This is a genomic window from Pseudomonas fluorescens (assembly GCF_002837185.1).
Taxonomy (GTDB): Bacteria; Pseudomonadota; Gammaproteobacteria; order Pseudomonadales; family Pseudomonadaceae; genus Aquipseudomonas; species Aquipseudomonas fluorescens_AM.
Window position 1 is genome coordinate 173,300 of record NZ_KZ477988.1, and the last position, 90,424, is coordinate 263,723.

At 62.3% G+C, this 90,424-nt stretch carries 67 protein-coding genes and 2 pseudogenes; 37 read left to right on the plus strand and 32 right to left on the minus strand.

The features are described from left to right. Positions 1–308 precede the first annotated feature (308 nt). From CIB54_RS05655 to glnE, 8 genes are read right to left on the minus strand one after another with little or no spacing between them, the layout of a single operon-like run. Positions 309–1,760, minus strand: a complete 1,452-nt coding sequence (locus CIB54_RS05655; protein ID WP_101218980.1) for a lipopolysaccharide kinase InaA family protein — start codon at positions 1,758–1,760, stop codon at positions 309–311. After that, positions 1,760–2,512: a lipopolysaccharide kinase InaA family protein gene (locus tag CIB54_RS05660; protein ID WP_101218982.1), complete on the minus strand. Its 753-nt coding sequence runs from the start codon at positions 2,510–2,512 to the stop codon at positions 1,760–1,762. Before CIB54_RS05660 ends, CIB54_RS05655 begins: the two co-directional genes overlap by 1 nt. After that, entirely contained in the window at positions 2,509–3,243 is a 735-nt protein-coding gene (locus CIB54_RS05665; protein WP_065951555.1) for a lipopolysaccharide kinase InaA family protein, read from the minus strand. The genes CIB54_RS05660 and CIB54_RS05665 overlap by 4 nt, the downstream gene beginning before the upstream one ends. Beyond that, the gene (rfaP, locus tag CIB54_RS05670) at positions 3,243–4,049 is read right to left on the minus strand and encodes a lipopolysaccharide core heptose(I) kinase RfaP (RefSeq protein WP_101218983.1); all 807 of its coding nucleotides are present in this window, start codon (positions 4,047–4,049) and stop codon (positions 3,243–3,245) included. The genes CIB54_RS05665 and rfaP overlap by 1 nt, the downstream gene beginning before the upstream one ends. Beyond that, the gene (locus CIB54_RS05675) at positions 4,046–5,170 is read right to left on the minus strand and encodes a glycosyltransferase family 4 protein (RefSeq protein WP_101218984.1); all 1,125 of its coding nucleotides are present in this window, start codon (positions 5,168–5,170) and stop codon (positions 4,046–4,048) included. Before CIB54_RS05675 ends, rfaP begins: the two co-directional genes overlap by 4 nt. Further along, positions 5,170–6,231 carry a lipopolysaccharide heptosyltransferase I gene (gene waaC / locus CIB54_RS05680; RefSeq protein WP_101218985.1) on the minus strand — a complete coding sequence of 354 codons (1,062 nt, stop codon included), beginning with the start codon at positions 6,229–6,231 and terminating at the stop codon, positions 5,170–5,172. The genes CIB54_RS05675 and waaC overlap by 1 nt, the downstream gene beginning before the upstream one ends. A 1-nt stretch (position 6,232) precedes the next feature. After that, entirely contained in the window at positions 6,233–7,267 is a 1,035-nt protein-coding gene (gene waaF, locus CIB54_RS05685) for a lipopolysaccharide heptosyltransferase II (RefSeq protein ID WP_065951559.1), read from the minus strand. A gap of 54 nt (positions 7,268–7,321) precedes the next feature. Beyond that, positions 7,322–10,261 (minus strand): bifunctional [glutamate--ammonia ligase]-adenylyl-L-tyrosine phosphorylase/[glutamate--ammonia-ligase] adenylyltransferase, encoded by a 2,940-nt coding sequence (glnE, locus tag CIB54_RS05690; protein ID WP_065951560.1) that lies wholly within the window; start codon positions 10,259–10,261, stop codon positions 7,322–7,324. Between the two features lie 383 nt (positions 10,262–10,644). On the opposite strand from glnE, the gene aceE reads away from it, so the two are divergent. The 4 genes from aceE (at position 10,645) to msrA (ending at position 18,686) form a co-directional block, all read left to right on the plus strand. Continuing rightward, positions 10,645–13,290, plus strand: coding sequence for a pyruvate dehydrogenase (acetyl-transferring), homodimeric type (gene aceE / locus CIB54_RS05695; protein ID WP_065894434.1), 2,646 nt, complete (start codon positions 10,645–10,647; stop codon positions 13,288–13,290). 11 nt (positions 13,291–13,301) lie between these two features. After that, positions 13,302–14,969, plus strand: coding sequence for a dihydrolipoyllysine-residue acetyltransferase (gene aceF, locus CIB54_RS05700; protein ID WP_101218986.1), 1,668 nt, complete (start codon positions 13,302–13,304; stop codon positions 14,967–14,969). Positions 14,970–15,272: 303 nt separating this feature from the next. Then, a complete protein-coding gene (locus tag CIB54_RS05705; RefSeq protein ID WP_065951562.1) occupies positions 15,273–17,966 on the plus strand; it encodes a putative bifunctional diguanylate cyclase/phosphodiesterase in 2,694 nt (897 codons plus the stop codon). 72 nt (positions 17,967–18,038) lie between these two features. Further along, on the plus strand, positions 18,039–18,686 hold the full coding sequence (gene msrA / locus CIB54_RS05710; protein WP_101218987.1) for a peptide-methionine (S)-S-oxide reductase MsrA: 648 nt from the start codon (positions 18,039–18,041) through the stop codon (positions 18,684–18,686). 333 nt (positions 18,687–19,019) lie between these two features. On the opposite strand, the gene CIB54_RS05715 is transcribed toward msrA, so the two are convergent. The 4 genes from CIB54_RS05715 to putP all read right to left on the minus strand — a co-directional run bounded on the left by CIB54_RS05715 (position 19,020) and on the right by putP (position 24,365). Further along, positions 19,020–19,856, minus strand: coding sequence for a 23S rRNA (adenine(2030)-N(6))-methyltransferase RlmJ (locus CIB54_RS05715; RefSeq protein WP_065950177.1), 837 nt, complete (start codon positions 19,854–19,856; stop codon positions 19,020–19,022). Positions 19,857–19,935: 79 nt separating this feature from the next. Then, positions 19,936–20,661: a DUF4123 domain-containing protein gene (locus tag CIB54_RS05720; RefSeq protein ID WP_101218988.1), complete on the minus strand. Its 726-nt coding sequence runs from the start codon at positions 20,659–20,661 to the stop codon at positions 19,936–19,938. After that, complete coding sequence (locus CIB54_RS05725; protein ID WP_101218989.1) at positions 20,661–22,679, minus strand: type VI secretion system Vgr family protein; 2,019 nt, start codon at positions 22,677–22,679, stop codon at positions 20,661–20,663. Before CIB54_RS05725 ends, CIB54_RS05720 begins: the two co-directional genes overlap by 1 nt. A gap of 201 nt (positions 22,680–22,880) precedes the next feature. Further along, entirely contained in the window at positions 22,881–24,365 is a 1,485-nt protein-coding gene (putP, locus tag CIB54_RS05730; RefSeq protein WP_101218991.1) for a sodium/proline symporter PutP, read from the minus strand. 461 nt (positions 24,366–24,826) lie between these two features. Between putP and putA the strand changes: the two genes are divergently transcribed. Further along, positions 24,827–28,780, plus strand: coding sequence for a trifunctional transcriptional regulator/proline dehydrogenase/L-glutamate gamma-semialdehyde dehydrogenase (gene putA, locus CIB54_RS05735; protein WP_065950173.1), 3,954 nt, complete (start codon positions 24,827–24,829; stop codon positions 28,778–28,780). Positions 28,781–28,945: 165 nt separating this feature from the next. Further along, complete coding sequence (locus tag CIB54_RS05740; RefSeq protein WP_065950172.1) at positions 28,946–30,748, plus strand: acyl-CoA dehydrogenase; 1,803 nt, start codon at positions 28,946–28,948, stop codon at positions 30,746–30,748. On the opposite strand, the gene CIB54_RS05745 is transcribed toward CIB54_RS05740, so the two are convergent. Continuing rightward, a complete protein-coding gene (locus tag CIB54_RS05745) occupies positions 30,745–31,035 on the minus strand; it encodes a cell division protein ZapA (RefSeq protein ID WP_057724383.1) in 291 nt (96 codons plus the stop codon). The two genes, CIB54_RS05740 and CIB54_RS05745, sit on opposite strands and share 4 nt — an antisense overlap. Continuing rightward, on the minus strand, positions 31,032–31,262 hold the full coding sequence (locus CIB54_RS05750; RefSeq protein ID WP_057724384.1) for a hypothetical protein: 231 nt from the start codon (positions 31,260–31,262) through the stop codon (positions 31,032–31,034). Before CIB54_RS05750 ends, CIB54_RS05745 begins: the two co-directional genes overlap by 4 nt. A 291-nt stretch (positions 31,263–31,553) precedes the next feature. Between CIB54_RS05750 and CIB54_RS27930 the strand changes: the two are divergent. From CIB54_RS27930 to selO, 5 genes and pseudogenes are all read left to right on the plus strand, one after another. Then, a pseudogene (locus tag CIB54_RS27930) lies at positions 31,554–32,309 on the plus strand (MCP four helix bundle domain-containing protein); the annotation flags it as partial. Beyond that, on the plus strand, positions 32,301–33,164 hold the full coding sequence (locus CIB54_RS27935) for a methyl-accepting chemotaxis protein (protein WP_370671698.1): 864 nt from the start codon (positions 32,301–32,303) through the stop codon (positions 33,162–33,164). The pseudogene CIB54_RS27930 and the gene CIB54_RS27935, both read left to right, overlap by 9 nt. Before the next feature lie 321 nt (positions 33,165–33,485). Beyond that, the gene (locus CIB54_RS05760) at positions 33,486–35,228 is read left to right on the plus strand and encodes a potassium/proton antiporter (RefSeq protein ID WP_065950170.1); all 1,743 of its coding nucleotides are present in this window, start codon (positions 33,486–33,488) and stop codon (positions 35,226–35,228) included. Between the two features lie 49 nt (positions 35,229–35,277). Continuing rightward, a complete protein-coding gene (mscK, locus tag CIB54_RS05765) occupies positions 35,278–38,655 on the plus strand; it encodes a mechanosensitive channel MscK (protein ID WP_101218995.1) in 3,378 nt (1,125 codons plus the stop codon). A gap of 48 nt (positions 38,656–38,703) precedes the next feature. Continuing rightward, complete coding sequence (gene selO / locus CIB54_RS05770; protein ID WP_101218997.1) at positions 38,704–40,167, plus strand: protein adenylyltransferase SelO; 1,464 nt, start codon at positions 38,704–38,706, stop codon at positions 40,165–40,167. Between the two features lie 4 nt (positions 40,168–40,171). Here selO and CIB54_RS05775 read toward each other — a convergent pair whose 3' ends face one another. Both CIB54_RS05775 and CIB54_RS05780 read right to left on the minus strand, forming a co-directional pair. Further along, positions 40,172–40,573, minus strand: coding sequence for a helix-turn-helix domain-containing protein (locus CIB54_RS05775; protein WP_065950167.1), 402 nt, complete (start codon positions 40,571–40,573; stop codon positions 40,172–40,174). After that, positions 40,570–40,866: a type II toxin-antitoxin system HigB family toxin gene (locus CIB54_RS05780; protein ID WP_065934851.1), complete on the minus strand. Its 297-nt coding sequence runs from the start codon at positions 40,864–40,866 to the stop codon at positions 40,570–40,572. The genes CIB54_RS05775 and CIB54_RS05780 overlap by 4 nt, the downstream gene beginning before the upstream one ends. Before the next feature lie 222 nt (positions 40,867–41,088). Here CIB54_RS05780 and trxC point away from each other — a divergent pair, with 222 nt between their 5' ends. Then, positions 41,089–41,523: a thioredoxin TrxC gene (gene trxC, locus CIB54_RS05785; RefSeq protein ID WP_057724391.1), complete on the plus strand. Its 435-nt coding sequence runs from the start codon at positions 41,089–41,091 to the stop codon at positions 41,521–41,523. Between the two features lie 129 nt (positions 41,524–41,652). On the opposite strand, the gene CIB54_RS05790 is transcribed toward trxC, so the two are convergent. Continuing rightward, complete coding sequence (locus CIB54_RS05790; RefSeq protein ID WP_198557185.1) at positions 41,653–41,871, minus strand: DUF6124 family protein; 219 nt, start codon at positions 41,869–41,871, stop codon at positions 41,653–41,655. A 484-nt stretch (positions 41,872–42,355) separates the two neighbouring features. Continuing rightward, complete coding sequence (locus tag CIB54_RS05795; protein ID WP_065950164.1) at positions 42,356–43,126, minus strand: ParA family protein; 771 nt, start codon at positions 43,124–43,126, stop codon at positions 42,356–42,358. 316 nt (positions 43,127–43,442) lie between these two features. Here CIB54_RS05795 and CIB54_RS05800 point away from each other — a divergent pair, with 316 nt between their 5' ends. The 20 genes from CIB54_RS05800 to CIB54_RS05895 are packed head-to-tail and all read left to right on the plus strand — an operon-like array spanning position 43,443 to position 60,754. Next, positions 43,443–44,162: a beta-ketoacyl synthase chain length factor gene (locus CIB54_RS05800; protein ID WP_065950163.1), complete on the plus strand. Its 720-nt coding sequence runs from the start codon at positions 43,443–43,445 to the stop codon at positions 44,160–44,162. Next, positions 44,138–44,950 (plus strand): lysophospholipid acyltransferase family protein, encoded by an 813-nt coding sequence (locus CIB54_RS05805; protein WP_065950162.1) that lies wholly within the window; start codon positions 44,138–44,140, stop codon positions 44,948–44,950. The genes CIB54_RS05800 and CIB54_RS05805 overlap by 25 nt, the downstream gene beginning before the upstream one ends. Continuing rightward, a complete protein-coding gene (locus CIB54_RS05810; RefSeq protein WP_065886594.1) occupies positions 44,928–45,197 on the plus strand; it encodes a phosphopantetheine-binding protein in 270 nt (89 codons plus the stop codon). Before CIB54_RS05805 ends, CIB54_RS05810 begins: the two co-directional genes overlap by 23 nt. Positions 45,198–45,206: 9 nt before the next feature. After that, entirely contained in the window at positions 45,207–45,461 is a 255-nt protein-coding gene (locus CIB54_RS05815) for an acyl carrier protein (protein ID WP_003209389.1), read from the plus strand. Next, positions 45,458–46,003, plus strand: a complete 546-nt coding sequence (locus CIB54_RS05820; protein ID WP_057724397.1) for a COG4648 family protein — start codon at positions 45,458–45,460, stop codon at positions 46,001–46,003. The genes CIB54_RS05815 and CIB54_RS05820 overlap by 4 nt, the downstream gene beginning before the upstream one ends. After that, a complete protein-coding gene (locus CIB54_RS05825; protein ID WP_101219001.1) occupies positions 46,000–47,670 on the plus strand; it encodes an acyl-CoA synthetase family protein in 1,671 nt (556 codons plus the stop codon). Before CIB54_RS05820 ends, CIB54_RS05825 begins: the two co-directional genes overlap by 4 nt. Next, a complete protein-coding gene (locus CIB54_RS05830) occupies positions 47,663–48,397 on the plus strand; it encodes a glycosyltransferase family 2 protein (RefSeq protein ID WP_065950160.1) in 735 nt (244 codons plus the stop codon). The genes CIB54_RS05825 and CIB54_RS05830 overlap by 8 nt, the downstream gene beginning before the upstream one ends. Further along, positions 48,394–49,329 carry an LpxL/LpxP family acyltransferase gene (locus CIB54_RS05835; RefSeq protein WP_101219003.1) on the plus strand — a complete coding sequence of 312 codons (936 nt, stop codon included), beginning with the start codon at positions 48,394–48,396 and terminating at the stop codon, positions 49,327–49,329. Before CIB54_RS05830 ends, CIB54_RS05835 begins: the two co-directional genes overlap by 4 nt. Beyond that, positions 49,313–50,854, plus strand: coding sequence for an HAL/PAL/TAL family ammonia-lyase (locus CIB54_RS05840; protein WP_101219005.1), 1,542 nt, complete (start codon positions 49,313–49,315; stop codon positions 50,852–50,854). The genes CIB54_RS05835 and CIB54_RS05840 overlap by 17 nt, the downstream gene beginning before the upstream one ends. Continuing rightward, positions 50,847–51,272: an acyl-CoA thioesterase gene (locus CIB54_RS05845; protein ID WP_101219007.1), complete on the plus strand. Its 426-nt coding sequence runs from the start codon at positions 50,847–50,849 to the stop codon at positions 51,270–51,272. The genes CIB54_RS05840 and CIB54_RS05845 overlap by 8 nt, the downstream gene beginning before the upstream one ends. A 29-nt stretch (positions 51,273–51,301) precedes the next feature. Beyond that, a complete protein-coding gene (locus CIB54_RS05850; RefSeq protein ID WP_101219009.1) occupies positions 51,302–51,952 on the plus strand; it encodes an outer membrane lipoprotein carrier protein LolA in 651 nt (216 codons plus the stop codon). After that, positions 51,924–54,254, plus strand: coding sequence for an MMPL family transporter (locus CIB54_RS05855; protein WP_101219011.1), 2,331 nt, complete (start codon positions 51,924–51,926; stop codon positions 54,252–54,254). Before CIB54_RS05850 ends, CIB54_RS05855 begins: the two co-directional genes overlap by 29 nt. 33 nt (positions 54,255–54,287) lie before the next feature. Next, entirely contained in the window at positions 54,288–55,535 is a 1,248-nt protein-coding gene (locus CIB54_RS05860) for an NAD(P)/FAD-dependent oxidoreductase (protein WP_101219013.1), read from the plus strand. Beyond that, complete coding sequence (locus CIB54_RS05865; RefSeq protein WP_101219015.1) at positions 55,532–56,281, plus strand: class I SAM-dependent methyltransferase; 750 nt, start codon at positions 55,532–55,534, stop codon at positions 56,279–56,281. Before CIB54_RS05860 ends, CIB54_RS05865 begins: the two co-directional genes overlap by 4 nt. Next, positions 56,278–56,760 (plus strand): hypothetical protein, encoded by a 483-nt coding sequence (locus CIB54_RS05870; protein ID WP_065950152.1) that lies wholly within the window; start codon positions 56,278–56,280, stop codon positions 56,758–56,760. Before CIB54_RS05865 ends, CIB54_RS05870 begins: the two co-directional genes overlap by 4 nt. Next, complete coding sequence (locus tag CIB54_RS05875; protein WP_101219017.1) at positions 56,757–57,923, plus strand: beta-ketoacyl-[acyl-carrier-protein] synthase family protein; 1,167 nt, start codon at positions 56,757–56,759, stop codon at positions 57,921–57,923. The genes CIB54_RS05870 and CIB54_RS05875 overlap by 4 nt, the downstream gene beginning before the upstream one ends. Next, positions 57,920–58,381, plus strand: coding sequence for a hotdog family protein (locus CIB54_RS05880; protein ID WP_065950150.1), 462 nt, complete (start codon positions 57,920–57,922; stop codon positions 58,379–58,381). The genes CIB54_RS05875 and CIB54_RS05880 overlap by 4 nt, the downstream gene beginning before the upstream one ends. Next, complete coding sequence (gene fabG / locus CIB54_RS05885) at positions 58,378–59,106, plus strand: 3-oxoacyl-ACP reductase FabG (RefSeq protein ID WP_065950149.1); 729 nt, start codon at positions 58,378–58,380, stop codon at positions 59,104–59,106. Before CIB54_RS05880 ends, fabG begins: the two co-directional genes overlap by 4 nt. Beyond that, entirely contained in the window at positions 59,106–60,332 is a 1,227-nt protein-coding gene (locus tag CIB54_RS05890; protein WP_101219019.1) for a beta-ketoacyl-ACP synthase, read from the plus strand. Before fabG ends, CIB54_RS05890 begins: the two co-directional genes overlap by 1 nt. 26 nt (positions 60,333–60,358) lie before the next feature. Continuing rightward, a complete protein-coding gene (locus CIB54_RS05895; protein WP_065950147.1) occupies positions 60,359–60,754 on the plus strand; it encodes a hypothetical protein in 396 nt (131 codons plus the stop codon). 123 nt (positions 60,755–60,877) lie between these two features. Here CIB54_RS05895 and CIB54_RS05900 read toward each other — a convergent pair whose 3' ends face one another. Beyond that, the gene (locus CIB54_RS05900) at positions 60,878–61,771 is read right to left on the minus strand and encodes a LysR family transcriptional regulator (RefSeq protein ID WP_101219021.1); all 894 of its coding nucleotides are present in this window, start codon (positions 61,769–61,771) and stop codon (positions 60,878–60,880) included. 181 nt (positions 61,772–61,952) lie between these two features. Between CIB54_RS05900 and CIB54_RS05905 the strand changes: the two genes are divergently transcribed. Beyond that, positions 61,953–63,164 (plus strand): MFS transporter, encoded by a 1,212-nt coding sequence (locus tag CIB54_RS05905; RefSeq protein WP_420094153.1) that lies wholly within the window; start codon positions 61,953–61,955, stop codon positions 63,162–63,164. 59 nt (positions 63,165–63,223) lie between these two features. Here the strand turns inward: CIB54_RS05905 and hemE are convergent, their stop codons facing one another. Beyond that, complete coding sequence (gene hemE / locus CIB54_RS05910; RefSeq protein ID WP_065950144.1) at positions 63,224–64,291, minus strand: uroporphyrinogen decarboxylase; 1,068 nt, start codon at positions 64,289–64,291, stop codon at positions 63,224–63,226. Positions 64,292–64,531: 240 nt separating this feature from the next. On the opposite strand from hemE, the gene CIB54_RS05915 reads away from it, so the two are divergent. Both CIB54_RS05915 and CIB54_RS05920 read left to right on the plus strand, forming a co-directional pair. Beyond that, complete coding sequence (locus tag CIB54_RS05915) at positions 64,532–65,698, plus strand: efflux RND transporter periplasmic adaptor subunit (protein ID WP_065950143.1); 1,167 nt, start codon at positions 64,532–64,534, stop codon at positions 65,696–65,698. Between the two features lie 3 nt (positions 65,699–65,701). Beyond that, the gene (locus CIB54_RS05920) at positions 65,702–68,791 is read left to right on the plus strand and encodes a multidrug efflux RND transporter permease subunit (protein WP_101219025.1); all 3,090 of its coding nucleotides are present in this window, start codon (positions 65,702–65,704) and stop codon (positions 68,789–68,791) included. 62 nt (positions 68,792–68,853) lie between these two features. Here the strand turns inward: CIB54_RS05920 and CIB54_RS05925 are convergent, their stop codons facing one another. The 9 genes and pseudogenes from CIB54_RS05925 to pilM form a co-directional block, all read right to left on the minus strand. Continuing rightward, the gene (locus CIB54_RS05925) at positions 68,854–70,272 is read right to left on the minus strand and encodes an FAD-dependent oxidoreductase (protein WP_065950141.1); all 1,419 of its coding nucleotides are present in this window, start codon (positions 70,270–70,272) and stop codon (positions 68,854–68,856) included. 123 nt (positions 70,273–70,395) lie between these two features. After that, complete coding sequence (gltB, locus tag CIB54_RS05930; protein WP_101219027.1) at positions 70,396–74,841, minus strand: glutamate synthase large subunit; 4,446 nt, start codon at positions 74,839–74,841, stop codon at positions 70,396–70,398. Between the two features lie 351 nt (positions 74,842–75,192). Further along, positions 75,193–76,767, minus strand: a complete 1,575-nt coding sequence (locus tag CIB54_RS05940; RefSeq protein ID WP_101219031.1) for an SPOR domain-containing protein — start codon at positions 76,765–76,767, stop codon at positions 75,193–75,195. A 10-nt stretch (positions 76,768–76,777) separates the two neighbouring features. Further along, complete coding sequence (aroB, locus tag CIB54_RS05945; protein WP_065950138.1) at positions 76,778–77,878, minus strand: 3-dehydroquinate synthase; 1,101 nt, start codon at positions 77,876–77,878, stop codon at positions 76,778–76,780. Positions 77,879–78,002: 124 nt separating this feature from the next. Continuing rightward, complete coding sequence (gene aroK, locus CIB54_RS05950) at positions 78,003–78,521, minus strand: shikimate kinase AroK (RefSeq protein WP_003171222.1); 519 nt, start codon at positions 78,519–78,521, stop codon at positions 78,003–78,005. A gap of 4 nt (positions 78,522–78,525) precedes the next feature. Next, positions 78,526–79,773, minus strand: a pseudogene (locus tag CIB54_RS05955) (type IV pilus secretin PilQ); the annotation flags it as partial. Positions 79,774–79,920: 147 nt separating this feature from the next. Continuing rightward, entirely contained in the window at positions 79,921–80,892 is a 972-nt protein-coding gene (locus tag CIB54_RS05960; RefSeq protein WP_101219033.1) for a pilus assembly protein PilP, read from the minus strand. Next, positions 80,889–81,440 (minus strand): PilN domain-containing protein, encoded by a 552-nt coding sequence (locus tag CIB54_RS05965; RefSeq protein WP_065950136.1) that lies wholly within the window; start codon positions 81,438–81,440, stop codon positions 80,889–80,891. The genes CIB54_RS05960 and CIB54_RS05965 overlap by 4 nt, the downstream gene beginning before the upstream one ends. Then, positions 81,437–82,093 (minus strand): type IV pilus assembly protein PilM, encoded by a 657-nt coding sequence (gene pilM, locus CIB54_RS05970; RefSeq protein WP_101219035.1) that lies wholly within the window; start codon positions 82,091–82,093, stop codon positions 81,437–81,439. Before pilM ends, CIB54_RS05965 begins: the two co-directional genes overlap by 4 nt. Positions 82,094–82,311: 218 nt before the next feature. Between pilM and CIB54_RS05975 the strand changes: the two genes are divergently transcribed. Continuing rightward, the gene (locus CIB54_RS05975; RefSeq protein ID WP_371914489.1) at positions 82,312–84,774 is read left to right on the plus strand and encodes a penicillin-binding protein 1A; all 2,463 of its coding nucleotides are present in this window, start codon (positions 82,312–82,314) and stop codon (positions 84,772–84,774) included. 425 nt (positions 84,775–85,199) lie between these two features. Here the strand turns inward: CIB54_RS05975 and CIB54_RS05980 are convergent, their stop codons facing one another. The 3 genes from CIB54_RS05980 to rpmE form a co-directional block, all read right to left on the minus strand. Next, positions 85,200–86,468: a malic enzyme-like NAD(P)-binding protein gene (locus CIB54_RS05980; protein ID WP_065950133.1), complete on the minus strand. Its 1,269-nt coding sequence runs from the start codon at positions 86,466–86,468 to the stop codon at positions 85,200–85,202. A gap of 181 nt (positions 86,469–86,649) precedes the next feature. Continuing rightward, positions 86,650–87,456: a thermonuclease family protein gene (locus CIB54_RS05985; protein WP_101219037.1), complete on the minus strand. Its 807-nt coding sequence runs from the start codon at positions 87,454–87,456 to the stop codon at positions 86,650–86,652. Positions 87,457–87,470: 14 nt separating this feature from the next. Then, entirely contained in the window at positions 87,471–87,707 is a 237-nt protein-coding gene (gene rpmE / locus CIB54_RS05990; protein ID WP_003237330.1) for a 50S ribosomal protein L31, read from the minus strand. A 213-nt stretch (positions 87,708–87,920) separates the two neighbouring features. Here rpmE and CIB54_RS05995 point away from each other — a divergent pair, with 213 nt between their 5' ends. After that, complete coding sequence (locus CIB54_RS05995; protein WP_065950131.1) at positions 87,921–90,140, plus strand: primosomal protein N'; 2,220 nt, start codon at positions 87,921–87,923, stop codon at positions 90,138–90,140. The last annotated feature ends 284 nt before the right edge of the window (positions 90,141–90,424 follow it).

Below are 90,424 nucleotides of genomic sequence, written 5' to 3' on the forward strand. Positions count from 1 at the left end.
ACACAGCCAGTGTGGGAGGGGGCTTGCTCCCGATAGCAGTGGGTCAGTTACACATGTATTCACTGACACACCGCATTGGGGCAAGCCCCCTTCCAGATTTGACTGTATTTACATATCTGAAGCTGTGAACACAGCCAGTGTGGGAGGGAGCTTGCTCCCGATAGCAGTGGGTCAGTTACACATGCATCCACTGACACACCGCATCGGGGGCAAGCCCCCTCCCACATTTGACGGTATTTACATATCTGAAGCTGTGAACACCGTCAGTGTGGGAGGGGGCTTGCCCCCGATAGGGCCGCAGGCCCGCTTCACCCGGCGACGCTGACCTCGTTGGGCAACCGCTGATCGATCACCTGATACAACGCACTGTCCTGCGGCCAGTTACGCATGAACCGCGCACGATCCTTGGCATACGCCGCAGCGAAGCTGGCGACCGAGGGGTGCTGGCACATGGCATCCAGATCGATCATCGCCCAGCGTCCTTCGCTCCAGAACAGGTTATGCCCCTTGAAATCCCCATGGCTGATGCGCGCTTCGATCAACTCGGCGAACAACTGGTCCAGCGCCAGCAGTTCATCTTCCGGCGCGTCGCCGCGTTCGACATAGGGCGCAAAGCGCTCGATGATGTCCGGCCCCGGCAGGTATTCGGTGACCAGATAGGCACGGCTGCGCAACCAGAAAAAGCGCTTCTCCAGGACCGCCAGCGGCTTGGGCGTAGCAAAGCCGAGGAACGCCAGGCGATTGCCTTCGCGCCAGGAATGCCAGGCACGGCTCGGACGCCAGAAGCGTTTGAGCCAGTGGGTGAAACCCTTGATGTTGTAGCGCTTGATCACCAGAGGTCGGCCGGCCACCTTCACCCTGGCCACGCTCGCGGCGCCGCCGGTCTTGTACAGATGGCCCTGGTCAAGCAGCGCATCGGCCTTTTCAAGCACTGGCAGCATGGCCGCCTCTTCCTCACGGCGAATCGCGCGCAGGCCAAAGGCGCCACGCACCACGCTGAACAGCGTGCACTCGCGGCCGACCTTGTTCAGGTAGTCGCGCAAGCGCCAGGCGCTGACTTTGCGCACCTGCTTTTCGAGAGCCTCCAGCGGCAAGGCATGTTCGCCGTTGGCCAGCAGGTAATACACCAGCAATTCTTCGGTAAAAGGCGCGAGGTTTTTCGGCAACTGGGCAAAGAACACCCCGAGGTTTTCCAGCACGCGATTGCGCGACAGCGGCTTGCCCGCCTCTTCGACACGAATCCCCGCGCCATCGATCAGATACAGCCTGCCGCCCTGGCGCAGCAGGTTGTCCAGGTGCAGGTCTTCCTGCCACAAGCCCTTGGCATGCATTTGCGCAATCGCGCCCAGCGCTTCGGCGAGCACGGCGGTTTGTTCGTCGGCCAATGGCGGCAGGCCTTCGACAGCGTGCCAGGCGTCGGCCAGGCTGTGGGCGCCTTCAAGAAACTCGAACAGCAGCCAGCCACCCTCGCCTTCCTGCAAGCCGTCGGCCAGCAACAGCGGCGTGGTCAGGCCTTGTTCGGCCAGCACACGCACCCCGCTGCGCTCACGCTGGAAATGCCGCGCCGCCGAGCTGCCAACCAGCAGCTTGGCCAACACCGGGCGACCGCGCCACACCGCGGCGCCGACGTAGCGCTGCCCCGGCAATACCCGCAGCAGGCTGAGCAGTTGCAATTGCCCAGGGCCTGCCGCATCGACCAGGTCGAGGGTCAGCGGCAGGCTGGGAGTACGGCCGGCGTTTTTCAGCTCGGATAAACGCATCAGCGGTTCTCCTTGTGGCTGCGGCGCGCGGTAAGACGCTGATACCAGGTGGCGACCAGTGCACTGTCTTCAGGTTGCTCAAGATACGCCGCCAGGAGTTGTCGCACCTGCGCATCCGACCACTGCGGCGCGCGCCGCAGCAGCGGCTCCAGGTCCTTGACCCGGTCACGCCAGCCGAACAACAGCGGGCGGGTTTTCTCGAGGTCGATCAACTGCGCGGCGTAACCGTCAGCGGTGGCCTGCAGGAAAATATGCTTGGGATAAAAACAGCCGTGCACCTGCCCTACGCTGTGCAAATGACGCGCAAGCCTGCCGCACGCCAGCAGGATGGCGCGTTGCTGGACGTCGCTCGACTGCGACCAGTGCTCCAGCAACGAGTCCAGGTCATTCCAACCGTCCAGGGCGCGGGTAAGCAACATCGCGCGGCGCTCGCCCTTGACCCTGCGCTCGCCGAAGAACGCCGCCTGCAAGGCAGGAATGCCCAGCTTGCGGTACAGGCTGATATTGCGAAACTCACGGGCAAAACTTGGCTCGCCGAACGGCCGGTGCAAGGTACGCGTCAGGTAGTTGCTCTGGCGCTTGAGGTAGTAACCCTGACCTTCAAGTTCCAGGCGATACACGCTGCTCCATCCGTCGCCGCTGGTGTTGGGCTCATCCACCGCATCCAGTTGCTTGGCCCACAACGTGTCGAAGGTAGCCAGGCCGTTGCGCTCAAGCAACGCGCGGTCTTCGGCCGCCAGGAAATCACTCATTCACGCCCCTCGAAAAACTTCACCACATGGCGAATCCGTTGTTTGTCTGACGTCGTCAGGTGCGTGCGTTGGCGGTATTGCATGTAGAAACGCAGGCGCTGGGTGGCCGACAGGTGATACTTGGCGACCTTGTCCAGGCAGGCCAGGTCCTTGGTAATGCGGTATTTGAGCCAGAAGCCGCGCCAGAAATCGCCGTTGGGACAGTCGATCATGTACAGGGTGCGCTGATCGTCCACCAGCAGGTTGCGCCACTTCAAGTCGTTATGGGTGAAGCGATGATCGTGCATGGTCCGCGTGTACTCGGCGAGCTGACGGCTGATACCGTCAACCCAGCGAGGGTCTTTCAGGCGCGGGTCATTACGCTCGGCCAACAGCGACATATCCTCGGTCCTGGGCAATTCCCGGGTGATCATTGCACCGCGGTCATAGGCCAGGCCCTTGCGATCCAGGCCCCAGGCCACCACATCGGCGGTGGGAATGCCCCATTTGGCGAAGCGCTTGAGGTTCTGCCATTCGGACTTCACCCGCGGCTTGCCCAGGTAGCGGCGCAGGCCTTTGCCGGCACCGACATAGCGCTTGACGTAATAATTGATCCCGCCCCGCTCCACCCGGATCACTTCCGACAGCGGATCGCGGGTCAGGCGCTCACCCTGCAGGGCGAACACCGCTTCCAGGCTGCCAAAGTCGTCCGAGAGCGCAGCGTAGGCCGGTTCCAGCGTCCAACCCGCCATCAGAGCGCATCCCCGTAACGCTGCTTGCGCGCGTAGAGCTTGTCGGCCTTGCCTTGCAGCCACAGCAACAGGGCGCTTTCCTCGGCGATGATCTGGCGCAGCGGCTGCTGGAAATAGCCCTTGAGAAAGCGCAGTTTGTCGCGGCGGGTCAGACCGATATCCAGCGCCGAGAAGTACAGCGCCGCCAGGTCCTTGTCGCGCCAGCGCCGGCTGATCCGGTCGCGGGTCTGGGCGCGGTGCAGGTCGATGATCGAGAGTTTGAAATTGTCGGCCGTCACCGCTGTATCGGTGTGCAGCAGGAAGTGGCAGATGTAACAGTCACGGTGGTTGACGCCGCCGCGATGCATCATGCCGGTCATGCGCGCCACTTCGGCGATCAGCGCGCGCTTGAGACGCGGCTGCGGCGGCTGCTTGAGCCAGTCGATACTGAAATCTTCCAGGCTGACAGTCGGCGCCAATTCTTCAGTAATGATGAACGAGTGCTGATCGGCCGGGTTACTGCCGCGCTCGCCATAGGCCACGGCGGTCATGGTCGGCACGCCCAGTGCCTGCAAGCGCTGGATCGCCAGCCATTCCTGACCGGCGCCCAGCACTGGCAGCTTGACGGTGACCAGGTTCTTGACGATCTCTCCCCAGCCGATCCCACGGTGGATCTTCACAAAATAGCCGCGGCCATCCACCTCGGTACGCAGTGTGCGACGCGCCTCCAGTTCACGGTACACCTCGCCTTCCAGGCGCTCGACAGCGACGAACGCATCGTCCCCGGCCCAGAGGGTTTTGAACGGTTCGGCAAGCATCAATTTCATGGTTTTGGCTCCGCCAGAATCACATCCGCAGCGTGCTGCGGCATGCTGTAGAGGTCGGCCGTCTCGGCGAAGGCCAACCCATTGCGGCCCCAGGCCGCGCGCTGTGCAGAATCAGACAACATCCGCGCCAGGTACCCGTTGAGCTGCGTCTGGTCGAACGGCTCATCCAGCACCAGGCCACTGTCGGCTTCGCCGATGTAATGGGCATAACCACAGACCGCCGAGACCAGCACCGGCAACCCGGCCACCAGGGCTTCGAGCAGAACAGTGCCGGTGTTTTCGTTATACGCCGGGTGGATCAACAGGTCGGCGCCCAGCAGGAAACGCGGGATGTCGCTGCGCCCCTTGAGGAACTGCACGTTATCGCCCAAACCCAATGTGGCGCTCTGCAATTGGAATACTTTGGGGTCGTCCTGGCCGATTACAAACAGACGGGTGCGTTTCTTCAATTCGGACGGTAACGCCGCCAGCGCCTTGAGGCTGCGGTCGACGCCCTTGGTCTTGAAGCCGGAACCGATCTGCACCAGCAGCAAGTCATCCTCGCCCAGGCCGAATTCCTTGCGAAACCCTTCGCGAATCCGGGCCGCATCCGGCGGCGCACGGCGATCCTGGGCAATGCCCGGCGGCAGCAGATGGAAGCGTTCCAGCGGTGTGGCGTAATGCTTGATGAACAGCGGTTGCTGCACCTCGGAAATCATCAGGATTTCGGTCTTGGCGTCCTTGGCAAACACCGCGCGCTCGTAGTCGGCAAAGTGCTTGTAACGAGCAAAATAGCGGTACAGCGAATGACGCAGGTTTTGCGCCTTGTCTTCAAAGCAGCCATCAGCGGCGTAGTACACGTCCAGGTCGGGCATCTTGTTGAAGCCGATCAGGCGATCCACCGGGCGCCTGGCAAGGTCGGCTTTCATCCAGGCGCTGAGCTTTTCGTTGCGCCGATGGTTGAAGAAGGCCTTGACCGGTGCCACCAGCACTTCGAAGCCCGGCGGGATATCACCCTCCCAGATCAAGGTGTACACGCGGATTTTATGTCCGCGTTCCTGGCACTCCAGGGCGATGCGCATGAAGTCGCGCTGCAGACCACCGAAGGGAAAGTATTTGTACAGTACGAAAGCCAGTTGCATCAGTGCAGCTCCTCAGCCAGTAACAACGTGCTCAGCCGGCTCGCTACACGCTCAGGATTCAGGCGCGTGAAGCACAGCGGCGACTCGCGCTTGATGTCGAACCGCCGCAGGTCATCGGCGGTGGGTTGATAAGTGCATTGCTTTTGCAGGCACGGCGCACACGGCCAGTCGCTGGCCAGGTGGATCTGGGCTTTGCCGTAGGCGCCGGTGAGCCCAGGATTGGTCGGCCCGAACAGCGAAATGGTCGGCACATCCAGCGCAGCCGCCAGATGGCCGAGGCCGGTATCCACCGCCACACAGGCACGGGCACCGGCCAACACACGGGCCACGCCCGCCAGGTTCAGTTTTGGCAGCACTTCGGCATTGGCCAGGCCTTGAGCCAGGCGCTCGGCGCGGGCTTTTTCGACGGCGTTGCCCCACGGCAATTTCACGTCCACGCCCAGGCGGCCCATGCGTTCGGCCAGTTCGCGCCAGTAGGCCTCGGGCCAGTGCTTGGTGTCCCAGGTCGTGCCGTGCAGCAGCAGCACGAAGGGTTTCTTCGGCGGCAGGCCCAGCAGTTTCTCGCCGCTCAGGCCATAGTCGCCCAGGCCCTTGGGCAGGTCGTAACCCAACGCCACGGCAAACAGTTGGCGCAAACGCTCCACCGCATGTTGCCCACGGGCCACGGCCAGGCGGCGGGAATAAAAGTGCGCCGCCAGGGGTTCGCGTGCCGAGCTTTTATCGAACCCGGCTACCGGCGCCCGCACGTAGCGCGTCAGCCAGGCACTTTTCAACAGGCCCTGGGCGTCGATCACCAGGTCATATCGGGTCGACTGCACTGCCTGTTTGAACCGCCGCCATTCGCCGCTCTTGAGGGTTTGCCAGAGGTTCTTGCGCCAGCGACGAATCGCCACCGGGATCACCTTGTCCACCGCCGGGTGCCAGGTCGGGATTTCGGCGAAGCCTTCTTCCACCACCCAATCGAAACGGATGCCGGGGATCGCCCGCGCCGCGTCGGTCAGTGCCGGCAAGGCGTGGATCACGTCGCCCAGGGATGAGGTCTTGATTACCAGTACCCGCAACTCAATGAACCTCGACCACGTCGCCCTGCAATCGCTGCAAGGCATCGTTCACCGGCTGCGGCAGCAATTGGCGCAGGCAATTGTAGTGGCCGAAACGGCAGGTGCGCTCAAAACAGGGGCTGCAATCCAGGCCCAGGCGCACCACTTCGACCTTGTCCGCCAGGGGCGGGGTGAAGCCGGGTGACGTCGAGCCGTACACCGCCACCAAGGGACGATTCAGCGCGGCGGCGACGTGCATCAGGCCCGAATCATTGGACACCACCGCGTCGGCGCAGGACAGCAAGTCGATGGCCTCGGCCAGGGACGTTTCGCCACTGAGGTTGACCGCCTCTTCGCGCAGGCCCGGAATCAGGCGCTGGCGAATATCCTCACCCACCGAATGATCGTTTTTGGAGCCAAACAGCCACACCTGCCAGCCTTCGCGAATCCTGGTCTCGGCAACGTTGGCGTAGTGCTCCGACGGCCAGCGCTTGGACTCGCCGAACTCGGCGCCCGGGCACAGCGCCAATACCGGGCGATCCAGCGTCAGGCCGAACTTGGCCAGCGCCGCAGCGCGGGTCACCGGGTCAATCTGCAAGCTGGGGCGCGGGTACGGCTCGGGCAATTGCGCGCCCGGCTCGTAGGCCAGGGCCATGAAACGTTCGATCATCAGCGGGTAGCGGGCTTTATCCAGGGTGCGTACGTCATTGAGCAGCACGTAGCGAAACTCGCCGCGCCAGCCGGTACGCTTGGGGATGCCGGCAAAAAACGGCACCAGCGCCGACTTCAGCGAGTTGGGCAACAAGATGGCCTGGTCGTACTGGCCGGCCATGGCTTTGCCGATGCGACGGCGGGTCGCCAATTCCAGCGCGCCATGGCCGAGCGGAAAGCTCAAGGCCTTGCGCACTTGCGGCATGCGCTCAAGGATCGGCCGGCTCCACTCAGGGGCGAGCACGTCGATCTGGCAGTCCGGATAGCGCAGCCGCAGGCACTGGAACAGTGTCTGCGCCATCACCATGTCTCCGACCCAGCTGGGCCCAACGATCAGAATATTCATGTCATTTCCACAAACGATGCGGGGAGGCTTATGCCTCCCCGCCCTAATAGTGTTTCAGCTCAAGCCCAGCGTTTGCCAGATTCGCATCACCTGTCGCCGTTCGTCGGCGAACTGGTCACCGGGCACCGTACCGGCCTCGTTCTGCAAGGCTTGGCGGTGCGCGGCTGAGCGGTAGGCCTTATACACTTCACGCAACAAGTGAGCATCGGCGGCGGGCATCAGCCCGACCTGCTCCAGGCCCTCGAGGATGCGGATATTGTCGGTGTAGCGCAGCAACGATGGATGTTGCGCAGACCACGCCAAAGCCGCGTATTGCACCATAAATTCAATATCGACGATACCTCCGGCGTCCTGCTTGAGGTCGAACAGCGCCGTGGCTTCAAAGGCATTGGCGCCCCTGCCGGCCGCTGTGGCCCTGGTACCCAGGTTATCGCGCATCTTGGCGCGCATCTCACTGACCTCCAGGCGCAGCTTGGCCAGGTCCCGCTCACGCCCCAACACGTTAGCGCGTACCTGCTCGAATGCATGGCCCACATCCTGGCTGCCGACCAGGACACGTGCGCGAATCAGCGCCTGATGCTCCCAGGTCCAGGCTTCATTTTGTTGATAGCGGTCGAACGCGCCCAGCGAACTGACCAACAAGCCGGACGCCCCTGAAGGTCGCAGACGCATATCCACTTCGTACAACTGGCCGGAGTTGGTCTGGGTGGTCAGCAGGTGAATGATGCGCTGGCCCAGGCGCGTGAAGAACTGCGCGCCGTCGATCGGCTTGGCGCCGTCGGTCTCGGCCTGCGGGTCGCCGTCATGGATAAACACCAGGTCCAGGTCCGAACCATGCCCCAGTTCGATACCGCCGACCTTTCCGTAACCGACAATGATGAACCCGGGATCGCACAGGCTGCCGTCCAGCCGTTGCGGCGAGCCGTGGCGGGCCACAGTCTGGCGCCAGGCCAGGGCCAGCACTTGCTCGAGAATGGCTTCGGCGAGCCAGGTGAGGTAGTCGCTGACTTTCATCAACGGCAGGCTACCGGCGATTTCCGACGCGGCCACGCGCAGACGGTGCGCCAGTTTGAAATGGCGCAGCGCTTCCATCTGCTGCTCGAGGTCGTCTTCGGGGATACGCGTGAGGCGCTCGCGCAACTCGGCGGCCAGTTCCGGCGCCAGCGGTGGCTTGAACAGGCGCCCTTCGTTGAGCAATTCATCCAGCAACAGCGGAAAGCGCGTGATCTGCTCGGCGATCCACGGGCTCGCGGCGCACAGGGTCAGCAGACGGCGCAGGGCGTCGGGGTTTTCGGTGAGCAGCACCAGGTACGCGGAACGCCGGGCGACGGCTTCCACCAGCGGCAATACGCGCTCCAGTACCAGGTCCGGATTGGCGTGCTCGACCGCCTGCGCCAGCAAGCGCGGGATAAACGCATCCAGCCGCTCGCGACCGAGGCGCTGCATGGCGCGCAGTTGCGGGCTACCGCGCAGGCCGGCCAGGGCTTTGAGCGCCTTGGGCGCGTCAGTAAAGCCGCCTTCGCCCAATTGGCGGCAGGCCGCGTCGTCGTCCTGGGACTCTTCCCACAGCGGCAGCCATTCTCCGCCGACGACCAACTCGCTTTCTTCACCCTCTTCTTCATCAGGGTCGGCAATCACTTGGCGGAAATGCCAATCCACCCGCCCACGCCAATACATCAGGCGCTCGTGGAACGCGGCCCAATCGGCAAAGCCCAGCATGAAGGCAATGCGCGCCTGGTCTTCGGGGCTGTCCGGGAGCATTTGGGTCTGGCGGTCGGCAATCGCCTGGATCGCGTGTTCGGTGTAACGCAGGAATTCGTAGCCATTGCGCAGCTCGGCGATCACCGCCGGCGGCAGGTAGCCCTGGCCTTCCAGGGTGCCGAGCACGTTCAACAGCGGGCGTTGCTGCAGGCTGAGGTCGCGACCACCGTGGATCAGTTGAAACGCCTGGGCGATAAATTCCACCTCGCGAATACCGCCCGAACCCAGCTTGATATTGTCGGCCATGCCTTTGCGCCGAACTTCCTGCTGGATCAACTGCTTCATGGTGCGCAGCGCTTCGATGGCCGAGAAGTCCAGGTAACGGCGATAGACGAACGGGCGCAGCATGTCGAGCAGTTGCGCGCCGGCCACCTGGTCCCCGGCGACGACGCGGGCCTTGATCATGGCGTAGCGTTCCCAGTCGCGGCCCTGGTCCTGGTAGTACTGCTCCAGCGCATTGAAGCTGAGCACCAGCGCGCCCGCCGAACCGTAGGGGCGCAGGCGCATGTCGACGCGGAACACGAAACCGTCGACCGTCATTGGGTCGAGCGCCTTGATCAATTTTTGACCAAGACGGATGAAAAACTCCTGGTTATCCAGGGAGCGCTTGACCCCCACAGTCTCGCCGCCTTCGGGGTAAGCGAAGATCAGGTCGATATCCGACGACAGGTTCAGCTCCACCGCCCCAAGCTTGCCCATGCCGAGGATGACCATGTGCTGCGCCTCACCGCTGCGCCGCCCGGTGGGCGTGCCGAACTGCACGCAATGGCGCTGGTACAGCCACTGATAGGCCTGGTCGATACAGGCGTCGGCCATGTCGGAGAGATCGCGACAGGTTTGCACCAGGTCAGCCTGGCGGGTCAGGTCGCGCCAGATGATGCGCACCTGCTGGCGCGTGCGCTGGCGACGCAGTACACGGCCCATCTGGTCTTCTGTTTCAGCCTGTTGCACGGCACCGGCAATCTGCCCGCACAGTTCACCCGGCGCAAAACTGCGGTCCAGCTCGCCCCAGGCCACCAGTTCGAGCAACATCAAAGGGTCACGAACACTCTGTTCAATCACAAAATCACTGGCGGCGCACACCCGCGCGAAGTCGGCCCAGCGTTGCGGCGTCCAGCCAGAAAGGCCATGATCGTCGTCCAGCGCGGCCACGGCGTCACGAAATGACTGCTCGGCCCGGCTGGCATAAGGCAACAGAATGGCCGGCAGTTCGGCCAGCGTTGGAAGGCTCATGGTCTATCCTTGATCGGCGGGTAAATGGCGGGTAGTTGTGAACGCAGGAGCCCTGCTCGATGAAGGACTGTCGAACAAAAGTTAGAAATAGCTGAAATTAAATTAATCTTGGCAGGCAACATCAAACTTTCACCTTTTCTTGTTCGCAATAGACCAACAATAACGATTATGCTCACCAGCCAGACCGAGCCATACGCTCAGTCTTGTGTAGTTTTACTACTCGTATATACATTCGAAAGGCTGAAATGGCCGACGATTTGTAGTAAAACTACAGGACGCCGAAGCAACCTTCGGCCATCCAAGAATTTATGTCGTCTGCCCACAAGGCCAGTCGCAAACTTCAGGCAACCGATTCTGGTAGCCTTTCCGCCCTGGAGCAAGCCATGCAAGACCTCGATCCCGTCGAAACCCAGGAATGGCTGGACGCCCTGGAATCGGTTCTCGACAAAGAAGGCGAAGACCGTGCTCATTACCTGATGACCCGTATGGGCGAACTCGCGACCCGCAGCGGCTCGCAGTTGCCTTACGCCATCACTACGCCATACCGCAACACCATCCCCGTTACCCACGAAGCACGCATGCCTGGCGACCTGTTCATGGAACGCCGCATTCGCTCGCTGGTACGCTGGAACGCCATGGCGATGGTAATGCGCACGAACTTGAAAGATTCGGACCTGGGCGGTCACATCTCCAGCTTCGCTTCCAGCGCAACCCTGTATGACATCGGCTTCAACTACTTCTTCCAGGCCCCGACCGACGAACACGGCGGCGACCTGATCTACTTCCAGGGTCACACCTCGCCCGGCGTCTACGCCCGTGCGTTCATGGAAGGCCGCATCAGCGAAGAACAAATGAACAACTTCCGCCAGGAAGTCGACGGTCAGGGCCTGTCGTCCTACCCACACCCTTGGCTGATGCCTGATTTCTGGCAGTTCCCGACGGTATCCATGGGCCTGGGCCCGATCCAGGCGATCTACCAGGCACGCTTCATGAAGTACCTGGAAGCCCGTGGCTTCATCCCCGAAGGCAAGCAGAAAGTCTGGTGCTTCCTGGGCGACGGCGAGTGCGACGAGCCGGAATCCCTGGGCGCCATCTCCCTGGCCGGCCGCGAGAAGCTGGACAACCTGATCTTCGTCATCAACTGCAACCTGCAGCGCCTCGACGGCCCGGTTCGCGGCAACGGCAAGATCATCCAGGAACTCGAAGGCGTATTCCGCGGCGCTCACTGGAACGTGACCAAAGTCATCTGGGGCCGCTTCTGGGACCCACTGCTGGCCAAGGACGTCGACGGTATCCTGCAGCGTCGCATGGACGAAGTCATCGACGGCGAGTACCAGAACTACAAAGCCAAAGACGGCGCGTTCGTTCGCGAGCACTTCTTCAACACGCCTGAACTCAAGGCGATGGTTGCCGATCTGTCCGACGACGAGATCTGGAAACTCAACCGTGGCGGCCACGACCCGTACAAGGTCTACGCGGCGTACCACGAAGCGGTCAACCACAAGGAACAACCGACCGTCATCCTGGCCAAGACCATCAAGGGTTATGGCACCGGTGCCGGCGAAGCGAAGAACACCGCGCACAACACCAAGAAAGTCGACGTCGACAGCCTGAAGCTGTTCCGCGACCGCTTCGATATCCCGGTCAAGGACGAAGAGCTGGAGAACCTGCCGTTCTTCAAGCCCGAGCCGAACAGCGCCGAAGCCCGCTACCTCAGCGAGCGTCGTAGCGCACTGGGCGGTTTCGTGCCGCAACGCCGCGCCAAGAGCATGAGCATCCCGACGCCGCCACTCGATACCCTCAAGGCGATCCTGGACGGCTCGGGCGACCGTGAAATCTCCACCACCATGGCCTTCGTGCGCATCCTCGCGCAACTGGTCAAGGACAAGGAAATCGGTTCGCGCATCGTCCCGATCATCCCGGACGAAGCCCGTACCTTCGGTATGGAAGGCATGTTCCGTCAGTTGGGCATCTACTCCTCCGTCGGCCAGCTCTACGAGCCAGTCGATAAAGACCAGGTGATGTTCTACAAGGAAGACAAGAAAGGCCAGATCCTCGAAGAAGGCATCAACGAAGCGGGCGCCATGAGCTCCTTCATCGCTGCCGGTACGTCGTACTCCAGCCACAACCAGCCGATGCTGCCGTTCTACATCTTCTACTCGATGTTCGGCTTCCAGCGCATTGGCGACCTGGCCTGGGCAGCCGGCGACAGCCGTACCCGTGGCTTCCTGATCGGCGGCACCGCCGGCCGCACCACGCTGAACGGCGAAGGCCTGCAACACGAAGACGGTCACAGCCACATCCTGGCTGCCACCATCCCGAACTGCCGCACCTTTGATCCAACCTACGGCTACGAGCTGGCGGTGATCATCCAGGACGGCATGAAGAAGATGACCGAAGAGCAGCAGGATGTTTTCTACTACATCACCGTGATGAACGAGTCCTACCAGCAGCCAGCCATGCCGGCCGGCGTGGAAGAAGGCATCATCAAGGGCATGTACCTGCTCGAAGAAGACACCAAGGAAGCGGCGCACCACGTGCAGCTGATGGGCTCCGGCACCATCCTGCGCGAAGTGCGTGAAGCGGCGAAGATCCTGCGTGACGAATTCAACGTCGGCGCCGACGTGTGGAGCGTGACCAGCTTCAACGAACTGCGTCGCGACGGCCTGGCCGTGGAGCGCAGCAACCGCCTGCACCCTGGCCAGAAGCCAGCCAAGAGCTATGTCGAAGAATGCCTGGCCGGCCGTAAAGGTCCAGTCATCGCCTCTACCGACTACATGAAACTGTTTGCTGAACAAATTCGCCAGTGGGTCCCGTCCAAGGAATTCAAAGTCCTGGGCACCGACGGTTTCGGCCGCAGTGACAGCCGCAAGAAGCTGCGTCACTTCTTCGAAGTCGACCGTCACTTCGTGGTGTTGGCAGCCCTGGAAGCCTTGGCTGACCGCGGTGAGATCGAACCCAAGGTGGTGGCTGACGCCATCGTCAAGTTCGGGATCAACCCGGAAAAACGCAACCCACTGGACTGCTGAGGAGATTTTTTGTGAGCGAACTCATTCGCGTACCTGACATCGGCAGCGGTGAAGGTGAAGTAATCGAGCTGTTTGTGAAGGTTGGCGACACCGTCGAAGCTGACCAGAGCATCCTGACCCTGGAGTCGGACAAGGCGAGCATGGAAATCCCTGCTCCCAAGGCCGGTGTGGTCAAGAGCCTGAAAGTGAAGCTGGGCGACCGCCTGAAAGAAGGCGACGAACTGCTGGAGCTGGAAATCGAAGGTGCTGCCGATGCAGCGCCTGCGGCTGCCGCTCCGGCCGCCGCTGCACCTGTACCTGTACCTGCTGCTGAACAGCCTGCCGCTGCCGCCGAGGCCCCAGCGGCCCCGGCTGCTGCACCGGCCGCCGCCACCGTCCAGGACATTCACGTCCCGGACATCGGCTCGTCGGGCAAGGCCAAGATCATCGAGCTGCTGGTCAAGGTCGGCGACACCGTCGAAGCCGACCAGTCGCTGATCACCCTGGAGTCCGACAAGGCCTCCATGGAAATCCCATCGCCGGCTGCCGGCGTGGTGGAAAGCATTGCGGTCAAGCTGGAAGACGAAGTCGGCACCGGTGACTTCATCCTCAAGCTCAAGGTACAAGGCGCCGCGCCTGCCGCCGCGCCAGCGCCGGCCGCCGCTCCGGCTGCCAAGGCTGAAGCGGCTCCGGCTGCTGCCGCTGCAACACCTGCTGCGGCACCTGCTGCAAAAGCCGAGGCCGCTCCGGCCCCTGCTGCTGCCGCACCCGCACCAAGCGGTGCCAAGGTTCACGCCGGCCCGGCTGTACGCCAACTGGCCCGTGAATTCGGCGTCGAGCTGAGCGCCGTCTCGGCCAGCGGTCCTCACGGTCGCGTGCTGAAGGAAGACGTGCAGGCTTACGTCAAGACCATGATGCAGAAGGCCAAGGAAGCGCCAGCTGCCGGCGGCGCTACCGGCGGCTCGGGCATTCCGCCGATCCGTACCGTCGATTTCAGCCGTTTCGGCGAAATCGAAGAAGTGCCGATGACCCGCCTGATGCAAATCGGCGCGGCCGGTCTGCACGCGAGCTGGCTGAACATCCCGCACGTGACTCAGTTCGACCAGGCCGATATCACCGACCTGGAAGCCTTCCGCGTTGCGCAGAAAGCCGTGGCCGAGAAGGCCGGTGTGAAACTGACCGTGCTGCCCCTGCTGCTCAAGGCCTGTGCGCACCTGCTCAAGGAACTGCCGGACTTCAACAGCTCGCTGGCGCCAAGCGGTAAAGCGATCATCCGCAAGAAGTACGTGCACATCGGCTTTGCGGTCGACACGCCTGACGGCCTGCTGGTACCGGTCATCAAGAACGTCGACCAGAAGAGCCTGCTGCAGCTGGCTGGCGAAGCTGCTGCGCTGGCCGCCAAGGCCCGCGACAAGAAGCTCACCCCGGACGACATGCAGGGCGCATGCTTTACCATCTCCAGCCTCGGGCACATTGGCGGTACGGGCTTCACGCCAATCGTCAATGCGCCGGAAGTGGCGATCCTGGGTGTGTCCAAGGCAACCATCCAGCCTGTCTGGGACGGTAAAGCGTTCCAGCCCAAGCTGATGCTGCCACTGTCGTTGTCCTACGATCACCGCGTGATCAACGGCGCCGCGGCGGCACGCTTCACCCAGCGCCTGAGCCAGTTGCTGAACGACATCCGCACCATCCTGCTGTAAGCCGCAGCGGCCTCCCCCTGATGGGAGGCCATTGCCGCCTCGATTTCCGAGCGCCACGCTCGTACCTCAACCCCGCCACTTGGCGGGGCTTTTTTTTGGGCTTTTTGTACACACAGGACAGGCTTGTACACCTTCCGTCACTTTGATTGCAGAAATCCCCCGCGTGGCCGATAACAGCCTTATAGCACTTAGCCTTCATCCTCTCTTGTCAGTGCGTGCCGCATGATGCAACCTTGCCGCAAGCAACAGTAAAGAGGGGCGTGAGCCCGGCGTCGTGCGCATTTTCCCAAGCGAGTTTCCCCCATGAAAAGCCAACCCGATGTTGCCCGAATGGCGACCGAGGTAGTGACGCAATTACCGGTGCCTTCGCGCCTCGGTATGCTGCGTTTCGAGCGGCTGAATGAGGCAAGCTGGGCGCTGCTCTACCTCGACCCCAATTGCGAGCGCCAATTCGGCTTGTCGGCGGTCGAACTGTGCGCCCTGCTGGGCACGCCGTACGCCAGCCTGATGGAACCCCAGGCGCGCTATCAACTGCACGACGCGATCCAGCAGCAACTGACCCACAGCGCCCACTACCTGGTGCGCTACACCCTGCACACCAACGATGGCCCGCTGAGCCTGCTCGAAATGGGCGAGGCCTATAAACAACACAACCGTCACCTGCTGCGCGGCTACCTGATGGTGGTGGATGGCCTGTTCAGCGAACTTCCCGTCACGGTGCCGACCGCCGACCTGGAAAACCAGAACAGCCGCCTGCAAATCGCCCTGGAACTCAACCAGCGCGCGCAGCAGGAGCAACTGCAGCACCTGGAGCGGGTGCGCGCCCAGCAGGAGTTGATCCTGCTGCTGGCGCGCCAGCGCTACACCACACCCAATTCGCTGCAAGAAGCCGCCGAATTGATCACCCGCAGCGCCTGCGACATCTATCAGATCGATTGCGCCAGCATCTGGAATCTGGAAGGCCAGCGCCTGGTGCCGATTTCGGCCTATCACCGCGCCGATCAACGCCACCATTTGCCCGAAGCGATCGACGCCAGTTGCTTCCCCGATTACCTCGAAGCCCTGCACAGCAGTCGCGCCATTGATGCCACCAATGCCATGCGCGACCCACGCACCCGGGAAATGGCCGAAAGCCTGATCGCCAAGGATGTCCACGCCATGCTCGACGCGAGCATCCGGGTGGATGGCCAGGTCGTCGGCGTACTGTGCCTGGAGCAAAGCGGCAGTTCGCGGGCATGGCAGTCCGATGAGATCGCCTTTGCCGGCGAGCTGGCGGACCAGTTCGCCCAAGTCATCAACAACCACAACCGGCGCACCGCCACCAGCGCCCTGCACCTGTTCCAGCGCGCGGTGGAACAGAGCGCCAACGCTTTTCTGCTGGTCAATTGCGATGGCGTGGTGGAGTACGTCAACCCAAGCTTTACCGCCATTACCCAATACAGCGCCGAAGAAGTGCACGGCCACCGCCTGGCGCAGTTGCCGGCCCTGGAGAACCTCAGCGAATTGCTGTTCGACGCGCCGTCGGTCCTGGCCAAAAGCAACAGCTGGCAAGGCGAATTCAAAAGCCGGCGCAAAAACCTGGAACCCTACTGGGGCCAGTTGTCGATTTCCAAGGTGTATGGCGACAACCGTGAGTTGACCCATTACATCGGCATCTACGAAGACATTACCCAGACCAAGCTGGCGCAACAGCGCATCGAACGCCTGGCCTACACCGACAACCTGACCAACCTGGGCAACCGCCCGGCGTTCATCCGCAACCTCGACGAGCGCTTTACCCGCGACAGCGACAGCCCGATCAGCCTGCTGCTGGTGGACATCGACAACTTCAAGCGGATCAACGACAGTCTCGGCCACCAGACCGGTGACAAGTTGCTGATCAGCCTGGCCCGCCGTCTGCGCAACAGTTTGAGCAGCGGCGGCAGCCTGGCGCGCTTTGCCAGTAACGAGTTTGCGGTGCTGCTCGACGACGCCGACATGGAGACCGGCCAGCAGGTCGCCAGCCAGTTGCTGGCCACCCTCGACAAGCCGATGTTTGTCGACAACCAGTTGATCAGCGTGACCGGCTCCGTGGGCCTGGCCTGCGCGCCGCTGCACGGGCGCGACCCGCAAACCCTGATGCGCAACGCCGGCCTGGCCCTGCACAAGGCCAAGGCCAACGGCAAACACCAGGTGCAGGTGTTTACCGAAGCGCTGAATGCCGAGGCGAGCTACAAGCTGTTTGTGGAAAACAACCTGCGCCGCGCCCTGACCCAGAATGAGCTGGACGTGTTCTACCAGCCCAAGCTGTGCCTGCGCAGTGGTCGCCTGCTGGGCATGGAAGCGCTGTTGCGCTGGAACCACCCGGACAAGGGCATGATCCGCCCCGACCAGTTCATCAGCGTGGCCGAAGAGACCGGCTTGATCATCCCCATCGGCAAATGGGTCGCCCGTCAGGCGTGCCGCATGAGCCGTCAATTGACGGCGGCGGGCCTGGGTAATTTGCAGGTGGCAATCAACCTGTCGCCCAAGCAGTTTTCCGACCCGGACCTGGTGGCCTCGATTGCCACGATCCTCAAGGAAGAACAGTTGCCGGCCAATCTGCTGGAGCTGGAGCTGACCGAAGGCCTGCTGCTGGAAGCCACCGAAGACACGCGCCTGCAACTGGACCAGTTGAAAAGCTTTGGCCTGACCCTGGCCATGGACGACTTCGGCACCGGTTACTCGTCGCTGAGCTACTTGAAAAAATTCCCCATCGACATCATTAAGATCGACCGGAGCTTTATCCACGAAATCCCGGATAACCAGGACGACATGGAGATCACCTCGGCGGTTATCGCCATGGCCCACAACCTCAAGCTCAAGGTGGTAGCCGAAGGCATCGAGACCGCCGAGCAACTGGCGTTCCTGCGCCGGCACCGTTGCGACGTGGGCCAGGGCTATCTGTTCGATCGGCCAATCCCCGGTGCAGAGCTGCTGGAAAAGCTTAAACGCTATCCACGCGGGCCAATTGCCTGACAGCGCGGTAACACTCGGGCACACTGGCTGTCTGAAAATTTACTGTAACTCAACCTGACGAGAGGACTGATCATGGTCTTGCGCTCGGAAATTCTGGTGAACAAAAACGTGCTGCCTACTCAAGAACAAGCGTTGCCTGGCCGCGAAACCCCGATGGCATTGCCGGAAACTCACTTCGTCAACGGCAACCCGTTGCTGGGCCCCTTTACCGACGACGTGGGTTTCGCGATCTTCGGCCTCGGTTGTTTCTGGGGCGCTGAGCGTAAATTCTGGGAGCGCGATGGGGTGGTCAGCACCGTGGTCGGCTACGCCGGCGGCTTCACGCCGAACCCGACCTACGAAGAAGTCTGCTCAGGCCTGACCGGCCACAGCGAAGTGGTGCTGGTGGTGTACGACCAGGCCAAAGTGAAATACGAAGACCTGCTGAAGATGTTCTGGGAACTGCACAACCCGACCCAGGGCATGCGCCAGGGCAACGACATCGGCAGCCAGTACCGTTCGGTGATTTATGCCACCACGCCGGAGCAACTGGCGGCCGCCAAGGCCAGTGCCCAGGCGTATCAGCAAGAGCTGACCAATGCCGGCCTGGGTGAGATCACCACCGAAATCGACGAAGCGCCGACGGTGTACTTCGCCGAGGCGTATCACCAGCAGTACCTGGCGAAGAATCCTCAAGGCTATTGCGGCATCGGCGGCACAGGCGTGACCTGCCCGATCTAAAAAACAACGCCGATCAAAATGTGGGAGGGGGCTTGCCCCCCGATAGCGGAGTGTCAGTTACAGATGTAATGACTGACACCCAGCAATCGGGGGCAAGCCCCCTCCCACATTGGGTCCGTGCTTGGCTTCAGAGCCGGTTACTCCGCGATAAGCCAATCCATGGATCGGTCGCACTGGCCTGACCTCGCCGATCTAAAGCACAACACAGATCAAAAATGTGGGAGGGGGCTTGCCCCCGATAGCGGAGTGTCAGTTACAGATGTAATGACTGACACCCAGCCATCGGGGGCAAGCCCCCTCCCACACTTGGTTTTGTGTTTGCTTGAAAGCCGGTTACTCCGCGATAAGCCAATCCATCTGCCACCCACCCTGGGTCTGGCCAAGCTGTCTGGACAGCCACGGCAGCAGCTCACGCAATTCCTCTTCCAGGCCCCACGGCGGGTTGGCAATCGCCAGGCCCGAGCCGGTCAGGGTGTTGGGGGTGTCCAGCGGGTGCACCAGCAATTCCACGCGCAACAGTTTCGGCGCGCCGGTGCCGGCCAGGTCCTGGTAAAAGCGGCGCAGCATGCGCTGGTCCTTCACCGGGTACCAGATCGCCGCGACGGTCTGGCGCATGCGGCTGACGGCTTCCTTGAGGGACGCCGCGCAGCGCTGCATTTCATCGAGCTTTTCGAACGGTGGATCGATCAGCATCAGCGCGCGTTTTTCCGGCACTGGCAACAGGGCACGCGGTACATGCCAGCCTTCGCCCAGGTGCACCTTGACCCGGCGATCGCCCTTCATGTTGTCCTTGAGCAGCACGCCATCTTCCGGGTGTTTTTCGTTGAGCAGCACACGGTCCTGGGGACGCGTCAGGCGCCGTGCCAGCTCCGGCGAGCCCGGGTAGTAGCGCAACTGGCCATCCGGGTTCATTTCGTGCAGCACGCGCATGTAATCGGCGGTGAGCGGCGGCAGGTCGTTTGCGCCCCACAGGCGGGCGATGCCTTCCAGGTATTCACCGGTGCGGTTGGCCTGGTCACCCTGCAGGTCATACAGACCAATGCCGGCATGGGTATCGAGGTAGGCGAACGGCTGCTCCTTGCGCGACATCAGGGCGATGAGGCGGGTCAAGGTCAGGTGTTTGAAGACATCGGCGTGGTTGCCGGCGTGAAAGGCGTGACGATAATTCATGGTTGCTCCTGCGCAGGGGGCGAAGTTTACCTTCTACCGGCACAAAGGTGCAGGGCCGCATGGCGGGTGGCGTCTTTGTCTAACTCAGCTGCGAAGCGAGGTAATCAACCAGCGCAGTATGGCTGGCCCCCGGCCTGCGCACGAACCAGCCGAGTTTGTGCTGCAAGGTGGCCGGCGTGAAGGCCGCATACAGATCAGGACGCTGCTCTTGCAGCCATTGCAGCAGGTTGTCGATCAGCACGCCCGGCGCCTGTTCCTCCAGGTGCCTGAGCAACGACGCAGGCACTCGCCACCACGGGCACGCTTGAGCTGGCGTGACCGGGCCGGTTGCCACCGTCAGCGGCTGGCCATTGATCAGGTAACGCCCAAACACCGGCATGATCTCCCCTGCCTGGTCACCCAAGTGCTGCCACATCGGCTGAAACCGGGCGCCGTCCCAGAAGCGGAAAAACACCGCCTGGTCATTGGGCATGACTACCTTGCTCAAGCCTTGCAGGTGGGCGACCACGCTTTCCAATGGACTGGAGGATACCGCCAGCCACCCCCAATCCGTGGCTTTTGCGGCGGCTACCCACTCGAGAAACGCGCTGCCCGGCTCGACGATGCCCACATAAGGCATCACCTCCTCCCAGTGCGCGTAGGCCGTGCCTGCCCAGATCGCTTGGGGCAGCGGCGCCGCCGCCGTGGCTTGCCAGGCGGCGAGCGGCTTGGCGTCGCTGGCATTGCCGAGTACGGCATAGATTCGCTCATCGGCAAGCAGGGGACGCTGTGCCAGCCAACTGCGGGGGTCCATGGGTGTGCGCATCAGGAAACACTCCGTGCATGCCCGGTGATATCGCACTGCCCGGCCCGGCAACGCTCGCATTCTTCGCAAAACGGCGCGCTGCGCTTCAGGTTGGCCACTTGTACAGGGCTCAGAGGGAGCGGGGAAACAGCCTGCACCGCCTCCTTCAAGCCAGGCGTCAACGGCGCCGTCGTAGCTGCCGGCGCCCCGCCCGGCTGGATCGGCACACTGCTGAAAATGCCGCCCGCCGACAGCGTGATCGACTGCCCTCCCGCCTGAATCGTAACGCTGGCCCCTGCATCGATGACAATGCTCTGCCCTGCCCCCAGTTCAAGCGTGCGAGCGGCGCGCATGTGCTGCGAACCGCCGACCATCAGGTGGTCATCCTGCTTGAGTTCAGTCAGGCGATTGCCGTGGGTGATGCGTTGCTCTTCGCCCTGCAATTCATGGTGCGACTCGCCGCCCACCGTGACCCGGCGCTGGTTATCGACTTGCACCTGCTGGTCATGCAACACGTGCTGTGTCCAGTCGCGCTGGGCGCGCAGGTAGATCTCCTCGGCGCCCTGGCGGTCCTCGATGCGCAGTTCGTTGTAGCCACCGCCACCGGGGCTGCTCTGGCTGCGAAAGAGACTGCGGGTCTTTTCCGCCGGCAGGTCGAGGGGCAAACGATTCGCCGCGTTGGGCAGGCAGCCCATCACCAGCGGCATGTCCACGTCGCCATCGACGAAGCCCACCAGCACTTCCATGCCGACTCGCGGGGTCAGCACCGCCCCATAACCGTCATGGGCCCAGCCGCTCGCCACGCGCAGCCAACAACTGGAATGTTCGTTGTGTTCCCCGTCGCGGTCCCAGGCCATCTGCACTTTGACCCGACCGTATTCGTCGCAATGCACCTCACTGCCGGCCGGCCCGGTGACCACCGCATTCTGGTAGCCCGACAGGTGGGGCCGGGGCATGATCAAAGGTGTTCGGAACGGCACATCCCAAGGCGTGACTACAAATTCGTTGCTGTAGCCTGCGCGCACGTCATCCCCATAAGTCTCAGGCGCAGACTCCTCCAATACTTGCGGCTGCTGCCCGGTATGGTGCAACTGGGTAACCAGCCACAAATCATTCCATTCCTGACGCGGGTGGTCGGCCATCTTCAGAAACTGCCCGGTGACCAGCGCCGGCTGGTCGCTGATACCGCTGGCCTGGCGAAAGTCGCTGCGGTGACGCTCCAACACACGTTGCGCCAGGTACTTGCCGCGCGCTCGGTCCGTAAAGTCACCCGGGTAGCGCTGTTCGTCGAGGGTCGGGCGTTGCCCGCTGGATGCCGTGCTTTCCAATACCAGGCTGGGCTTTTTGAAGTCGTAGGCCCGCAGGTTCACTCCGGCGGAGCGGGTTTCGAGCCGCAGGGTGAAGCGCTTGATCGCCGGGGCCCCGGCCACCATCCCGGAACCCGCCAGGTAGGACGTGTCCTGGTCCGGCTGGCTGAACACACTCTGGTCATCGCCAAACACCAGCACGTGACGCTCGGGACTGTGCTGAAAGTGATAGTGAATGCCCGACTCAACGCACAAGCGCTGGATGAACTGCAAATCGGTTTCGTCGAACTGAACACAGTACTCGCGCTCGGGGTATTGACCGCTCAGGCGAAACACGAAGGTATCCGCCTGAATATCCTGAGCCTCCAGCACCCGCGCAATGATCTGCGGGATGGTTTTTTGCTGAAATATCCGCTGGTGAGTGCTGTGTTCCAGATACGCCAACTGCGGTACCAGGGTGATCTGGTAACGGGTCAGGCGCTTGCCCGAATCGCCTTGTGCGACGCGGTAAACCTGGCCATGAATACCGTGCCCCTGAGCGTCGAATCCCAGGAATGCCTGACGGTGCAGAAGGCTGTCGAGGTCAAGGTCGGGTTGTTCGCTGACCAACTCAAGGTCAAAGCGAAAGGGCAGGCTGATAAATTCATCGCCCATGAATCCATGAACCTTGAGATCACAAGGCTCCCCATCCAGGGTCAGATTAAAGGCACTTTGATTGGCAGGAGCGAACATCCGGTGTTTCTCTGCGAAGGGTGAGTGAGCGATTCTGCAACAGCCGTTTACCGAGTCGGGCACTGCTCAGGAAAATAAGTAAGGTCCTACATCGGCGATGCCGGAATCCTCAAGGCCTGATCGTTCAGGCATAAAAAAAGGCCCGCATCCATCGGACGCAGGCCTTCTTTTCCATGACCGGGCGCTCAACGCCCAGCGTTGTTACTTGTTGAGGTTGTAATCGTTTTCCGCCGCATCAAAGCGCTCGACCATACCGGCCGTCGGTGCACCCATCTTGCTCACGAAGTAGATCGCCAGGCTGGCGAAGATGAAGCCTGGGATGATTTCGTACAGGCCCAGCAACTCGAAGTGTTTCCACACAATCACGGTGATCGCGCCCACCAGGATGCCGGCCAATGCGCCGTTGCGGGTCATGTTTTTCCAGATGACCGAGATCAGCACCACAGGACCGAAGGCGGCGCCGAAACCGGCCCAGGCGTAGCTGACCAGGCCCAGTACGCGGTTTTCCGGGTTGGCGGCCATGGCGATGGCGATCAAGGCCACCACCAGCACCATGATCCGACCGACCCATACCAGCTCAAGCTGGGAAGCGCCCTTGCGCAGGAATGCCTTGTAGAAATCTTCGGTCAGGGCGCTGGAGCACACCAGTAACTGACAGCTCAGGGTGCTCATCACGGCCGCAAGGATGGCCGACAGCAAGACACCGGCAACCCATGGATTGAACAGGATCTTGGCCAGTTCGATAAACACGCGCTCGGGGTTTTCGGTCACGGGACCGGCCACCTCAGGATGCGCCGAGAAGTAAGCGATGCCGAAGAAGCCCACCGCCACGGTGCCACCCAGGCACAGGATCATCCAGGTCATGGAGATGCGTCGCGCGTTGGCAATCGACTTCACCGAATCCGCCGCCATGAACCGCGCAAGGATGTGCGGCTGGCCGAAGTAACCCAGGCCCCAGCCCATCAGCGAGATGATGCCGATGAAGGTGGTGTTTTTCAGCATATCGAAGTTGGTCGGGTCCTTGGCTTCGATGGCCAGGAAGGTGGTGTCCACGCCGCCGGTGGCCAGCAGCACAATGATCGGCGTCAGGATCAACGCGAAGATCATCAGCGTGGCTTGTACGGTATCGGTCCAGCTGACCGCCAGGAAACCGCCGATAAAGGTGTAGGCGATGGTCGCCGCGGCACCGGCCCACAGCGCTGTTTCGTAGGACATGCCGAAGGTGCTTTCGAACAGGCGCGCACCGGCCACGATGCCGGAGGCGCAGTAAATGGTGAAGAACACCAGGATCACCACGGCGGAAATGATCCGCAGCAGGCCGCTTTTATCTTCGAAGCGGCTGGAGAAGTAATCCGGCAGGGTCAGGGCGTCGCCGTTGTGTTCGGTCTGCACCCGCAGGCGACCGGCCACGAACAGCCAGTTGAGGTAGGCACCGACGATCAGGCCGATGGCGATCCAGCTTTCCGACAAGCCCGACATATAGATCGCGCCCGGCAGGCCCATCAACAACCAGCCGCTCATATCGGAAGCACCGGCGGACAAGGCTGTCACCACGCTACCGAGGCTGCGACCGCCAAGGATGTAATCGGAAAGGTTGTTGGTGGAGCGATAGGCCATCAAGCCGATCAGCACCATTGCTGCGATATAGATCACGAACGTGATCAGGGTTGGATTGCTAACGCTCATAGAAGTGACGCCCTGGCTTTGTTTTTATGTAGCGACGGTCTGTCAGACCGCTACCGGTAGTAACCCAATAAACGATGCTGAATGCCGCGCATTTATGACTGGCGTTTCCCCAGGAAAGCCGCCAGCCGATGAACCAAACCGTAGAGGTGGTTGCACCTTGGTGCGCGAATGCTATTCAACAATGTAAATAAGGTGCAACCAGTTTCTTGCGAATAAGTTGCACCTGGGCGCATTTCAGGACAAACACCGCGTTTTTGCTCCTTTTCGGAGCAAGAACACTCAATCTCAGAAGCAAATGCACCGACAAGCAGCCGATTCGGTTGAAGGCCGGTTTTTTTCCGATCAAGCGTCGTAAATTTCATGAACAAAAAGGGTTGCACCCGGTTGCACCTCGCCATGGGCAAAGCTAATCTTGCCGCCAGCAGATGCCACTCGGTAGTGGCACCCATGAGGATAAGAATATGGCTACGACCACCCTTGGGGTCAAACTCGACGACCCGACCCGCGAACGCCTCAAGGCCGCCGCGTCCTCCATTGATCGCACGCCGCACTGGCTGATCAAACAGGCAATTTTCAATTACCTGGAGAAACTCGAGGGTGGTGCAACCCTGAACGAGCTCAATGGCTTGAGCAGCAAGGACGCCGACGATGCGGGCGAGGTTCAGGCCGACCACGCGCACCAGTGCTTCCTCGAGTTCGCCGAGAGCATCCTGCCGCAGTCGGTATTGCGTGCCTCGATCACCGCCGCTTACCGTCGCCCCGAGCCGGAGGTGGTGCCGATGCTGATCGAGCAGGCTCGCCTGCCGGCCGACATGGCCGAAGCCACCAACAAGCTGGCCGCCACGATTGCCGAGAAGCTGCGCAACCAGAAGAGCGCTGGCGGCCGTGCCGGTATCGTTCAGGGTCTGCTGCAGGAGTTTTCCCTGTCGTCCCAGGAAGGCGTGGCGCTGATGTGCCTGGCCGAAGCGCTGCTGCGCATCCCGGACAAAGGCACCCGCGATGCGCTGATCCGCGACAAGATCAGCACCGGCAACTGGCACCCGCACCTGGGTAACAGCCCGTCGCTGTTCGTCAATGCCGCCACCTGGGGCCTGCTGTTGACCGGCAAACTGGTCGCCACCCATAACGAAGCCGGTTTGACCTCGTCCCTGAGCCGCATCATCGGCAAAAGCGGCGAACCGATGATCCGCAAGGGCGTCGACATGGCCATGCGCCTGATGGGCGAGCAGTTCGTCACCGGCGAAACCATCGCCGAAGCCCTGGCCAACGCGAGCAAGTTCGAAGCCAAGGGCTTTCGCTATTCCTACGACATGCTCGGTGAAGCCGCGCTCACCGAGCACGATGCGCAGAAGTACCTGGCCTCGTACGAACAAGCCATTCATTCCATCGGCAAAGCCTCCCACGGCCGTGGGATTTATGAAGGCCCGGGCATCTCCATCAAGCTGTCGGCACTGCACCCGCGTTACAGCCGCGCGCAGTACGAGCGCGTGATGGACGAGTTGTACCCGCGCCTGCTGTCGCTGACCTTGCTGGCCAAGCAGTACGACATCGGCCTGAACATCGACGCCGAAGAGGCCGACCGCCTCGAGTTGTCCCTGGACCTGCTCGAGCGCCTGTGCTTCGAGCCGCAACTGACCGGCTGGAACGGTATCGGGTTCGTGATCCAGGCCTACCAGAAGCGTTGCCCGTACGTGATCGACTATGTGATCGACCTGGCCCGCCGCAGCCGCCACCGCCTGATGATCCGCCTGGTAAAAGGCGCGTACTGGGACAGCGAAATCAAGCGCGCCCAGGTCGAAGGCCTTGAAGGCTACCCGGTGTACACCCGCAAGGTGTACACCGACGTTTCCTACATTGCCTGCGCACGCAAACTGCTGTCGGTGCCGGAAGTCATCTATCCGCAGTTCGCCACGCACAACGCCCACACCCTGGCGGCCATCTATCATATTGCCGGTCAGAACTACTACCCCGGCCAATACGAGTTCCAATGCCTGCACGGCATGGGTGAACCGCTGTACGAACAGGTTGTAGGCAAGGTTTCCGAAGGCAAGCTGAACCGTCCGTGCCGCGTGTACGCTCCGGTCGGCACTCACGAAACACTGCTGGCGTACCTGGTGCGTCGCCTGCTGGAAAACGGCGCGAACACCTCGTTCGTCAACCGCATCGCCGACCAATCCATCTCGATCCAGGAGCTGGTGGCCGATCCAGTGGCGAGCATCGAGCAGATGGCGACCGTGGAAGGCGGCTTCGGCCTGCCGCACCCGCGCATCCCGCTGCCGCGTGACCTGTATGGCCGCGACCGCGCCAACTCGGCCGGTATCGACCTGGCCAACGAGCATCGCCTGGCATCGCTGTCCTGTGCCCTGCTGGCCACCGCCCATAACAACTGGAAAGCCGCGCCGATGCTCGGTTGCACTTCCAGCGAACAACCGGCTGCGGCGGTGCTGAACCCGTCCGACCTGCGCGATGTGGTCGGTCATGTTCAGGAAGCCACTGTCGAAGACGTCGACAATGCCATCCAGTGCGCTATCAGCGCCGCGCCCATCTGGCAGGCCACCCCGCCCGCCGAGCGCGCCGCGATTCTGGAACGCGCCGCCGACCTGATGGAAGGCGAGATCCAGCCACTGATGGGCCTGCTGGCCCGTGAAGCCGGCAAGACCTTCGCCAACGCCATCGCTGAAGTGCGCGAAGCCGTGGACTTCCTGCGCTACTACGCGGTGCAGGCACGCAACGATTTCACCAACGACGCCCACCGCCCATTGGGCCCGGTGGTGTGTATCAGCCCGTGGAACTTCCCGCTGGCAATCTTCAGCGGCCAGGTCGCTGCTGCCTTGGCCGCCGGCAACCCGGTACTGGCCAAGCCTGCCGAACAAACCCCGCTGGTCGCCGCCCAGGCTGTACGCATCCTGCTCGAAGCCGGCATTCCGCAAGGCGTGCTGCAATTGCTGCCGGGCCAGGGCGAAAGCGTCGGTGCGCGCCTGGTCGGTGATGAGCGCGTCAAAGGCGTAATGTTCACCGGTTCCACCGAGGTTGCACGCTTGCTGCAACGCAGTGTCGCCGGGCGCCTGGATGCCCAGGGGCGTCCGATTCCGCTGATCGCCGAAACCGGTGGCCAGAACGCGATGATCGTCGACTCGTCGGCGCTCACCGAACAAGTGGTCATCGACGTGGTGTCGTCGGCCTTCGACAGCGCCGGCCAACGTTGCTCGGCCCTGCGCGTCTTGTGCCTGCAGGAAGATTCGTCAGAGCGTGTCATCGAAATGCTCAAGGGTGCCATGGCCGAATGCCGCCTGGGCAACCCGGAGCGCCTGTCGGTGGATATCGGCCCGGTGATCGACGCCGAAGCCAAGGCCGGCATCGAGAAACACATCCAGGCCATGCGCGACAAAGGCCGCAACGTTTACCAGGTGGCGATTGCCGATGGCGACGAGATCAAGCGTGGCACCTTCGTGATGCCCACCCTGATCGAGCTGGAAAGCTTCGACGAGCTGCAACGCGAGATCTTCGGTCCGGTGCTGCACGTGGTGCGCTACAAGCGTAAAGAGATCGACCAGCTCATCGGCCAGATCAATGCATCCGGCTATGGCCTGACCCTGGGCGTGCACACCCGCATCGACGAGACCATCGCCAAGGTGATCGACAACGTCAACGCCGGCAACGTCTACGTCAACCGCAACATCGTCGGCGCCGTGGTCGGCGTGCAACCGTTCGGCGGCGAAGGCCTGTCGGGTACCGGCCCGAAAGCCGGTGGCCCGCTGTACCTGTACCGCCTGCTGTCGACCCGTCCTACCGATGCGATCGAGCAATCCTTCGTACGTGGCGACGCCTTGACCGCACCCGACCTGCGCCTGCGCGACGCCATGAGCCAACCGCTGACCGCCCTGAAAACCTGGGCCGACAGTCACACGTTCAGCGAACTGAGCAGCCTGTGCACACAATTTGCCGCACAGTCGCAAAGCGGTATCACCCGCCAACTGGCCGGCCCGACCGGCGAGCGCAACAGTTATGCGATCCTGCCGCGCGAACACGTGCTGTGCCTGGCTGACGTGGAAGGCGACCTGCTGACCCAACTGGCCGCGGTATTGGCGGTAGGCGGTTCGGCGGTATGGCCGGAAACCGAGCTGACCAAGGCCTTGTTCCCACGCCTGCCGAAAGACATTCAGGCGAAGATCAAGCGCGTGGCCGACTGGACCAAGGACGACGTGGTGTTCGACGCGGTCCTGCATCACGGTGACTCCGACCAACTGCGCGCGGTGTGCCAGCAAGTGGCGCAGCGTGGCGGTGCGATTGTTGGCGTGCAGGGTCTGTCGCAGGGCGAAACGGCGATTGCGCTGGAGCGCCTGGTGATCGAGCGGGCGTTGAGCGTCAACACCGCTGCGGCAGGCGGTAATGCCAGCCTGATGACTATCGGTTAAACAACAGCTTCAAGTTGTAAGCTACAAGCTGCAAGTGAAAGCGTCCTGCTCTTACTTGCAGCTTGAGGCTCGCAACTTGTGCCGCCCCATCACCCCCATCTATCTTCCTTCCCCATTTTTATTAGCACTCCTAGACTGCGGCATACTTTTAAAAGGTAATCCGCCATGTCCGAGACGCTGCTCAGTTCCCGCAATCTGGCTTTCGAGCTGTACGAAGTCCTCGATGCCGAGGGCCTGACCCAGCGCGAGCGGTTTGCCGAGCACAATCGTGAAACCTTCGATGCCGCCATCAGCACGGCGCGCAACATCGCCGAAAAGTACTTCGCGCCCCACAACCGCAAGAACGACGAAAACGAACCGCGTTACGAAGACGGCAAGGCGATCCTGATTCCGGAAGTAAAGCCGGCCGTGGACGCGTTTCTCGAGGCGGGCTTCCTCAACGCCGCGCGCAGTTTCGACGCCGGTGGCATGCAGCTGCCTACGTTGCTGTCCCAGGCCTGCTTTGCGCACTTCCAGTCGGCCAACGCCGCGTCCACGTCCTACCCGTTCCTGACCATGGGCGCTGCCAACCTGATCGAAAGCTTCGGTACCGAGGAGCAGAAACAACGCTTCCTGCAACCAATGATCGACGGACGTTTCTTCGGCACCATGGCCCTCACCGAACCGCATGCCGGGTCGTCTTTGTCGGATATTCGTACACGCGCAGAGCCTGCGGCCGACGGTAGCTATCGACTCAAGGGCAATAAAATCTTTATCTCCGGCGGCGACCACCCGCTGTCGGAAAATATCGTACACATGGTGCTGGCCAAGCTGCCTGACGCACCGGCCGGGGTGAAGGGCATTTCGCTGTTTATCGTGCCCAAATTCCTGGTCAACGATGACGGCAGCCTGGGCGAGCGCAACGACGTGCTGCTGGCCGGGCTGTTTCACAAGATGGGCTGGCGCGGCACTACGTCCACAGCGCTTAACTTCGGCGATAACGGCAACTGTGTCGGCTACCTGGTGGGCAAACCGCACCAGGGCCTGAGCTGCATGTTCCAGATGATGAACGAAGCCCGCATCGGTGTGGGCATGGGTGCGGTGATGCTCGGTTACGCGGGCTACCTTTACTCGCTGGAGTACGCCCGCGAACGTCCGCAAGGCCGCCTGCCGGACAGCAAAGACCCAGGCACCGCGCCGGTGTCGATCATCCAGCACGCCGATATCAAGCGCATGCTGCTGACACAAAAAGCCTATGTCGAAGGCGCCTTCGACCTGGGCCTGTACGCCGCACGGCTGTTCGACGACACCACCACGCTGCCGACCGACGCCGAGCGCAAACAGGCCCACGAACTGCTGGACCTGCTCACCCCCATCGTCAAATCCTGGCCGTCGGAGTTCTGCCTCAAGGCCAACGAACTGGCGATCCAGATCCTTGGCGGTCATGGCTATACCCGTGAATACCCGGTGGAGCAGTACTACCGCGATAACCGCCTGAACCCGATACACGAAGGCACCCATGGCATCCAGTCCCTGGATTTGCTCGGGCGCAAACTGGCGCAGAACGGTGGCGCCGGGCTCAAGCAATTGATTCGGCTGATCGCCGAGACAGGCGCACGGGCACAGCAATACCCATCGCTGACCGTGCTAAGGGAGCCGCTGGAGCAACTGGTCAATGGCCTGCAACGCGTCACCCTCGGCCTGCTGGGCGATCTCGCCCAGGGCAAGGTCAACAGCAGCCTGGCGAACTCGGCGCTGTACCTGAAGGTGTTCGGGCACACGGTGATTGGCTGGCGCTGGCTGGAACAGGCGATTCGCGCCGAAGCAGGGCTGGCCAGGGGCGACGCGGCCGATGTGGCCTTCTATAAAGGCAAGCTCCAGGCCGCCCGGTACTTCCTGACCTGGGAAGTACCAGGCTGCCATCATGAACTGGCGATTCTGGAGGCACGCGACGATACGTGCCTGGGCATGCAGGATGCGTGGTTCTAGGGCTGGATCGCCTTGGAAATCACCTCGACCGTGGCGCTGACTTGCTCTTGGTAACGGTCGAGTTCCTGTTGATGAGCCTGCTGCATTTCGATCTGCTCGGCGCACAGGTTCAGCGCGGCCAGTACCAATAATTTGTCGCCGATCAGGGTCGGGTACTTTTTCTTGGTGGTGGCCAGGGAGGCCTTGAGCATGGTCACGGCGTGCATCAGGGTCTGGTCTTCCCCGGCCGGCGCCTTGATCGAGTAATCCTCTCCGAGAATCGAAACGACCTTTATCCCTTCGTTCATGCGCTGACAGGCCCTGCGCTTACACGCTCAACCAGTGCCTGGATACGGGCGGCGGTGGCGCCGTGTTTTTCTTCCTGTTCCATCAGGTTCAGTTGCAGGCTGTCGTTTTCGTCCCTGGCACGGGCAAGCTCCGCCTTGAGGGATTCGTTGCTGCCCAGCAGGTCTTGATTCTGCTGTACGAGGTCGCTGACCAGTTGTTCCAGTTGGCTGAGGGATGCTTCTAACATTTTGATTTCTCGGGCTTTTAAAAGGGCGGTGACGATAAAGAAAAATCACCTCGGATGCCAGGGTTATCCCTGGCGCGCAGCCCGATTCCAAAGGCCCGGGCCGCACTTTCGAGCCTTAGTGACTGCAATTACCCGATCTGGTTCCTGAATCGCTCAAACCCCCTGGTCAGATGCGACAAAAACGCACAGCCCCTTAAGACTTTAGTCGTAGGGCCGATACACGATGCACACCCCGTCTCATGGCCGCACGGATCGCGCTCCCCCCAGGATTCCAGCATGTCTCTTCGTAATATGAATATCGCGCCGAGGGCCTTCCTCGGCTTCGCGTTTATTGGCGCCTTGATGTTGTTTCTCGGCGTGTTCGCGCTGAACCAGATGAGCAAGATCCGAGCGGCCACCGAAGACATCACCCTGGCCAGCGTACCCAGCATCCGCGCCCTCGACGAGTTCACCCAACTGACATTGCGCCTGCGTGTGTTGTCGTACCGCTTGCTCACCAACCGCGAGCCGGACGTGCAGCAAAAGACCCTGGAAGCCTTCGACCTGCGCAACCAGCAGATCCGCACCGCCCAAGGCGTGTATGAAAAGCTGATCGAAAGCGGCGAAGAGCGTTCGACCTACAATGAATACGTGCGGTTGCTGGCTCAGTACCATCAGATCGAAGAGCGCATGAAGAGCCTGTCACGGGCCAATCAGGTCGACGAATTGCGCAGCCTGCTCAATACCGAACTGCTGACCAACTCCGAGCAGGTCAACGGGGTACTCAACCGCCTGCTGGAAATCAATAACGCCATGGCCCTGGACACCAACCAGCAGGCCGAAGACCAGTACAACCTGGCCTTCAACATGGTTGTGGGCCTGCTGGTGATCGCCACCGCGCTGACCCTGTTGTTCGCCTGGCTGCTGACCCGCAGCATCACCGTGCCGATCTCCCAGGCCCTGGAAGCGGCGGAAGAAGTGGCCGAAGGCAACCTCACACGCCCGATCAAGGTCGATGGCAACGACGAAGCCGGCCGCCTGCTCGCCGCCATGGCCAAGATGCAGGACAAACTGCGCGACACCCTGCAACGCATCGCCGGCTCGGCCACGCAACTGGCGTCGGCCGCCGAAGAACTCAACGCCGTCACCGACGAAAGCGCGCGCGGCCTGACCCAGCAGAACAACGAAATCGAACAAGCCGCCACCGCCGTCAACGAAATGACCAGCGCGGTCGAGGAAGTCGCACGCAATGCCGTGAGCACCTCTGAAGCCTCGCGCAACGCCACCACCTCCGCCGGCGACGGGCGTGACCTGGTGCAGGAAACCGTCAGCGCCATCGAACGCATGAGCGGCGACGTACAAGCCACCGCGACCTTGATTGGTGAGTTGGCCAATGAATCGCGCGATATCGGCAAGGTACTGGACGTGATCCGTGGCCTGGCCGACCAGACCAACCTGCTGGCCCTCAACGCGGCCATCGAAGCGGCGCGGGCCGGTGAGGCCGGGCGAGGTTTTGCCGTGGTGGCGGATGAGGTGCGCGCATTGGCCCATCGTACCCAGCAGTCCACCAGCGAGATCGAGCGCATGATCGGCAGCATCCAGGCCGGCACCGAGCATGCGGTGGATTCGATGCGCAACAGCACCGAGCGCGCCGAATCGACACTGAACATCGCCAAGGGCGCGGGGCTGTCGCTGGACACCATCAACACCGCAATTGTCGAGATCAACGAGCGCAACCTGGTGATCGCCAGCGCGGCGGAAGAACAGGCGCAGGTCGCACGGGAAGTCGACCGCAACCTGGTCAATATCCGTGACCTGTCGGTGCAATCGGCCACAGGCGCCAGCCAGACCAGCGCGGCGAGCAACGAGCTGTCGCGCCTGGCCGTGGATTTGAACGGGATGGTCGGCCGCTTCCGCCTCTGACTGACGGCACGGGATTAAAATGTGGGAGGGGCTTGCCCTAATGCCAGTCTGTAGGAGCGAGCTTGCTCGCGAAAAACGTCAACGAAAACGCGTGCTTCCTGAATGAACGCGGTGCCTGTGAGTTGTTCGCGAGCAAGCTCGCTCCTACACTGGCATCAGGGCCTGCCCCCTCCCACATTTGGAATGGGGTCGGAACCTTCATTATGGGATTCCCCCCACAAAAGCTTTTTGACAGCGCAGCAATTCAACAGGTTAGAATCCCTGGCACGCAGGCTGCATGGTCAGTTTGCGCCCTGTCTTCCCTGCTCTGGAGTACTGCCTTTGAATGCGACGACCATCAACAGCCTGTTCTTGATCGGCGCGTTGCTGGTGAGTGCGAGCATTCTGGTGAGTTCTCTGTCGTCGCGCCTGGGCATCCCGATCCTGGTGATCATCCTGGCCGTGGGCATGATCGCCGGCGTCGATGGCGGCGGCATCATCTTCGATAATTACCCGACCGCCTACCTGGTGGGCAACCTCGCCCTGGCCGTGATCCTGCTCGACGGCGGTTTACGCACGCGGGTGGCGAGTTTCCGTGTGGCGCTCTGGCCAGCATTGTCCCTGGCCACTGTGGGGGTGCTGATCACCACCGGACTCACCGGCATGGCAGCGGCCTGGCTGTTCGACCTCAATATCATCCAGGGCTTGCTGATCGGCGCCATCGTCGGCTCCACGGACGCTGCGGCAGTGTTCTCGCTGCTGGGCGGCAAGGGCCTGAACGAACGGGTCAGCGCCAGCCTGGAAATCGAATCGGGCAGCAACGACCCCATGGCGGTGTTCCTCACCGTGACCCTGATCGACATGCTCGCCAGCGGCCAGACCGGCCTGCATTGGAGCCTGCTGACCCACCTGATCCGCGAATTCGGCATCGGCGGCCTGGTTGGCCTGGGCGGCGGCTGGCTGATGCTGCAAATGGTCAACCGCATCAACCTGGCCAACGGCCTGTACCCGATCCTGGTGATCGCCGGCGGCCTGTTTGTCTTCGCCCTGACCAACGCCTTGCACGGCAGCGGTTTTCTCGCCGTGTACCTGTGCGGCCTGGTGATCGGCAACCGTCCGGTGCGCAGCCGCCACGGCATCCTGCATATGCTCGACGGCATGGCCTGGCTGGCGCAGATCGGCATGTTCCTGGTACTGGGCCTGCTGGTCACGCCCCATGACTTGCTGCCCATCGCCCTGCCCGCCCTGGGCCTGGCACTGTGGATGATCCTGTTTGCGCGGCCGCTGTCGGTGATGGTCGGCCTGCTGCCGTTCAAGGCATTCCACGGTCGCGAAAAGGCCTTTATCGCCTGGGTCGGCCTGCGCGGCGCGGTGCCGATCATCCTCGCGGTGTTCCCGCTGATGGCCGGCCTGCCCCACGCGCAGCTGTACTTCAACCTGGCGTTCTTTATCGTGCTGGTGTCGCTGCTGGTGCAGGGCACCAGCCTGCCGTGGGTGGCCAAGTTGCTCAAAGTCACCGTACCGCCGGACCCGGCGCCGATTTCCCGCGCCGCCCTGGAAGTGCACGTCACCAGTGAGTGGGAGCTGTTCGTCTACCGCCTGGGTGCGGAAAAATGGTGCATCGGTGCTGCCCTGCGTGAGCTGAAAATGCCTGAGGGCACGCGGATTGCCGCGCTGTTCCGTGGCCAGCAACTGCTCCATCCGTCGGGTAGTACGGTATTGGAAGTCGATGATTTGCTCTGCGTCATCGGCCATGAACACAACCTGCCGGCCCTGGGCAAACTGTTCAGCCAGGCACCGCAACGGGGTCTCGATCTGCGCTTCTTCGGCGACTTCGTCCTTGAAGGCGACGCCCAGCTGGGCGCGGTGTCGGCGTTGTACGGGCTCAAGCTCGAGGGTATCGACCCGGACATGCCGTTGAGCCGCTTCATCACCCAGAAAGTCGGCGGCGCGCCAGTGGTGGGCGACCAGGTGGAGTGGAACAACACCATCTGGACCGTCGCGGTCATGGACGGGAACAAGATTGGCAAAGTCGGCGTCAGATTCCCCGAAGGAAGTCGCCCGGGCCCCGGGCTCTTCCTCTAAACTGCGGGGCGACAACGCCCCGATTCTTCACCTTGCTCGACCGGTCTCTATGCCAACCCTGCGCACTTTTCTCGCTACTGCCCTGCTGGGCCTGACCCTTTGTGTCGGCACCGTCCACGCCGCCGACCCGCCCAGCGCCGACGCTATCCAGCAAACCCTGGACAAGCTGCCCGACCGCAAGCTGCCCGACGCCGACATGAAGGCATTGCAGGGCATCCTGCAACAAACCCTGACGTACCTGGCCAACAAGCAGGATTACGAGCAGCGCCTGGCCGATCTCAAACGCCAGCTTGAGGACGCGCCGCGCCAGACCGTCGAAAACCAGCGCGAGCTGACGCGGCTCAAGGCCACCAAAATCGTCCCGGTGGCCCAACGCTACGCCAGCCTGCCCGTGCCGCAGCTTGAGCAATTGCTGGTGCAGCGCAGCACCCAGCAAGGCGACCTGCAAAAAGAGCTGGCCGACGCCAACAGCCTGACCATCGCCGCCCAGACCCGGCCCGAGCGCGCCCAGACCGAGATCAGCAGCAGCCAGACGCGCATCCAGCAAATCAATGCGATCCTCAAGACCGGCAAAGACAACGGCAAAGCCCTCAACGCCGACCAGCGCAACCAGCTCAACGCCGAACTCGCCGCCCTGAATGCGCTGATCCCCCTGCGCCGCCAGGAACTGGCCGGCAACAGCCAGCTGCAAGACCTGGGCAACAGCCAGCACGACCTGATCCAGGAAAAAACCGCGCGCCTGGAGCAGGAAATCCAGGACCTGCAAACCCTGATCAACCAGAAACGCCTGGCCCAGTCCCAGCAGACGGTGACCCAACAGTCCATCGAAGCGCAGAAAGCCGGCGGCAGCAGCCTGCTGGCCACGGAAAGCGCGGCCAACCTGAAGCTCTCCGACTACCTGCTCAAAAGCACCGACCGCCTCAACGACCTGACCCAGAAAAACCTGCAGACCAAGCAGCAACTGGACACCGTGACCCAAAGCGATTCGGCGCTGGACGAACAGATCAACGTACTCAAGGGCAGCCTGCTGCTGTCCAAGATCCTCTACAAACAGAAACAGGCGCTGCCGCGCTTGACCGTCGACCGCGACCTGGCCGACGACATCGCCAACATTCGCCTGTACCAGTTCGAGGTCAACCAACAGCGTGAGCTGATCAGCTCTCCCAGCGCCTATGTGGATAACCTGCTGGCCAACCAGCCGCCGGACGACGTCACCCCGCAATTGCGCCGCACCCTGCTGGAACTGGCGATCACCCGCAGCGACCTGCTGGAGCGCCTGAGCCGTGAATTGAGCGCGCTGCTCAACGAATCCATCACCCTGCAACTGAACCAGAAACAACTGCTCAGCACCGCGACCACCCTGCGCGCCACGCTCGATGAGCAGATGTTCTGGATTCCGAGCAACAAACCGCTGGACACCGAGTGGCTGGAAACCGTACCGGCGCACCTGAGCAAGCAAGTCACCACCCTGCCCTGGGCCTCCAGCGTCAGCGAGCTGTATGACGGCCTGACCCAGCGCCCGTTGCTGTTCCTGCCGCTGCTGCTGTTGATCGGCGCGCTGCTGTGGCGGCGCAAGGCGTTGTATCAGCGCCTGAACAAGGTTCACCTGGACATCGGTCACTTCAAGCGCGACAGCCAGTGGCACACGCCGCAGGCGATCCTGATCAATATCCTGCTGGCAATGCCAGTATCCCTGGGCCTGGCGCTGTGCGGCTATGCCTTGCAGATCGACGCCCGTGGGCAAAACGCCAACCTGGGCTCGGCCCTGCTGCAGATCGCCCAGGCGTGGCTGGTGTTCTACACCGCTTACCGCATCCTCGCGCCCGGCGGTGTGGCCGAGCTGCACTTTCGCTGGGAAAAGCCCCAGGTCGAATTCCTCCAGGGCTGGGTGCGCAAGCTCGGGCTGGTGGTACTGGCCCTGGTGGCCGTGGTGGCCATCGCCGAGCACCAACCGGCGGCACTCGCCGAAGACGTGCTGGGCATCGCCGTGGTCCTTACGTGCTACGGCCTGATGGCGTGGCTGCTCAGTCGCCTGCTGCTCAATAGCCCAACCCACGAAAAGGCCTCGCTGTTTCGCAAGACCATCGGGCTGGTGTTCACCGCCCTGCCGATCGCGTTATTCATTGCCGTGTGCTTTGGCTACTACTACACCGCGCTGAAACTCAGCGACCGGCTGATCAACACCCTGTACCTGCTGATGTTCTGGCTGGTGATCGAGGCCACCTTTGTACGCTGGCTGAGCGTCGCCGCCCGGCGCCTGGCCTACGCACGAGCGCTGGCCAAACGCCAAGCCGCCAAGGATGCCGGTGAAGGCGAGGCCGTGGTGGAAGAGCCGACACTGGACATCGAAAAGGTCAACGAACAATCCTTGCGCCTGATCCGCCTGGCCCTGCTCGGCGGTTTTATTGCGGCCTTGTACTGGGTATGGTCGGACCTGATCTCGGTATTTTCCTACCTGGATAACGTCACGCTGTACGAATACACCAGCGGCACGGGTGCGAATATCAGCATGGTGCCCATCAGCATCGGCGACCTGCTCGGTGCATCGATCATCATCGGCATCACCTTCGCCCTGGCGCGGAACCTGCCCGGCCTGCTGGAAGTGCTGGTGCTCTCCAAGCTGGACCTGGCCCAAGGCAGTGCCTACGCTACCACCACCTTGCTGTCCTATATCATTGCCGGCGTCGGGTTTGTCACCACGCTGTCCACACTTGGTGTGAGCTGGGACAAGCTGCAATGGCTGGTCGCAGCGCTGTCGGTGGGCCTGGGCTTCGGCATGCAGGAGATCTTTGCCAACTTCATCTCCGGCATCATGATCCTGTTCGAGCGCCCGGTGCGCATCGGCGACACCATTACTATCGGCAATCTGTCAGGCACGGTGAGCAAGATCCGCATCCGCGCCACCACCATCACCGACTTTGACAACAAAGACATCATCGTCCCGAACAAGACCTTCATTACCGGCCAACTGATCAACTGGTCACTGACCGACACCATCACTCGTGTCACCCTGAAGCTGGGCGTGGACTACGGCTCCGACCTGGACCTGGTGAAGGAATTGTTACTGAAGGCCGCACGGGAAAACCCGCGGGTACTGAAAGAACCTGAACCCCATGTGTACTTCCTCAACTTTGGCGAAAGCACGCTGGACCATGAGCTGCGCATGCATGTGCGCGACCTGGGCGACCGCAACCCGGTGCTGGACGAGGTCAACCGCTTTATCAACCGTGAGTTCAAGAAGCAGCACATCAACATCTCGTTCCGGCAGATGGAGATCTACCTGAAAAACCTCCACGGCCAGGAATACAAACTGGTGCCGGCCGAGGATGAGCGCAAGACCATCACCCCGCCCGAGCAGGATGCCCCCGAGCCGCCCGCCGCAAAGGTCGAAGATGCGCCTGAACCCCCGCCGAGCAAACTCGACTAACGAACTGAGCCCCAGCGAAATGCTGGGGCATCCTGCTGGAGATGCCCGGTGAAAGCCCTCGACGAACTGACCTTCGACAACCGCTTCGCACGCCTGGGCGATGCGTTCTCAACCCACGTGCTGCCCGAGCCCCTCGACGAGCCGCGCCTGGTGGTGGCGAGCGACGCCGCCATGGCCCTGCTCGACCTCGACCCGGCCGTGGCCGAAACGCCCGTGTTTGCCGAACTGTTCGGCGGCCATAAACTGTGGGCCGAAGCGCAGCCGCGGGCGATGGTCTATTCCGGGCACCAGTTCGGCGGCTACACCCCGCAACTGGGCGATGGCCGAGGGTTGCTGCTGGGCGAGGTGTATAACCAGGCCGGCGAGCATTGGGACCTGCACCTCAAGGGCGCCGGCATGACGCCTTATTCACGCATGGGCGACGGGCGCGCGGTGTTGCGCTCCTCGATCCGCGAATTCCTCGCCTCCGAAGCCCTCCATGCATTGGGCATCCCCACCAGCCGCGCCTTGTGCGTGATCGGCTCCAGCACGCCGGTGTGGCGTGAAAAGCAGGAACGCGGGGCCATGGTGTTGCGCCTGGCACCCAGCCATATCCGCTTCGGGCACTTCGAATACTTCTACTACACCCAGAAGCCCGAGCAGTTGGCCGAGCTGGCCGAACACGTACTGAACCTGCATTACCCCGAGTGCCGCGAACAGCCTGAGCCGTATCTCGCGATGTTCCGCGAAATCGTCGAGCGCAACGCCGAGATGATCGCCAAATGGCAGGCGTATGGTTTCTGCCACGGCGTCATGAACACCGACAACATGTCGATCCTGGGCATCACTTTCGACTTCGGGCCGTTTGCGTTTCTGGATGATTTCGACGCGCACTTCATCTGCAACCATTCCGATCATGAAGGGCGTTACTCCTTCAGTAATCAGGTGCCGATCGGGCAGTGGAACCTCAGCGCACTGGCCCAGGCGCTCACGCCGTTTATCAGCGTCGACGCACTCAAAGAAGCCCTGGGCCTGTACCTGCCGCTGTACCAGGCGCACTACCTGGACCTGATGCGCCGCCGGTTGGGGCTGACGACCGCCGAAGAAGATGATCAGAAGCTGGTGGAGCACTTACTCAAACTGATGCAGAACAGCGGTGTGGATTACGCCCTGTTCTTCCGGCGTTTGGGCGATGAATCAGCGGCGTTGGCCGTGGCGCGCTTGCGTGACGACTTTGTCGACCTGGCCGGTTTCGATGCCTGGGCCGAGCGATACAAGGCCCGTGTTGCAAGGGACGGGGACGACAGCGAGGCACAGCGCCGCGAACGCATGCATGCCGTGAACCCGCTGTACATCCTGCGCAACTACCTCGCCCAGAACGCTATCGCCGCCGCCGAGTCCGGGGACTACAGCGAAGTGCGGCGCCTGCATGAAGTGCTGACCAAGCCGTTCGAGGAACAAGCGGGTATGGAGCAGTACGCGCAGCGGCCGCCGGATTGGGGCAAGCATCTGGAGATCAGTTGTTCGTCTTGACCGCTTAGATAAAGGTCTCCACGGACACCCCGAAACGCTCGGCCAGCCAACGAATCTGACGCACGTTGAGCTGGCGCTTTCCGCTCAATATCTCCGAGACGACTGACTGTGCCCCAATCCCCGGAAGGTCGCTCTGGGTGAGATTGTGCTCGCGCATCATGTAGCGCAGCACATCGACCCCGCTGGCGACGGGCATTGGGCGGTGTTCACGGTCATAAGCTTCGATCCAGTCACTGAGAATGTCGACCAGGCTCATCAGCGGGCTGTCCTCGTCTTCACCCACGAGGCTCAACAACTCATCCAGACCGCATACCAGTGCGTCGTAGTCCGCCTCGTTTTCCGGCTTGCGCAGCACCGGCGAAACGAACTGCCAGTGTTCTGCCGCTACTTGCATAAGCGCGCTCATCTGTTTTTTTCCTTCCATTTGTCCTTCTCATAGTCGCGGTGGTCCAGCAGGTGCTTGATGTAAACGCGCTGCATTCGATACTGCACCGACGCGATCAACCTCAGCTTGTTACCGCCAATATCAAACACATGAAATTCACCTACCTTGTCCGTGGCGGGAAACATGGCTTTCATTGCAGCGAAGTCCTTGGGGGCGTTGCGCTTGATCACGCGATACCACTGGTCCAAAGCCGTTGCCGAGCGCGGCCATGTTTCCTTTGCTTCCCAGATCCTCTTTTCACTGATGACTCGCATGCAACGTCCCTATCGCATCTTGCTATGGAGGTTAAACCTGATTTCCGACTATCGCAATTTGCTATAGCCGTAAACAGACCAATGGCGCACAACAGCAAGCCTAGACAGACGACTCATTCGGCGCGGAAGAAACTGTGAGCGAATGAGTCTCTGCATCCAGCCTTGATAAATCTCAGCCCCGGCACCAGATACAACCTATTGGCCAGCCCCCAGGAGCCTCCGATGTCTGAACCTCTCGTAATCCCCTGCCCTCATTGCAACGGTCTCAACCGCATCCCCGGCGCACGCCTGGGTGATGCGCCCAAATGCGGCCGTTGCAAGCAGCCAGTGCTGTTGAACAAGCCGTTTGAATTGAAACAGGGCGACTACGCCAGCCAGATCAAGGGCGACCTGCCGTTGCTGGTGGACGTGTGGGCTGACTGGTGCGGGCCGTGCAAGTCGTTTGCGCCGGTATTCGAGCAGGCCGCCGGGCAGCTTGAAGGCAAATGCCGGTTGGCCAAGCTGGACAGCGAGGCCAACCAGCAGTTGTCGGCTCAGCTGGGGATTCGCTCGATTCCAAGTTTGATTCTGTTCAAGAATGGCCGGGAAGTGGCGCGCCAGAGTGGGGCATTCCCATTGCCACAGTTGATGAGTTGGTTGCGTAGTCAGGGCGTGTAAGCCGAACCTTCAGAACAAGGCGGGACAGTGTGGGAGGGGGCTTGCCCCCGATAGCGGTGTAGCAGTGACACATAAGTGCCTGACACTCTGCCATCGGGGGCAAGCCCCCTCCCACATTTTGTCCGTGTTTCAGCCTTGGGACAGTGGGGCTTGGCGGTCCATCATCTGGCTGATCAGCATGACGCCCAGCTCGCTCAGTTGATGGATAGCCAAAGCCACATCGCGGTATTCACCGGTGAGGTCGTTGGATAAATTGAGCAATAAGGTGCGGACCGAGGAGAAGGTTTCGTAACTGTTGATGACCAGCGCTTCGGTGGGGAGGTTGGGTGTAACGGTGAATAAATTCATATTTTCGTTCTCTGCCAGGGCCATCGCCTGCTTGCTACTAAACAAGGGGCGGCAGCTGTACGCAGGTTAGTAGACCGGTAGAACGAAAGCAAAACCCGGCGCACCCGAAGGTGCCCTGCGCACAGCTACCATCGACAGGCAAGAAACGCCATGGTTTGGAGCGGTGCACATGCTTTCGTCTGAGCGGGCTACTAAACCCGATCACTGAACATTCAGCGACCGGCAAACCTTAGAGACGCCCATCCAGACGCACAAGCCGGCGGATTCTGGCGTAGCTGTAGGCAAGGTTACAAGGCCAATCCCCTGCTGCCAGACCGCTCCTACAGCCTTCGTAGGATAAGTCCCAGAAACCCAACTGAAATGCAATCCAAATGTGGGAGGGGGCTTGCCCCCGATTGCGGTATGTCAGCCAGCTTATCTGTAGCTGACACACTGCTATCGGGGGCAAGCCCCCTCCCACATTGGGTCTGTGTAGCCCTTAGGATCAGGCGTTTTCCAGCAGGTTATGCAATTCAACAAACTGCTGCGTCAGCTTGTGCCGTGGGTCCAGGTGAATCAGCGGCTTGCTCTCCTGGTGCGACTCACGCATGCGCACCGAACTGGCCAGGTACACCGGCAGCACCGGCAGCCCTTCGGCAATCATTTCATCGAGTATCTGCTGCGGCAGGCTTGCCCGGGCCTGGAACTGGTTGACCACGATACCTTCCACTTCCAGGCCTTCGTTATGGTCCTCCTTCAATTCTTCGATTTCAGCCAACAGCCCATACAGGGCCTGGCGCGAAAAGCTGTCGCAATCAAAGGGAATCAGCACACGATCAGCGGCGATCAGCGCCGAAACCGCATAAAAATTCAAGGCCGGTGGCGTGTCCAGGTAGATACGGTCGTAGTCCTCGCTCAGCTCATCCAGCAGCTTTCGCAGCTTGTTGATCTTGTGCTTGGCCTCAAGCTTGGGCTGCAGGTCCGCCAGTTCCGGGGTGGCGGTGATGACATGCAGGTTGTCGAAGGGCGTCTCGTAGATATCCACCTTGTTCTTCTTGGAAAACGGCCCGGAAGACAGGGTTTGCTTGAAAAAGTCGGCGATCCCCATGGGAATATCGTCACCGGTCAGCCCGGTGAGGTACTGGGTGGAGTTGCCCTGTGCATCGAGGTCCACCAACAGGGTTCGATAACCTTCGCTGGCGCTGACGGCCGCCAGGTTGCAAGCGATGCTGGACTTGCCCACGCCGCCTTTCTGATTGAACACCACGCGCCGCATGGAAAAACCTCCGCGTATCAATGAATAACCCGAGTGTAGAGCGCAAAAGCGCCGGTTAGCTACCTCGTTCATCCATCCGCTGTGTCTGGCTCACAAATGAATGGGAACGCTGCCACAATCCGGTTCGCCCCTCGGTCGCCGACGATCTGTAAATTCCTCCCACTTATTTGTGAACAATCGTGAACAAATTTTAACCAATATTTGCTAGAACCCCGCAGCACCGGGATAATGCGCGCCATTCGGCCATTGTCCTCTGTCCCGGAATCCGGGGCCATTGGCCGCACATGGAAGCCCGCAGGGGCGGGATAACTTCTCAGTGATCAACTTCAACATCGCCCAATGGCGCGCCTGGGCTCCTGGCCTTGAGAGTGCGGACGACTGGCACGCCTGGTGCCGGGACCCGGTGTTGCTGCCTGTCAGCGACGCGTCTCCCGATGTGTCATTTTTGCCAGCTATGCAGCGCCGCCGCCTGAGCCGACTGGCGCGCATGGCGTTCAGCGTCGGCTGGCCGCTGGCCGAAGGCCTTGACGACCTGCCGCTGGTGTTCATTTCCCGCCACGGCGAAACCCCGCGCACCCTCGACATCCTCAGCGACCTGGCCAACGAGCAGCCACTGTCGCCGACCCAGTTCAGCCTGTCGGTGCATAACGCGGTGATTGGCCTGTGGTCGATCCTGCGCAATGAAACCAGCGAGATGACTGCCCTCGCCGCCGCCGGTGATGGCCTCGAACACGGCGTGCTCGAAGCCGCCGCATTGCTCAACGAAGGCGCCCCGGCCGTGTTGCTGGTGCTGACCGAAGAACAACCGCCCCAGGCGTACGCCAGCTGGATCGCTGACGTGCCCTTCCCCTATGCCCTGGGCCTTTTGCTGACGCCGGGCGACGAGTGGCAACTGGAACTAAACAGCAGCGCTGTCCAACTCACTCAAACCCAGTGGCCTCACGCCCTGAACCTGCTGCGCACTCTGTTGACCGAACAGGGCGCCTGCCAACATGCCTGGAAGAACCGAGTATGGAACTGGCGACGCAAGTCCTGAACGACAAACCACGGCAGGCCTATTACTGGCGCCTGTTCGCCACGGCCGCCAGCTTCTTTGTGTTCGGCGTCGGCGGGCTGTGCCTGCGCTTGCTGGTGTTCCCGCTGCTCAGTTGCCTGCCGGGCGACGCCAGGCAGCATCAACGACGCGCGCGCCACACCATCAGTTGCCTGTTCTGGTTTTTCATTCGCCTGATGAAAGGGCTGGGCATCCTCACGTACAGCGTCGAGGGCGCGGAAAAGCTCGGCCGCCCTGGCCAGATGATCGTCGCCAACCATCCGTCGCTGATCGATGTCGTGTTCCTGATCGGCCTGATGCGCCAGACCAATTGCGTGGTCAAGCAGAGCCTGTTCCAGAACCCGTTCACCCGCGGCCCGGTGCGCGACGCCGGCTACATCAGCAACGATGGCAGCGCCGACATGCTCGATGCCGCCGCCGATGCCCTGCGCGCGGGGCAAACCCTGATCATCTTTCCCGAAGGCACCCGCACCACGCCAGGCAGCGCGCCGGCCTTTCATCGCGGCGGCGCGGCCATTGCACTGCGCGGTGCGACGATCATCACCCCGGTGGTGATCAAGGTCAGCCCGACCACCCTGACCAAGGCCGAGCCCTGGTATCGCATTCCCAAATGCCGATTTCACTTCAGTTTGCGCGTGGGGGCCGATATAGAACCACACGCGTTTGCCGCACTGGGCCCCGCGCCCCAGGCGTCACGCAAGCTCAACGATTACCTGCATCACTATTTCATTAAGGAGCTCGCCGAAGATGAGCGACCAACACCGCCTTGAGCACGACATAAAGACGCTGATCATCGAGGCCCTGGGCCTGGAAGACATCAGCGCCGACGACATCGGCAGCGACCAGACCCTGTTTGGCGAGGGCCTGGGCCTGGATTCGGTCGACGCCCTGGAACTGGGTCTGGCGATTCAGAAAACGTACGGCATCAAGATCGACGCCGACGCCAAGGACACGCGCAATCACTTCACCAACGTGGCCAGCCTTGCGGCATTCGTCACGGCCAGACAGGCAGCTTGAGACCGGACCATGCAAACTCGTGACGATATTTTCAACACCCTGCGCGACGCCTTGGTGGAACTGTTTGAACTGGAGCCCGAGCGCGTCACACTGGACGCCAACCTGTACCAGGACCTGGAAATCGACAGCATCGATGCCGTGGACCTGATCGACCATATCAAGCGCCAGACCGGCAAGAAGATCGCCGCCGAGGAGTTCAAGGCGGTGCGTACCGTCAATGACGTGGTTGAGGCGGTGTACCGTCTGGTCCAACCCGCCGCATGAGCCGGCTGATCGGCCTTGGCCTGTTGCTGGCGGGGCTGCTGTACCCCTTTGCGGTGTATTACGGCACCGAGCATTTTGCGCCATGGCAATTCGGCCTGCTGTTGGGCAGCCTGTGGTTGCTGCGCGCGTTCACTGCTGCACGACGCCCCGGCAGTCGCTGGATGGCGCTGGTGGTGATCGTGTTTTGCCTGGCGCTGGCCTGGTTCGATAACCCGCAATGGCTGCGCTGGTACCCCAGCCTGGTCAGTGGGTTCATGCTGGCACTGTTCGGCCTGAGCCTGAAATACGGGCCGCCTATGGTCGAGCGCCTGGCGCGCATGACTGAGCCGGACCTGCCGTCGAACGCGGTGCTGTATACGCGCCAGGTCACCGTGGTGTGGAGCGTGTTTTTTCTGTGTAATGGCCTGCTCGCTGCCGCCCTCACCTTGTGGGCGCCGCTGAGCTGGTGGACGTTGTACAACGGCTTGATCGCCTACGGGCTGATGGGGCTGTTGTTTGCCGTGGAATGGCTGGTACGACAAAGGGTTCGAGGCCGCGTATGAAAGGTTTGAAACTTGAGCACCTGCTGCTCGAGCCGCAGGAACAACGCCGGGTCACCACTGAGCCGGCGCTCAATCATGCTCAACTGATGGAGCAGTCCCTGCGCCTGGCGGCAGGCTTGCAGGCGCGCGGCATCCAGCGCCTGGCGGTGCACCTGGAAGACGCCGGCGTGCTGGCGATTGCGTTGCTCGGCGCCTGGCGTGCCGGGGTCAGCGTACTGCTCCCCGCCGACCTGCAGCCGCAAACCCGTCAGCGCTGGGATGCCGTCGTCGATGCCTGGCTGACGCAGGCTGCGGACCTTGAGGCGTTGTACCAGACGCCACTGAGCCCTGCCGCCCTTGACCTCGATCGCTGCCAACTGAGCCTGTGCACCTCCGGCTCCAGCGGTGAACCCAAGCGTATCGACAAGTCCCTGCGCCAGCTGGCCAATGAGGTGCAGGCGCTGGAGGCACTGTGGGGCGCCGACCTGAAGGACGCCTGCATCATCGGCAGCGTCGCCACCCAACATATCTACGGGTTGCTGTTCCGCGTGCTGTGGCCACTGTGCGCCGGTCGCACGTTTTTGCGCAGGCAACTGGCATTCCCCGAGGACATGCAGCGCGCCAGTCGCGAACATTCGCAATTCGCCTGGGTGGCCAGCCCGGCGCTGCTCAAGCGCATGGGCGATAACCTCGACTGGCCGGCGCTGAGCCAGGTCTCACGGGTGTTTTCCTCGGGCGGGGCCTTGCCTGTCGAAGCCGCCGGCAGCCTCTATGACCGCTTGCAGCAGTGGCCGACGGAAATCCTCGGCAGCTCGGAAACCGGTGGCATCGCCTGGCGCCAGGGCGCACAACCCTGGCAGCCGTTTGCCGACGTGCACCTGAGCCAGGATGCCGACGGTGCCCTGCGCATTGCTTCGCCCTACCTGCCCGCCGGGCATATCGAACAGACTGCCGACGCCGCGCGCATCCATGCCGATGGCCGCTTCGAACTGCTCGGCCGCCTGGACCGCATCGTCAAGCTGGAAGAAAAACGCATCGCCCTGCCGATGCTCGAACAGGCATTGATCACCCATCCGTGGGTCGCTGAAACCCGCCTGGGCGTGGTGCAGGAAAACCGCGCTTCACTCGGTGCCCTGGTGGTACTGAGCGCAGAGGGCCTGCATGCTCTGCGCAACCAGGGCCGGCGCACGGTGACCCAAACCCTGCGCCAGCACCTGAGCCAGCATTGCGAAACCCTGGCCTTGCCCCGCCGCTGGCGTTTGCTGCGCCAACTGCCGCTCAACAGCCAGGGCAAGCTGCCCCAGGCCGATATCGAGGCGCTGTTGCTGGCCCCCCGCCCCAAGGCGCCGGACGTGCTGGCGCAGGTCGAGACCGACGGCGAATGGACATTGCAACTGGGCGTGCCGCCCGACCTGGCCTATTTCAGCGGGCATTTTCCAGTCACGCCTGTGCTGCCGGGCGTGGTGCAAGTGGAATGGGCGTTCAACCTGGGCCAGCAACTGCTCGACTTGCCGAGTACGTTTGCCGGCATGGAAGTGCTCAAGTTCCAGCAACTGGTGCGTCCCGGTGATCGCATTCAATTACACCTGCGCTTTGACCAAGAGCGCGGCAAGCTGTACTTCGCCTATCGCCACGGGGATGCTGCCTGCTCAAGTGGCCGCATAGTGCTGGAGGCCACGCATGCATAACCCCTGCGCCCTGATCCCGGTGTACAACCACGAAGCCGCCGTGCCCGCCGTGGTCCGCAGCCTGCTGGGCAGCGGCTTGCCTTGCCTGCTGGTGGACGACGGCAGCAGCCCGGCCTGCGCGGCGATACTGGCGCAACTGGCTACCCTCGATAACGTCACCCTGCTGACGCTGCCCCACAACCAGGGCAAGGGCGCCGCCGTCATGGCGGGCTTTCGCGAAGCCGCGCGCCTGGGCTACAGCCACGCCCTGCAAGTGGACGCCGACGGCCAGCATGACCTGCGCGAAGTCGAGACCTTTATCGACACCTCCCGCAGGCACCCCGACGCGATCATCTGCGGCTATCCCGAATACGACGAAAGCGTGCCCAAGGGCCGTCTCTACGCACGCTACCTGACCCACGTGTGGGTATGGATCAACACCTTGTCGTTGCAGATTCGCGACTCGATGTGCGGCTTTCGCGTGTACCCGCTGGCGCCCACGCTGGCGCTGATGGACTCGGCCTACATCGGCACGCGCATGGATTTCGACTCGGACATCCTCGTGCGCCTGGCCTGGCGCAACCAGCCAATGCGCTGGCTGCCGACCCAGGTGCATTACCCCGCCGACGGCCTGTCGCATTTTCGCCTGTTGCACGACAACGTGCGTATCAGCGCCATGCATACGCGACTGTTCTTCGGCATGCTGGTGCGCGCGCCCGCCATCCTGTGGCGTCGGTGGCAGGCATGAGCGGCGGCAGCAAACACTGGGCCGACCGCGAAGAGCGCGGCAGCTTCTGGCTGATGAAACTCACGGCGTTCGCGGCAAAGGTCCTAGGCCGGCGCCTGTTGAGCCCGTTGCTCTACAGCATCGTATTCTACTTCTTCCTGTTCGGCCGCACCGCGCGCCAGAGCGCCTGGCAATACCAGCAACGCCTGGGGCAGTGGAGCGGGCGTGACGAGCTGCTGCCGACCCACGCCAAGGTGTTCGGCCAGTTCATGGCCTTCGCCGACTCCCTGCTCGACAAGCTGGACGTGTGGAACGGCAAGCTGCGCCTGGAGCAGATCGACATCAACGACCCCGCGCAATTGCGCGGCCAGTTGCGGGGAGCGCGCGGGCAGATGCTGGTGGGCGCGCACCTGGGCAACCTGGAAGTGTGCCGCGCGCTGGCGGAGATCGGCGAACAGGTCACCATGAACGTGCTGGTGCACACCAAGCACGCCGAGCGTTTCAATCGCCTGCTGGGTGAAGCCGGTGCGACGCATTTGCGCCTGATCCAGGTCAGCGAGCTGGACCCGGCCACCATGCTGCTGCTCAGCCAGCGCCTGGACGACGGCGAATGGCTGGCCATTGCCGGCGACCGCATCCCGCTGCACGGCGGGCGCACGGTGCGCGTGGACTTCCTCGGGCAGCAGGCCGCATTCCCCCAGGGCCCGTGGCTGCTGGCCGGCCTGCTCAAATGCCCGGTCAACCTGCTGATGTGCCTCAAGCACCAGGGCCGCTATCGCCTGACCATCGAGCCCTTCGCGCCGTTGGTCGAATGGAAGCGCAGCACCCGTGAGCAGGTCATCGCCCAGTGGGCCGCCCGCTACGCCGCACGCCTGGGCCAGTTCTGCCTGCAAGCGCCGCAACAATGGTTCAACTTTTACCCTTTCTGGAAGACCGATGACCACGCCTCTTGAGCCGATAACCTTTGGCGAACGCCCCCTGCGCATCGAAGACGTCCTGGCCCTGGCCAACCGTCAGGTGCCCACTCGATTGCAGGACGATGCCGCGTATCGCCAGCGCATCGCCAAAGGCGCGCAGTTTCTTGATTCGCTGCTGGACAAGGAAGGCGTGATCTACGGCGTGACCACCGGCTACGGCGACTCCTGCGTGGTGGCGGTGCCGCTCGAACACGTCGAGGCGCTGCCGCGTCATCTGTACACCTTCCACGGTTGCGGGCTGGGCAAGTTACTCGACGCCCAAGCCACTCGCGCCGTGCTGGCGGCGCGTTTGCAGTCGCTGTGCCATGGCGTGTCCGGGGTGCGCGTGGAGCTGCTGGAGCGCCTGCATGGATTCCTCGAACACGACGTGCTGCCGCTGATCCCTGAAGAAGGCTCGGTGGGCGCCAGCGGCGATCTGACGCCGCTGTCCTACGTAGCTGCGACGCTCTCCGGCGAGCGAGAAGTGCTGTTTCGTGGCGAGCGCCGCCAAGCCGCCGACGTGCACCGCGAACTGGGCTGGGAACCACTGGTGCTGCGCCCCAAGGAAGCCCTGGCGTTGATGAACGGCACAGCGGTAATGACCGGCATTGCCTGCCTGGCCTTCGCCCGCGCCGACTACCTGCTGCAACTGGCCACGCGCATCACCGCGCTGAATGTGGTGGCGCTGCAAGGCAACCCGGAACACTTCGACGAGCGCCTGTTCGCTGCCAAGCCCCACCCCGGGCAGATGCAGGTCGCCGCCTGGCTGCGCCAGGACCTGGCCATCGATGCACCGACCGCCCCGCTGCACCGCCTGCAGGATCGCTACTCCCTACGCTGCGCGCCCCACGTGCTCGGCGTACTGGCCGACAGCCTGAACTGGCTGCGCGCGTTTATCGAAATCGAACTGAACAGCGCCAACGACAACCCGATCATCGACGCCGAGGAGGAGCGCGTGCTGCACGGCGGGCACTTCTACGGCGGGCACATTGCCTTTGCCATGGACAGCCTCAAGACCCTGGTGGCCAATGTCGCCGACCTGCTCGACCGCCAACTGGCGCTGCTGGTGGACGTGCGTTACAACCACGGCCTGCCGAGCAACCTGTCGGGCGCGCCGGCCGACCGCGCAATGATCAACCATGGCTTCAAGGCCGTGCAGATCGGCACCAGCGCCTGGACCGCCGAAGCGCTGAAGAACACCATGCCGGCCAGCGTGTTCTCGCGCTCGACCGAGTGCCATAACCAGGACAAGGTCAGCATGGGCACCATCGCCGCCCGCGATGCGATCCGCGTGCTCGAGCTGACCGAACAGGTCGCCGCCGCCACCTTGCTCGCCGCCAACCAGGGCGTGTGGCTGCGTGCCCAGGCTGAAGAGGCACGAGCGCTGCCGCCGGCACTGGCTGCGATGCACGAAGAACTGGCCAGGGACTTCCCGCCGGTCATCGAAGACCGCGCCCTGGAAGGCGAACTGCGCCTGTGCCTGCAACGCATCGCCGAGCAACACTGGAGGCTGCATGCGTAGCCCCGGCGTGTTGCACTGCGACACTCAGATCCTCGTGCCGTTTTTCGATATCGACACCATGCATGTGGTGTGGCACGGGCATTACGTGAAGTACCTGGAAGTGGCGCGCTGCGCGTTGCTGGACAAGATCGGCCATAACTACGCCGCGATGCTCGACGCCGGCTATGCCTGGCCGGTGATCGATATGCAGCTGCGCTACGTGCGCGGCGCCACCTTCGGCCAGACCCTCAACGTGCGCGCCAGCCTGGTGGAGTGGGAGAACCGCTTGAAGATCAATTACCTGATTACCGACCTGGCCAGCGGCGAACGCCTGACCCGCGCCAGCACCGTGCAGGTCGCGGTAGAAATCGCCAGCCGCGAAATGCAGCTTGCCTCCCCGACAATATTCACCAACGCCGTCGAAAGGGCCTTGAAATGAGATCCCATGTGGGAGGGGGCTTGCCCCCGATGGACGTCAACGATAACGCAGGTCGCCTGTCACTGCGCAGTGCTCTCAGGTCCTTCGCGAGCAAGCTCGCTCCTACAGTGGCCGCCGCATTGCTGAGCTTCAACGCCCACGCCTTCGACCTGCAGCAACTCAGCGCTCAACTGGCCAAACCCAGCGTGATCCACGGCAACTTCACCCAGGAAAAACACCTGCGCGCCCTGCCCCAGCCGCTGGTCAGCCAAGGCACCTTCGTGCTCGCCAAGGACCACGGCCTGTTGTGGTTGCTGAAAACTCCGCTGCAGCAGGACTACCGCATCAGCGCCCAGGGCATCGCCCGGCGCGACGCCAACGGCTGGCAACTGCTGCCGAACAAGAGTGCCGGCGCCGAGCAGAATCGCCTGTTCCTCGCCGTGCTCCAGGGCGACAGCAGCGGCTTGCAGCGTGACTTCGACCTGCAACTGCAAGGCCAGGCCCAGCAGTGGAAGCTCACGCTGATCCCACGCTCACTGCTGCTCAAGCAGGTATTCACCCAAATCAATATCGACGGCGGCGCGCTGGTGAAGACCATCGAGCTGCTGGAAACCCAGGGCGACAGCACCGTACTGCGCATGCAGGACAGCACCGCCGACCAGCCATTGAGCGATGCGGAGCAGCACGACTTTGCCCAGTGAGCGCCTGCTGCCACGCCTGTTCCTGATCCTGCTGGTGGCGGTATTGGCCCTGGCCGGCTGGCAGTGGCGCCAGGGTGCGCCGCTGTCGGCCAACCTGATGGAACTGGTGCCCGGCAGTACGCCGGACGCTCTGGAGCTGCAAGCCGAGCAGCGCATGCAGGAACCACTGAACCGCGAGATGCTGGTGCTGGTGGGGCATGCCGACCGCCAGCAAGCGCTGGCCATGGCGCAGCAACTGGCCGAGCGCTGGCAGGCCAGCGGTCTGTTCGAAAAGGTGCAGTGGAACCTGCAGGCCGACTTGCCGGCGCTGCGCGAGCAACTGCTGCGCGGCCGACTGGCGATGCTGTCGGCCAGGGACCGCGAGCAACTGATCGAACAGCCTGACGCGTTCATCCAGCAGCGCGTGCAGTCGTTGTTCGACCCCTTTACCGGCTTCAGCCTGGTGCCGAGCCAGGACGACTGGCTGGGCCTGACCGGGCGCATCCAGAACAGCCAGCCGCAACACGGCGCGGTCCAGCTGGATATCGGCAGCGGCGCGTTGATTGCCGACGCCGACGGCAAAAGCTGGGTGCTCCTGCGGGCGCGCACCACCGGCAATGCATTCGACATGAAACTGCCGCTGCAAGTGGCGGATCTGCTCCAGGCCAGCCGCGCCCAGGCCGGCGCGCAAGGCGTGCAGCTGCTCGCCGCCAGCGGCTTGCTCTATGCGGCCAACGGGCAGCAGCAAGCCACGCGGGAGATCACCTGGGTCGGCGGCGGCGCAACCCTGGGCATCCTGATATTGCTGCTGCTGGCGTTCCGGCGCTGGCGGGTGCTGCTGGCGTTCGTGCCGGTGGTGGTCGGCATGCTGTTTGGCGCAGTCGCCTGTGTGGCGCTGTTCGGCCATATGCATGTGATGACCCTGGTGCTGGGCTCAAGCCTGATCGGCGTGGCGGTGGATTACCCGCTGCACTACCTGTCCAAAAGCTGGAGCCTGCAGCCATGGCGCAGTTGGCCGGCATTGCGCCTGACCCTGCCGGGGCTGAGCCTGAGCCTGGCCACCAGCTGCATCGGCTACCTGGCGCTGGCCTGGACGCCGTTCCCGGCGCTGACGCAAATCGCGGTGTTCTCGGCAGCCGGTCTGGTCGGCGCTTATCTGTGCGCCGTGTGCCTGCTGCCCGCGCTGCTCAGCGGTGTCGACCTGCGCCCGGCGCAATGGCCGCTGCGCATCGCCGAACGCTTGTGGCAGTGGCGGGCGGCATTGATCAAACGCGTGCCCGGCGCGGTGTTGCTGGTGTGGGTGCTGTTGTTCTGCGCCGGTGGCCTGTGGCACTTGAACAGTAAAAACGATATCCGCCAGTGGATCGGCGCGCCGCCGCAATTGCTCGAGCAAGCCCAGGCCGTGGCGCGCATTACCGGGTTCCAGCCCACCAGTCAGTTCTTCCTGGTGCGGGCCGACAATCAGCAGCAGTTACTGGAACGCCAGGCCGCCCTGGGCCAGCGCCTGGATCAACTGGTGAATATGGACAAGCTCCAGGGTTACCTGGCGTTGAATCAACTGGTCAACCTGCCCGCCGAGCAGCAGCAACTGCGCGACGCGCTCAATACCCTCGCGCAGCATTGGCAACCGTTGCTGGACCTTGGCGTCCCCGCCGCCGCGTTGCAAGCTGAAGTCGCGCAACTGCAGGCGCTGCCCAGCGAAGACATCGACGCCGCGCTCAAAGGCCCCCTGGCCGAGCCATGGCGCATGCTGTGGCTGGGCCCGGTAGACGGCGGCGTGGCGGCGATGGTCAGCCTGCAGGGCCTGAACAACCCAGCGTTGCTGCGGGTGCAGGCGGTGGATTTGCCCGGCGTACAACTGGTGGATCGCCTGGGTGATTTGAACCGCGTGTTTGCCGACACTCAAATCAGCGCGGCCGAATTGAAATTGCTGTCCTGTGGGCTGATCGTGCTGCTGTTGATGCTGCCCTTCGGCTTCACCGGCGCCGTGCGCATCGTCGCGCTGCCGTTGCTGGCGGCGCTGTGCAGCCTGGCCAGCCTCGGTTGGCTGGGCCAGCCGCTGACCCTGTTCAGTCTGTTCGGCCTGCTGCTGGTCACGGCCATCAGCGTCGACTACGCGATCCTGATGCGCGAGCAGATCGGCGGGGCCGCCGTCAGCCTGCTGGGAACCTTGCTGGCCGCGCTGACCACTTGGTTATCGTTCGGCCTGCTGGCCGTCTCCAGTACCCCGGCGGTGAGCAATTTCGGCCTGTCGGTCAGCCTCGGCCTGGCCTTCAGCTTTATGCTGGCGCCCTGGGCCGGGCAACAAAAACACGCCTTATGAATGTGAATATCGCCAAAGCGGCAAGGAGCCTTCGTGCCCACAGTTGAAATGGAACGTCGCCAGGTAGTGGTGATCGGTGCCGGGCCATCCGGGGCCATCGCGGCCGCGCTGCTCAAGCGTAAAGGGCATGATGTATTGATTATCGAGCGCCAGTATTTTCCGCGTTTCTCGATTGGCGAAAGCCTGCTGTCGCACTGCATCGACTTTATCGAAGAAGCCGGCATGCTCGAGGCCGTGCAGGCTGCCGGCTTTCAACTGAAAACCGGTGCCGCGTTCGCCTGGGGCGAGCGCTACAGTGCGTTCGATTTCGGTGACACCTTCAGCCACGGCAAACCGACCACCTTCCAGGTGCAGCGTGCCGAGTTCGACAAGCTGCTGGCCGATCAGGCGGCGTTGCAGGGTGTGGAAATCCGCTACGGCGAAAGCATCGTCGGCGTGGATTTTTCCGGCGAGAATCGCTACCTGCACGTACGCCGCGAAAATGGCAGCGAGTACCACCTCAAGACCACCTTCGTGCTGGATGCCAGTGGCTATGGCCGCGTGCTGCCGCGCCTGCTGGACCTTGAAGCGCCGTCCGGTTTCCCGATGCGCCAGGCCGTGTTCACCCACATCGAAGACCACATCGAACACCCAGGCTTCGACCGTACCAAGATTCTGATAACCACCCATCCCGAGCAGCGCGATATCTGGTTCTGGACCATCCCGTTCAGCAACGGCCGATGCTCGGTGGGCGTGGTCGCGGCCAAGGAGCATTTCGACGGCCGCGATCACGATCTCGACGCCTGCCTGCGCAGCTTTATCGAGCAAACCCCAAGCCTGTCCGGCGTATTGCAGAACGCCGTGTGGGACACCCCGGCGCGCAGCATCGGCGGTTATTCGGCCAACGTCAAAACCCTGCACGGCCCGGGCTTTGCGCTGCTGGGCAACGCGGCGGAATTTCTCGACCCGGTGTTCTCCTCCGGCGTGACCATCGCCATGCGTTCGGCGAGCATGGCCGCCGGCGTGCTGCATCGCCAACTGCAAGGCGAAGCGGTGGACTGGCAAACCGAGTTTGCCGAACCGCTCAAGCGCGGCGTCGACACCTTCCGCTGCTACGTCGAGGGCTGGTACGCCGGGACGTTCCAGGACGTTATTTTCCACGCCGACAGTTCACCGCAGATTCGCCGCATGATCAGTTCGATCCTCGCCGGCTACGCCTGGGATGAACGCAACCCGTTTGTCAGCGAGCCCAAGCGGCGCCTGCGGATGTTGTCGCAAATCTGTGCGAGTGAGCCGGTATGAGCAGCCCTGTCGTTGAAAAAAACTACCTGAGTAAAAACTACGTCGAAGAAACCCGCTTCGGCTTCTGGTTCCTGCGCAGCCACACCTGGCAGCATCATGTGTTGCGCGTGGCGATCAATGACCTGCGCAGCCTGTTCAGCGACCCACTGCCGGTGGCGCCGGTATTGCTCGACGCCGGCTGCGGCCAGGGTAAATCGTTCAAGTTGCTGCAGCAGGTATTTGCGCCCGCGCGCCTGATCGGTCTGGATGCGGACCCTCACAGCCTGGCACTGAGCCGCGAGGAAGCCGCGCGACAGGGCCTGGCCGTGGAGTTGATCGGCAGCGACTGCGCCACCCTCGAGGTACCCGACGCCAGCGTCGATATTGTGTTTTGCCACCAGACCTTTCACCACCTGGTCGAGCAGCATCGCGCCCTCAAGGAGTTCTATCGGGTCCTCAAGCCGGGCGGTTATTTGCTGTTTGCCGAGTCCACCGAAGCCTATATCGACACCTGGGTGATTCGCTGGCTGTTCCGTCACCCGATGCATGTGCAGAAAAGCGCCGAGCAATACCTGGACATGCTGCGCGAGCAGGGCTTTGAATTCGGCGCGCAGAACGTCTCGTACCCCTATCTGTGGTGGAGCCGCTCCAGCGATTTCGGCCTGCTGGAACGTTGGGGCCTGCGCAAGGCGCCGCCGGTGGGCCAGCGCGAGGAAACCCTGGTCAACTGCGTGGCGCGCAAGCCGTCAGAGGCCGCGCGTTCATGATCCGCGGGTTGCTGATGAGTTGCCTGTTGCTGCTCGGCGCGTGCGCCAGCCAGGCGCCCTTGCCGCACACCCTCCCGGCCCTGAACTTGCCGATGCAGCTGCATGTGCAACGCCTGGAGGGCGACCGCAGCCAGGATTGGCTGCTGGTGATCCAGCGTGAAGGCGCGGCGATTCGCTGGTCGATGATGGACCCGTTGGGCATTCCCCAGGCCCGGCAGAAGTTGATCGACGGCAAGTGGCAGGCCGATGGCTTGCTGCCGCCCAATCCCCAGGCCCGAACGCTGTTCGCCGCGCTGTTGTTTGCCCTGGCCTCGGCGGATGACCTGCGTGCGCTGTATCCTGCGGCCCAGGCCATGGACCTTACGCGAACGCTGCCGGGCCATTGGCAAATCGTCTATCAGTCTTCAGAGGTGTTCAGCGTGAACATGGCGGGCCAACCGTTGAGCTATCGCATTACCCCGCTGGGCGTGGGCAAATGAGCGCCTACCTCAACGCCCTCGGCGTGATCTGTGCCCTTGGTCGCGGCCAGGCCGAGGTCAGCCGCCGCCTGTTTGCCGGCGACTGTGGCGGCATGCGCGCCGAGAGCGGCTGGGTGCCCGAGCGCGTGGTGCCGGTCGCGGCCGTGCGCGGCGAGCTGGCGCCCCTTCCGGCACAGTTGGGCCAGCAGAGCAGCCGCAATAATCAGTTGCTGCTGGAAGCGGCGTTGCAGATCGAAGGCTCGATCCGCCAGGCGATCCACACCTACGGCCCCTCACGGGTTGGCGTTGTGCTGGGCACCAGCACGTCGGGCATCGACGAGGCCAGTCGCGGCATTGCCCACTACCTGCGCGATAACGCCTTTCCTGGCGACTACGACTACCAGCAGCAGGAACTCAGCGCCCCGGCGAATTTCCTCGCCGACTGGCTGCAATTGAGCGGCCCGGCCTATGTGATTTCCACCGCCTGCACCTCCAGCGCCCGCGCGTTGATGAGCGCCCGGCGCCTGCTCGACCTGGGCCTGTGCGATGCGGTGATCTGCGGGGGCGTCGACAGCTTGTGCAGGCTGACGCTGAACGGCTTTACCGCACTGGAAGCGGTGTCTGCCGAGCGCTGCAATCCGTTCTCGGTGAACCGCAACGGCATCAATATCGGCGAAGCGGCGGTGGTGTTCGTGATGAGCCGCGAGGCGGCACCGGTCGCCCTGCTGGGCTGCGGCGCCAGCAGCGACGCGCACCATATCTCCGCACCCGAGCCCACCGGCAAAGGGGCGTTGCAGGCGATGCGCAAGGCCCTGGCCAACGCCGAACTCGCGCCCGAGCAGATCGGCTACCTGAACCTGCACGGCACCGCCACCCAGCACAACGACGCCATGGAAAGCCTCGCGGTCGCTTGCCTGTTTCCGGGCGGGGTGGCCTGTTCGTCGACCAAACCCATGAGCGGCCACACCCTCGGCGCGGCGGGCGCACTGGAAGCGGCGTTCTGCTGGTTGAGCCTGACGCACGGCCGCGTCCCTCCCCATGTGTGGGACGGTCACGTCGACCCGGCGCTGCCCGCCTTGCAGTGGGCACACAAGGGCGACACCTTGAAAAAACCTTATTTGATGAGCAACTCGTTTGCCTTTGGCGGCAACAACGTCAGCCTGATTATTGGAGAGGCCCCATGATCGCTTGGCCACTCGCCGAACTGCTGCCCCATGCGGGCGACATGATCCTGATCGACCAGGTGCTGTCGTTCGATGAAGAGCAGGTGCACACCCGTCTCACCGTCAAGCCCGGCGGCCTGTTCAGCCAGGCTGACGGCAGCCTGCCGGCCTGGGTCGGTATCGAGCTGATGGCGCAAAGCGTCGCCGCCTATGCCGGATGCCGCGCGCGCCAGCAAGGCCTGGCGGTGGAGCTGGGTTTCCTGTTGGGCACGCGTAAATTCGAATGCAACGTGGCGCACTTTCCCGCTGGCGCCGAGCTGAATATCCACGGCCTGCGCTCGCTGGAGGACGACAATGGCATGGGGGTGTTCGAATGCCACCTCACCGGCGACGGCATCCAGGCCAGCGCACGCTTGAACGTATTTCGACCGCCCCAGGCGGCCAATTATTTAGATGAATCGAAGGACGAAACGCCATGACTGAATCCGTACTGGTCACCGGCTCCAGCCGTGGCATCGGCCGCGCCATTGCCCTGCGCCTGGCCCAGGCCGGGCATGACATCGTGCTGCATTGCCGCAACGGCCGTGCCGAAGCCGACGCGGTACAGCTCGAGATCGAGGCCCTGGGCCGCCAGGCGCGGGTGCTGCAATTCGATGTCGCCGATCGCGCGGCGTGCAAGCAGATCCTGGAGGCCGACGTTGAGCAACATGGCGCCTATTACGGCGTGGTGCTCAATGCCGGCCTGACCCGCGACGGCGCGTTCCCGGCGCTCTCGGAGGACGACTGGGACGTCGTGATGCGCACCAACCTCGACGGGTTCTACAACGTGCTGCACCCGGTGATGATGCCGATGATCCGTCGTCGCGCGGCCGGGCGCATCGTGTGCATCACCTCGGTGTCCGGGCTGATCGGCAACCGTGGGCAGGTCAACTACAGCGCCTCCAAGGCCGGGTTGATCGGCGCGGCCAAGGCGCTGGCCATCGAGCTGGGCAAGCGCAAGATCACCGTCAACTGTGTGGCACCGGGTTTGATCGACACCGCCATGCTGGACGAAAACGTGCCGGTGGAAGAACTGATGAAAATGATCCCGGCACAGCGCATGGGCACTCCGGAAGAAGTGGCCGGCGCGGTGAACTTCCTGATGTCGGCCGAGGCGGGCTATATCACGCGCCAGGTGTTGGCCGTGAATGGGGGCCTGTGCTGATGAAACGCGTTGTCGTCACCGGCATGGCCGGCATGACCTCCCTGGGCAGCGACTGGGACACCATCGCGGCCAACTTTCGCGCCAACCGCAGTGGCATCCGGCGCATGGATGAATGGGACCGTTTCACCGAATTGAATACGCGCCTGGCCGGGCCGATTGACGATTTCGTGGTGCCCGCGCACTGGACCCGCAAGCAGCTGCGCAGCATGGGCCGCGTCTCGCGCCTGGCGGTGTGGGCGGCGGAGCAGGCGTTGCAGGACGCCGGCTTGCTTGGCGATGCGTCGATCAAGGACGGGCGCATGGGCGTGGCGTGTGGCTCGTCCACCGGCAGCACCGATGAGATCAAGGCGTTCGGCAATATGCTGCTGAACTCGGTGGCCGAGGGGCTGAATGCCAACTCTTACGTGCGCATGATGCCGCACACCACGGCGGCAAATATCAGCATCTTCTTTGGCCTGACCGGGCGCTTGATCCCCACCTCCAGCGCTTGCACCAGCGGCAGCCAGGGCATCGGTTATGCCTATGAGGCCATCAAGTTCGGCCGCCTGCCGTTGATGCTTGCCGGCGGCGCTGAAGAGCTGTGCCCCACCGAGGCCATGGTGTTCGACGCGCTCTACGCCACCAGCCTGAAAAACGACGCGCCGCAAACCAGCCCGCGCCCCTACGACAGCGGCCGCGATGGCCTGGTGATCGGCGAAGGCGGCGGCATGCTGGTGCTGGAAGCGTTGGAACACGCGCTGGCACGGGGTGCGCATATCCATGCCGAGATCGTCGGTTTCGGCAGCAATGCCGACGGCCAGCACACCACCCGCCCGGAACAGAAAACCATGCGCCGCGCCATGGAGCTGGCGCTGGAAGACGCCGGGCTTGAACCGGCCGCCATCGGCTATGTAAATGGTCACGGCACCGCCACCGACCAGGGCGACATCGCCGAGACCCTGGCCACCAGCAGCCTGTTCGGCAGCCGCATGCCCATCAGTTCGCAGAAGAGTTTCCTGGGCCACACCCTGGGCGCGTGCGGGGCGCTGGAGTCGTGGTTCAGCATCGAGATGATGAACCGCGACCAGTACGTGCACACCTTCAACCTGGACTCGGTCGACCCGCAATGCGGTGAGCTGGACTACCTGCAAGGTGGCTTTCGCCAGATGCACAACGACTACGTGATGAACAACAACTTTGCCTTTGGCGGCGTCAACACTTCGCTGATCTTTCGCCGCTGGTCCTGACTTTTTAATCGATTGGAGAAAACGGAATGTCTTCCCTGCTACGCGCCACCCTGATCGCCCTGGCCCTGTTGACCACTGCCGGGTGCACCAGTAAACCGGTGCTCAACACCCAGCACGAGCTGCCGGCCACGACCCAGCTCAGCGAAGAAAAAATGAAACAGGTGATCGTCGCCGCCCTGCAAAAACGCGAGTGGACGGTACAACGCCTGAGCCCGCAGCTGGTGCAGGCCGACATCACCGTACGCGGCCAGTTCTATGCGGCCATCGACATCCGCTACACCCGCAACAGCTACGCCATCAGCTATCGCGACAGCCGCGAACTGGGCTACAAGGACGGCAAGATCCATCGCAACTACAACCGTTGGGTGAGCATGCTGGATCGGGATATCTTGGCGGGGTTGCGCTCGGCGGGAATGCAATAAAGCCAAATGTGGTAGGGGGCTTGCTCCCGATAGCAGTTTTTCAGTCTCAGCACCTCTAACTGAACCACCGCTATCGGGAGCAAGCCCCCCCCCCACATGAAATATGCCTTGTTCTGAAGGGCGTTATTCCAACCCCCTACGCGTCAACAACGCCACAAACCCCTTCGCCATCGGCGTTTGCACGCCTTTGCGCTGCACCAGCCATACCGCGGTCACCGCTTCCGGGTCCAGCAACGTGCGATACACCACGCCATCGATCCGTATCCGTTGATACGACGCAGGCAATACCGATACGCCCAATCCCGCCGCCACCAGACCGATGATGGTCATCGCCTCCCCCGCCTCCTGGGCGACATGCGGGCTGAAGCCGGCGTCACGGCACAGGCTGAGCAGCTGCGCATAGAGACCGCTGCCGTAGGTACGCGGGAAAAACACGAAGGGTTCTTCTGCCAATTGCGCCAGGTGCAAGCCGCGCTCGCTGCCCTGCGCCAAGGGGTGTCCGGCGCTCAATACGGCCACCAATGGCTCGCGCATCAATTCGATCACGCTCAGTGAGTCCGGCAACGGCAGAGGCCGCATCAGCCCCACCTGAATCGACTCATCCAGCAGCGACTCGGCCACCTGGGTGCTGCTCATCTCTTGCAGGTTGAGGTGCACGGCCGGGAAAGCCTGGCGAAACGCAAAGATCGCCTGGGGAATGCTGGAATTGAACGGCGCGGAAGACGTGAAGCCGATCTTCAGTTCGCCGAGTTCGCCCAACTGTGCCCTGCGCGCCACATCCGCCGCCTTGTCGACCTGGGCCAGCACCAGCCGTGCCTCTTGCAGGAACAGGCGCCCGGCCTCGCTCAGCTCGACCCGACGATTGGTACGCTCAAATAACCGCGCCCCCACCTCTTGCTCCAATGCCTGGATCTGCTGGCTCAACGGCGGTTGCGAAATGCCCAGCACTTGCGCGGCGCGGCCAAAATGCAGTTCTTCGGCGACGGCAATGAAGTACCGCAGGTGACGTAATTCCATGCACACCTCATTAGGTCGTAAAACCTATTAAACAGGTCGAACAATATATTGGAAAGAATCATTAGCCAGCTATATTCTTTTTCGCATTGTCAGTCCTGGCAGACTTTCCTCCCCGAGGTCCCCCGTGAATCCTGCTGTTGCTCCACTTGCCCAACGCACCCCGCCCTCAGCCCTCGATGATGTGGTTGCGCAGCTTAATGACGAGTACATCGAAAAAGGCACGCCGATGTTCATGCGCACGGTGCTGGCGCTGTTCTCCGGCGGGTTCGCCACCTTTGCCCTGTTGTATTGCGTGCAGCCGATGATGCCGGCGCTGTCCCACGAATTTGCCATCAATGCCGCGCAAAGCAGTCTGATCCTGTCGGTCGCCACGGCGATGCTTGCCTGCGGCCTGCTGATCACCGGGCCGATTTCCGACCGGCTGGGACGCAAACCGGTGATGGTCGCTGCGCTGTTCTGTGCAGCGCTGGCCACCATCGCCAGCGGCTTGATGCCGAGCTGGGAAGGCATCCTGCTCATGCGTGCGCTGGTGGGCTTGTCCTTGAGCGGCCTGGCCGCCGTGGCGATGACCTACCTGAGCGAAGAGATCCATCCGCAGCACATCGGCCTGGCCATGGGCCTGTACATCGGCGGCAATGCGATTGGTGGTATGAGCGGTCGGTTGATCATCGGGGTATTGATCGACTTCGTCAGTTGGCACACCGCCATGCTGATCATCGGCGGCCTCGCGCTGATCGCCGCGACGGTGTTCTGGAAAATCCTTCCCGAATCGCGCAACTTCCGCGCCAGCAGCCTCAAGCCGCGCAACCTGCTGGATGGCTTCGTAATGCACTTCAAGGACGCGGGCCTGCCGTGGTTGTTCCTTGAAGCATTCCTGTTGATGGGTGCGTTTGTAACGATGTTCAACTACATCGGCTATCGCCTGCTGGCCGATCCGTATGACCTCAGCCAGGCCGTGGTCGGCCTGCTGTCGCTGGTGTATCTGTCAGGCATCTACAGCTCGGCGAAAATTGGCTCTCTGGCCGACCGCCTGGGCCGCCGTCGCGTGCTGTGGGGCACCATTGTGCTGATGCTCGCCGGCATCACCCTGACGCTGTTCACCCCACTATGGCTGGTGGTGCCGGGCATGCTGATCTTTACCTTCGGCTTCTTCGGCGCGCATTCGGTAGCCAGCAGTTGGATCGGCCGGCGTGCGGTGAGGGCCAAGGGACAGGCGTCGTCGCTGTATCTGTTTTGCTATTACGCAGGGTCGAGCATTGCCGGGACGGCGGGCGGGTTCTTCTGGCACTTGGGCGGATGGAACGGGATTGGCGGGTTTATCGTCGCGCTGCTGATTGGCGCGTTGCTGGTGGCCCTGAAGCTGGCGAAGTTGCCGCCGTTGGGGCAGGTCTGAAGGTTTCTGGCTTTTAATGTGGGAGGGGGCTTGCCCCCTCCCACATTTTGCACTGTGTTTTATTCGTGGTATTGCGCCGACAGTTCATGCACCGCGCGCAGGAACGCACCCGCATGCTCCGGGTTCACTTCCGGCGTAATGCCATGGCCGAGGTTGAACACGTGGCCGGTGCCCTTGCCGTAGCTGGCGAGGATGCGGCCGACTTCGGTGCGGATCGCTTCCGGCTTGGCGTACAGCACGGTGGGGTCCATGTTGCCTTGCAGTGCAACTTGACCGCCAACGCGACGGCGGGCTTCGCCGATATCGCAGGTCCAGTCCAGGCCCAATGCATCGGCGCCCGCGTCGGCGATGCTTTCCAGCCACAGGCCGCCGCCCTTGGTGAACAGGATGACCGGCACTTTGCGGCCTTCGTGTTCGCGGATCAGGCCGCTGACGATCTTGCGCATGTAGGCCAGGGAGAATTCCTGGTAGGCCGCCGCCGACAGGTTGCCGCCCCAGGTGTCGAAAATCTGCACGGCTTGGGCGCCGGCCATGATCTGGCCGTTGAGGTAGGCGGTGACCGACTGCGCCAGCTTGTCCAGCAACAGGTGCATGGCTTGCGGGTTGTCGTAGAGCATGGCCTTGGTCTTGCGGAAGTCTTTCGACGAGCCGCCTTCGACCATGTAGGTCGCCAGGGTCCACGGGCTGCCGGAGAAGCCGATCAGCGGTACGCGGCCATTAAGCTCGCGGCGAATGGTGCTGACGGCATCCATCACATAGCCAAGGTCTTTGTGCGGATCAGGAATCGGCAGGGCTTCGATGTCGGCCAGGGTACTGACGACTTTCTTGAAACGCGGGCCTTCGCCGGTTTCAAAGTACAGGCCTTGGCCCATGGCATCGGGGATGGTGAGGATGTCGGAGAAGAGAATGGCCGCGTCCAGCTGTGGGTAGCGGTCCAGCGGCTGCATCGTGACTTCGCAGGCGAACGCAGGATTCATGCACAGGCTCATGAAGTCGCCGGCCTTGGCGCGACTGGCGCGGTATTCCGGCAGGTAGCGACCGGCCTGACGCATCATCCACACGGGCGTGACGTCTACGGGTTGCTTGAGCAGGGCACGAAGGAAACGGTCGTTCTTGAGGGCAGTCATGTCGGCATCCGCAAAAAAAGTGCGGGCATTTTCTCAGAGCCAGACGCAAAAGGCACGGAATGCGCCGTGCCTTTTGTCTATCGGGTCAATTTGTCGCGGTGATTGGACGTCGCACCTGAGCCTCTTCGCTGCAATGAGTTGAAACTAAGCGTCACATTTGCTCGCACTCTTGCAACGTCGACTTAACAGCAAATTAACCGCCCATTCCTAGCATCCATGCCTCTTCATGGAGGCGTGTCGATGAATAGAAAACTGCGTTTCGCATCAGGTTCACTGGTGTTGGCGATTGCTGTGAGCGGCTGCACTCCGGCATCCGAGCCGCAGGCATCCGCCCCCGTAAAGGTGAGCACCGAAACCCTGGAAGCCAAACCCCTGCCTATCAGCAGCGAGCTCAGTGGGCGCATTGCGGCACCCCGAACCGCTCAGGTAAACGCACGGGTGGCTGGGGTGGTGCTCAACAGTGTGTTCGAGCAAGGTAGTGACGTGAAACAGGGCGACGTCCTGTTCTACATCGACCCGGCGCCGCTCCAGGCTGACCTGGACAGCGCGCTGGCAGGGCTGAAAAGGTCCCAAGCCGATGCTCTACGGGCGCGTCAGCAGGAACAGCGTTACCGCCAGTTGATTGCGGGCAATGCGATCAGTGCCCAGGAATATGACAACGCGCGCGCGGCTGCCCGGCAGGCTGAGGCTGACGTCGCGGCCAATGAGGCCATGGTGCAACGCGCTCGTCTTAACTTGGGTTACGCCACCGTTACCGCGCCTATTTCCGGCCGCATCGGGCGTGCACTGGTGACCGAAGGCGCCTTGGTCGGACAGAACGAGTCGACCCCGCTGGCGCTGATCCAGCAACTGGACCCGGTCCATGTCGACCTCACGCAATCGACCCGTGAACACAACGAGCTGCGCCGCGCATTGCGCTCCGGCCAGTTGCAGCAACTGAGCCAGGGCCAGGCCAAAGCCACCTTGCTCCAGGACGACGGCAGCGCGTACCCGTTGCCCGGCAAGCTGCTGTTCAGCGACATCGCCGTAGACCCCGGCACCGGCCAGATCATCCTGCGCAGCGAATTTCCCAACCCCGACCTCGACTTGCTGCCCGGCAGCTTTGTGCGTGTGCGGCTGGAGCACGCCATCGATCAACGAGGGATCAGCGTGCCGCAGCGCGCCATCCTGCGCAACAGCGCAGGGTTGGCCCAGGTGCTGCTGGTGGATGACGAGCTGCGCGTGAGCCTGAAAACCGTGCAACTGGGCGCGGCGTACCAGAACCGCTGGGTCGTCACCGACGGCCTCACCGCTGGCGACCGCATCATCATCGAAGGCCTGCAGCATGCCCGCCCAGGCGAACACGTGGTGCTCGACAACGCCGCTCTTCCACTCGACCAGGCCATTGGTCAGTCAGCAGGACGCTAGCTTATGCCGCAGTTCTTTATCGACCGCCCAGTGTTCGCTTGGGTGATTGCCCTGTTTATCGTGCTGGCCGGTGTGTTGGCGATTTCGCAGTTGCCCGTGGCGCAATACCCCAACATCGCGCCGCCTAAAATCGAAGTCGTCGCCAACTACCCCGGCGCTTCGGCGCAGGCCATGGACCAAAGTGTCGTCAGCCTGATCGAAGAAGAGCTCAGCGGGGCTGATCACCTGCTGTACTTCGAATCGCGCAGCAGCCAAGGTTCGGCCACGATCACCGCGACCTTCAAACCCGGCACTAACCCTGAGCTGGCACAAGTCGACGTGCTCAATCGCTTGAAGGTCATCGAGTCACGCCTGCCGCAAGCGGTGATAGAACAGGGCTTGCGCGTGGAGAAAGTTTCCACGGGGTTCCTGCTGTTTATCTCGCTGATTGGCACCAGCGATGACGTCGACAACGTTTCCCTCAGCGATTACCTGGCGCGTAACGTGGTCAATGAGATCAAACGTTTGGACGGCGTCGGCAAGGTGCAGATGTTCGGCTCCGAGCGGGCCATGCGTATTTGGGTCGACCCGCAAAAACTGATCGCCTTCAACCTGACAGTGGCTGACGTAAATGCCGCGATCGTCGCGCAGAACGCCCTGATAGCAGCCGGCAGCCTCGGCGAATTGCCGGTTGCCGGCAGCCAGGAAATCACCGCGAGCATTCTGGTAGAAGGCCAACTATCGAGCCCTGAAGCATTCGCCGATATTGTGCTGCGTGCCGAGCCCAATGGGGCCAGCGTACGCATAGGCGATGTCGCCAGGGTCGAGATCGGCAGCCAGGAATACCAGTTCGGCACCCGGCTCAACGGCCAGTCCTCCAGTGAATTGGGCGTGCAACTGACACCCGGCGGCAACGCATTGAGCACTGCGACGCTGGTGCGCGCGAAAATGGATGAGTTGACGCGCTACTTTCCGGCAAACATGAAATACCAGATCGCCTACGACACCTCGCCCTTCGTCAAAGTCTCGATCACCAAAGTGATTTACACCTTGCTCGAAGCGATGGTACTGGTGTTTGCCGTGATGTACCTGTTCTTGCAGAACATCCGCTATACATTGATTCCGACATTGGTTGTACCAGTGGCCCTGATGGGCACGTTTGCACTCATGCAGGTGCTGGGGTTCTCCATCAATGTGCTGACCATGTTCGGCATGGTGCTCTCCATCGGCATCCTGGTGGACGACGCCATCGTGGTGGTGGAGAACGTCGAGCGCATCATGCTCCAGGAGCGCCTCTCGCCCAAGGACGCGACGCGCAAGGCGATGACACAAATTGGCGGCGCCATTGTTGGCATCACCCTGGTACTGGTGGCCGTGTTTATTCCGATGGCGTTCATGCAAGGTTCCGTCGGGATCATTTACCAGCAGTTTTCCCTGACTATGGCCGCATCCATTCTGTTCTCGGCGTTCCTGGCCCTGACCCTCACACCGGCGCTGTGCGCCACGCTACTGAAACCCGTTGCGCCGGGTGATCACACGGCCCGCGGATTCTTCGCCGGGTTCAACCGCCGATTCGAACAGCTGACCGAGCGCTATCAGGGCTGGGTCGCACATGCGTTGAAACGCAGTGGCCGCTATTTGTTCATCTATGCCGCGCTGCTGATCATGCTGGTGGTGAGCTTCAATCGTCTGCCCTCCTCGTTTCTTCCGGTCGAAGACATGGGCTATACGATCACCGATATTCAACTACCTCCCGGGGCGAGCCAAAGCCGCACGATCGAGGTCATCAAGCAGATCGAAGCGCATAACGCCACCGAGCCAGGCGTGGACAACAGCACGTTTGTGCTCGGTTTCAGCTTTTCCGGCAGCGGGCAGAATGCCGGGCTGGGTTACACGGTGCTCAAGGATTGGTCGCAGCGGGGCAGTCATGACACAGCGGCCGCCATCGCCGAACGGGCGAACGCGGTGGCGAGCCAGATCAAGGGCGCCGAAGTGTTCGTCGTACTGCCTGCGCCGATTGACGGTCTTGGCACTTCCAGCGGGTTTGAGTTCCGCCTGCAAGACCGTGGCGGTCTTGGCTACGCGACATTGATGCAGGCGCGCAGCGATTTGCTGGAAGCCGCTCAAGCCAGCCCGATCCTGATCAATGTGCGCGAAAGCGCGCTGGCCGAAGCGCCCCAGGTAAAACTGGAAGTCGATCGCCGACATGCCAATGCCCTCGGTGTCGCCTTTGCCGATATCGGCAACGTCGTGTCCACCAGCATCGGTTCGGCCTATGTCAATGACTTCCCCAATCAGGGACGTATGCAACGGGTGGTGGTCCAGGCTGAAGGCGAGCAACGCAGGCAGGTGGAGGACTTGCTGAAGATGCACGTACGCAACAACGAGGGACGAATGGTACCGCTGTCGGCTTTTGTACAGGCCAATTGGATTAAAGGGCCGGCGCAACTGAACCGCTACAACGGCTACCCGTCGATCAGCATTTCCGGCGAACCAGCGCCCGGCTACAGCACCGGCGCAGCCATGGCGGAAATCGAACGCCTGGTGGCGCAAGGGCCTGCCGGGCTGGGCCATGAATGGACGGGGCTGTCATTGCAGGAACGTTTGTCGGGCAACCAGGCGCCGATCCTGTTCGGCTTGTCGCTGCTGGTGGTGTTTCTGTGTCTGGCGGCCCTGTACGAGAGTTGGTCGATCCCGACATCCGTCTTGCTGGTGGTGCCTTTGGGCGTGCTCGGCGCCGTGCTGGCGGTGACCTTGCGCGAGATGCCCAACGACGTATTTTTCAAAGTCGGATTGATCACCATTATTGGCCTGTCAGCGAAAAACGCGATCTTGATCATCGAGTTTGCCAAGAGCCTCCACGACGAAGGCCACGACCTGGTCGACGCCACCCTGCAAGCCGCGCGGCAGCGGTTACGGCCGATTGTGATGACCTCCATGGCATTCATCCTTGGCGTGGTGCCGCTGGCCATTGCCACCGGTGCCAGCTCGGAAAGCCAACAGGCCATCGGTACGGGCGTGATCGGCGGGATGATCACCGCGACGTTGGCAGTGGTGTTTGTACCGGTGTTTTTTGTGGAAGTGATGAAGCGAGTGAGAACCCGCCGTCGCTGAAACGTAAAAAGCGGGCTTGTCCGTCAAGAGCAAGCCCGCTTTTGTGTGTTGCTCAGCCGTGCTTAGACGCCCAGGTAATCCAGGATCCCTTCAGCGGCATTGCGCCCTTCGAAGATCGCGGTGACCACCAGGTCAGAGCCACGAACCATATCGCCACCGGCGAAGATTTTCGGGTTGCTGGTCTGGTGCTTGTACTGGCCTTGTTCCGGGGCGACGACACGGCCCTGGCTGTCGGTCTGGATTTCGAACTGCTCGAACCACGGCGCCGGGCTTGGGCGGAAACCGAAAGCGATCACCACGGCGTCGGCCGCAATGATCTCTTCGGAACCCGGGATCGGCTCGGGGCTGCGACGGCCACGGGCATCCGGTTCGCCGAGACGGGTCTCGACCACCTTCACGCCTTCGACGCGGTCTTCACCGACGATCGCGATCGGCTGGCGGTTGTAGAGGAATTTCACGCCTTCTTCCTTGGCGTTCTTCACCTCTTTGCGCGAACCGGGCATGTTGGCTTCGTCACGACGGTACGCACAGGTCACCGACTTGGCGCCCTGGCGGATCGAGGTGCGGTTGCAGTCCATCGCGGTGTCGCCACCGCCGAGCACCACGACCTTCTTGCCTTTCATGTCGACGAAGTCTTCCGGCGACTTTTCAAAGCCCAGGTTGCGGTTGACGTTGGCGATCAGGAAATCCAGCGCGTCGTACACACCCGGCAGATCCTCACCGGCAAAGCCGCCCTTCATGTAGGTGTAGGTGCCCATGCCCATGAACACGGCATCGTATTCGGCGAGCAGCTGTTCCATGGTGATGTCTTTGCCGATTTCGGTATTGAGGCGAAACTCGATACCCATGCCGGTGAACACTTCACGACGGTGACTCAGCACGGTTTTTTCCAGCTTGAACTCGGGGATACCGAAGGTCAGCAGGCCGCCGATTTCCGGGTTCTTGTCGAACACCACCGGCGTCACGCCGCCACGTACCAGCACGTCGGCGCAACCCAGGCCCGCCGGGCCTGCGCCGATAATGGCAACACGCTTGCCGGTCGGCTTGACCTTGGACATGTCCGGGCGCCAGCCCATGGCGAACGCGGTGTCGGTGATGTACTTCTCCACCGAACCGATGGTCACCGCGCCGAAGCCGTCGTTGAGGGTGCACGCACCCTCGCACAGACGGTCCTGCGGGCACACCCTGCCGCAGACTTCCGGCAGGGTGTTGGTCTGGTGCGACAGCTCGGCGGCGGCGAGGATGTTGCCCTCGGCCACCAACTTGAGCCAGTTGGGAATGAAGTTGTGCACCGGGCACTTCCATTCGCAATACGGGTTACCGCAACCCAGGCAGCGGTGGGCCTGCTCGGCCGAGTGCTGGGGTTTGAACGGTTCGTAGATCTCCACGAACTCTTTCTTGCGTTGACGCAACAGTTTCTTCTTCGGATCTTTGCGCCCGACATCGATGAACTGGAAGTCGTTATTCAGACGTTCAGCCATGTTAAAACCTCGTACACGACAGCTGTGAGCTACAAGCTTCAAGCTGCAAGAAATCGATTGAACCGGCACACCGCGCACTGCTCCTGGCTTGCGGCTTGAAGCTTGCTACTTGCAGCAGCGTCATCATTGCGGACTCGCAAGCGTGCTGGATAGCAGGGACTTCAAACTCGCCGCCTTGGGCTTGACCAGCCAGAAACGACGCAGGTAATCATCGAGGTTTTCGGCGAGGTTGCGACCCCATTCGCTGCCGGTCTCCTCGACGTACTCGTCCAGCACGTGCTGCAAGTGGTTCCGGTAGGATTCCATGGCTTCGCCGCTGATCCGCTGGATCTCGACCAACTCGTGGTTGACCTTGTCGACGAAGGTGTTGTCCTGGTCGAGCACGTAGGCGAAACCGCCGGTCATCCCCGAACCGAAGTTGTAACCGGTCTTGCCCAGTACCGCGACAAAGCCCCCGGTCATGTACTCGCAGCAGTGATCGCCGGTGCCTTCCACCACCGTGTGGGCCCCGGAGTTACGCACGGCGAAACGCTCACCGGCGGTGCCGGCGGCGAACAGCTTGCCACCGGTGGCGCCGTACAGGCAGGTGTTGCCGATGATGGCACTGTCCTGGGTCTTGTAGACGCTGCCTTCAGGCGGAACGATCACCAGCTTGCCGCCGGTCATGCCCTTGCCCACGTAGTCGTTGGCGTCGCCATCGAGATACATGTGCAGGCCGCCAGCGTTCCACACACCAAAACTCTGGCCAGCGGTGCCCTTGAAGCGGAAGGTGATCGGCGCTTTCGCCATGCCCTGGTTGCCGTGCTTGCGCGCGATTTCACCGGAGATGCGCGCGCCGATGGAACGGTCGCAATTGCAGATGTCCAGGGCGAACTCGCCACCGCTGGCATCATTGATCGAGGAACCGGCCATCTCGACCATCTTCTCGGCCAATAGGCCTTTGTCGAACGGTGGGTTGCGGTCCACTTGGCAGAATTGTGGCTTGTCTGCCGGGATGTGATCGCTGCCCAACAGCGGCGTCAGGTCCAAATGTTGTTGCTTGGCGGTCTGGCCTTCGAGCACTTCGAGCAGGTCGGTGCGACCGATCAGCTCTTGCAGCGAACGCACGCCCAGCCTGGCCAGCCACTCACGGGTTTCTTCGGCGACGTAGGTGAAGAAATTCACCACCATGTCGACGGTGCCGATGTAGTGATCCTTGCGCAGCTTTTCGTTCTGAGTGGCCACGCCGGTCGCGCAGTTGTTCAGGTGGCAGATGCGCAGGTATTTGCAGCCCAGGGCAATCATCGGCGCAGTACCGAAGCCGAAGCTTTCGGCGCCGAGGATCGCGGCCTTGATCACGTCGAGGCCGGTTTTCAGGCCGCCGTCGGTCTGTACCCGCACTTTGCCGCGCAGGTCGTTGCCGCGCAGGGTCTGGTGGGTTTCGGCCAGGCCCAGCTCCCACGGCGCACCGGCGTACTTGATCGAGGTCAACGGCGAAGCACCGGTGCCGCCGTCGTAGCCGGAGATGGTGATCAGGTCGGCATAGGCCTTGGCCACACCGGCCGCGATGGTGCCGACGCCGGCTTCCGCCACCAGTTTCACCGAGACCAGCGCCTGCGGGTTGACTTGCTTGAGGTCGAAAATCAGCTGCGACAGGTCTTCAATCGAGTAGATGTCGTGGTGCGGCGGTGGCGAGATCAACGTCACGCCCGGCACGGCATAACGCAGCTTGGCGATCAGACCGTTGACCTTGCCGCCTGGCAGCTGGCCGCCTTCACCGGGCTTGGCGCCCTGGGCCACCTTGATCTGCAGCACTTCGGCGTTGACCAGGTATTCCGGGGTCACACCGAACCGGCCGGTTGCCACCTGCTTGATTTTCGAGCTCTTGAGCGTGCCGTAGCGCGCCGGGTCTTCGCCGCCTTCGCCGGAGTTGGAACGCGCGCCCAGGCGGTTCATGGCTTCGGCCAGGGCTTCGTGAGCCTCAGGCGACAAGGCGCCCAGGGAAATACCAGCGGAGTCGAAGCGTTTGAGGATCGACTCCAGCGGCTCGATTTCACTGATGGCCAGCGGTGTGTCCAGGGTTTTCACCTTGAACAGGTCGCGGATCATCGACACCGGGCGGTTATCCACCAACGCGGTGTATTCCTTGAACTTGGCGTAGTCGCCCTGCTGCACGGCGGCTTGCAGGGTGCTGACCACGTCCGGGTTGTAGGCGTGGTATTCGCCACCGTGTACGAATTTGAGCAGGCCGCCTTGCTGGATCGGCTTGCGCGCGCTCCAGGCTTCAGCCGCGAGCGCTTTCTGTTCGGCTTCGATATCGACGAAACGCGCGCCCTTGATGCGGCTCGGCACGCCACGGAAGCTCAACTCACAGACTTCTTCGGACAGGCCGATGGCTTCGAACAACTGAGCGCCGCGATACGAGGTCACTGTGGAAATGCCCATCTTCGACAGGATCTTCAGCAGGCCTTTGGTGATGCCCTTGCGATAGTTCTTGAACACCTCGTAGAGGTCGCCCAGCACTTCACCGGTACGGATCAGGTCGCCCAGCACTTCGTACGCGAGGAACGGATAAACCGCCGACGCGCCGAAACCGATCAACACCGCGAAATGGTGCGGGTCGCGCGCAGTGGCGGTCTCGACGAGGATGTTGGAGTCGCAGCGCAGGCCTTTTTCGGTCAGGCGGTGATGCACAGCACCGGTGGCCAGCGAAGCGTGGATCGGCAGCTTGCCTGGCGCAATATGACGGTCGGTCAGCACGATCTGGGTACGACCGGCGCGCACGGCTTCTTCGGCCTGGTCGGCGACGTTGCGCACAGCGGCTTCAAGGCCGAGGCTCTCGTCGTAGTTCAGGTCGATGATCTGGCGGTCGAAACCTGGACGTTCCAGGGTCATCAGCGAGCGCCACTTGGCCGGGGAAACCACCGGCGAGCTGAGGATCACACGGGACGCATGCTCCGGCGACTCCTGGAAGATGTTGCGCTCGGCACCGAGGCACACTTCCAGCGACATCACGATGGCTTCGCGCAGCGGGTCGATCGGTGGGTTGGTCACCTGGGCGAACTGCTGGCGGAAGTAGTCGTATGGCGTGCGCACGCGCTGGGACAGCACGGCCATCGGCGTGTCGTCGCCCATGGAGCCGACGGCCTCATAGCCTTGCTCACCGAGCGGGCGCAGGACCTGGTCGCGCTCTTCGAACGTGACCTGGTACATCTTCATGTATTGCTTGAGCTGATCGACGTCGTAGAAAGCCGAACCGTGGTCGTTGTCTTCCATGGTCGCCTGGATGCGCAGGGCGTTCTTGCGCAGCCATTGCTTGTACGGGTGACGCGACTTCAGGCGGTTGTCGATGGCGTCGGTGTCGAGGATCTGCCCGGTTTCGGTGTCCACGGCGAGGATCTGGCCAGGGCCGACACGGCCTTTGGCGATGACGTCTTCAGGCTTGTAGTCCCACACGCCGATTTCCGAGGCCAGGGTGATAAAGCCGTTGGTCGTGGTGACCCAACGTGCCGGGCGCAGACCGTTACGGTCGAGCAGGCACACCGCGTAGCGGCCGTCGGTCATGACCACGCCGGCCGGGCCGTCCCACGGCTCCATGTGCATCGAGTTGTATTCGTAGAACGCCCGCAAGTCCGGGTCCATGGTCTCGACGTTCTGCCACGCAGGCGGAATGATCATGCGCACGCCACGGAACAGGTCGATGCCGCCGGTGACCATCAGTTCGAGCATGTTGTCCATGCTGGAGGAGTCCGAACCCACGCGGTTGACCAGCGGGCCGAGCTCTTCGAGGTCCATCAGATCGTTGGCGAACTTGGTGCGACGGGCCACGGCCCAGTTGCGGTTGCCGGTGATGGTGTTGATCTCGCCGTTGTGGGCAAGGAAGCGGAACGGCTGGGCCAGCGGCCATTTCGGCAGGGTGTTGGTGGAGAAGCGCTGGTGGAACACGCAGATTGCGGTCTGCAGGCGCTCATCGCTCAGGTCCGGATAGAAGGCGGTGAGGTCCGCCGGCATCATCAGGCCTTTGTAAATGATGGTCTTGTGGGAAAAGCTGCAGATGTAATGGTCGGTGTCGGCGGCGTTGAGCACCGACGAACGACGACGCGAGGTGAACAGCTTGATCGCCATGTCCTGGTCGCTCAGGCCGTCGCCTGCGATGAACACCTGTTCGATCTGCGGCAGGCGCTCGTTTGCCAGGCGGCCGAGCACGCTGGTGTCGATCGGCACTTTGCGCCAGCCGATCAGCTGCAGGCCGGCGGCGACGATCTCGCGGTTCATGTTCTCGCGAGCCGCTTGGGCTTTGACCGGGTCCTGGTTGAAGAACACCATGCCCACGGCGTATTGCTTGGGCAGGTCGACGGCAAAATGCTCTTTGGCGACAGCGCGCAGGAACTGGTCGGGCTTTTGAATCAGCAAGCCGCAACCGTCACCGGTCTTGCCGTCGGCGTTGATCCCACCGCGGTGGGTCATGCAGGTCAGGGCCTCGATGGCCGTTTGCAAGAGGGTATGACTGGGCTCGCCCTGCATGTGGGCTATCAGGCCGAAACCGCAGTTATCCTTGAATTCATCGGGTTGGTACAGACCTGCTTTCATAGACACTTTCTCACCAGGCTGCCTCTTTTATCGAGGCAAATTTCTTTTCAATTCAACCGGTTACCTTCCACGCCGAACGTACGCCGGCTTAGCGGGGGCAAAAGGGAGGTCATTGTACACACCGACACAGACGCTCACAAATTTAGCGACGAAATGTCGCAAATCTATGTCGCATTTATGAAAGGTTTAAAGCGATATGCTGTGCTAGTCAAAACTTTTTTAATTCTGACCGCTACGACTCAAAAGCTACCGTGACGCAGACACCACAAAGCGCGCGGCCTGTAAGGGCAGCACGCACTTGCGGATTTTTTGAGGTGCCGGGAGGGCGGCCTGGGTAAGGCCGCCGGATCTTCAGCGAGTTGTCGCGAGTTCTTGTTGAACGCTGGCGACAGTGCGAGGCCAAGGTTTACCAGCCTGAACCTTCGCTGGCAAGGCTTTGATGGCAGAATCGGCTGCGGCGCGGCTTGGGAAGCTGCCGTAGGTGATCACGTAGAGAGGCTTGCCGTTGAGCACTTTCTTGAAATAACGATACTGGCCGCCCTGCTCCTTGACGAACGCCTGGGCGTTGGCCTCGGAGCTGGTGCCAAGGATCTGCACCACGAAGTTGCCGGTGGGCTGGCTGCTGTACCAGCTGCTGCCGGCGGCGCCGGCCTTGGCGACGGTGGCGGCAGGTTTTTCAGCAGGCTTGGCCGCTGGCGCTGGGGCAGGAGCAGGTTTGGCGACCGGCGCAGGCTTGGCCGTGGCAACCGTCGGCGCAGGCGTCGGCTTGGCAACTGGAGCGGCTGGAGCAACCGGTGCAACCGGCGCCGCTGGCGTGCCGGCAGGGACGCCCGCAGGTGGCGCGGTGGTGGTAACGGTCGGCGGCGTGGCGCTGGAGCCTTCCACCGGCACGCCATCGTCGCCTTCGGAGATGCCACCGGCTTCCTCGGCCAACGGGCCGCGCATGACAGGTTGGCCGACCATCGGCAGGTTGGTCGGTTGGCCGGAATTGGCGAACTCGACATTTGGCGTGGGCTTGCCCAGTGGCAACTGCGCCTGTTCGGTTGGCGCGCCGGCGGTGGCCGGGGCCTTGCTGCGGCCTGGAATCAACCAGGCGGCGGCAACGGCGACCACGACAACGGCGGAAATAGCCAATACGTGCTTCTTAGGCATAGTGAACCCCATCTTTGGACGCTTGACCGCAGAGCGGCTGGCAATCATGGCTTCGATCATTGCATCGCGGGCAACCTGATTGATATTGCCAGGCCAGCCATCGGAGCTTTCGTGAATATCAGAGATCTGCGCAGCGGAGAAAAGTTCGATACCGGCCCCTGCACCTTCGAGGCGCTGAGCCAGGTATTCGCGGGTCTCTTCTTCTTCGTACGGCTGCAATTCGATGACGTGAAACAGCTCCTGATCACCGCTGATCTGTTCCAGATCGGCGATCAGCGACGACTCACCGAACAGGAACACATGGGGACGACCTTCCGGCGTACCCGCCGCCAGCGCCAGCAACGCTTCCAGGGCGGACTCGTCGAGTTGCTCGGCGTCATCCACCAGCAGATAGACTTCCTGGCCGGTCAGGCCCAGTTGCACCACCTGCTTGAGGATCGCGTTCGGCTCAGCGTTGGCTACGTCCAACGCCTGCGCCACCTGGCGCAACACGCCGGCCGCATCACCGGCGCCACGGGCCGAGACGACGACGCTCTGCACCGATTGCTTGTTGGTGCTGGCGACCAGCGCCTGGCGCAGCAACGTCTTGCCGCTGCCCAACGGCCCCGTGACCACCAGCAGCAACTGGCTGTAGCGCGCGAGGTGGTGCAATTGCCCCAGTACCGGCTTGCGCTGGGCGGGGAAGAATTTGAAACCAGGCACCCGTGGAGCGAAAGGGTCGTGGCTCAAGTGATAATGGCCGAGGAACGCCTCGTCGGCATGCAAACTAGTCATCGGGATCTTATTAACCTTTAAGCTGGGCCAGGGCGCGGTAATCCGCTCCCAGCGTGGCCTGTAAAATCTCTTTCGGATAATCGTCGGTCACCACCGCTTCGCCCATGTGGCGCAACAGCACCAGCCGCAGCCGACCGTCGATCACTTTCTTGTCTATTGCCATGTGCTCCAGGAAATCCGCCTCGGTCATTTCAGGCGGCGGAATCACCGGCAAACCGGCGCGCTGGAACAGACGGATCCCGCGATCACGCTCTTGGGCGCTGATCCAGCCCAGGCGCTGCGACATCTCCAATGCCATCACGGTGCCAGCCGCCACGGCTTCCCCATGCAGCCACACACCATAGCCCATGTGGGTTTCGATCGCATGGCCGAAGGTATGGCCCAGGTTCAGGGTAGCCCGTACCCCGGATTCCCGTTCGTCGGCATTCACCACCAGCGCCTTGGCCGCGCAGGAGCGGGAAATTGCCTCGGTGAGTGCCACCTGGTCGAGGGCGCGCAGGGCGTCCATGTGTGCTTCCAGCCAGGTCAGGAAGGGCTCGTCGCAGATCAGCCCGTACTTGATGACTTCCGCCAGCCCCGCCGACAGCTCGCGCGGTGGCAGGGTGTTGAGGGTCGCAGTGTCGATCAGCACGGCCTGCGGCTGATAGAACGCGCCGACCATGTTCTTGCCCAGCGGATGGTTGATGCCGGTCTTGCCGCCCACCGACGAATCAACCTGGGACAGCAGCGTGGTCGGCACCTGGATAAAGTCCACGCCACGCTGGTAGCAGGCGGCCGCGAAGCCAGCCATGTCGCCGATCACACCGCCGCCCAGGGCGACCACGGTGGTGCGGCGGTCATGCCGTGCGCTCAGCAGGCCATCGAAGATCAGCTGCAGGGTTTCCCAGTTCTTGTGGGCTTCACCGTCGGGCAGGATCACGGAGATCACCGAGTACGCCGCCAGGCTGCGGCTCAGACGCTCCAGATACAGCGGCGCCACCGTTTCGTTGGAGATGATCGCCACTTGCCGACCGGCAATATGCGGTGCGAGCAGCTCGGGCAGGTCCAACAGACCTTCGCCAATATGGATCGGGTAGCTGCGCTCGCCTAGATCGACCTTAAGTGTCTGCATGTGTCCCCGCGTTGAAGATATTTTGACAACCGGTAACGCCTGGATAGGCGTTGCCTGATGGCTCTGCGCCATACCCCGCGAGGTCATGGCGCGCCGCCGAGAATAGCGCATTTGCGGCCAGGCTTTAACGGGGTGGTAGCCGTTGCAGGCGCTCAAGAATGTCGAGCACCACCATTCGGGGCGGCCGTTCATCGGTTTCCACCACCAGGTCGGCGATTTCCCGATACAGCGGATCGCGCAGCGCAAGCAGGTCCCGCAGGGTCTTTTCCGGGTTGGCCGTGCGCAATAATGGGCGATTGCGATCACGGGCGGTGCGGCCCACCTGCTGCTCGACCGAGGCATGCAGGTACACCACCCGGCCACCGGCATGCAGGGCGCGGCGATTCTCATCACGCATCACTGCGCCTCCGCCGGTGGCCAATACCACGCCATCGCAGCCGCACAGCTCGGCAATCATTGCCTGCTCGCGGTCGCGAAAGCCCAGTTCGCCTTCCTTATCGAAGATCCATGGGATATTGGCACCCGTGCGCAATTCAATCTCCTTATCGGAATCTTTGAACGGCAGGCGCAGCTCTTTGGCCAGCAAACGGCCGATGGTGCTTTTTCCAGCCCCCATCGGCCCTACAAGAATCAAATTTCGCACAGAATCAACGACTCACAGCAATCGCCTGGTTATTCATGATACGCGGAGTCAGGAATACCAGCAGCTCGGATTTTTTCTCCGCCCGCACATCGCGCCGGAAAAGGCGGCCAAGATACGGCACATCGCCCAAAAATGGCACTTTATCTAGCACTTTGCTCTGGGTATTGGAGAAAACCCCGCCGATGACAATGGTCTCGCCATCCTTGACCAGGACCTTGGCATTGACCTCGTTTTTCTTGATCGGCGGCACGTCGTTGAGTTTGTTCAAATAGTCGGGTTCGTCCTTGGTGACTTTGACCTCCATGATCACATAATCGTCGGGGGTGATCTGCGGCGTGACCTCCAACGACAGCGAAGCCTCCTTGAACGACACCGAGGTGGCGCCCCGGGACGTGGATTCCTGATAGGGAATCTCGGTGCCCTTGAGGATGCGCGCGGTTTCCTTGTCCGAGGTGACCACCTTGGGCTGTGAGACGATTTCGCCGTTGCCGGACTTTTCCATGGCGGTCAGCTCAAGGTCCAGCAGCAGGTTGTCGGTGATAAAGGCCAGCCCCAGGCCCGAGGTGCCGGTCAGCGAACCCAGGTCCACAAAGGGTGAACTGGGTGGATCCTGCGGTGGCTGCGCGTCATCCGCCACAGGCCTGGCAATACCGCCGGCGCCCCAATTGCCGCGATTGAGCCGCCCGCCCCAGCGCACCCCCAGGCTTTTGTCGTAATCGACATTGGCCTCGACAATGCGCGCCTCGATCATCACCTGGCGCACCGGGACGTCCAACTGCGCCACGATCCGCCGCAGCTCTTCCAGCCGCTCTGCGGTCTGGTAGACGATGATGTTGTTGGTGCGGTCGTCCACCGCCACCGAGCCGCGCTCGTCGGTCGTGCCCTCAAAGCCGCTCACGGACTGGAACAGCTTGGCCAGGTCTGCCGCCTTGGCATAATTGACCTGCAGCAATTCCCGGCGCAACGGCGCCAGCTCGGCCATCTGCTTGCGCGCCTCCAGCGTCAGCAGTTCGCGTGCGGCCAATTCGTCGGCGGGGGCCACCAGCAAGACCCCGGCCTTCACCCGCTTGTCCAACCCCTTGGCTTGCAACACCAGGTCCAGCGCCTGGTCCCAGGGCACGTCCTTGAGCCGCAGGGTGATCGAACCCTGCACCTCGTCACTGGCCACCAGGTTGAGGCCGGCGACATCGGCAATTTGCTGCAATGCCGCGCGCAAATCGATGTTCTGGAAATTAAGGTTCAGTGTGTCGCCCGTATAGCCGGCCGATGACGCGCTTTCGGGCGCAGGCAGGTGGATAAGGTCGACGCGATTGGGTACAGCAGCAGCCAGCGGCACCGTGAACGCTATCCATAGCGCCACGCCGAAGGGCGAGAAAATCCTTTTCATTGGTTGATTCCGTTATGAGTTGACGTCCAGCACCAGCGTTCGCAAGCGTTCCAGCCAAAGGCCCCGTTCATCGGGAAAGCGCTCGACCAGTTCCACATGGCCGTCCTGGATGGACGTGACCTGACCATGATCCGGCCCGAGGTAGTCGCCGACCGCCAGCCGATGCACCGTTGATCCGGCACGCAGCAATGCGAAGGCTTGCCCGCCGCCCGACAGCGTACCGACCATGGCGAACTGGTCGATTGCGATGCCCTCCAGCAGCCCGCGGGGCCGCGTGAGATCCGGAGCAGGGGCGGGCCGCCCAGGCGGGTGATGCGGTTGCAGGGCCGTGAGTTGAAACGGGTCGCGCAGGGATGCCGAGTCATAAACAAAGCGCGGGGCCGGGACGACCGCCCGTAATGCGTTGCCCCCTTGAACGGCACCTCGATAGGCCTTGATCAGCAGTTCCAGACGCAACGAAGCCCCTTGCGACCGCAACGCCAGGTCATGCACCGTGACAACGCGCTGCAAACCACCCAGGGCGCTGACGAACGCCGCCAGGTCGTGATAAGCCCCTGTAAGGCCAACCTTCAAGGGCTGTTCGACATGGAACGGCTGCGACGCCTCATCCAACACCGCAACGCTTTCGACCCACACGCCGTTGGCAATCGCCAGCCGAGCGATGTCTTCAAGCAAGGCCGGCACTGCGGCATCACCGGACAGTTGCCGTTGAAGGTCCGCGACGGTGTCTTCCATCGTCCTGACGTGCTCGGTGGACGCCTCAAGGTCTGCGGCCACACCGGCTTGCTCTTCAAGCTGCTCGCGCAGCACCTGTTCCCGCGCCTCTAACCCGTGCAATCGCTCTCGCGAAGCGCCCAGGTATGACACCTCGGCTATCACCAGCACCAGGCCACCCAGCGTGCAGCCAAGCAGGACCTTTCCAGGCCAGGGCCATTTTGCAGCGTTGTAGGTGAGTGCGGAAAAGTCGAGCCCGGGCAGGCTCATGGTTGCGCCTCGATGGTTTCCCCCTGGCGCACCATCAACTGAAACTGATGAGCGCCGCGCTCACCTTCTGCCTGAACACGCTCGAGCCGCGCGGAATGGCCGCCTTGCGACGCCTCCAACCGACGCATCAACTGGGCGATGTCCTGGTTGCTGTCTGCACTGCCGCGGATGCTGACGGTATCGCCATTGGCTACCACCTCATGCAGGTGAACGCCATCGGGCATCGTGCGCGCCAACTGATCGAACAGCCGAGCGCCGGAAGAGCGAGCGTCGTGCAGGTCCTGCATCACCTTCATGCGCTGCGCCAATTGCTGGCTTCGTTCCTGCAGGTCGTCGATGGTCTTGATCCGCGAGTCATGCACGGCGACATTGCCGTCCAGGCGGACGTTGCGGGTTACCTGCCGGTCTATCGCCTGGTCGATCACTTGGTCGGCCAGCCACACCGCCGCGAGCGCCAGGCAGGCAAACGCCAGTAGAAGTACCAGCAAATACTTGCGGCGCCGTTCTGCCAGCAGCTGGCGCCAAGGCAAAAGATTGATTCGTGTCATCCAGCGAAACTCCTCAGGGCCAACCCGCAAGCCACTCCCATCCCTTGGGCATCGGCGGCCCATTGTGCGCCATCGACTCGATGACCCGGCGTGAAGCTGGCAAAATCCTGACGGCAAGCGCGCTCCAATGCAAATGCTTCGACATCCACCACCCGCGTCACCAGCCCGGCCAGGCCCAGGACCGCCTCGCGCGCCTCGACCTGTTCGCGCAGACATGCGGCCAACAATACCTCGACCCGCCCCGCTCCCTGGGACGACGGGCCGCGTACCTGAAAATCGATGGCGACTTCATCCAGAGGATAAGGAATGTACTGGTCGGCCTCCATGTGTATCTGCCAGGCCCTTTGTTCATCGTTGAGGCCTGCGTCCATTTCGATCACCCGCGTAATCACCGACGAGCCCGACACAGCCACGGCTGCGTGCCTGGCGCGGCTGTGCAGCCGCGATAATGCCTGATGCAGCGCCCGCCCTGCGCCTTCGAGGTCGAGCACGGTGCCATCGACCACCGCATGCGCCGGCAATCCCTGTGTCACATAGCCTTGAATGCTGAAACCCTGCGCCGAACGGCCCAGCTCGATCAGCTTGATACCTCGGTCATTGATGTCAACGCCGAGAACGCTGTGGTGTTTTCGCCTGAAAAATCCCTTTCCCATAAAACTCCCTAAAGCTTTGCCTGTCTTACCGCCTGATTGCCTCCGGGCAGTGCATTCGGTCGACTTGTTTGAGCCGTACGAATGACGCCCGGAGGCGAAAATGCTTTAATGCCCAGCGTTTTTTCCCGCTTTTTATCTGCTGCCCGGGTCGATCCATCGTTCGCCATGCATGCCCCGACGCGTAACTCTTTCTTTTCTCTGGAAATCCAAAAGCCTTGATTCGTCTGCTGAAGTTTTTCGGGTACTCCATTGTCGCGATCGTCTGCGGGCTGCTGCTCGTACTCAGCGGGGCCTACCTCTACCTTAGTCCGGGTTTGCCGTCGGTAGAGGCCCTCAGAAGTATCCAGTTGCAGATTCCTTTGCGGGTTTACAGCAGCGATGAAAAACTGATCGCGGAGTTCGGCGAAATGCGCCGTACACCGATCCGTTTCGCCGACATTCCGCCCAATTTCATCAACGCGTTACTTTCGGCTGAAGACGATAATTTCGCCAATCACTACGGCGTCGACCCCAGCAGCCTGGTACGTGCAGCCACGCAACTGGTAAAAAGCGGACACATTCAATCCGGCGGCAGCACCATCACCATGCAGGTGGCGAAGAACTTCTTCCTCACCAGCGAGCGCAGTTTTTCGCGCAAAGCCACCGAGATCCTGCTGGCGCTGCAGATCGAGCGCCAGTTGACCAAGGACGAAATCCTCGAGCTGTACGTCAACAAGATTTACCTGGGCAACCGTGCCTACGGCATCGAAGCGGCATCCCAGGTGTACTACGGCAAGTCGATTCGTGATGCCAGCCTTGCGCAAATGGCGATGATTGCCGGCCTGCCCAAGGCGCCGTCGCGCTTCAACCCGTTGGCCAACCCGGCGCGCAGCAAGGAGCGTCGCGACTGGATCCTGGGGCGCATGTACAAGCTCGGAAAGATCGACCAGACGGCGTACGAAAGTGCCGTGGCCGAACCGTTGAACGCCAGCTATCACGTGCCGACGCCGGAAGTGAATGCGCCCTATATCGCCGAAATGGCCCGTGCGGAAATGGTTGGCCGGTATGGCAGCGAGGCCTACACCGAAGGTTTCCGCGTGACCACCACCGTTCCAAGCAACTTGCAGGAAATTGCCAATCATTCGCTGCACGATGGCCTGATCACCTATGACCAGCGCCACGGTTATCGCGGCCCTGAATCGCGCCTGCCGGGCAAGACCCTGAGCGCCTGGACCACCGAGCTGGGCAAACAACGCTCGATCAGCGGCCTGGAGCCGGCCATCGTCACCCAGGTCAAGAAAGATGGCGTGCAAGTACTGACCCGCACCGGCGAAGCGCATGTGGCGTGGGACAGCATGAAATGGGCCCGTCCATTCCTCAATACCAACAGCATGGGCCCGATGCCCAAGCAGCCGTCCGATGTGGCACAAGTGGGTGATTTGATCCGCGTGCAACGCCAGGCGGATGACAGCCTGAAATTCAGCCAGGTACCGGTCGCCCAGGGCGCCCTGGTGTCCCTCGACCCGCAAAATGGTGCGATCCGCGCCCTGGTTGGCGGCTTCGCCTTCGAGCAGAGCAACTACAACCGCGCCACCCAGGCCAAGCGCCAGCCGGGCTCGAGCTTCAAGCCGTTCGTCTACAGCGCTGCACTGGATAACGGCTATACCGCGGCCAGCCTGGTCAACGATGCACCGATCGTGTTCGTCGATGAGTACCTGGACAAGGTCTGGCGTCCGAAGAACGACACCAACACCTTCCTCGGCCCGATCCGCATTCGCGAGGCGCTGTACAAGTCGCGCAACCTGGTGTCGATCCGCCTGCTGCAGGCGATGGGCGTGGGCAAGACCATCGACTACATGACCCGGTTTGGCTTCGCCAAGTCTGACCTGCCGCCGAACCTGTCCCTGGCCCTGGGCACCGCAACCCTCACGCCGATGGAAATTGCCACCGGCTGGAGCACCTTTGCCAACGGCGGCTACAAGATCTCGCCGTACCTGATCGACAAGATCGAAAGCCGCAATGGCGACACACTGTTCACCGCCAACCCGCCACGGGTACCCGGCGATGTGGTCAATGGCGTGGCGGCAACCGATGGTCTCGCCGCGCCGAGCAACGGCGGCATCACCATTGAGCCGACGCCCGGTACGACGCCTGCCGCAAACGCTCAAGCTCCGGGCGAGCCACAGGCACCGGCGGTGGCTGAACGCATCGTGGATGGCCGCACCACCTATATCCTCAACAGCATCCTGCAAGACGTGATCAAGAAGGGTACCGGTCGGCGTGCATTGGCCCTGGGCCGTGCGGACATCGCGGGCAAGACCGGTACCACCAACGAATCCAAGGATGCCTGGTTCTCCGGCTACAACGGTGACTACGTGACCACGGTATGGACTGGTTACGACCAGCCGGAAAGCCTGGGTCGTCGCGAATTCGGCGGGACCGTGGCGCTGCCGATCTGGATGAGTTACATGGGCGCGGCATTGAAGGACAAGCCGCTGCACACCCAGCCGGAACCGGAAGGCATCCTCAGCCTGCGCATCGACCCGGTCAGTGGCCGCGCGGCCTCGCCAAGCACGCCGAACGCCTACTTCGAACTGTTCAAGAGCGAAGACACCCCGCCGTCGGTCAACGAGCTGGGCAACGGAGCTGTACCGGGCAGCCCGCTGCCGGCGGACGAAGGCGCGCCGATCGATTTGTTCTGACCCGTTCTTGGGCACAACACAGTTCCAATGTGGGAGGGGGCTTGCCCCCGATTGTGGACTTTCAGCCAATGAATCTGGTGGCTGATACACCGCCATCGGGGGCAAGCCCACTCCCACATTCAGATGTCCACAAGGCTCAACTAAAACGCCAGGCACAACGCTTTTGAGCGGATAGTTCTTCGGATGATGAAGACGTGCCGATCCATCTCTTCTAACCCAATCCTGGCCGCAACACCGCTTCAATGTGGGAGGGGGCTTGCCCCCGATTACTGGCTGACAGCCAATGCATGTGTTGACTGGTACACCGCCATCGGGGGCAAGCCCCCTTCCACATTTGGGCCTTCGCCAACCTCGAGATTATTGCCACCCAACAAAAAGCCCCGACTCGCGAGAGCCGGGGCTTTTTGTGGGTGCGCTACAACAGCTTAGCCGTTGAACACATCATCCACGCTTTGCAGCGGGTAGTTCTTCGGATACGGCAGGGTTGCCACGCCGGTCTCGATTGCAGCCTTGGCCACGGCATCGGAGATCAGGGTGATCAGGCGCTTGTCCATAGGTTTCGGGATGATGTACTCACGACCGAATTCCAGCTTGGCGCCACCGTAGGCGTCGCAGACATCCTGCGGCACCGGCAGCTTGGCCAGTTCACGCAGGGCGTTGGCGGCCGCTACTTTCATTTCTTCGTTGATGCGCTTGGCGCGAACGTCCAGGGCACCGCGGAAGATGAAGGGGAAACCCAGCACGTTGTTGACCTGGTTCGGGTAGTCCGAACGGCCGGTGGCCATGATCACGTCGCTGCGGGTGGCGTGCGCCAGCTCAGGCGAGATTTCCGGGTCCGGGTTGGAGCAGGCGAACACGATAGGGTTCGGCGCCATCGACTTCAGGCCTTCGGCGCTCAGCAGGTTCGGGCCGGACAGGCCGACGAACACGTCAGCACCGTCGAGGGCGTCAGCCAGGGTGCGCTTGGAGGACGGGTGGGCGAACATCGCCTTGTACTGGTTCAGGTCGGTACGCTCGGACTGGATCACGCCCTTGCTGTCGACCATGTAGATGTTTTCCAGCCTGGCGCCCATGCTGATGATCAGCTTCATGCAGGAAATGGCCGCAGCGCCGGCGCCCAGGCAGACGATCTTCGCCTCGCCCAGGGTTTTGCCGGCGATTTCCAGGGCGTTGATCATGCCGGCCGCGGTAACAATCGCGGTGCCGTGCTGGTCATCGTGGAATACCGGGATGTCACACTGTTCGATCAGGGCCTTTTCGATCTCGAAGCACTCGGGTGCCTTGATGTCTTCCAGGTTGATGCCACCGAAGGTGATGGAAATGCGTTTGACGGTGTCGATGAAAGCCTGCGGGCTTTCGGAGTCGACTTCTATGTCGAAAACGTCGATTCCAGCAAAGCGCTTGAACAGCACGCCCTTGCCTTCCATGACCGGCTTGGACGCCAATGGGCCGAGGTTACCCAGGCCCAGGATCGCGGTGCCATCAGAAATCACTGCAACCAGGTTGCCCTTGCCGGTGTACTTGTACGCCAGCTCGGGGTCGCGGGCGATTTCACGTACGGGCTCGGCAACGCCAGGGCTGTAGGCCAGCGACAGGTCACGGGCGGTGGCAGTGGCTTTGGTGAGCTCTACACTCAGCTTTCCTGGACGAGGATTGGCATGATATTCGAGAGCGGCAGTTTTCAAATCAGACATATCGGCATTCCGCTTTTACTGTTGGTCGACGGACCGCCGAGGATACGCGTGTCGCAAAGCCCCTACAAGACTGGTCAGTCACAGGTGTCAAGGCCCTGCAGCGGCGTACTTTAGTCTAAAGCCACGGGATACAAGGGCTTGACTGTTCACAATCGCATTAAAAAATGTCTACAATTTTTTATTATGGCGTCGATCCGAGCATGCTCGGATCGGTGAGCGGCAACAGCCAACGTGCCTGAGGTTTTTTCAACCCGCCGCGCCTGGAGCGGTCCTGCACCCAGCCACGCGCCTCGATTGTCTTGCCTTGCAGACCATTGAGCATGGCAGCATCGAATAGACGGACCCGGTCGGGTGCAATGCGTAATACCAGTGAGCCCGGCAACTCAATCCAGACTCCACCGCGATTGCGTTCGACCTTGCTGACCCGTCCGCTGACCAGGGCGAAACCGGACCGCTTGAGTTGCGTCACGCTTTGTACCGGCGATTGCCGCCAGAGCCCCAACCGCGCGTTACGCGCACTGTTTTCAGCAGCCTGCTGACAGGCGACCAGCGCGACATTGGGCGCGACGCCCACCTGAAACCCCAGGCCCTCAGCCAGCAACTGTGCCTCAAGGTTGTTGCCGTCAGCGCCATACAGGTGGGCAAGAGTTCGCCCGTAGCGATCTTTACCCTCGCGCCCCGGCACCAGCCCGAGATGCCCGTCACTGGCATTGACCAAAGCCTGCAAACGCTGGTGGGCGGCAACCGCAAACGGCTCGCCGGAGCGACCCTTCTTACCGGTCTCCGGCGCGTTGATACCGATCATCCGAACGCTGCGGCCATCCTTGAGGCGCACAGTGTCGCCATCCACTACGCGCTGCACGTGCACAGGGGCCACCGAAGCTGGCGCGGGGCAGAACACCTGGGCCTGGGCGGCAGAAAGCCAAATCCCAGGCACAAAAAAGGCGCCCGCAAGGGACGCCTTTTTCAACAGCTGGCAAAAGCCCATAAGGCTTTTGAGCCTTACTCTGCCGGAGTAGCAGCAGCAGGCTTCTTGCCGAAAGCACCAAAGCGATCTGCGAAGCGCTGTACACGGCCGCCGGTGTCCAGAGTCTTCTGCTTACCGGTGTAGAACGGGTGGCACTCGTTGCATACGTCAGTACCCAGTGGCTTGCACAGGTTCGAACGGGTTTCGAACTTGTTGCCGCAGCTGCAGGTGACTTCGATGGTTTCGTACGCTGGATGGATATCGGCTTTCATGGCACTTCCTCGGGCTAGCGTGCCGCCACTCGACACTATTGTCGAATACCGCACGTAATTAGGCCGCGAATTCTAACAGACCTTTTCAATCACGCAAGCCGCACATCCGCCTGAAAACCGCCTTTCATCAGAAAACCACGGCATACCCAAGCCCTCCCCTGTCTGCTAGGCTCCCGCCCCTGCGCCACCACCTGCCTAGATGAGACCCTCCGCGTGCCCGACGCCATTTTGCGCCTCGCCCTGCCCTCGCCCCTGCGCCGCCTGTTCGATTACCGGGCGCCGGCGGGTGTGCCGCGTGCGCAGTTGGAGCCCGGCATGCGCGTGCGCGTGCCGTTCGGGCGCAGGGAGATGATCGGCATCCTGGTGGAAGTCACCGACCACAGCGAAGTGCCCGCCGAAAAGCTCAAGCCGGCCATCGCCCTCCTCGACGCCACCGCACCGCTGCCGCCCGCGCTGTTCAAGCTGTGCCTGTGGACCGCGCAGTATTACCAGCACAGCCTGGGCGATACCTTGAGCTGGGCGCTGCCGGTGCTGCTGCGCCAGGGCGAACTGGCCGAAGCGCGCCAGGAACGTTTCTGGTCAATGGTGCCCGGCGCGCGCCTGGACGACCCGCGCATCGCCCGCGCGCCGCGCCAGCGTGAAGCCCTGGCCACCCTGGCGCAGCACCCCCATGGCGTCGCCCATCAGCTGTTGAGCAAGCTGATGCTGAGCAAGGACAGCCTCGACCTGTTGCTCGCCAAAGGCCTGGTGCAGGTGGAAATCCGCAAGCACGCCCCCGACCCGCGCCATGAACACTGGCTGGCCCAGCCGGAGCTGCCGCTGAACCCCGAACAACGCGCCGCCTATGAAGCGATCCGCGCCGGGTTCGACAGTTTCCACGCGTTCCTGCTGGCCGGCGTCACCGGCAGCGGCAAGACCGAAGTGTATTTGCAGTTGATCCGCGAAACCTTGCAAGCCGGCAAACAGGCGCTGGTGCTGATCCCCGAGATCAACCTCGGCCCGCAAACCCTGGCGCGTTTCGAACAGCGTTTCAACGCCCGCATCGCCCTGGTGCACTCGGCGGTCAACGACCGTGAGCGCCTGGAGTCATGGCTGGCGGCGCGGGACGGCGAAGCCGACATTATTATCGGCACGCGCTCGGCGCTGTTCACCCCAATGAAAAATCCGGGCCTGATCATCGTCGACGAAGAGCACGACGGCTCGTATAAACAACAGGAAGGCCTGCGCTACCACGCCCGCGACCTGGCCCTGGTGCGCGCGCGCCAGGAAGACATCCCGATTGTGCTCGGTTCGGCCACGCCATCGCTGGAAAGCCTGCATAACGCCTACACCGGTCGTTATGGCCTGCTACGCCTGAATGAGCGTGCAGGTGGCGCCAAGCAACCGCGTTTCCTGCGCCTGGATGTAAAAAGCCGACCGCTGGACAGCGGTATTTCCGGCCCGATGCAGCAAGCCATCGGTCAGACCCTCGCCGCCGGCCAGCAAGTCCTGGTATTCCTCAACCGCCGCGGTTTTGCGCCGACGCTGCTGTGCCACGACTGTGGCTGGATGTCCGAATGCGAGCGCTGCGATGCGCGCATGACCGTGCATCAGCGCTACGGCGAACTGCGCTGCCACCACTGCGGCCATGTGGAGCCCGTGCCCCGCCACTGCCCACAATGCGGCAAGGTCGACCTGCGCCCGGTCGGTGCGGGCACCGAGCGCGCCGAAGAGCGCCTGGGCATTCTGTTCCCGGATTACCCGGTGCTGCGGGTGGACCGCGACAGTACGTCGCGCAAAGACGCGATGAACCAATTGTTCGCCACCATCCAGAAAGGCCAGCCGTGCATCCTGGTCGGCACGCAGATGCTTGCCAAAGGGCATCACTTTCCACGGGTGACCCTGGTGTCGATCCTGGATGCCGACGGTGGTTTATTCTCCGGCGACTTTCGCGCCAGCGAGCGCATGGCGCAGCTGATCGTGCAGGTCGCCGGCCGCGCAGGGCGTGCCGAAGAGCCGGGCCGAGTGATTATCCAGACGCACCTGGCCGACCACCCGCTGCTGATTCAACTGACCGAGCAAGGTTACTTTGCCTTTGCCGAACAGGCGTTGAGCGAGCGCCGCGCCGCCGGGCTGCCGCCGTTTGCGCACCTGGCGCTGCTGCGCGCCGAGGCACATAAACCGGGCCAGGCCGAGAGCTTTCTGGACGAAGCCTGCAGCGCCGCTGAACGTTTACGGGTAGAGCTGGGTCTGAGCGGCATCGAATTGCTCGGCCCGGTGCCCGCGCCCATGGAACGCCGCGCCGGACGGTATCGCGCTCAGCTACTCTTGCAGGCAACGTCCCGCGCGCCGCTGCATCGGCTATTGAGCAGCTGGTTGCTGGCCCTGGAGCAAATGCCCAGCGGCCGGCAGGTGCGATGGTCACTGGATGTAGACCCGGTCGATTTGTATTGATAGCCAGCCAGCTCACACATTTTGAAATATAAACACCGTAAATGTGGGAGTGGGCGAGCCCGCGATGAGCATAGGTATCTACAAAACGCTGCAGCGCTCAACCGTAACCACGATGCAACGCGAGTCGGTAACCACGATGCGAAGCGAGTCGCCCTTGATCTTGATCTGCTTTTGATCTCAGGCGCCCCGTTAAACCACGCTGGCCGAACGCAGGCTTGAATCCGTGGGTAACCCGGCAGGACGCCGGGTTAGCCGCACTGGGCCATGGATGGCCCATTGCGGCG

What these genes read in the sequence shown, in the direction of transcription:
- CIB54_RS05855 (WP_101219011.1), top strand. Translation starts at nt 51,924, where the DNA reads ATGCGGAGCAGCACGACTTTGCCCAGTGAGCGCCTGCTGCCACGCCTG.
- CIB54_RS05980 (WP_065950133.1), bottom strand. Translation starts at nt 86,468, where the DNA reads ATGTCTGATTTGAAAACTGCCGCTCTCGAATATCATGCCAATCCTCGT.
- CIB54_RS05745 (WP_057724383.1), bottom strand. Translation starts at nt 31,035, where the DNA reads ATGAACGAAGGGATAAAGGTCGTTTCGATTCTCGGAGAGGATTACTCG.
- CIB54_RS05965 (WP_065950136.1), bottom strand. Translation starts at nt 81,440, where the DNA reads ATGACACGAATCAATCTTTTGCCTTGGCGCCAGCTGCTGGCAGAACGG.
- fabG (WP_065950149.1), top strand. Translation starts at nt 58,378, where the DNA reads ATGACTGAATCCGTACTGGTCACCGGCTCCAGCCGTGGCATCGGCCGC.
- CIB54_RS05985 (WP_101219037.1), bottom strand. Translation starts at nt 87,456, where the DNA reads ATGGGCTTTTGCCAGCTGTTGAAAAAGGCGTCCCTTGCGGGCGCCTTT.
- CIB54_RS05870 (WP_065950152.1), top strand. Translation starts at nt 56,278, where the DNA reads ATGATCCGCGGGTTGCTGATGAGTTGCCTGTTGCTGCTCGGCGCGTGC.
- CIB54_RS05790 (WP_198557185.1), bottom strand. Translation starts at nt 41,871, where the DNA reads ATGAATTTATTCACCGTTACACCCAACCTCCCCACCGAAGCGCTGGTC.
- CIB54_RS05780 (WP_065934851.1), bottom strand. Translation starts at nt 40,866, where the DNA reads ATGCGAGTCATCAGTGAAAAGAGGATCTGGGAAGCAAAGGAAACATGG.
- CIB54_RS05960 (WP_101219033.1), bottom strand. Translation starts at nt 80,892, where the DNA reads ATGAGCCTGCCCGGGCTCGACTTTTCCGCACTCACCTACAACGCTGCA.
- CIB54_RS05675 (WP_101218984.1), bottom strand. Translation starts at nt 5,170, where the DNA reads ATGCAACTGGCTTTCGTACTGTACAAATACTTTCCCTTCGGTGGTCTG.
- CIB54_RS05705 (WP_065951562.1), top strand. Translation starts at nt 15,273, where the DNA reads ATGAAAAGCCAACCCGATGTTGCCCGAATGGCGACCGAGGTAGTGACG.
- CIB54_RS05845 (WP_101219007.1), top strand. Translation starts at nt 50,847, where the DNA reads ATGCGTAGCCCCGGCGTGTTGCACTGCGACACTCAGATCCTCGTGCCG.
- CIB54_RS05915 (WP_065950143.1), top strand. Translation starts at nt 64,532, where the DNA reads ATGAATAGAAAACTGCGTTTCGCATCAGGTTCACTGGTGTTGGCGATT.
- aroB (WP_065950138.1), bottom strand. Translation starts at nt 77,878, where the DNA reads ATGCAGACACTTAAGGTCGATCTAGGCGAGCGCAGCTACCCGATCCAT.
- CIB54_RS05815 (WP_003209389.1), top strand. Translation starts at nt 45,207, where the DNA reads ATGCAAACTCGTGACGATATTTTCAACACCCTGCGCGACGCCTTGGTG.
- CIB54_RS05850 (WP_101219009.1), top strand. Translation starts at nt 51,302, where the DNA reads ATGGACGTCAACGATAACGCAGGTCGCCTGTCACTGCGCAGTGCTCTC.
- CIB54_RS05805 (WP_065950162.1), top strand. Translation starts at nt 44,138, where the DNA reads ATGGAACTGGCGACGCAAGTCCTGAACGACAAACCACGGCAGGCCTAT.
- CIB54_RS05810 (WP_065886594.1), top strand. Translation starts at nt 44,928, where the DNA reads ATGAGCGACCAACACCGCCTTGAGCACGACATAAAGACGCTGATCATC.
- putP (WP_101218991.1), bottom strand. Translation starts at nt 24,365, where the DNA reads ATGAGCGTTAGCAATCCAACCCTGATCACGTTCGTGATCTATATCGCA.
- gltB (WP_101219027.1), bottom strand. Translation starts at nt 74,841, where the DNA reads ATGAAAGCAGGTCTGTACCAACCCGATGAATTCAAGGATAACTGCGGT.
- CIB54_RS27935 (WP_370671698.1), top strand. Translation starts at nt 32,301, where the DNA reads ATGCAGGACAAACTGCGCGACACCCTGCAACGCATCGCCGGCTCGGCC.
- CIB54_RS05920 (WP_101219025.1), top strand. Translation starts at nt 65,702, where the DNA reads ATGCCGCAGTTCTTTATCGACCGCCCAGTGTTCGCTTGGGTGATTGCC.
- CIB54_RS05900 (WP_101219021.1), bottom strand. Translation starts at nt 61,771, where the DNA reads ATGGAATTACGTCACCTGCGGTACTTCATTGCCGTCGCCGAAGAACTG.
- CIB54_RS05715 (WP_065950177.1), bottom strand. Translation starts at nt 19,856, where the DNA reads ATGAATTATCGTCACGCCTTTCACGCCGGCAACCACGCCGATGTCTTC.
- waaF (WP_065951559.1), bottom strand. Translation starts at nt 7,267, where the DNA reads ATGAATATTCTGATCGTTGGGCCCAGCTGGGTCGGAGACATGGTGATG.
- CIB54_RS05825 (WP_101219001.1), top strand. Translation starts at nt 46,000, where the DNA reads ATGAAAGGTTTGAAACTTGAGCACCTGCTGCTCGAGCCGCAGGAACAA.
- CIB54_RS05660 (WP_101218982.1), bottom strand. Translation starts at nt 2,512, where the DNA reads ATGAGTGATTTCCTGGCGGCCGAAGACCGCGCGTTGCTTGAGCGCAAC.
- rpmE (WP_003237330.1), bottom strand. Translation starts at nt 87,707, where the DNA reads ATGAAAGCCGATATCCATCCAGCGTACGAAACCATCGAAGTCACCTGC.
- CIB54_RS05830 (WP_065950160.1), top strand. Translation starts at nt 47,663, where the DNA reads ATGCATAACCCCTGCGCCCTGATCCCGGTGTACAACCACGAAGCCGCC.
- CIB54_RS05795 (WP_065950164.1), bottom strand. Translation starts at nt 43,126, where the DNA reads ATGCGGCGCGTGGTGTTCAATCAGAAAGGCGGCGTGGGCAAGTCCAGC.
- CIB54_RS05925 (WP_065950141.1), bottom strand. Translation starts at nt 70,272, where the DNA reads ATGGCTGAACGTCTGAATAACGACTTCCAGTTCATCGATGTCGGGCGC.
- CIB54_RS05875 (WP_101219017.1), top strand. Translation starts at nt 56,757, where the DNA reads ATGAGCGCCTACCTCAACGCCCTCGGCGTGATCTGTGCCCTTGGTCGC.
- CIB54_RS05655 (WP_101218980.1), bottom strand. Translation starts at nt 1,760, where the DNA reads ATGCGTTTATCCGAGCTGAAAAACGCCGGCCGTACTCCCAGCCTGCCG.
- CIB54_RS05775 (WP_065950167.1), bottom strand. Translation starts at nt 40,573, where the DNA reads ATGAGCGCGCTTATGCAAGTAGCGGCAGAACACTGGCAGTTCGTTTCG.
- pilM (WP_101219035.1), bottom strand. Translation starts at nt 82,093, where the DNA reads ATGGGAAAGGGATTTTTCAGGCGAAAACACCACAGCGTTCTCGGCGTT.
- CIB54_RS05880 (WP_065950150.1), top strand. Translation starts at nt 57,920, where the DNA reads ATGATCGCTTGGCCACTCGCCGAACTGCTGCCCCATGCGGGCGACATG.
- CIB54_RS05720 (WP_101218988.1), bottom strand. Translation starts at nt 20,661, where the DNA reads ATGCGCACACCCATGGACCCCCGCAGTTGGCTGGCACAGCGTCCCCTG.
- mscK (WP_101218995.1), top strand. Translation starts at nt 35,278, where the DNA reads ATGCCAACCCTGCGCACTTTTCTCGCTACTGCCCTGCTGGGCCTGACC.
- CIB54_RS05840 (WP_101219005.1), top strand. Translation starts at nt 49,313, where the DNA reads ATGACCACGCCTCTTGAGCCGATAACCTTTGGCGAACGCCCCCTGCGC.
- trxC (WP_057724391.1), top strand. Translation starts at nt 41,089, where the DNA reads ATGTCTGAACCTCTCGTAATCCCCTGCCCTCATTGCAACGGTCTCAAC.
- CIB54_RS05895 (WP_065950147.1), top strand. Translation starts at nt 60,359, where the DNA reads ATGTCTTCCCTGCTACGCGCCACCCTGATCGCCCTGGCCCTGTTGACC.
- CIB54_RS05820 (WP_057724397.1), top strand. Translation starts at nt 45,458, where the DNA reads ATGAGCCGGCTGATCGGCCTTGGCCTGTTGCTGGCGGGGCTGCTGTAC.
- CIB54_RS05865 (WP_101219015.1), top strand. Translation starts at nt 55,532, where the DNA reads ATGAGCAGCCCTGTCGTTGAAAAAAACTACCTGAGTAAAAACTACGTC.
- hemE (WP_065950144.1), bottom strand. Translation starts at nt 64,291, where the DNA reads ATGACTGCCCTCAAGAACGACCGTTTCCTTCGTGCCCTGCTCAAGCAA.
- aceE (WP_065894434.1), top strand. Translation starts at nt 10,645, where the DNA reads ATGCAAGACCTCGATCCCGTCGAAACCCAGGAATGGCTGGACGCCCTG.
- CIB54_RS05725 (WP_101218989.1), bottom strand. Translation starts at nt 22,679, where the DNA reads ATGTTCGCTCCTGCCAATCAAAGTGCCTTTAATCTGACCCTGGATGGG.
- CIB54_RS05835 (WP_101219003.1), top strand. Translation starts at nt 48,394, where the DNA reads ATGAGCGGCGGCAGCAAACACTGGGCCGACCGCGAAGAGCGCGGCAGC.
- CIB54_RS05740 (WP_065950172.1), top strand. Translation starts at nt 28,946, where the DNA reads ATGTCCGAGACGCTGCTCAGTTCCCGCAATCTGGCTTTCGAGCTGTAC.
- CIB54_RS05665 (WP_065951555.1), bottom strand. Translation starts at nt 3,243, where the DNA reads ATGGCGGGTTGGACGCTGGAACCGGCCTACGCTGCGCTCTCGGACGAC.
- rfaP (WP_101218983.1), bottom strand. Translation starts at nt 4,049, where the DNA reads ATGAAATTGATGCTTGCCGAACCGTTCAAAACCCTCTGGGCCGGGGAC.
- CIB54_RS05890 (WP_101219019.1), top strand. Translation starts at nt 59,106, where the DNA reads ATGAAACGCGTTGTCGTCACCGGCATGGCCGGCATGACCTCCCTGGGC.
- glnE (WP_065951560.1), bottom strand. Translation starts at nt 10,261, where the DNA reads ATGAGCCTTCCAACGCTGGCCGAACTGCCGGCCATTCTGTTGCCTTAT.
- CIB54_RS05750 (WP_057724384.1), bottom strand. Translation starts at nt 31,262, where the DNA reads ATGTTAGAAGCATCCCTCAGCCAACTGGAACAACTGGTCAGCGACCTC.
- msrA (WP_101218987.1), top strand. Translation starts at nt 18,039, where the DNA reads ATGGTCTTGCGCTCGGAAATTCTGGTGAACAAAAACGTGCTGCCTACT.
- putA (WP_065950173.1), top strand. Translation starts at nt 24,827, where the DNA reads ATGGCTACGACCACCCTTGGGGTCAAACTCGACGACCCGACCCGCGAA.
- CIB54_RS05940 (WP_101219031.1), bottom strand. Translation starts at nt 76,767, where the DNA reads ATGACTAGTTTGCATGCCGACGAGGCGTTCCTCGGCCATTATCACTTG.